The 80,907-nt window shown below is 40.8% G+C and carries 71 protein-coding genes, 1 tRNA gene and 1 pseudogene; 51 read left to right on the top strand and 22 right to left on the bottom strand.

Translation table 11 applies throughout. The features are described from left to right. Positions 1-298: 298 nt before the first annotated feature. Both FTU66_RS10200 and FTU66_RS10195 read right to left on the bottom strand, forming a co-directional pair. Complete coding sequence (locus FTU66_RS10200) at positions 299-1,435, bottom strand: acyl-CoA dehydrogenase family protein (protein ID WP_004973203.1); 1,137 nt, start codon at positions 1,433-1,435, stop codon at positions 299-301. A gap of 148 nt (positions 1,436-1,583) precedes the next feature. Continuing rightward, the gene (locus FTU66_RS10195; protein ID WP_180112769.1) at positions 1,584-2,354 is read right to left on the bottom strand and encodes a 3-hydroxyacyl-CoA dehydrogenase; all 771 of its coding nucleotides are present in this window, start codon (positions 2,352-2,354) and stop codon (positions 1,584-1,586) included. 142 nt (positions 2,355-2,496) lie between these two features. Here FTU66_RS10195 and FTU66_RS10190 point away from each other — a divergent pair, with 142 nt between their 5' ends. From FTU66_RS10190 to FTU66_RS10180, 3 genes are all read left to right on the top strand, one after another. Further along, positions 2,497-3,522, top strand: a complete 1,026-nt coding sequence (locus tag FTU66_RS10190; RefSeq protein WP_180112770.1) for an AraC family transcriptional regulator — start codon at positions 2,497-2,499, stop codon at positions 3,520-3,522. A gap of 260 nt (positions 3,523-3,782) precedes the next feature. Continuing rightward, positions 3,783-4,133 carry a hypothetical protein gene (locus tag FTU66_RS10185; protein WP_104852119.1) on the top strand — a complete coding sequence of 117 codons (351 nt, stop codon included), beginning with the start codon at positions 3,783-3,785 and terminating at the stop codon, positions 4,131-4,133. Positions 4,134-4,336: 203 nt separating this feature from the next. Further along, positions 4,337-5,248, top strand: a complete 912-nt coding sequence (locus FTU66_RS10180; protein WP_004973196.1) for a bestrophin family protein — start codon at positions 4,337-4,339, stop codon at positions 5,246-5,248. Positions 5,249-5,362: 114 nt separating this feature from the next. Here the strand turns inward: FTU66_RS10180 and prmC are convergent, their stop codons facing one another. Together prmC and prfA are read right to left on the bottom strand one after the other, a co-directional pair. Beyond that, positions 5,363-6,193 (bottom strand): peptide chain release factor N(5)-glutamine methyltransferase, encoded by an 831-nt coding sequence (gene prmC, locus FTU66_RS10175; protein WP_167846066.1) that lies wholly within the window; start codon positions 6,191-6,193, stop codon positions 5,363-5,365. After that, complete coding sequence (prfA, locus tag FTU66_RS10170; RefSeq protein ID WP_004973192.1) at positions 6,193-7,281, bottom strand: peptide chain release factor 1; 1,089 nt, start codon at positions 7,279-7,281, stop codon at positions 6,193-6,195. The genes prmC and prfA overlap by 1 nt, the downstream gene beginning before the upstream one ends. Before the next feature lie 386 nt (positions 7,282-7,667). Between prfA and FTU66_RS10165 the strand changes: the two genes are divergently transcribed. The 4 genes from FTU66_RS10165 (at position 7,668) to FTU66_RS10150 (ending at position 10,861) form a co-directional block, all read left to right on the top strand. After that, positions 7,668-8,093, top strand: coding sequence for a glycine zipper 2TM domain-containing protein (locus tag FTU66_RS10165; RefSeq protein ID WP_004973189.1), 426 nt, complete (start codon positions 7,668-7,670; stop codon positions 8,091-8,093). Between the two features lie 245 nt (positions 8,094-8,338). Further along, on the top strand, positions 8,339-8,836 hold the full coding sequence (locus tag FTU66_RS10160; protein WP_004973185.1) for a hypothetical protein: 498 nt from the start codon (positions 8,339-8,341) through the stop codon (positions 8,834-8,836). 221 nt (positions 8,837-9,057) lie between these two features. Then, positions 9,058-10,062, top strand: a complete 1,005-nt coding sequence (locus FTU66_RS10155) for an LLM class flavin-dependent oxidoreductase (RefSeq protein ID WP_004973182.1) — start codon at positions 9,058-9,060, stop codon at positions 10,060-10,062. Positions 10,063-10,306: 244 nt separating this feature from the next. Beyond that, entirely contained in the window at positions 10,307-10,861 is a 555-nt protein-coding gene (locus FTU66_RS10150) for a hypothetical protein (RefSeq protein ID WP_004973179.1), read from the top strand. Positions 10,862-10,975: 114 nt separating this feature from the next. Here the strand turns inward: FTU66_RS10150 and FTU66_RS10145 are convergent, their stop codons facing one another. After that, positions 10,976-11,812: a pyruvate, water dikinase regulatory protein gene (locus FTU66_RS10145; protein ID WP_004973178.1), complete on the bottom strand. Its 837-nt coding sequence runs from the start codon at positions 11,810-11,812 to the stop codon at positions 10,976-10,978. Between the two features lie 155 nt (positions 11,813-11,967). On the opposite strand from FTU66_RS10145, the gene ppsA reads away from it, so the two are divergent. The 11 genes from ppsA to dnaB all read left to right on the top strand — a co-directional run bounded on the left by ppsA (position 11,968) and on the right by dnaB (position 23,543). Further along, the gene (gene ppsA, locus FTU66_RS10140; protein WP_004973175.1) at positions 11,968-14,346 is read left to right on the top strand and encodes a phosphoenolpyruvate synthase; all 2,379 of its coding nucleotides are present in this window, start codon (positions 11,968-11,970) and stop codon (positions 14,344-14,346) included. A gap of 74 nt (positions 14,347-14,420) precedes the next feature. Beyond that, complete coding sequence (locus tag FTU66_RS10135; protein WP_004973172.1) at positions 14,421-15,218, top strand: RDD family protein; 798 nt, start codon at positions 14,421-14,423, stop codon at positions 15,216-15,218. 302 nt (positions 15,219-15,520) lie between these two features. After that, a complete protein-coding gene (gene cyoA / locus FTU66_RS10130) occupies positions 15,521-16,594 on the top strand; it encodes a ubiquinol oxidase subunit II (protein WP_004973169.1) in 1,074 nt (357 codons plus the stop codon). Positions 16,595-16,597: 3 nt separating this feature from the next. Then, a complete protein-coding gene (gene cyoB, locus FTU66_RS10125) occupies positions 16,598-18,586 on the top strand; it encodes a cytochrome o ubiquinol oxidase subunit I (RefSeq protein WP_180112768.1) in 1,989 nt (662 codons plus the stop codon). Between the two features lie 3 nt (positions 18,587-18,589). After that, entirely contained in the window at positions 18,590-19,207 is a 618-nt protein-coding gene (cyoC, locus tag FTU66_RS10120) for a cytochrome o ubiquinol oxidase subunit III (protein WP_004973159.1), read from the top strand. Continuing rightward, entirely contained in the window at positions 19,207-19,533 is a 327-nt protein-coding gene (locus FTU66_RS10115) for a cytochrome o ubiquinol oxidase subunit IV (RefSeq protein WP_004973158.1), read from the top strand. Before cyoC ends, FTU66_RS10115 begins: the two co-directional genes overlap by 1 nt. A 10-nt stretch (positions 19,534-19,543) precedes the next feature. Then, positions 19,544-20,422 carry a heme o synthase gene (gene cyoE / locus FTU66_RS10110; RefSeq protein WP_167846069.1) on the top strand — a complete coding sequence of 293 codons (879 nt, stop codon included), beginning with the start codon at positions 19,544-19,546 and terminating at the stop codon, positions 20,420-20,422. A 358-nt stretch (positions 20,423-20,780) separates the two neighbouring features. Then, positions 20,781-21,170 (top strand): 30S ribosomal protein S6, encoded by a 390-nt coding sequence (rpsF, locus tag FTU66_RS10105; RefSeq protein ID WP_004973153.1) that lies wholly within the window; start codon positions 20,781-20,783, stop codon positions 21,168-21,170. A gap of 11 nt (positions 21,171-21,181) precedes the next feature. Beyond that, positions 21,182-21,409, top strand: coding sequence for a 30S ribosomal protein S18 (gene rpsR / locus FTU66_RS10100; RefSeq protein WP_004719336.1), 228 nt, complete (start codon positions 21,182-21,184; stop codon positions 21,407-21,409). Between the two features lie 9 nt (positions 21,410-21,418). Further along, the gene (rplI, locus tag FTU66_RS10095; protein WP_004973150.1) at positions 21,419-21,865 is read left to right on the top strand and encodes a 50S ribosomal protein L9; all 447 of its coding nucleotides are present in this window, start codon (positions 21,419-21,421) and stop codon (positions 21,863-21,865) included. 232 nt (positions 21,866-22,097) lie between these two features. Beyond that, positions 22,098-23,543 (top strand): replicative DNA helicase, encoded by a 1,446-nt coding sequence (gene dnaB / locus FTU66_RS10090; protein ID WP_004973149.1) that lies wholly within the window; start codon positions 22,098-22,100, stop codon positions 23,541-23,543. 21 nt (positions 23,544-23,564) lie between these two features. Here the strand turns inward: dnaB and FTU66_RS10085 are convergent, their stop codons facing one another. Beyond that, on the bottom strand, positions 23,565-24,131 hold the full coding sequence (locus tag FTU66_RS10085) for a hypothetical protein (protein WP_026438364.1): 567 nt from the start codon (positions 24,129-24,131) through the stop codon (positions 23,565-23,567). A 466-nt stretch (positions 24,132-24,597) separates the two neighbouring features. Between FTU66_RS10085 and alr the strand changes: the two genes are divergently transcribed. From alr to FTU66_RS10060, 5 genes are all read left to right on the top strand, one after another. After that, positions 24,598-25,674 (top strand): alanine racemase, encoded by a 1,077-nt coding sequence (gene alr, locus FTU66_RS10080; protein ID WP_179989546.1) that lies wholly within the window; start codon positions 24,598-24,600, stop codon positions 25,672-25,674. A gap of 530 nt (positions 25,675-26,204) precedes the next feature. Further along, positions 26,205-26,951, top strand: coding sequence for a beta-ketoacyl-ACP reductase (locus tag FTU66_RS10075; RefSeq protein ID WP_004973144.1), 747 nt, complete (start codon positions 26,205-26,207; stop codon positions 26,949-26,951). Positions 26,952-27,002: 51 nt separating this feature from the next. Further along, positions 27,003-27,347, top strand: a complete 345-nt coding sequence (locus FTU66_RS10070; RefSeq protein ID WP_004973142.1) for a phasin family protein — start codon at positions 27,003-27,005, stop codon at positions 27,345-27,347. Positions 27,348-27,472: 125 nt separating this feature from the next. Next, complete coding sequence (locus FTU66_RS10065) at positions 27,473-29,245, top strand: class I poly(R)-hydroxyalkanoic acid synthase (protein WP_180112767.1); 1,773 nt, start codon at positions 27,473-27,475, stop codon at positions 29,243-29,245. A gap of 82 nt (positions 29,246-29,327) precedes the next feature. Then, a complete protein-coding gene (locus tag FTU66_RS10060) occupies positions 29,328-30,506 on the top strand; it encodes an acetyl-CoA C-acetyltransferase (RefSeq protein ID WP_179988648.1) in 1,179 nt (392 codons plus the stop codon). 167 nt (positions 30,507-30,673) lie between these two features. On the opposite strand, the gene FTU66_RS10055 is transcribed toward FTU66_RS10060, so the two are convergent. After that, the gene (locus FTU66_RS10055) at positions 30,674-31,273 is read right to left on the bottom strand and encodes a hypothetical protein (protein ID WP_004973138.1); all 600 of its coding nucleotides are present in this window, start codon (positions 31,271-31,273) and stop codon (positions 30,674-30,676) included. Between the two features lie 398 nt (positions 31,274-31,671). Here FTU66_RS10055 and FTU66_RS13555 point away from each other — a divergent pair, with 398 nt between their 5' ends. Continuing rightward, positions 31,672-32,670 (top strand): YafY family protein, encoded by a 999-nt coding sequence (locus tag FTU66_RS13555; protein WP_004973137.1) that lies wholly within the window; start codon positions 31,672-31,674, stop codon positions 32,668-32,670. A 347-nt stretch (positions 32,671-33,017) separates the two neighbouring features. Here FTU66_RS13555 and mnmG read toward each other — a convergent pair whose 3' ends face one another. Next, positions 33,018-34,898, bottom strand: coding sequence for a tRNA uridine-5-carboxymethylaminomethyl(34) synthesis enzyme MnmG (gene mnmG / locus FTU66_RS10045; protein WP_096900911.1), 1,881 nt, complete (start codon positions 34,896-34,898; stop codon positions 33,018-33,020). Between the two features lie 242 nt (positions 34,899-35,140). On the opposite strand from mnmG, the gene FTU66_RS10040 reads away from it, so the two are divergent. The 16 genes from FTU66_RS10040 to FTU66_RS09965 all read left to right on the top strand — a co-directional run bounded on the left by FTU66_RS10040 (position 35,141) and on the right by FTU66_RS09965 (position 55,476). Next, positions 35,141-35,497: a hypothetical protein gene (locus FTU66_RS10040; protein WP_180112766.1), complete on the top strand. Its 357-nt coding sequence runs from the start codon at positions 35,141-35,143 to the stop codon at positions 35,495-35,497. A 187-nt stretch (positions 35,498-35,684) separates the two neighbouring features. Further along, complete coding sequence (locus FTU66_RS10035) at positions 35,685-36,596, top strand: bile acid:sodium symporter family protein (RefSeq protein ID WP_004973134.1); 912 nt, start codon at positions 35,685-35,687, stop codon at positions 36,594-36,596. Positions 36,597-36,679: 83 nt separating this feature from the next. Then, positions 36,680-37,564: a bile acid:sodium symporter family protein gene (locus FTU66_RS10030; RefSeq protein ID WP_180112765.1), complete on the top strand. Its 885-nt coding sequence runs from the start codon at positions 36,680-36,682 to the stop codon at positions 37,562-37,564. A 254-nt stretch (positions 37,565-37,818) separates the two neighbouring features. Beyond that, positions 37,819-38,721 carry a 50S ribosomal protein L11 methyltransferase gene (prmA, locus tag FTU66_RS10025; protein WP_004973131.1) on the top strand — a complete coding sequence of 301 codons (903 nt, stop codon included), beginning with the start codon at positions 37,819-37,821 and terminating at the stop codon, positions 38,719-38,721. Between the two features lie 16 nt (positions 38,722-38,737). Beyond that, on the top strand, positions 38,738-39,592 hold the full coding sequence (locus FTU66_RS10020) for a DUF3426 domain-containing protein (RefSeq protein ID WP_004973129.1): 855 nt from the start codon (positions 38,738-38,740) through the stop codon (positions 39,590-39,592). Positions 39,593-39,981: 389 nt separating this feature from the next. Next, on the top strand, positions 39,982-40,251 hold the full coding sequence (fis, locus tag FTU66_RS10015) for a DNA-binding transcriptional regulator Fis (protein WP_001086304.1): 270 nt from the start codon (positions 39,982-39,984) through the stop codon (positions 40,249-40,251). Positions 40,252-40,344: 93 nt separating this feature from the next. Further along, the gene (gene purH / locus FTU66_RS10010; RefSeq protein WP_180112764.1) at positions 40,345-41,919 is read left to right on the top strand and encodes a bifunctional phosphoribosylaminoimidazolecarboxamide formyltransferase/IMP cyclohydrolase; all 1,575 of its coding nucleotides are present in this window, start codon (positions 40,345-40,347) and stop codon (positions 41,917-41,919) included. A 171-nt stretch (positions 41,920-42,090) separates the two neighbouring features. Then, positions 42,091-43,374, top strand: a complete 1,284-nt coding sequence (gene purD, locus FTU66_RS10005) for a phosphoribosylamine--glycine ligase (protein WP_180112763.1) — start codon at positions 42,091-42,093, stop codon at positions 43,372-43,374. Between the two features lie 784 nt (positions 43,375-44,158). After that, a complete protein-coding gene (locus FTU66_RS10000; protein WP_096900915.1) occupies positions 44,159-45,031 on the top strand; it encodes a MetQ/NlpA family ABC transporter substrate-binding protein in 873 nt (290 codons plus the stop codon). Positions 45,032-45,105: 74 nt separating this feature from the next. Next, positions 45,106-46,131: a methionine ABC transporter ATP-binding protein gene (locus tag FTU66_RS09995; RefSeq protein ID WP_180112762.1), complete on the top strand. Its 1,026-nt coding sequence runs from the start codon at positions 45,106-45,108 to the stop codon at positions 46,129-46,131. After that, positions 46,128-46,823 (top strand): methionine ABC transporter permease, encoded by a 696-nt coding sequence (locus FTU66_RS09990; protein WP_004973122.1) that lies wholly within the window; start codon positions 46,128-46,130, stop codon positions 46,821-46,823. The genes FTU66_RS09995 and FTU66_RS09990 overlap by 4 nt, the downstream gene beginning before the upstream one ends. 244 nt (positions 46,824-47,067) lie before the next feature. Continuing rightward, positions 47,068-50,631: a DNA polymerase III subunit alpha gene (gene dnaE, locus FTU66_RS09985; protein WP_180064582.1), complete on the top strand. Its 3,564-nt coding sequence runs from the start codon at positions 47,068-47,070 to the stop codon at positions 50,629-50,631. Positions 50,632-50,659: 28 nt separating this feature from the next. Next, complete coding sequence (locus tag FTU66_RS09980) at positions 50,660-51,508, top strand: RNA methyltransferase (protein WP_004973119.1); 849 nt, start codon at positions 50,660-50,662, stop codon at positions 51,506-51,508. Next, entirely contained in the window at positions 51,501-52,298 is a 798-nt protein-coding gene (cysE, locus tag FTU66_RS09975) for a serine O-acetyltransferase (protein ID WP_180112761.1), read from the top strand. Before FTU66_RS09980 ends, cysE begins: the two co-directional genes overlap by 8 nt. Before the next feature lie 153 nt (positions 52,299-52,451). Next, entirely contained in the window at positions 52,452-53,354 is a 903-nt protein-coding gene (locus FTU66_RS09970) for an ABUW_2363 family tetratricopeptide repeat lipoprotein (protein WP_168417495.1), read from the top strand. A 127-nt stretch (positions 53,355-53,481) separates the two neighbouring features. Next, positions 53,482-55,476 carry a triacylglycerol lipase gene (locus FTU66_RS09965; RefSeq protein ID WP_180112760.1) on the top strand — a complete coding sequence of 665 codons (1,995 nt, stop codon included), beginning with the start codon at positions 53,482-53,484 and terminating at the stop codon, positions 55,474-55,476. Between the two features lie 74 nt (positions 55,477-55,550). On the opposite strand, the gene FTU66_RS09960 is transcribed toward FTU66_RS09965, so the two are convergent. Further along, positions 55,551-56,618: a maleylacetate reductase gene (locus FTU66_RS09960; protein ID WP_180112759.1), complete on the bottom strand. Its 1,068-nt coding sequence runs from the start codon at positions 56,616-56,618 to the stop codon at positions 55,551-55,553. Between the two features lie 237 nt (positions 56,619-56,855). Then, complete coding sequence (locus tag FTU66_RS09955; protein ID WP_096900920.1) at positions 56,856-57,035, bottom strand: hypothetical protein; 180 nt, start codon at positions 57,033-57,035, stop codon at positions 56,856-56,858. 243 nt (positions 57,036-57,278) lie between these two features. On the opposite strand from FTU66_RS09955, the gene FTU66_RS09950 reads away from it, so the two are divergent. From FTU66_RS09950 to FTU66_RS09915, 8 genes are all read left to right on the top strand, one after another. Then, positions 57,279-57,686 (top strand): rhodanese-like domain-containing protein, encoded by a 408-nt coding sequence (locus tag FTU66_RS09950; protein ID WP_096900921.1) that lies wholly within the window; start codon positions 57,279-57,281, stop codon positions 57,684-57,686. Positions 57,687-57,835: 149 nt separating this feature from the next. Continuing rightward, positions 57,836-58,270: a DUF2946 family protein gene (locus FTU66_RS09945; RefSeq protein ID WP_096900944.1), complete on the top strand. Its 435-nt coding sequence runs from the start codon at positions 57,836-57,838 to the stop codon at positions 58,268-58,270. Positions 58,271-58,415: 145 nt separating this feature from the next. Then, complete coding sequence (locus FTU66_RS09940) at positions 58,416-58,673, top strand: DNA-binding transcriptional regulator (RefSeq protein ID WP_004973099.1); 258 nt, start codon at positions 58,416-58,418, stop codon at positions 58,671-58,673. Positions 58,674-58,908: 235 nt separating this feature from the next. Then, a complete protein-coding gene (locus tag FTU66_RS09935; RefSeq protein WP_180112758.1) occupies positions 58,909-60,168 on the top strand; it encodes an OmpP1/FadL family transporter in 1,260 nt (419 codons plus the stop codon). A 550-nt stretch (positions 60,169-60,718) separates the two neighbouring features. Beyond that, positions 60,719-63,358 carry a DNA mismatch repair protein MutS gene (gene mutS / locus FTU66_RS09930; RefSeq protein ID WP_180112757.1) on the top strand — a complete coding sequence of 880 codons (2,640 nt, stop codon included), beginning with the start codon at positions 60,719-60,721 and terminating at the stop codon, positions 63,356-63,358. Between the two features lie 213 nt (positions 63,359-63,571). Continuing rightward, entirely contained in the window at positions 63,572-63,895 is a 324-nt protein-coding gene (gene fdxA / locus FTU66_RS09925; protein WP_004973093.1) for a ferredoxin FdxA, read from the top strand. A 142-nt stretch (positions 63,896-64,037) separates the two neighbouring features. Further along, positions 64,038-64,757: a D-Ala-D-Ala carboxypeptidase family metallohydrolase gene (locus tag FTU66_RS09920; RefSeq protein WP_004973092.1), complete on the top strand. Its 720-nt coding sequence runs from the start codon at positions 64,038-64,040 to the stop codon at positions 64,755-64,757. A gap of 151 nt (positions 64,758-64,908) precedes the next feature. Next, the gene (locus tag FTU66_RS09915; protein WP_004973089.1) at positions 64,909-65,574 is read left to right on the top strand and encodes an O-methyltransferase; all 666 of its coding nucleotides are present in this window, start codon (positions 64,909-64,911) and stop codon (positions 65,572-65,574) included. Positions 65,575-65,754: 180 nt separating this feature from the next. Here the strand turns inward: FTU66_RS09915 and FTU66_RS09910 are convergent, their stop codons facing one another. The 12 genes from FTU66_RS09910 to FTU66_RS09855 form a co-directional block, all read right to left on the bottom strand. Continuing rightward, positions 65,755-66,597: a universal stress protein gene (locus FTU66_RS09910; protein WP_096900923.1), complete on the bottom strand. Its 843-nt coding sequence runs from the start codon at positions 66,595-66,597 to the stop codon at positions 65,755-65,757. A 126-nt stretch (positions 66,598-66,723) separates the two neighbouring features. Beyond that, on the bottom strand, positions 66,724-67,350 hold the full coding sequence (locus FTU66_RS09905; protein ID WP_096900924.1) for a DapH/DapD/GlmU-related protein: 627 nt from the start codon (positions 67,348-67,350) through the stop codon (positions 66,724-66,726). After that, positions 67,343-67,942 carry a YigZ family protein gene (locus FTU66_RS09900; protein WP_096900925.1) on the bottom strand — a complete coding sequence of 200 codons (600 nt, stop codon included), beginning with the start codon at positions 67,940-67,942 and terminating at the stop codon, positions 67,343-67,345. The genes FTU66_RS09905 and FTU66_RS09900 overlap by 8 nt, the downstream gene beginning before the upstream one ends. Before the next feature lie 222 nt (positions 67,943-68,164). Further along, positions 68,165-68,932: an LPS export ABC transporter ATP-binding protein gene (lptB, locus tag FTU66_RS09895; protein WP_004973074.1), complete on the bottom strand. Its 768-nt coding sequence runs from the start codon at positions 68,930-68,932 to the stop codon at positions 68,165-68,167. Continuing rightward, on the bottom strand, positions 68,932-69,498 hold the full coding sequence (gene lptA / locus FTU66_RS09890; protein WP_004973072.1) for a lipopolysaccharide transport periplasmic protein LptA: 567 nt from the start codon (positions 69,496-69,498) through the stop codon (positions 68,932-68,934). Before lptA ends, lptB begins: the two co-directional genes overlap by 1 nt. Then, positions 69,488-70,030, bottom strand: a complete 543-nt coding sequence (lptC, locus tag FTU66_RS09885) for an LPS export ABC transporter periplasmic protein LptC (protein WP_004973071.1) — start codon at positions 70,028-70,030, stop codon at positions 69,488-69,490. Before lptC ends, lptA begins: the two co-directional genes overlap by 11 nt. Before the next feature lie 40 nt (positions 70,031-70,070). Continuing rightward, a complete protein-coding gene (locus tag FTU66_RS09880; RefSeq protein WP_180112756.1) occupies positions 70,071-70,610 on the bottom strand; it encodes an HAD family hydrolase in 540 nt (179 codons plus the stop codon). A 3-nt stretch (positions 70,611-70,613) separates the two neighbouring features. Beyond that, positions 70,614-71,591 (bottom strand): KpsF/GutQ family sugar-phosphate isomerase, encoded by a 978-nt coding sequence (locus FTU66_RS09875; protein WP_004973067.1) that lies wholly within the window; start codon positions 71,589-71,591, stop codon positions 70,614-70,616. Positions 71,592-71,994: 403 nt separating this feature from the next. Then, positions 71,995-72,070, bottom strand: a tRNA-Gly gene (locus FTU66_RS09870). Between the two features lie 65 nt (positions 72,071-72,135). Beyond that, the gene (gene cysS, locus FTU66_RS09865; RefSeq protein WP_167846083.1) at positions 72,136-73,557 is read right to left on the bottom strand and encodes a cysteine--tRNA ligase; all 1,422 of its coding nucleotides are present in this window, start codon (positions 73,555-73,557) and stop codon (positions 72,136-72,138) included. A 199-nt stretch (positions 73,558-73,756) separates the two neighbouring features. After that, complete coding sequence (locus FTU66_RS09860; protein ID WP_004973062.1) at positions 73,757-74,869, bottom strand: beta-ketoacyl-ACP synthase III; 1,113 nt, start codon at positions 74,867-74,869, stop codon at positions 73,757-73,759. 30 nt (positions 74,870-74,899) lie between these two features. Beyond that, entirely contained in the window at positions 74,900-78,859 is a 3,960-nt protein-coding gene (locus tag FTU66_RS09855) for a DUF3418 domain-containing protein (RefSeq protein WP_180112755.1), read from the bottom strand. 375 nt (positions 78,860-79,234) lie between these two features. Here FTU66_RS09855 and ahpC point away from each other — a divergent pair, with 375 nt between their 5' ends. From ahpC to FTU66_RS13730, 3 genes and pseudogenes are all read left to right on the top strand, one after another. Then, complete coding sequence (gene ahpC / locus FTU66_RS09850) at positions 79,235-79,798, top strand: alkyl hydroperoxide reductase subunit C (RefSeq protein ID WP_004973058.1); 564 nt, start codon at positions 79,235-79,237, stop codon at positions 79,796-79,798. A 345-nt stretch (positions 79,799-80,143) separates the two neighbouring features. Continuing rightward, the gene (locus tag FTU66_RS09845; RefSeq protein ID WP_225530638.1) at positions 80,144-80,461 is read left to right on the top strand and encodes a hypothetical protein; all 318 of its coding nucleotides are present in this window, start codon (positions 80,144-80,146) and stop codon (positions 80,459-80,461) included. A gap of 375 nt (positions 80,462-80,836) precedes the next feature. Next, positions 80,837-80,907 (top strand): annotated as a pseudogene (locus FTU66_RS13730) (helix-turn-helix domain-containing protein); the annotation flags it as partial.

Raw genomic sequence — 80,907 nt, 5'->3', positions numbered from 1 at the left:
TTTTCAACCAAATATAAAAAAATGAAAACAGAATATGGAGCACACATTCCAACCTTGGTTGAATTGTTTGAAGAAGAATATGAGATTGATTAATTTAATTATTCAACCTCATAATGCAAATACCCAATTTAAATTAGGTCTGCTGTGTTGAAGTCGATCATGCAACGCAATCACGACATGATCTTCGCGTATTTTTCAATCAAGTTAGCTAAACATGATTTGAACATTTTCTCAATTTCCACATCCTGCAATAACCTTGCAAGCTTTGGACACCGACTAAAGTTTTAGATACTCAGCTTTAACGCTTAGTCACTTCACGTGCAATCACCAAACGCTGAATATCGGATGCACCTTCATAAATTTGGCTAACGCGCACATCGCGGTAAATACGTTCAACTGGGAAATCAGATACATAGCCATAGCCCCCATGTATTTGAATCGCATCTGAACACACACGCTCTGCCATGGTTGAAGCAAAAAGCTTGGCCATAGATGCTTCTTTTAAACACGGTAAGCCTGCATCTTTGAGGCTTGCGGCATGTAGAATAAGCTGTCGTGCAGCTTCAATCTGTGTTGCCATATCTGCCAAGCGAAACGCGACTGCCTGATGTTGCACAATTTCAACTCCAAAAGCTTTACGCTCATTGGCATAGTCCACGGCTGCATCTAAAGCTGCTCGCGCCATACCCACCGATTGCGCGGCAATACCAATACGCCCCGACTCTAAATTAGAGAGTGCAATTTTGTAGCCTTCACCTTCTTGCCCCAATAGGTTTTCTGCAGGAATACGGCAGTTTTCCAACACGATGGTGGCGGTATCGGAACAGTGCTGTCCCATTTTGTCTTCTAAACGTGCCACGATATAACCTGGTGTGTTCGTCGGGACTAAAAAGCAGGAAATGCCTTTTTTACCCGCAGTTTTGTCCGTTACAGCAAAAACTAAAGCAACATCTGCATATTTGCCTGTGGTGATAAACTGCTTGGTGCCATTTAAAACCCAATCCTCGCCATCTTTTTCAGCTTTACATTCAATCGCGCTGGCATCAGAGCCGACTTGTGGTTCAGTTAAACAAAAGCAGCCTAACCATTCGCCTGTTGCCAGTTTAGTTAAATATTTTTGTTTTTGCGCCTCTGTGCCGTAGCGTTGTGTAATTCCGCATGGCAATGAGTTTTGCACACTCACAATCGTTGAAATTGCACCATCACCCGCAGCAATTTCTTCTAAGGCTAAAACGAGAGATACATAATCTAAACCTGCACCGCCCCATTCTTCTGCAACGGTCATGCCCAAAGCACCTAGCTCACCCAGTTCTTTTAACTCCTTTGCAGGGAATTCAGCAGTTTTATCACGTGCCGCTGCAGTTGGTTTAAGCTTTTCCTGTGCATAACTGCGCAGCATATCCTGAATCATTTTTTGTTCATGGCTTAAAATCATGGTGACCCTCTGTTTATATGGTAGATGTTGTTTTTGTCAGGAATGCGCGCAACATCCTTGTTCTGTATTGCAACGGTTTTTTAGTATCCAGTTTTTCAATACTTGAATTTTTGCTTAGGCTATTTTATGGATATAGCATCGTCATAACTTATTTCGGTTGCATACGAATTGCGCCATCCAAACGAATCACTTCACCGTTTAAATAACCATTTTCAAAAATATGACCCACCAATTGCGCAAATTCTTCAGGCTTTGCCAAACGTGGTGGAAATGGCACCATTTGCCCTAAAGCATCTTGCACATGCTGTGGAAATGCTTTCAGCATCGGGGTTTCCATAATACCGGGGGCAATCGTCATCACCCGAATGGCTTCACGTGCCAATTCACGTGCCAAAGGCAGCGTCATCCCCACAATTGCACCTTTCGATGCAGAATACGCACTTTGTCCAATCTGCCCATCAAATGCTGCAACCGAAGCAGTATTCACAATCACACCACGCTCTTCTTCATCGGCGGCTAAGTCATATTTCGCCATCAGTTGTGCCGCAAAACGGATCATATTAAAACTGCCCGTGACATTAATATTCAGCACTTTTTGGAACATTGCCAAATCATGCAAACCATCACGTCCCAAGACTTTGGCAGACGGTGCAATGCCTGCACAATTCACCAAGCCATTTAACTGTCCGTATTTTTGCTCAATATGGTTAAAAAGCTGCTGTACTTGGTTTTCATCGGTCACGTCTACAGCTACGAAGTCTGCATTTTCGTCCAATTGCTGTTGAAGCTGCTGCCCAAGTTCTTGATTCATATCAACCAAAATAACTTTTGCACCTTGCGCAACTAAATGTTGTGCAGTCGCAGCGCCTAAACCCGATGCACCACCCGTGACCACACAGACTTTTCCTTGAATTTTCATTTTATTTTCCTTATAAATTTTCAGGTTGATACAACTTAAGAAACAGATTAATCACACTCAAGCTAGAGTACAATTTCCAAACCCTGCATCGACTATGATGTATTTGAACACTCAACTTGTAAATGGAATACCACGCCATCCCATGAATGCAACTCAGCTCACTTACAGCAAAGGTACAATTTCAATTGCTTTAGTCCATGAAGCTTTGCATACTGCACAGCAACGCGGTATGGATACGCATGCGATTTTGCAGACGGCGGGTATTCCTGCAGAGCTGTTACATTCCAACAAAGCGAGGGTGTCAATTCTGCAATATGGTCAATTGTGGATTGCACTGGCAGATGCCATGAACGATGAATTTTTTGGCATGGACAGCCATGCTATGCGTCGTGGCAGTTATCAACTCTTGTCTAAATGGGTGTACCAAGCAGAGCATTTAAAGGCCGCATTACAGGACATTTTAAATTTCTTTAATTTAATACTGGATGATTTTTCAGGTGAATTAAACGTAGATGGTGAATATGCAATCTTAACCATTCACGATAAAGATCAAGTGAAACCGATGTTTAGTTATGCCACTTATTTAATGCTGATTCATGGCTTGATGTGCTGGCTGACAGGACAACGTATCGCTATTTTAAACATGCAACTCAAATGTGCTGCCCCGCAGGATGATGCTGATTATCGTGTCCGTTTCTGTGATGAAATTGAATATGCGTGTACAGCGCATAAGATTTATTTTGAGGCAAAACATCTTGTTTTAAAAATCAAGCAGGATAAAAAAAGTTGGAAACGCTTTTTAAAACAAACACCTTTTAACCTTTTGGTGCGTTATAAAAACCCACATGCGCTGAGTCATAAAATCCGTAAACAATTAATGCGATTGCCGCCGAGTGAGTGGTTAGAACTGAACGAATTAACCCAACATTTCAATATGTCTGAAGCGACGTTCCAACGGCGTTTAAAGCAGGAAGGCACCAGCTATCAGCAATTAAAAAATGAAATCCGTCGAGATACGGCAATTGAATTGTTGAGCAAAACCCAACAATCACTTCAGGAAATTAGCGATCAATTAAATTTCCATGATCCTAGCGCTTTTCATCGTGCCTTTAAAAAATGGACTGGGGTCAATCCTGGTGCATATCGACAATATACCGAAAGCTCATAATTGAAAGCTCATAATTGCGTGACTTATCACCTACTACTCAGCCACTATTTTGTGTATTTTACAAACAACTTAATTATAAAAGAAAACTCATCGCTGTGATTTCAAGGTTGAGCAGTGAACTGGACGTTCATCGGCACTGCATTGTCAAAGTATTAAATTTAGTTTACTTTTCAATCAATTTAAAGCATAAATTTTATGCAATTCGGCTGTCATACTCCCCCTGTAATATTAAATGTACGAGCATCTTTGGAGGTTTCCCCATGCTTAAGATGATGGATGTACTTGAACACAATCTAGTTCAAAATTTCTCTCACTCCCTCAACCAAGCTTCTGACCAATTAGATGAATTACTCAATCAAAGTATTCTAAATACCTCAGAAGAACAGTTACGCAATGTCATGTCTGCGTTTTTCAAACGTGAAGATGCACTTGAAGCAGCGCAAGCCCTAGATATTTGCCAAGAAGATTTACAATCTTTACAAGCAGGTTTAGCACTCAAAGATGAACACCTGTGCGATACCGCTAAAATTGTTGCACTATGTTTAGCTTTAGAAACAGACAGTTTGGCACAAGTTGAAATTCCAGACTGTTTGCAAGATTACCCGATGTAAGCTAAAACTTTGAGCATTCAGTTGCTGAAAGTATTTAAAAAGTGATGTCTTCATGGCATCACTTTTTTATTGGCTGTTGCAATAATAAATAAGAAAAATTGACTTTAAGCCGCTTGCTGCTTTTTGAATCAAAAGCTAGCTATCATCTTGCCAAGCGTTGTTTGTCTATGAAACACTAAGGACAGCTTCAAGGATGCATCAAGATGATTATTCGCAATAAAAACAACAGTTTTACCCTACTGTTTGCATGGTATGGGACAATTTTACCCACGGTCTTACCTGCACTTGCAATTGTGGTCTTCCTTTCTACGGTCTTAGTGTATTTGTCTTCTCACCACTTTTTTCAAGTGCCGAGCGTACCAGCCATTGGCTTTACCATTTTCGGTATTATTTTGTCTATTTTCCTCAGTTTTAGAAATAACGCCAGTTATGAACGTTGGTGGGAAGGTCGAAAATTGTGGGGGACGTTAATTGCAACATCACGGCATATTTCACGTGACTCATACGTACTGCCAGATCAACAGCGTCGGGTCTTGATGTATCGGGTCATGTTGTTTAGTAATTTATTGCGTAACCGTTTACGCAATCAAAACCAACCTATCGATTTTTATCAAAACAAAGTCAACCTCACATCTGCAGATTATGAAGCATTATTTCCGCATATTAATGCCGCACAGTTTATTTTAGAAAGCATTCAAAAAGAGTTAGTCAGCGCACTGAAAACAGGTGAAATTTCCGATATTATTTATCAAGGCTTGAATCAACATATTGTTGAATTGGGTAATGTGCAAGCAGGTTGCGATCGAATTCTCAGCACACCCTTGCCTTTTTCTTATTCAGTCTTGTTGCACCGCACTGTGTATTGCTTCTGCTTTATTCTGCCTTTTAGTTTAGAAGCAAGTTTAGGAATCTGGACACCAATTTTGGTGGGTTTAATTGCCTATTTATTCTTAGGTTTAGATGCTCTCAGCGAACAACTTGAAGAACCTTTTGGCCTGCAAGACAATGATTTACCGCTCAACTCCATGGTGCGATTAATTGAACGGGAAATGCTGAGTTCACTTGGCGAAGAACTGCCACCTGCAATTTTGGCAGTGAAAGGCAACCTAAGCTGACATCAGTTGAGTTGAGGCTCATAAATTGGTCTTGCACTTAAACTTTGCTAATCATTCGTCTATGTTTGCAAGCTGATAAATAGATCTCACAAGATTTTTAACTGATATAACACATCAGCCAGCAAGCCATTGTGCTAAAGTCACCCGATCATTGCCTGCATAATCTTTGACTGTACGAATGTCAGAAAAACCGTGTTCTGCAAAAATCGCTTGCACTGCTAAAGCTTGGTCATAGCCATGCTCTAGTGCAATCCATCCATTTGCTTTCAGCCAGTGCTTACCCTGCGAAATAATCTGCAGAATATCTGCCAAACCCTGATCTGCTGCCACCAATGCACGTTCAGGCTCTGCTGCCAAAGCAGACATGTGTGCATCATTAGCATCTATATACGGCGGATTAGATACAATTAAATCAAAACGTGGCTCGGCTGCTGAACCCAATGCCTCAAACCATGCACCACGGGCAAATTGCACCTGATTTAAAGCATGCTTGCTTGCATTTTCTTGAGCAACTGCAAGCGTTGGTAGGTAAATATCGGTTGCGGTTACCTGCCAATCTGGACGTTCAGATGCTAAAGCCAAAGCAATCGCCCCTGTACCTGTGCCTAAATCGACAATTACAGCATCACGTTGTAATGACAAAGCCAACACAGTTTCGACCAAAACCTCGGTATCAGGACGTGGCACCAAAGTATCGTGCGTGACTTTTAAATCCAGTGTCCAAAATGGCTGTGAACCTGTGATATACGCCAAAGGCTCGCCTGCTGCTATACGTGCCAAAGCCTGCACATACATCTGCTCTTGCGCGGCACTCAATTCCTGATCTGCACGATATTTTAATTCAAGCGCACTGAGTCCTAAAAAATGCTCTAACAACCAAATATTTTCTTGACGCTCATAGCTATCGACTTCACCACGTAGCGCCAAGGCTTGCGCAATATTCATTAACCACCGTTTTGCTGAGCAAGCATCGCCAACTGATCTGCCTGATATTCACGATGCAGACTATCTAGTAGTTCAGTTAAATCACCTTCCATCACCGCATCCAACTTATATAAAGTCAGGTTAATACGATGATCTGTCATACGTCCTTGCGGATAGTTATAGGTACGAATACGCTCAGAACGGTCACCCGAACCCACCAAATCACGACGCATTTCTGAAGTTGCTGCATCTGCTGCAGCACGTTTGGCATTTTCCAAACGTGATGCCAACAACGCCATCGCTTTCGCTTTGTTTTTATGCTGTGAACGCTCTTCCTGACATTCCACCACAGTACCCGTCGGAATGTGGGTTATACGCACTGCAGAGTCGGTTTTGTTAACATGCTGACCACCCGCACCCGAAGCACGATAGGTATCGATACGCAAATCGGCAGGGTTAATATCTACCGTGGTGTCTACATCTACTTCAGGTAAAATTGCCACAGTACACGCTGATGTATGCACACGACCTTGCGATTCAGTCGCAGGAACACGTTGCACACGATGCGCACCACTTTCAAACTTCAAACGGCCATACACGCCTTCGCCATTCACCAAGCAAATGACTTCTTTATATCCGCCGTGTTCACCTTCATTTTCAGATAAAATTTCGATTCTCCAGCCCTGACTTTCGGCATATTTGCTATACATGCGGAATAAGTCACCCGAGAAAATCGCGGCTTCATCGCCACCTGTCCCTGCGCGAATCTCCAAATAAGCCGAGTTGGCATCATTCGGGTCTTTTGGAATCATTAAAATATTTAAGTCAGCTTCAAGTTGCTGAATCAGCGCTTTATTGTCTTTAATTTCTTCTTGCGCCATTTCCTTAAAGTCAGGATCAGACAACATTGCTTCGGCTGTTTCAATATCGGCTTCGGCTTGTGTGTATTGTGACCACACTGCCGTAATTTCGTCTAAATCACTGTGTTCACGTGATAATTGACGAAAACGCTTGTTATCTGAAATCACTTCAACATCTGCCAACAAAGCAGTCAATTCTTCATGGCGGTCAGAAAGCTGATCTAATCGTAAACGTAACGATTCTTTCATTGTTTAAAAAATCTCAATGCAAAGGCTGTTACATGCAACACGCAGCACAGCGAAATAAAAAATTGCGCATAGTTTACCGATTCTACCACCCAAATAACATCATTATTAAGTCTGTACGATGTTTGAAATGCCTATCTGCAGATGTTCTAGCAGTATTTCTGCTTGATGATGCTGTGCATTGCGGTGAATGTACAACTCACCAAGTACCGCAATTAGCATCCGCATTTGGACATTTTTTTAGCAATTTTAATCAAACTCATACAAAGCCCACACCAAAGAACACCAATCTCGTCTGCACTCTCCACATTTTAAAAGCGGCGCTTTGTTAAATTGAGCCCATCAAAATTGATCATAAATAAGTCCTATAAATGGACATGGAGTTCAACATGAAACTTAATGCAATGTTAATGACAGCAGCTTTAGCCACAGCTTCAATGCTCAGTGCCAACGTTTATGCAGACAATACTACGCGCGTTGCCGCAGCCAGTGCTTTAGGCAGTGTTGCAGGTACAGCTATTGGTAAAAATATGGGTGGTACTACGGGTGCAACACTAGGCGCTGCCTTAGGCGGTGCTGGTGGTGCAGCCGTGGCGAGTGATAAGCGTCATCGTACTGAATCTGCAATTGGTGGTGCTTTGGGTGGTGGTGCGGGTTATACCGTAGGTAAAAATATGGGCGGTACCAATGGTGGTTATATTGGTTCAGCTTTAGGTGCAGCAGGTGGTGCAGCACTCGGCAATAAAATCTCGAAAGATAAAGAATATGACCGCTATCAAGAACGTAAATGGAAGAAAAAACGCAACCGTCGTTAATCTTGAACGATAGGCATAGAGCAGCAAAAAAGCATCAACACAGGTTTGATGCTTTTTTATAGGATTAATTTTTCTTCATATATCAGTTCAAAAAAACGACCATAATCAATATGAAGAAATTTAGCAGTGCAATTACAAAGTCTTTACCAAACTTTGCAGATTTACCTCATTGCCCTTCACGATCTTTGCCATCTGTTTCTATATCTTCATTACAAAACATATTAATCAATATTTGGAGCATCCGCATGAAACTTAATCGTATTTTATTGGGTAGCGTTATCGCAAGTTCTGCCTTGCTTATGAGTACTGCGCATGCAAACGATACACGTGTTGCCGTAAGTTCTGCCTTGGGTGGTGCTGTCGGAGCAGCAATTGGTCAACAAATGGGTGGACAAACAGGCGCGATGATTGGTTCAGCCATTGGTGGTGCGGGCGGTGCTGCAGCTTCTGCCAATAAACGTGACCGCAACGGTGCCATGATTGGTGCTGCCTTGGGCGGTGCAGGTGGATATAGCGTTGGTCGCAATATGGCAGGCAACAATGGTGGCTATGTCGGTGCAGGACTCGGCTCTGCAGGTGGTGCAGTATTAGGTCAAAAAGTTAGTGAAGACCGTCGTGATGATCGTTATGACCGCCGCTATGATAGCCGTGGCTATCGCTACAATGACTACCGTTATAATGACCGTTACCGCAAAGACAATGGCTTACATTTAGGTCACTATAAAAATGGTAAACGTCGTTAATTTCTCACGATACTTCTAACAATCAGCACCTTCGGGTGCTTTTTGTTTGCTGACTACTTGCTTGGATAAATGTTTTTTTATAAAGCGTGCTTTTTGGATGAATGTCGCGCGTTGTTAAATGGCAATATCTCATGACTCGCCCATATATCGAAAATTTTCGATATACAAAATCAGTGCAGCATCGTATGATAAAACTCTCTTTAATCAAGCTGGAATAAATGATGCGTTCCCTGCAAGACACAAAATTTGCCATTCTTGAACTCGCACCTGTACGTGATGATCAATCAGTACAGTTTTCACTGCATCATGCACTTGAATTAGCACGACACGCAGAACAACTCGGCTATGACCGTTTGTGGTTGGCGGAACATCATAATATGGATGGCATTGCCAGCTCAGCAACCGCAGTTCTTTTGGGTTATTTATTAGCAAATACGCAAAAAATTAAACTCGGTTCTGGCGGTATTATGCTCCCCAACCACGCACCGTTAGTGGTCGCTGAACAGTTTGGAACTTTAGCGACTTTATATCCTAACCGTATTGAACTCGGTTTAGGTCGCGCACCAGGCACAGATCAAGTGACCATGCGTGCGCTGCGTCGTGGGCGACAGGAAACTGAAGATCAATTTCCGCAAGATGTTTTAGAAATTCTTCATTATTTTAAAGATGCTGAACCACAACAACGTATTGTTGCTACGCCAGGACAAGGTACGCATGTTCCTGTATGGTTACTCGGTTCAAGTTTATTTAGCGCACAGCTAGCTGCAAAATTAGGACTACCCTACTCATTTGCCTCACACTTTGCGCCGCGTATGCTTGCTCAAGCCATTCAGTTATATCGTGACAATTTTGAGCCTTCAGAATATTTAGAGCGGCCTTATGTGTCTATGGGTGTGCCAACAGTGGTTGCAGATACCGACCAAGAAGCAGAATTTTTGGCGACTAGTGCCTATCAGCGTGTTTTAGGTTTAATGCGTGGACAAAGCCTAAAACTCAAAGCTCCAGTCGAAAGTATGGATGGCTTATGGTCACCTGCAGAAAAAATGTCAGTTGATAGTTTTTATGCCATGGCGCAAATTGGCTCAAAGGCGACTGTCAAAGCAGGATTGGAAAACTTATTGGCGAAGTATGATGTCGATGAGTTTATTTTTACCTGTGACATCTATGACACAGAAAAACGCTTACATAACTTTGATTTGCTCATGCAAATGAAGTTAGATACTTAATTAGCTCCGACCTTGTAATTCTATTGAGCTACAAGGTTTCATCAATTAAAAACATTTAAAATAAATAACTTAAATCCGTTTTCTTGTTCTCTTTCGCTTAAATCTCAGTAATCTCAGTTGAATTAATTTTCAATCTTTAGGAATGACTGGCTCGCCTGCACAAAAGACTTTACCAAACAGTACTGCCCCAACAAAATAGAGTAAATGTTCTAATTTATAAAATGAATATATCAAGAGATTCAGCATGGTCAGTCCTAAACACGACGTACATAGACACGCTTTTCAAAACTGCTTGGCAGATTTTCAAGAATTCCAAGGCGAATGCATTCCTGCAACTGAAATCAAACAGCATGACTTCACAGGTTTACGCGTTGCAGTTATTGGTGCAAATCAGGACAGCGTGGCACAACTCGATAGAATTTGTCAGCAAGCAACATCTGTTCAAGTCTTTCAAATTGCACCGCATTTTGTCCTGCCAAGTACAGAACGTGGCATCCATCGCCTAATTAGCCATCCTTTGGTGTTTAAAAATCGACGTTTGTTTAATAACCGCGTCAAAAATATTTTGGCTTTACGCTTTTTAGATGCTCAAGTCAAAGACACGTGGCTTAAACGTCAACTCACACCAAACATTGCAGATACACATCAACGCTATTTTAAATCTGATCATTATTATTCAGCTTTACAACGCGAAAATTGCCATTTGATTACTTGGCCAATTGTCAAAGTCTGTGCACATAGCGTGCATAGTATTGATGGACAAGAACATCCTATTGATACCATTATCACTACATTTTAAGTCACACTAAAAGCATTATCATTTAAATAAATAGTAGCTTGATTTTTATTCTATTTAAATCCAATAAAAAAGAGCCAAAATAAAATTTTGGCTCTTTTAATACATATAGTTTCATTAACCAATACGACGTTTTAAACCTGTCATTTGTAAAACACGTGTTGAAATTTCTTCAATCGACATTTCTGAAACATTTAAATATTTAATCCCTTCTGAAATATAAATACCTTCAATCGCACGCAATTCCATTTGGCATTGATTAAAACTTGCATAACGGCTATTGGCTTTACGTTCAGTACGAATTGCCACAAGGCGTTCAGCATCAATCATCAAGCCAAATAACTTATGTTTATGCGGCTTTAATACGGCTGGCAAACGGTTGTCATCGAGGTCTTCTTCAGTCAATGGATAGTTCGCCACACGAATCCCGAACTGTAAAGAAAGGTAGATGGAAGTTGGCGTTTTACCCGAACGCGACACCCCAATCAGAATCAGATCGGCCTTGTCGTAATGGCGTGTACGTGCGCCATCATCGTTATCTAAGGCAAAATGCACCGCATCAATACGTGCCTTGTAAGATTCAGAATCTGTTACGGCATGCGTCTGCCCGACCAAAGTGGTTGGTGGTGTTCCTAACTCTTCAGAAAGCTTACTAATTAAGCCTTCAAATACATCTAAATTAATTGCTTTGGCAGTGTTGATAATGTCACGCACATATTGGTCAACCAAGGTATCAAACACCAAAGGTAATTGACCATCAATTTGTGCTCGGGCATTAATCTCTGCCACCACATTCATAGCCGCTTCTTCAGACGTAATATAAGGATGAATATGAATATCAAAGTCCACATTTGGAAATTGCGCTAAGAGTGAATGTCCAAGGGTTTCAGCCGTAATTGCAGTTCCATCGGAAATAAAAAAAACACTCCGCTTAATTTGTTTACCATCTGACATTAAAATTCTCCTTAAACATTTGTCTTAGTGCTATATAATCTTTATAGTAAACCGATCTTACATGACTGTCGCTTAGTAAAACCAAATTGCTAAGTAGATTTATTATAATTTCATGACAAGATAGTGATTAATACTGCAAAAGTGGAGTAACAACTTTGGAAGCGCGCGTAATTGGTCTGGAAAAATTAGGGAAACACGATGTTGAGCTCGTGGGTGGGAAAAACTCATCTTTGGGCGAAATGATCAGCCACTTATCTAATGCTGGTGTATCGGTACCAGGTGGCTTTGCAACAACAGCTGCTGCTTATCGTGAATTTCTCGAGCAAAGTGGCCTAAACGCTAAAATTCAAGCAGAGCTAAAAACACTCAATGTAGATGACGTGAATGCGCTTGCTGAAACTGGTGCAAAAATTCGTCAATGGATTGTCGACACTCCGCTTACTGCATCACTAGAACAAGAAATCCGAGTTGCTTTTGAAGCACTCTCTAACGGCAACCCAAACATCGCGGTTGCCGTTCGTTCATCTGCAACTGCAGAAGATCTACCAGACGCATCTTTCGCAGGTCAGCAAGAAACATTCCTAAACATCCGTGGCATTGACAACGTATTAATTGCCATTAAAGAAGTTTTTGCATCTTTGTACAACGACCGCGCGATTTCTTACCGTGTACACCAAAACTTTGACCACGATGTCGTTGCTTTGTCTGCAGGCGTACAACGTATGGTACGTTCAGAAACTGGCGCTGCTGGTGTAATGTTTACCCTAGATACAGAATCTGGTTTCCGTGATGCTGTATTCATTACTGCTTCTTATGGTTTGGGTGAAATGGTGGTTCAGGGTGCAGTTAACCCAGATGAATTCTATATTTCTAAGCCTTTATTAAAAGCAGGCAAACACTCAGTTTTACGTCGTAACCTTGGCTCTAAACACCAAAAAATGATTTATGGTGAAGAAGGCGCGGCTGGTAAATCTGTAGTTGTGGTCGATGTTGAAAAACAAGATCGCCAACAGTTCTCTTTAAATGATCACGAACTGCAAGAATTAGCGAAACAAGCGTTAATTATTGAAGAACATTATCAAGCGCCTATGGATATTGAATGGGCAAAAGATGGTGATGACGGTCAAATCTACATCGTTCAAGCACGTCCTGAAACTGTAAAAAGCCGTGAAAACGTCGGTACTATGGAACGCTACCTATTGAAACAAAAAGGTACGGTCATTTGTGAAGGTCGTTCAATTGGTCAGCGTATCGGTTCTGGTAGAGTCCGCGTTGTAACGTCTATTAAAGAAATGGACAAAGTTCAGGAAGGTGACGTTCTTGTTTCAGACATGACTGATCCAGACTGGGAACCAGTGATGAAACGTGCTGCTGCAATTGTCACTAACCGCGGTGGTCGTACTTGTCACGCTGCAATTATTGCCCGTGAATTAGGCGTACCTGCAATTGTAGGTTGTGGTAATGCAACTGAAGTTTTGACTGATGGTCAGGAAGTTACAGTTTCTTGCGCCGAAGGCGACACAGGTTTCATTTATGAAGGTGCTTTAGATTTTGAAGTTCAAAAGAACTCAATCGAATCTATGCCTAAACTTCCGTTCAAAATCATGATGAACGTTGGTAACCCAGACCGCGCATTTGACTTTGCTCAAATTCCAAACGAAGGGATTGGTCTTGCACGTTTAGAATTCATCATCAACCGTATGATTGGTGTGCATCCTAAAGCATTACTTAATATTGACAGCTTACCACGTGAAACACGTGCAGCAGTTATGGCGCGTACTGCGGGCTATTCATCGCCAATCGAATTCTATGTAGAAAAATTGGTTGAAGGTATTTCTACCCTTGCTGCTGCATTCGCTGACAAACCAGTGATTGTGCGTATGTCTGACTTCAAATCAAACGAATACGCAAACTTAATTGGTGGTAAGTTATATGAGCCAGAAGAAGAAAACCCAATGTTGGGCTTCCGTGGTGCAAGTCGTTATGTGTCTGACAATTTCCGTGACTGCTTCGAGCTTGAATGTCGTGCCTTGAAAAAAGTACGTGACGAAATGGGCTTAACCAACGTACAAATTATGATTCCATTTGTACGTACCGTTGCTGAAGCAAAACGTGTGATCGAATTGCTTGCGCTGAATGGTTTAAAACGTGGTGAAAATGGTCTGAAAGTGATCATGATGTGTGAATTACCAACCAACGCATTGTTGGCTGAACAATTCCTTGAGCACTTCGATGGTTTCTCTATCGGCTCAAATGACTTAACTCAGTTAACACTTGGTTTAGACCGTGACTCAGGCATTGTTTCTCACCTGTTCGATGAACGTGACCCTGCAGTGAAAGCATTACTTTCTATGGCAATTCACGCATGCCGTAAAGCAGGTAAATATGTCGGTATCTGTGGTCAAGGCCCTTCAGATCACCCTGACCTTGCACGTTGGTTAATGGAACAAGGTATTGAATCTGTATCTTTAAACCCAGACTCAGTTTTAGACACTTGGTTCTTCCTTTCTGAAGAAAAAGCTCAACAAGCGTAGTAAAACGTGTTAAAAGAAAACCCATGCACCTGCGTGGGTTTTTTTTCAAATTCATTTTTTGAGATTTTATATTTATGCAAATTTACTTGGCACGAAATAATCAACAAGCTGGGCCATACACCTTAGAGCAGCTCAACCAAATGCTCGCCAGCCAACAAGTGTTGCTGACAGATTTGGCTTGGCACCAAGGCATGAGCGAATGGAAAGCTTTAGGTGAACTCACCCAAGGTAAACTTGTATATGAACCACAAGGCTACGTCAGCACACCACCTGCCCCTGAACATTCACCTTTTCAAAATACAGATTACACGGCTACAAACACATCACGACCAAGCTCAGCATCGTCAAACTCCAGAACACAGGCAACAAAAAATGAATTGGCGAGCATTAACCAACGTGCTTTAGCCAAAATTATAGACATGTTGTTATGGTTGCCTGCAGCAGCACTTCCCTCTTTTTTCTTAAATGCGGACCAGTTTGAACAATTGTCTGGTTTACAACAAAAAATGCAGGCAGCGACAACGTCTGATCAAGCCATGCAATTGCAAACTGAACTCTTTCAGCTCATTCCAATGCAAGCTTGGCAAGCGGTGGCAATTTATTTATTGATTATGCTGGGCATACAAGCCTTCCTGCTGGCTAAAACTGGACAAAGTATTGGCAAACGTCTGACTAAAATTAAGATTGTCGATGCTGAAACCGATGAAAAAGTCAGCCTAATGCGTGTGTTTACTATTCGCTCTATCATTTTCATTATTTTGAATATGATGTTTATGCCCTTCATCACAATTTTAGATTATGGCTTTGCATTTGGTGCAAAACGACAGGCTTTGCACGATAAACTCGCCAAAACCAAAGTCGTAAAGCAATAATTTGATTTTATTTATTCAGGGATGATTGATCATCCCTTTTTTCTTATAATATTGATAAATATAAATAAATTAAAATTAACACAAATAATTCCGAGTATAAAAATTGGTTTTCATTCCCTCCACTTAAAGCCGCTTTATGTGTAGCTTAGTTTGTCGATATCAGGCATAATGCCCTACAACGTAGCGGTGTCCGATGATTAAGAAGACTTTTTCATCTTTTATGATGTCTTTTTAATCATGCGACACTTTAATCGCTATCCCATATTAAATTAGGGAATGGGACTCTTCACCGAGGTTGTAAAATGAGACAAACGATTTTAGCTGTATTGTCTTTATCTACGATGGCTGCACTCTTAACTGGGTGTGGCGGTGATTTAGTACTTCTGAACTCAAAAGGTCCAGTTGCAGCAGGTCAAAGTAACCTGATGATGACTGCGATTTACCTAATGCTATTGGTGGTTATTCCATCTGCAATTATGGCATTGTGGTTCGGTTGGAAATATCGCGCATCGAATAAAGACGCAGACTATCAACCAACATGGTCACACTCTACTGCAATTGAAATTGTAGTATGGGGTATACCTGTTATTATTATTTGTATTTTAGCTTGGTTAACTTGGTGGGGTTCCCACAAGTACGACCCTTACCGTCCGCTAGAATCCGAAAAAGCTCCTTTAACTGTTCAAGTTATTGCTGAACAATTTAAATGGATCTTCATCTACCCAGAACAGAACATTGCTACTGTTAACGAATTACGCTTCCCAGAGCAAACGCCTGTAAGCTTACGTTTAACATCTAACTTCACAATGAACTCGTTCTTTATCCCTGCATTATCTGGTCAGATTTATGCAATGGCGGGTATGCAAACTCACTTGAACGTTTTAGCAGACAACACGGGCGAATTCCGTGGTTTCTCATCTAACTACTCAGGTTATGGTTTCTCGCAAATGCGCTTTAAAGCTCACTCTGTAACTCAAGCTGATTTTGAGCAATGGGTAACAGCTGTTAAAGCAGGTCAAGGTACGACTATCAATCCTCAAGCTGTTCAAAAAACAGTTTTAGATCAAGCTGAATTTGCTTCTTTACGTGACGGTAACCGTTCACAGAAACAAATTGATGCAATGGTTCGTAACGCCAAAACTGAATTAGAGAAAAAACTTGCTGCAACGGCTTTAAAAGAAGGTCCATATAAGACTCAGCCACATCCTGTGACTTATTACTCTTCTGTTGAGCAAGGCTTGTTTGAATCAGTGATCAATAACTATATGAGTAACTACCATGGTGCTGACCATTCAGCTCCTGTAGTGGCTGGTGAAGCGCCTGCTTCTGAAACTCATGTAGCAGTTGAACATGCGACTGCTTCTCAAGGGGAATAAGACATGAGCTTATTAGGTAAGTTAGGTCCAGATGCAATTCCTTACGATCCAATCGTATTGGTAACTGTTGCAGCGATGATCTTAGGTGGTCTTGCAGCGATTGCTGGTATTACCTACTTCAAAAAATGGGGCTACTTGTGGAACGAATGGTTCACATCTGTAGACCATAAAAAAATTGGTATCATGTATATCTTTGTATCTGTAGTCATGTTACTTCGTGGCTTCGCAGATGCGATCATGATGCGTCTTCAACAGTTCCTTGCGAAAGGTGGTGGTGAAGGCTATTTACACCCAGAACACTATGACCAGATTTTCACCGCACACGGTGTGATCATGATCTTCTTCGTGGCAATGGGTCTTGTTGTTGGCTTAATGAACATCTCTGTACCATTACAGATTGGTGCTCGTGACGTAGCCTTCCCGTTATTAAACTCTTTAAGCTTCTGGTTATTCGCTGGTGCTGCAGGTTTAATGATGGTTTCACTTGCATTAGGTGAATTCGCTGCTACAGGTTGGATGGCTTATCCTCCTCTATCTGGTATCGAATACTCTCCAGGTGTTGGTGTTGACTACTATATTTGGGCACTACAGGTTTCTGGTCTAGGTACGCTATTAACGGGTGTTAACTTCTTCGTTACCATCATCAAAATGCGTGCGCCTGGCATGAAACTTATGGACATGCCTATTTTCACTTGGACATCATTAGTTACTGCGGTACTTATCATTGCAACTTTCCCAGTTTTAACTGCGACAATTGCGATGTTAACGCTTGACCGTTACTTCGGTTTCCACTTCTTTACCAACGACATGGGTGGTAGCCCAATGTTGTATGTAAACTTGATTTGGACATGGGGTCACCCAGAAGTATATATCTTAGTATTACCAGCATTTGGTATTTACTCTGAAGTAACTGCGACTTTTGCGCGCAAAACTTTGTTCGGTTACAAATCAATGGTGTACGCAACCGTTGCAATTGGTGTGTTATCACTTGTTGTATGGGTTCACCACTTCTTTACCATGGGTGCAGGTGCCAACGTTAACGCGTTCTTCGGTATCATGACCATGATTATTGCGATTCCTACTGGTGTGAAAATCTTCTCTTGGTTATTCACTATGTACAAGGGTCGTATTACCTACACTACCCCAATGCTATGGACACTTGGCTTCCTTGTGACTTTCGGTATCGGTGGTTTAACAGGTGTATTAATGGCAGTTCCACCAGCGGACTTCCTTGTACACAACTCTTTATTCTTGATTGCTCACTTCCATAACGTAATTATTGGTGGTGTTGTATTCGCGATGTTCGCAGGTATCATTTTCTACTGGCCAAAAATGTTTGGTTGGAGACTCAATGAAACTTGGGGTAAAGCAGCATTCTGGTTCTGGTTCTTCGGTTTCTACTTTGCATTCATGCCGTTGTATATCCTTGGTTTCATGGGTATGACACGTCGTTTGAATACTTATGACAACCCTGAATGGGATCCGTACTTGTCAATCGCGTTCTTCGGTTCTGTGTTAATTGCTATCGGTTTATTCTGCTTCGTTATGCAGATCGTGGTTGGTTTCTTACAACGCAACCAACGTTTAGACCTTACAGGCGATCCATGGGATGGTCGTACGCTTGAATGGGCGACTTCTTCTCCAGCACCGTTCTATAACTTTGCTCACCTTCCAAAGATCAATGGTATTGATACTTTCTGGACTGACAAAGAAAATGGTGTTGCATACGCTCGTCCAACGAAGTATGAAGATGTCCATATGCCAACTAACCGTGCAGCTGGCTTCATAATTGCAATGTTTATTACAACTATGGGCTTCGCATTAATCTGGCATATTTGGTGGCTAGCAATCGTTACGTTCATTGCGGCAATCATCAGCTTCATCGTGAGTTCTTTCACGAAGAAAGTGGACTACTATGTTCCTGCTGCTGAAGTTGAGCGTATTGAAAACGAACGCTATGCGATCCTTGAAAAACACTTGAAGAAGGACTAAGACATGGCTGAAGTACTTCATCACGACAACCACGGACATGATGATCATCACCACGATGATACAGACATCACCGTCTTTGGTTTCTGGACCTACTTGATGAGTGACCTTGTAATTTTTGGTACACTTTTCATCGCGTTCGCTGTATTAAGTAGCCACGTTCCAGTAGGCACTCCAACAGCTAAAGATTTGTTTGGCGAGTCATTAGGCTTCGTTTTAACAGAAACTTTTGCCCTGTTGATTTCTTCTGTAACTTTCGGTTTTGCCGTTTTAGCTGCTTACAAGAAAGATGTTGCTAAAGTTCTAACTTGGTTAGGCGTGACTTGGGTTTTCGGTGCGATCTTTATTGGTATGGAACTTTATGAGTTCAACCATTTAGTTCACGCTGGACATGGTCCAAGTGCGAGTGCGTTCTTATCTGCGTTCTTTACTTTGGTTGGTACGCACGGTATTCACGTAACTTCAGGTTTAGTTTGGATGATCGTGTTAATGGTTCAAATCAAGAAATATGGTTTGACTATTCCGAACATGCGTCGTTTAGCTTGCCTAAGCTTGTTCTGGCACTTCCTTGACATCGTTTGGATCTGTGTATTCAGCGTAGTTTACTTGATGGGAGTTCTCTAATGAGTCACGATCACAACTCTGCTGGTGCATCACACGGTAACACTAAGCAATATACGATTGGCTTTATCCTTTCTGTTATCCTTACCATTATTCCTTTTGGTATGGTTATGGCAGGTGGTTTTGGCCGTGGTATTTTGATTACTGTTATTTCGATTACAGCAGTTGCTCAGATTCTTATTCAATTAATTTATTTCTTGCATATGAATTCTTCTTCAGAGCAACGTTGGAACGTGATTGCATTCGTGTATACCATTCTGACCATTGCCATCCTTTTGGTTGGTTCTGTATGGATCATGAACTACCTACACTACAACATGATGATCTAAACTGGTTGTCATGCTGAAAAAGTATTTATTCCTGACAAAGCCAGGAATTCTCTTTGGTAATTTTATTACCACTTTGGGTGGCTACTTTGTAGCTGCCCAAGGTTCTGTAGATTTCCTTCTCCTACTGCTTACTCTGCTTGGTACAACGCTTGTTGTCGCCTCAGGATGTGTGGTCAACAATATTATTGACCAAGACATCGACCAAAAAATGCAACGCACACAAAACCGTGCTTTAGTGAAAAAAACTGTTTCTGTTCCTATTGCGCTGATTTATTCAGTGGTATTGGGCATAATTGGTTTTAGCATTTTATGGTTTGGAGTTAACGCATACGCTTTTCTTTTTGCACTGATTGGTTTCGTGGTTTATGTCGGCTTTTACAGTCTATGGACCAAACGCACAACAATTCATCAAACCATTATTGGCAGTATTTCAGGCGCAAGCCCACCTGTCATTGGTTATACAGCTGTTGCAAATCAATTTGACTTAGCTGCACTACTTATCTTTTTAGGTTATGCACTTTGGCAAATGCCCCACTCTTGGGCGATTGCAATTTACCGTTTTGATGATTACAAAAATGCGGGGATTCCAATTTTGCCAGTTGCTCGTTCAATTTTACGAACGAAAATTGAATCACTAATTTATGTGGTGTTATTTACCGTTGCCATGAATGGACTGTTTGTATTTGGTTATGCAAACTGGCTATATCTGGTTATTTTGAATACACTTTGTATTTATTGGTTCTATATTGGCGTCATTGGCTTCAAAGCAGAAAATGATCAATTATGGGCAAAACGCTTTTTCCTATTTTCGGTTATTTTAATTACTGTTGTGAGTTTATGTTTTAGCTTTACAGCAACCGCACCAAGCACGCAAATCATACTTTTTTAAAAGATAGAGTTTAGCTCTATCTTTTAATGGAGTGCCTGCCTACCCTCTCCACACTTCAATATTTAAATAATAACAATTTATCTGTCTTTGATTTATTCGTCCTTAATAATTTTCGAATTAAACACTCTAAAAGTTAGTGACATACAAATACAAAGTATAAAATTTAAATTCCAATCATAGATGCAAAATATTACATTCCCTTTTTACCCAAGCCGATCTTTTCTTAGACCAAGCCTTGAATTTACTTGGTAAAAGCTCTAAAATTCACGCTTCGCAATTTTGCGACACAACTTCGGTTGTGACTCCTTGCTTCTGGCTCAATTTAGTCAGGGGCTGCATAAACCGTAAGGAGCTGACAATGCGTCACTACGAAATCGTACTTTTGGTACACCCAGACCAAAGCGATCAAGTTGTGGGTATGGTAGAACGTTACCTAACTCACATCAAAGAAGCTGAAGGTCAAATTCACCGTTTAGAAGATTGGGGCCGTCGTCAATTGGCTTACCCAATTAACAAAATTCACAAAGCGCACTACATTCTTATGAACGTTGAATGTGGTCAAACTACGCTTGACGAGTTAGAAGAATTGTTCCGTTATAACGACGCGATCCTTCGTAGCTTGATCATCCGTCGTGAAAACGCTATCACTGAAGAGTCATTATTGGCTAAGAGTGCTGAAGAAAAACGTGCGCGTAAAGCTCAACGTGAAGAAGCACAACACGCTAACCAAGACTCTGCTGAAGCTTAAGGAGAACATCAATGGCACGTTTTTACCGTCGTCGCAAGTTCTGCCGCTTTACAGCTGAGAACGTTACGTACATCGACTACAAAGATATCGATACACTAAAACAGTACATCACTGAAAATGGCAAGATTGTTCCTAGCCGTATTACAGGTACTAAAGCTCGTTACCAACGTCAATTAGCGCTTGCTATTAAACAAGCTCGCTACTTAGCGTTGATCCCTTACACTGACAATCATAAGTGAGGTTGAGCTGTGGATATTATCTTATTACAACGCATTAAGAACCTTGGTAAATTAGGCGATAAAGTTTCAGTTAAAGCTGGTTACGGCCGTAACTACTTGATCCCTCAAGGTAAAGCAGTTGCTGCAACTGAAGCAAACACTGCTGCATTTGAAGCTCGTCGTGCTGAACTTGAGAAGCAAGAAGCTGAAATTTTAGCTGCTGCTCAAGCACGTGCTGACCAATTGAACGAAGTTAACATCGTAATCACTGCTAAAGCTGGTGATGAAGGTAAACTTTTCGGTTCTATCGGTACTCGTGACATCGCTGACGCGTTAACGAATGCTGGTCTTGAAGTTGACCGTGCAGAAGTTCGTTTACCAAACGGTGCGCTTCGTCACACTGGTGAATTCAACATCGCAATCCAATTGCACCATGATGTTGTTGCTGAAGTTCTCGTTACTATCGTATCTGAGTAATTTGCTGCAAAAGAAAAGAGCATGCCTAATCGCATGCTCTTTTTTTGTCTTTAGAATATACGATTAGTACAATTTTCCTAAATCGTCCTGCACGCTTTGACTTATCCTTCGCCAAAATCTACTCGCTTTTTTTTCTAGAGGGCGTATCATCGGGAAGTGGAAAGAATATGAGTTTCAAATTCTATCCCCGTGCATTATTCAGCATTTACTGTTTTAAAAATCAGGGATTTATATGTCACAGGCGACTGCTAGCGCAAAGCAACATACTGCAAAGTCTGATCTAAAACCAAATGAGAACAGCCCGCTTAAAGAGTTTCGTACCCCACCGCATAACTTAGCCATCGAACAAGCTGTTTTGGCTGCGTTAATGACTGTGGCCGAATCTTTTGAACAAGTGGGTGATGTGCTACAAGAATCTGATTTTTACGCGACACGCCACAAATATATTTTCCGCGCCATTGATTCTTTGTCTAAAGAAAACTCACCTTATGATGCCGTATTGGTGAATGACTGGCTGATTAAACAAAATTTACTTGAAGCTGCAGGCGGGGAAGAATACTTAATGCAGCTCATGGCAGACTCGCCTTCTAGTTTTTATAACCTAGAAACCTATGCCACGAAAATTAAAGAATTCTCGACCCTCAGAAACATGATTAAAGTCAGTTCTGAAATTTTACAAAATGCCTATGACACCAAAGGGCGTAGTGTAAGTGAGATTTTAGATTTGGCTGAAACTAATATTTTCCAAATTGCCGAACAACACAATAACAATGCCAAAGCGCAAGGCCCAAAAGCCATTTCGAGTGTGGTTGCCGATGTATTCGATAAACTTGATGAACTTTCTAAAATGGAAGGCAATATTACAGGTTTAACCACAGGCTTTGTGGAGTTAGATAATAAAACTTCGGGCATGCAAGCGGGTGATTTGATTATTGTCGCTGCGCGTCCATCTATGGGTAAAACCACCTTTGCCATGAATTTGGTTGAAAGTGTTTTGTTTAACAATGACTTACCTGCCCTTGTCTACTCTATGGAAATGCCTGCAGACTCAATTGCAATGCGTTTGATTTCTGCATACGGCAAAGTGCATCAAGGGAACTTACGTTCAGGTAAACTCAGTGGCGATGAATGGTCAAAAGTCACAGGCACGATTTTACAACTGCAAGAAAAGCATTTGTATATTGATGACTCATCTGCCCTGCCGCCTACGGAAGTACGTGCACGTGCGCGACGCATTGCCAAACAACATGGCGGTAAAATTGGCTGTATCATGGTCGATTATTTGCAGTTAATGAAAGTCCCAGGCATGGGCGATAACCGTGTCGGCGAAATCTCAGAAATTTCACGTAGCTTAAAAGCCTTGGCCAAAGAGATGAACTGCCCTGTGATTGCTTTGTCACAGCTCAACCGCTCATTAGAGAACCGACCTAATAAACGCCCTGTGATGTCTGACTTGCGTGAATCTGGTGCAATTGAGCAGGATGCGGATTTAATCATGTTTATTTACCGCGACGAAGTTTACAATAAAGAATCTAAAGAAGCAGGTACTGCCGAAATTATTATTGGTAAACAGCGTAACGGCCCAATTGGTACGGTACGTCTTGCTTTTGAAGGGCAATATACGCGTTTTAGTAACTTATCTCCTGAGTATTATGCTCAGTATGATGATGAAGAGTAATGCTTGCATTGCTCTTTTTTATTAAAACCATGTTTTAATCTGACTTATTAACTTTGCCCACCATAGTTTCCAACTTGAGAGTAAATTATAATCTTGACTATTTTCTTCCATTTCAAGTGATGGAAATGCTTTATTTAATTGCTTGCATGTCGGATACTTTTGTTGCAGTTGCGCCAAATAATGTGTCTGATCATAGTCTATAAAACCATCTAAAATCCCAACCTCTGATCTATCGACTGTAGAACAATTTGAGGTCTGCTTATTCCAAGCTAAAAATGGGACAATCGGTTTAGATAAAACAAGCTGGTCATTCTTACAGTTTAATGTTGCAAATGAAACTACTTGATATTGCTGGGGTTTAGCACCATCTGGTGCATAAGCTAAACCAATAATTAATTGGTTTTTAGCTGTACTTTTACCTGAAAATCCACTGTACCATTGAGTAGGCTTTTTATATTTAACCTCATCTAGTATTGAGCGAAAAATAAATTGACCTGAACTGAGTTCAAAAATGAAGTCTGAACTCTCCTGTACTGCCAGTGAACCTTGGTAACGGGCAATAAAAACGTCATTGGGTGAATGTGGCATACAAGCCATAACTGACTGACAAAAAAATAAAGTACTCCATCCCAGATAACAAAATATTTTCATTATTTATTCAACATATCCAAGTTTAAAATGCTTTGTTTAATCTCTCTTTGAGTTCATTTAAATTACGAACCCACTCTCCACAATCATCTGAATCTTGCCATAACTCGTACAGTTTAGAATTTCCTGAGTGAGAGCATCTAACACCATAATAGCTTTTAGAACGTATAGTTTTATATGAAAAATAAAGTCTGAAACTTTTACAAATTATTTGCAATCAATAACCTAATAGATTTTTCGATCTTAAATTAATTTATGATCAAAAACTTAAATGTTCATGTCTATTTGAGGTTGATAGGTCTACAATAGTGAATATTTTTAAATAGAACTATTTTTAGTATTTATTTATCACTCCACAGTGTATCTAACACAAATTACCAATTGTCATTCCCAAGGAGTATTTAGGGTGCGCCAAGCAACAGTTTATATTGACAGTCAGGCACTGCAATATAATTTAAACCGTGTCAAACAACTTGCCCCAACAGCAAAAATTGTTAGCATGGTCAAGGCCAATGCTTACGGACATGGTGTAAAAGACTGCTTAGCAGCTTTAAAAGACAGCGATGCCTTTGGTGTCGCTTGCGTTGAAGAAGCCTTAGAAATTCGTGAATTGGGATATACGCAGCCCATCACCCTGATTGAAGGTGTTTTTTCTGCCGATGAAATGCAAAGTGTGTTGGCACACAAATTGGAATGTGTAGTGCATCATCAAGCACAGCTCGATTGGCTACTACAACATAAAGCTGATTATATCGCACAAGGCTTAAAAGTCTGGGTCAAACTCAACAGCGGCATGAATCGTTTAGGTTTTAAAATTCCTGAAATTATTGATGTGATTCACATGCTCAAAGCCGAAGGTTTTACCTGTGTGTTGACCATGCATTTTGCCAATGCCGATGGTGATCATGCTTTAAATGATCAACAAGTCGCGCAATTTTTGCATGTCAAAGACAATTGCAGCCCTATTCTTGCTTCTTGCTGTAACTCTGCTGCAATCTATCGTTATCCCGAATTGCATTTTGATTATGTACGCCCAGGCATTATGCTTTACGGTGCAACGCCTTTTGCCGCACATAATGTGCATACACTCGACTTAAAGCCTGTGATGACTTTAAGCGCAGAAGTGATCGCACTAAATGAAATTGATGCAGGCGAACACGTCGGCTACGGTTCAACCTTTACTGCAGAACAAGCCATGCAAATTGCGATTGTTTCAATTGGCTATGGCGATGGTTATCCACGTACATTTGTGCAGCCAAATTTTGTTGCGATTGGTACAAAATTAACGCCTGTACTTGGTCGTGTGTCTATGGATATGATTGCCATTGATGTCACAGGTTTAGACGTTGAATTAGGCACACAAGTTGAACTATGGGGCAAACACCGTTTGGTGGATGATGTTGCCACAGCCAATGGTACGATTGGCTATGAGTTGTTGTGTCGTTTAAGCCCTCGCCCACAGCGCAAGGCAACCAGCATTTAACTTTCTTTTTTCGATCTGTTGCATGTAGCAGTTTTGCTGCATGCAATCGTCTAAGCCATTCTCTTTTTCTTTCTTATATTTTTCTTTTCGCTTTTTATTTTCTTAAATTCACTGTATTTCCATTCATATTGATAAAAATTTGTGGTCACCCACATTTGCATTTAGCGCTTTACAGTCATCCAAATATTTAGCTGAAAATCACACTCAAAATCTCAAGAAAAAACAATATGCTCGCGCACTGTCTTTAAACTGCCACATCGCTTCAAATTCATGGATTAATCACATTTCACCAGTTCTCAGAAGTTTGTGCTGCGCGCTACGATGAATCAATGACTTCACGACTATTTAAGCCATTTATAAAAGCATCCACATGATAAGAAAATAATCTATTACCAATATTTGTTTACTTTTGACTTCAAAGCATCATCAAACTGCAGCCTCTTTGAAATATAAAACGCTTAATTTCTAAACAAGAATAAAGAGGAAAAACTCCTTAATTTTTATAACCTTATTCTGCTTAGGAAAAGAATATGTCTGAACAAAAAGTAGCTTTAGTGACGGGTGCATTAGGTGGTATTGGCAGTGAGATTTGCCGTCAACTGGTTACAGCAGGCTATAAAATTATTGCAACGGTTGTACCAAGAGAAGAAGATCGCGAAAAGCAATGGCTTAAAGACGAAGGCTTTACAGAAAGTGATGTGCGCTTTGTTTTAACCAACTTAAATGAGCATGAAGCGGCTACAGCAGCCATTCAAGAAGCAATTGATGCTGAAGGTCGTGTAGATGTGTTGGTCAACAATGCTGGTATTACCCGCGATGCAACTTTCAAAAAAATGAGCTATACGCAGTGGTCTGAAGTGATTGAAACCAACTTAAAAACACTTTTTACCGTGACTCAGCCTGTATTTAACAAAATGTTAGAACAAAAGTCTGGTCGCATTGTGAACATTAGTTCGGTGAACGGTTTAAAAGGTCAATTTGGTCAAGCCAACTACTCTGCAACTAAGGCAGGCATCATCGGCTTTAGCAAAGCTTTGGCGCAAGAAGGCGCACGTTCAAATATCTGCGTGAACGTCGTTGCACCAGGTTATACCGCAACCCCGATGGTCACAGCCATGCGCGAAGAAGTAATTAAAAGCATTGAAGCACAAATTCCTCTGCAACGTCTTGCCGCCCCTACCGAAATTGCGGCAGCAGTTATGTATTTAGTGAGTGATCATGCTGCATACGTAACAGGCGAAACCTTATCAATCAACGGCGGCTTATACATGCACTAAGCGTGTAACACCTCATTTTAATCTACAAGTTTATTTACTGGAGTGACACCCATGCTATACGGCGACTTATTTTCAAACATGAATGCTCAATACAAAAACGTGTTTGAACCGTACACCAAATTCAACAGTATAGTTGCAAAAAATTTTGCTAACTTAACCAACCTACAATTAGAAGCAGCACGCAACTATGCCAACATTGGTTTAGCACAAATGTTTGCCAATAGCGAAGTGAAAGACATGCAAAGCATGGTGAACTGCACCACCAAGCAATTAGAAACTATGAACAAACTCAGTCAGCAAATGATTGAAGATGGCAAAAAATTAGCAACACTGACTTCAGAAGTCAAAGCAGAATTTGAAAAGTTAGTCAGCGATTCAATGCCAAATAATAAATAAACACTGCTCTGAAAACCATGCGTTATCAGGACGAATGTTACGGGGAAGTGTGAAAATTTCCCCGTTTTAGTTTCAGCCTTGCACTCAATTTGATTGCTAAAAGCCATGTGCTATGGAGCGATGAAATGAAACAGAACTCATTTCAATTCAAAGAAAATATATTACAATTTTTCTCTAGCCACGATGATATCTGGAAAAAACTACAAGAATTTTATTATGGGCAAAGCCCTATTAATGACGCCTTAACACAGCTCAACAAAGAAGATATGTCTATGTTCTTTGAAGCTTTGTCTAAAAATCCAGCACGCTTGATGGAAATGCAATGGAGCTGGTGGCAAGGTCAAATGCAAATCTACCAAAATGTGATGATGCGCAGTGTGGCAAAAGACATCGAACCATTCATTCAACCTGAAAGTGGTGATCGTCGTTTTAACAGCCCATTATGGCAAGAACAACCCAATTTTGACCTGTTATCGCAGTCTTATTTGCTGTTTAGCCAACTGGTACAAAATATGGTGGATGTCGTAGAAGGCATTCCAGACAAAGTGCGTTACCGCATTCACTTTTTTACCCGTCAAATGATTAATGCTTTATCACCAAGCAATTTTCTTTGGACTAACCCTGAAGTGATTCAGCAAACCATTACCGAACAAGGCGAAAACCTTGTCCGTGGTATGCAAATTTTCCATGATGATGTGGTCAATAGCGGAAAATATTTATCTATTCGCATAGTCAATAGTGACTCTTTTAGCTTGGGTAAAGATTTAGCCTATACACCAGGCGCAGTGGTCTTTGAAAATGAAATTTTCCAGTTGTTGCAATATGAAGCAACGACAGAAAATGTATATCAAACCCCGATTCTAATCGTGCCGCCATTTATTAATAAATATTATGTGCTGGATTTACGCGAACAAAACTCATTGGTGAACTGGTTACGTCAGCAAGGTCATACGGTCTTTTTAATGTCTTGGCGTAACCCAAATGCTGAACAAAAAGAACTCACTTTCGCTGATCTGATCACCGCAGGTGCGGTTGAAGCTTTGCGTGTTATTGAAGAAATTACAGGAGAAAAAGAAGCCAACTGTATCGGCTATTGTATTGGTGGTACTTTACTTGCTGCAACGCAGGCTTATTACGTGGCAAAACGCCTGAAAAGTCATGTGAAATCTGCCACGTATATGGCAACCATTATCGACTTTGAAAACCCAGGCAGCTTAGGCGTATTTATTAATGAACCTGTGATTAGTGGTTTAGAAACCTTAAATAATCAATTGGGTTATTTTGATGGTCGCCAGTTGGCAGTCACGTTCAGTTTGTTACGTGAAAATACCCTGTACTGGAACTACTACATCGAGAACTATTTAAAAGGCAAAGAGCCTTCAGATTTCGATATTTTGTATTGGAACAGCGACGGCACCAATATTCCTGCCAAAATTCATAATTTCTTATTGCGTAATTTGTATTTGAATAATGAATTGATTTCACCAAATGCAGTAAAAGTGAACGGTGTTGGACTCAACCTTTCTCGTGTCAAAACACCAAGCTTCTTTATTGCAACGCAGGAAGATCATATCGCACTTTGGGATACAAGCTTCCGTGGTGCAGATTACTTAGGTAGTGAATCTACACTGGTACTTGGTGAATCTGGACACGTGGCAGGCATTGTGAATCCGCCAAGTCGTAATAAATACGGCTGCTATACCAACTCTGCCAAGTTTGAAAATACCAAGCAATGGCTAGATGGTGCAGAGTATCATCCTGAGTCTTGGTGGCTACGCTGGCAGGCTTGGGTTACACCGTATACAGGCGAACAAGTCCCTGCCCGCGCCTTAGGTAATGCGCAATATCCAATGATAGAAGCAGCACCAGGTCGCTATGTTTTGGTAAATTTATTTTAATCAGTCATATAACAACAGCAATGCACATGCTATATATCATGTGCATCCACAGAAACGTAAACATAAAATTTAAGGATATAAAATGAAAGATGTTGTCATTGTTGCTGCAAAACGTACTGCAATTGGTAGCTTTTTAGGTAGTCTCGCTTCTTTATCTGCACCACAATTGGGGCAAACAGCAATTCGTGCAGTCTTAGACAGTGCTAAAGTACAGCCTGAACAAGTCGATCAGGTGATTATGGGTAACGTACTCACTACAGGTGTAGGACAAAACCCTGCACGTCAAGCCGCAATTGCTGCAGGTATTCCTGTACAAGTGCCTGCATCAACGCTAAACGTGGTGTGTGGTTCGGGATTACGTGCCGTACATTTGGCTGCACAAGCGATTCAGTGTGATGAAGCAGAAATTGTAGTTGCTGGTGGTCAAGAATCAATGTCACAAAGCGCACACTATATGCAGTTGCGTAACGGTCAAAAAATGGGGAATGCCCAGTTGATCGACAGTATGGTGGCTGATGGTTTAACCGATGCTTATAACCAATATCACATGGGTATTACTGCAGAAAATATTGTAGAAAAGCTTGGTTTAAACCGTGAAGAACAAGACCAATTGGCACTGACTTCACAACAACGCGCGGCTGCAGCACAAGCGGCTGGTAAATTTAAAGATGAAATTGCAGCTGTAAGCATTCCACAGCGTAAAGGCGACCCAATTGTATTTGCTGAAGATGAATACATCAAAGCCAATACCACCCTTGAAAGCTTGAATAAATTGCGCCCTGCGTTCAAAAAAGATGGCAGCGTAACCGCAGGTAATGCTTCTGGTATTAACGATGGTGCAGCAGCAGTGTTAATGATGAGCGCAGACAAAGCTGCAGCATTAGGCCTACAACCTTTAGCACGTATTAAAGCCTATGCAATGTCGGGTATTGAGCCTGAAATTATGGGTCTTGGCCCTGTTGAAGCGGTTAAGAAAACCTTAAATAAAGCAGGCTGGAGCTTAGATCAGGTCGATTTAATTGAAGCCAACGAAGCCTTTGCCGCACAAGCACTAGGTGTTGCCAAAGAATTAGGCTTAGACCTAGATAAAGTAAACGTGAATGGTGGCGCAATTGCCCTCGGTCACCCGATTGGTGCTTCAGGTTGCCGTATCCTCGTGACGTTACTACACGAAATGCAACGCCGTGATGCGAAAAAAGGCATCGCAACGCTTTGCGTAGGCGGTGGTATGGGTGTTGCACTTGCGGTTGAACGCGACTAAGTAACCGAGCCGAAAGTACTGCACGAGTCAAAGCTATTGAATTTGATAGCTGTTCAAAGCCAGTAATAAGTTAAGACATAATGGGAGCTTCGGCTTCCACTATTTTTTTAACTACACAGAGCTTAAAATAATATTGTTGTCGATTAATTTGACATGACAAGTTCTGCTTAATCCACCGAAAGTAAGTGCTGAATATGATCACTAAAGTGATAAAAATGCATGGTATCGGGTTGCTGTTTCAGCTGTTGCCATGCGTCTACAAACGACGTCCAACCTAAATCTTTTAGGCATTGCACAATCATTTCCAATTGCGACAAAGTCTTTTCAGTCGATTGTTTTAACCGAATTTGTCGGTCTAATTGTTCAATTTTTTGCCCCAATTGGAAAAATAAATATATCTGCTGTGGTTCTGCATCTAATAGTGCTTCGCAGTCTTGTACCACATCACAAATATAACTCGCGTTATCGCACGCATTTTGAATACATTGCTGTAATTCAACATAAGTAGCTTTAGAAAACACCTGTGCCAAGTTTTGAATTTTTGTCCGTGTTTGCTCAAACTGCATCGCAAATGAAGCAGGCTGTTCTTCGTTTAAAATCAATTCATTTAAAGAAGCTGCATCAAATGCAGGCAAACAAAAGGCATGTGCATAAGTCAAAGCAGCATCATTTTGTTTAAATGGAAATTGCTGACATACATATTGAATACGGGTTAAATATCGGGCTAACCAAAAAATTTCTCGCGCATCGCTGCTAGATAAATTCACGGTTGTTTCATCCTCCTAACTCTAAGGTCTGTTGATAATTCATCGCGATAAAGCACCTCAATCGCCTTGCCCAATTAACCTACAGCACTCATCCACTCAGACCGCTTTTATTTACATAAACCTGTATCTACCATACAAAACAATGACAGGTTTTCACTTAAACACAACTATTCAATCTTGCTTTTCTAATTGATCCAAGTATGGCTTGAGGTCATAGTTTCTGATTCACTTCTATTATTTGATTAACTTTGCCCGTCCAAATTTTGTGATATTTACTGCAAAATCTGCGGTTATATTTTGCCCTTTTTCAGTAAAAAACTTGCTAATCATTCCGAGTTTTCTTATTGTGTGGAAGAACAAGTTTTCATCCGTATGAATTGACCTAGTAAATATTGAATATGTCTATACAAGAAAAAGAAACATCTAATAGTTTATATCGCCAATGGCAAATTTTATCGCGCCTTTCTACAGGTAAATGGATGGGCACACGTGAATTACACGATGTCCTGCAACGTGAAGGTATCGACATTAGTTTGCGTACGATTCAACGTGACTTAAATCAAATTTCTCAGCGCTTTCCAATTGAAAGTAATGGTACCGTACCACAAGGTTGGCGCTGGCGTTCAGATGCACCGATTCAAAGTTTACCGCACATGACCAGCTCTCAAGCGGTAACGTTTATGATGGTCGAGGAACATTTAAAACATCTGCTGCCGCCAAGTTTGATTGAAGAAATGAACCCATGGTTTGATTTGGCACGACGCAGTCTATCGACCCAAAACAATGTCCGCCAATGGATTAATCGTGTGCGAATTGTGCCTGCAACACAACCTTTAATTCCACCAGTCGTAGACCGCAATGCACAACAGGCGATATATGAAGGCTTGCTCCAAGACAAACAACTAGAATGTATTTATCAATCACGCAGCAATTCAGGCGAAGAAAAAACTTATGTGCTGAATCCTTTGGCTTTGGTGCAAAAAGGTGCGGTGATTTATTTAATCTGTACTCGATTTGACAAAACCGACATTCAAACCTTTGCCCTGCATCGTTTTAAAGCAGCCAAAGTTTTAGATTCACGCGCCTTGCATCCTGTTAATTTTGATATTGATGCCTATATTGAATCTGGCGAATTAGGTTTTAGAGTCGATTTCAGTAAAGCTACTGAAAATATTCAGCTCAAACTTACCATGCAAAAAGCTGATGCCATATACTTCGATGAAAGCCAATTAAGCAAAGATCAAACTATGGAAACACTGGAAAATGGTAATGTGTTGGTGACTGCCACTGTGCCGTTTACCTCACAATTGGTTTGGTGGTTGCGTAGTTTTGGTAAAAAGCTAATTCAGATTGAACCTGTAGAAGTTGCCAATGCGGTGCATCAAACTCAGGAATAAAAAAGCCCCAAATATATTGGGGCGATAGCATTATCGTTCTCTTTTAAATCAAATTATTGTGATTGCTGATTGAAGTTAAAATTAAAATTGACTCGGCATCGTTCAGCGTGGGCATGCCAGTTCAGCTGTACTATAACGAATGCTTTTTAAAGTCATATTTTGCTCCTATCTATGTTGATAAGTGTCACTTTAAATGCTCCTGATCTAGCTGTGAAATCATAAGATATGCAGTCGAAATCAGATTTATTCTTATACGCAACTTCTTCTTTGCTTAGCATCTGATTTACTTTGGCGCATAAAAAAGCCCGTAATTTAAATTGTGGGCTTCTTCATCAATCCATCAAACCTTAAGCAGATTTACGTGACTGTGCATTTTTACGAATGGTGATCATCACCAATTGAACTGCGGCAGGTGTCACACCTGGAATACGACTGGCTTGTGCCAAAGTTTCAGGCAAAACATGCTTCAATTTTAGCGTGATTTCACGCGATAAACCTGACACTGCATCATAATCAAAATCGGCAGGGATTTTGGTTTCTTCCAAGCGTTTTAATTGTGCGACATCTTCATGCTGACGGTTGATATAACCTGCATATTTCACTGCAATTTCAATTTGATCGCCCACTTGTGCAGAAACGTCTGAACCCGTTAATTCTGCGATTTGCGCAAAACTGATATTTGGACGTTTTAACAGATCAATCGCAGAACATTCTTTGGATAAATCTGCACCTGTCATTTCAACAAATTTTTTACCCATTGGGTTGTTTGGTGCAGCCCACAAATGTTGTAAACGCCCTGTTTCACGTTCTACTGCTTCCATTTTTTCACAGTAAGCTGCCCAACGAGTGTCATCCACCAAACCAAGCTCACGACCAATTGGCGTCAAACGCTGATCGGCATTATCTTCACGCAACATCAAACGGTATTCCGCACGTGAGGTAAACATGCGGTACGGTTCTTTGGTACCTAGCGTGATCAAATCATCAACCAATACACCAATATAAGCTTCGTCACGTTTTGGTGTCCATTGTTCCTGATCCCAAGCGCGACGTGCCGCATTCAAACCAGCTAACACACCTTGCGCACCCGCTTCTTCATAGCCAGTCGTACCATTAATTTGACCTGCAAAATACAAGTTATTAATGGCTTTGGTTTCCAAAGTGAATTTCAAGGCTTGTGGATTGAAGTAATCATATTCAATCGCATAACCTGGACGCAAAATATGCGCATTTTCCATACCACGAATTGAACGAACTAACTCGAACTGCACATCAAACGGTAAAGAGGTTGAAATCCCGTTTGGATACAATTCATGTGTATCTAAACCTTCAGGCTCCAAAAATACCTGATGCGAGTCTTTATCAGAAAAACGGTGAATTTTATCTTCAATCGATGGGCAGTAACGTGGGCCAACACCTTCAATCACACCTGTATACATCGGTGAACGATCTAAACCACCACGAATAATTTCGTGAGTACGTTCATTGGTATGGGTGATATAGCAGTTCACTTGTTCAGGGTGCATCGACACATCACCCATGAATGACATGGTTGGTGATGGGAAATCACCTGGCTGCGGAATCATGACCGAAAAATCGACTGAGCGTGCATCAATACGTGGTGGCGTACCTGTTTTTAAACGCCCAACAGGCAAATTTAATTCACGTAAACGTGCCGCCAAAGCAATTGATGGAGGATCGCCTGCACGACCACCGCTCGATTTTTCTAAACCGATGTGAATCACACCACCCAAGAATGTACCTGTGGTCAATACCACGGTTTTCGCATCAAAACGAATCCCCATTTGAGTGACTACACCTTTTACAGTATCGCCTTCTACAATCAGGTCATCGGCTGCTTGTTGGAAAATATCTAAATTGGCTTGGTTTTCTAAAGTGGCGCGAATCGCAGCTTTAAAGCGAACTCGGTCTGCCTGCGCACGTGTTGCACGAACAGCAGCACCTTTACGCGAGTTTAAAATACGGAATTGAATCCCGCTTTTATCGGCAGCCAATGCCATTGCGCCGCCTAAGGCATCAATCTCACGTACCAAATGCGACTTACCAATCCCGCCAATTGCAGGGTTACAGCTCATCTGCCCTAAAGTCTCAATGTTATGAGTTAAGAGTAAGGTTTGACGACCCATACGTGCTGCTGCAAGCGCCGCTTCGGTGCCTGCGTGACCGCCACCAATAACAATGACATCGTAAACTTTAGGATAGTGCATAATGGTCAATGAGAGATAAAAAATAAAGACGGAATATTATAGCAAAACTTGTGGCATAAGTTGACAGATTCAGTCGATTTTATTGGCTTAACCGCGCTACAAAATTAATATTTTGTAATCCAAATTTGCATTTTTACTGTACATAAAAACATTTAGACCTAAAAATTAACCAGATCACCGTTGTTTTAATTTGTCTATTTTTTATCCTAATAGCACAGATATGAGAAACAAAGGGAAACATCATGAATAAGAAAATTTTGCTGTCCTCTATGCTTTGTGGCTTATTTTTCAGTCCATTTGCAGTGCAGGCAAATGATAAAGTAGAAACCGTCTATAACGCGCAAAAATTCCAGCAAGTCTGTAAAGGTAAAACTCAGGGCGCACCTGTAAGCTTTGCTTATCGTGGGATTATCTGGAATGGTACCTGTGAACCACAATTCTTTAGTTCATCTAAAGCAGTGAAATTACAAGGCAATGAGCCTGAATTATACCGTTCTTGTATGGCAGATGCGCAAAGCACCGTCATTACAGTCAATGGTACTGAGTTAAAAGGCAAATGTGCCTTAGGCTTTACGCCACCACGCCCTGCTGCCATGTGATCAATCACTTAATCTATATTTTCATGAACAGATCGGCTTGTATTCATTCAAACTGAAAGCATGAAAATAACACCAAAGCAGTCATTTATAAGAAGTGACTGCTTTGTTTATTGCAGAAGCTCAAAAAACAATTACACTGCAAAGAGAGGGAAAATTATACCCATAAGAAAAAAATAAAGGATGTGCTATGGATTCAGGCTTTTTTACCTTTTTTCTACCACTGACCTTGGCTGTGATGATGATGGGCTTAGGCTTACAACTCACGCCTAAAGACTTTATTCGGGTCAATCAATTTCCTAAAGTCATTTTTTTAACGCTTTTTTCACAATTGGTCATTTTGCCTGTTTTAGCATTTTCAATTTGTTTATTTTTAGAATTGCCACCGCTATTGGCAATTGGCTTAATGCTGCTTGCTGCCTCACCAGGGGGGCCTACTGCGAACTTATTTAGCTATGTCTATAAAGGTGACGTTGCCCTAAATATTACCCTAACCGCAATGAACTCTGTGATGGCGACCTTTACGCTGCCTTTTATTGTTAATTTGTCTTTTCTGTATTTTATGACCGATCAACAACAAATTGGCATGCCAATTGAAAAAATGGCACAGGTTTTTTTACTGATTATTGTGCCTGTTTGTGTAGGAATGGCGGTGCGTAATGCAATGCCACAAATTGCATTACAGTTGGGCAAACCTATGCGTTTGATGTCCATTTATTTCATTTTCGCTTTATTCTTTTATGCGCTTTTCCGCGAACGCGCCAATGTCTTTGACTATTTCAGTGCGATTGGTATCGCCACAGCGCTTTTTTGCTTTTTAAGTTTACTTATTGGTTATCTTGTGCCGTATTTGGCGGGTGTGCCTGATCAACAAGCACGCTCTTGTTGTTTTGAAATTGGCATTCATAACACTGCTGTTTCTTTAACCGTTGCGCTATCGGTTTTGCAAAGCACTGAAATTGCCATTCCTTCTGCGATTTACACCATTTTTATGTATATGTTCAGCTTTATTTTAGGGAGTATGTTAGCTAGACAATCGGCCAAACTTGCCCATCAACACAAACAGGAGCAGAGTTTAAACCACAATAAAAATACAATTTAAAACGTGAGCAAAATTAACTACATATTAAACAAACAGTTAAATATCAAATAAATTATTGTAGATGTAAAAACAAAGGAGTGTTTATGGATTCAGGATTAATCACAATATTTTTGCCGCTGGCTTTGGCCGTGGTCATGGCTGGACTTGGCTTAGAACTCACTCCTAACGACTTTAAACGGGTGAGCAAACACCCCAAAGCAGTGTTTATTGCTTTATTTTGTCAATTGGTCGTCCTGACAGCAATTGCATTCTTTATTTGTAAACTGCTGAATTTACCACCATTGCTTGCAGTCGGACTCATGCTACTGGCAGCATCTCCTGGCGGGCCAACAGCCAACTTGTTTAGCTACTTATATAAGGGCGATATTGCCCTAAACATCACCCTTACTGCCGTCAATTCCGTGATTGCAGCATTTACCTTACCACTGATTGTCAACTTTGCCATTCAGCATTTTATGCAGGATGGGCAACAAGTTGGCTTACAATTTGCCAAAGTATTGCAGGTGTTTTTAATTATTATTATTATCCCTGTCACTTTAGGGATGTTAGTACGCCATTTTAGCCCTCAAACGGCAGACCGCTTAAACAAACCTGTGCGTATTTTTGCTGTGGTTTTTCTAATTGTGATTATTATTGGCGCAATTGCCAAAGAGCGAAACAACATCATGCTTTATTTGGCAGATGTAGGACTTGCCACTGCCCTGTTCTGTGCCTGCAGTTTATTGATTGGTTATTTTGTCCCGCGTTTCTTTGGCGTAAATAGCCAACAAGCCCGAGCCTGCGCCTTTGAAATTGGCATTCACAACAGTACCCTTGCAATGACTATCGCCCTAACCGTTATGTCAAGCTCAACCATTGCCATGCCTGCTGCGGTTTATTCTATTTTCATGTATATTTTTGCCGCAATTTTAGGCACATTACTAAATAAATTTGTGCCGACACCTGCATCGGAGCAATCTGCATCCTAAACAAGTCTCTCAATCATCCCCAATCCAGCAATTTGACTGTTTTGGGGATGATTGAGCGATGATGGTTCAAACAAATTCTTAACTTATATTTTTTAGAGTTATATTTTTGTCACATTATTCGACTATAAGCATAAAGCGAATTTGAAACTTCCAATCGTATAGAGTTTTCCCTTTCGCAATCCTAATAAAAAATAACAGCGCCTGCAGCAGTTCAGTTACAATAGCGCTTACGCATTAAATTTTAGGTTATCTCCGTGAAGTGGTTACAAATACATATTACTGTTGATCAAGCGCAAGTCGATTTTACTGAAACCCTGCTCAGTTCATTGGGTGCAGTCAGCGTAACCTTAGATGATGCGGAAAATCAGGACTTACTTGAACCACTGCCAGGTGAAACACCACTTTGGAACAAAGTCATTGTGACAGGTATTTATGCACAAGACGAAGGTGAAGAAATTGATGTTGCAGCCTTAGAAACCTTTATTCGTGCGCAAATGCCAGATGCCCCTTTACGCAGTGAATTTTTGGAAGATCAGGTTTGGGAACGCTCATGGATGGATTACTACGAGCCAATCCAGATTGCAGAGAAATTCTGGATTGTACCTGAATGGTTAGAACCACCTGAGGCAGATGCAGTCAATATCAAACTTGACCCAGGTTTGGCTTTTGGTACAGGTAACCATGCCAGTACGTTCCTGTGCCTGCAATGGTTAGGTAAAACCAATGTAAAAGATAAAGTCGTGATCGACTACGGTTGTGGTTCAGGTATTTTAGGAGTAGCGGCTTTGTTGCTCGGTGCAAAAAAAGTCTATGCGACTGATATTGACCCGCAAGCAGTTTTAGCGACCAAACAAAATGCAGAACTCAACGGTGTACTTAAAAACTTATATGTTGGACTTCCAGAAGAGTTCAATGAAACCATTGGCAATGAAAAAGCAGACATTTTGGTTGCCAATATTTTGGCAGGCCCATTGATGATGCTTGCGCCAGAGTTTGCAACTTTAATTAAATCTGAGGGCGAGTTCGCACTTGCAGGTGTAATTGAAGAGCAAGTTGCTGAAGTTTCTAGTGTTTATTCTGAATTTTTTGATATAGTACAAGTCGAAAAACGTGAAGAAAACTGGTGTCGAATTTCTGGGAAACGCCATCCCCACTAACTGTAATTTTTGAGTTATGAGTGACAAGCAAACCAAGTGCCCTGAATGCCAAACTGTTTATAAAGTATCCGTTGCGCAGCTGACCGTTGCGCAAGGGATGGTTTGTTGTCCTAAATGCGACAATACCTTTAATGCTCTTTCGCATTTGGTATTTGCCTTTCCTCAAAATAAAAACTCAGTCACATCACAATTACATCACATTCAAAACCGCAGTTTTATGCAGGCAACTGCTGAACTTGCGCAACCGCAACATATTTTAGATATTTTTCAGCGTAAAGTTGAACATTCCAATATTGATCTGAAAACCTATCTGAATAACCTCAATTATTTCAGTACTGAACCGATTGGCAACATTCCTGCCATGAAGTTGTCTGCGCCTGATCTTGAAAGTGAAAAAAAGCATGGCAATGGTTACTACTTACTTTGGGGAATTATTAATCTTTTATTGATTGGCTTGTTGATCTTCCAAATTTTGTGGTTTAACCCAAAGTTTTTAAACAGCAGCCCTGCACTGAATTCTGTGTTTACCCAAGTCTGTCAATTTTTTAACTGTAGCAGTTTAGAAGAACGCTATAGCTTAATTTCAGCAAATCGCGTGAAGGTTAAACGTGTAGATCGTATGAATACACAATTTACGGGTGAGCTGATCAATTACTATGATAAAAGCTTGGCTTTGCCTAATATCAAAGTCACTTTAAAAGAAAAACAACAAACATTATCGACTTACATCTATTCCCCACAGGAGTATTTGGTCGAAAGTCTTTCGAGCATTCAACGTATTCCTAAAAACAGTCCATTTAAGTTTGACATTTTAGTTCCAATATCACGAAACGACTTCGATGCCTATACTTTAGAAATTATCAAGCCTTAATTCACAAAAAAATAGTGAAAAAATAGCGAAAAAAATTAAAAAAATTGCAGTTTTCTTGCTCACTTTTTCTCATACAATGGTATCATACGCGCCACGAAAGCTTTGTGCTGCAAACTCCTCGCAAGATTCACAACAAATATAGATCTGTCTAATGCGCTTTATTTTTATATATCGCGTACAGAGTAGATTTTTTGTTTTGATTTTGGTCTGTAACAATTATTAATGTATTGTTACGCTTAAATTTCGACCAATGCCTAGAGTTGTGGCAAGCTAAATGTTCCAGTTTTAGAACTTCCCGTTTTAGGATCTAAAACGGAGTTCATTTAATTTATAGACCACATTGATATATCACTTTATCCCAGTGATATCTGATTTTCGGATTAATTCGCATGAATAGCAAATCTCCTATTTTTACTGCACAATCTGATGTTGCTTTACGTATTCACGTAGATCGCGCAGTTCGCCATTATTTTGCACAACTACAAGGTGAACAACCTTCACAAGTGTATGACATGGTGTTAGCAGAAATGGAGAAACCTCTTTTATCTGTTGTTCTTGAATACACTCGCGGTAACCAAACACGCGCTGCTGAAATTCTTGGACTAAACCGTGGTACTTTACGTAAAAAGTTAAAAGCTCACGGTTTAATGAGTGAATAAGTGATAAAATGCTTGCGACCTCCGCAGGCATTTTTTTTTACCTGCATTTTGCTAGTTTGTTTTAATCTGTAATTGAAAACTGTGACGAAGATCATGACTATTAAACGCGCTTTAATCTCTGTTTCTGACAAAACAGGTATTGTTGAATTTGCACAAGACCTTGCTGCTCTTGGGGTAGAAATTTTATCTACTGGCGGTACTTATAAGTTGCTTAAAGACAACAATATTGCTGTCGTAGAAGTATCAGAGCATACTGGTTTCCCTGAAATGATGGATGGTCGTGTAAAAACGTTACACCCAAAAATTCATGGCGGTATCTTGGCTCGTCGTGGTCTAGACGAAGCAGTCATGGCAGAACACAATATTGATGCCATCGACTTGGTTGTTGTTAACCTTTATCCATTTGCTGCGACTGTTGCAAAACCAAATTGTTCACTTGCAGATGCGATTGAGAACATCGACATTGGTGGCCCTACTATGGTTCGCGCTGCAGCGAAAAACCATGCTTCTGTAGGTATTGTAGTAAATGCTTCTGACTATGCGACTGTTATTGCAGAAATGAAAAGCAACGGTGCATTGTCTTACGAAACTCGTTTTGATTTGGCAGTGAAAGCATTTGAACACACTGCACAATATGACGGCATGATCGCCTCTTACTTAGGTGCACGTGTAGGTAAAGAAGAAGGTACTGCTGACCAATTTTCACGTACATTCAATACACAATTGAACAAAGCGCAAGATTTACGTTACGGCGAAAACCCGCATCAATCTGCAGCGTTCTATGTAGACCCTGCTGCAACTGAAGCTTCTGTTTCTACAGCGAAACAGCTTCAAGGTAAAGAATTATCTTATAACAACATTGCAGATACTGATGCCGCACTTGAATGTGTGAAATCATTTGCAAAACCTGCTTGTGTGATCCTAAAACACGCGAACCCATGTGGTGTTGCTGTCTCTTTAGACGGTATTCAAGCAGCTTATGACCTTGCTTATGCAACTGACCCTGAATCTGCATTTGGTGGCATCATTGCGTTTAACCGTGAGTTAGACGTTGCGACTGCACAAGCGATTGTAGGCCGTCAATTCGTTGAAGTGATCATTGCACCAAGCATTGCTGATGGCGTACTTGAAGTGACTGGCGCGAAGAAAAACGTACGTGTACTGGTATGTGGCGAACTTCCTGCGATTGATGCACGCGCTCCACAAATGGATTACAAACGTGTCAACGGCGGTTTATTGGTTCAAGATCAAGACTTGGGCATGATCACGAAAGATGACTTAAAAGTTGTGACCAAACGTGCACCAACTGAACAAGAAATTGACGACATGATCTTTGCTTGGAAAGTTGCGAAATACGTAAAATCGAACGCAATTGTTTATGCAAAAAACCGTCAGACCATTGGTGTTGGTGCAGGTCAAATGAGCCGTGTAAACTCTGCTCGTATTGCTGCCATTAAAGCAGAACATGCAGGTTTAGTGGTTGAAGGTGCAGTAATGGCATCTGACGCATTCTTCCCATTCCGTGATGGTATTGATAACGCAGCTAAAGCTGGTATCAAATGCATTATTCAACCGGGTGGTTCTATGCGTGATGAAGAAACGATTGCAGCAGCAGATGAAGCTGGTATTGCAATGGTCTTCACTGGCATGCGTCATTTCCGTCACTAATTAAACTCATTAATTAGAAGTCGTATTTAATAATCCTCCGAAATCCCCCTTTTTTATAAAAGGGGGACTTTTCACGTAAGGGAACTGTGTTTTTATGCACAATCTCCTTCCTTTTCAAGGGTGAAAAGCATAGCTTCGCTAGGGGGATTTTATTCTTTGAGGGATTTTTAGATGAATATTTTAGTTTTAGGTAGCGGCGGTCGTGAACATGCGTTGGCATGGAAAATCGCACAAGATGACAAAGTCGCTAAAGTCTTCGTTGCACCGGGTAATGCAGGTACGGCAACAGAAAACAAATGCGAGAATGTAGCGTTAGATATTCAAAATAACCCTGCAATCATCGACTTTGCCAAAAATAATGCTGTTGATTTAATCATTGTTGGCCCTGAAGCACCACTGGTCAATGGTGTAGTAGATGCCTGCCGTGAAGCGGGTTTAAAAATTTGGGGCCCAACCCAGTTTGCTGCACAGCTTGAAGGTTCTAAAGCCTTTGCCAAGCACTTTTTAAAACGTCACAACATTCCAACTGCATTCTATGACGTATTCACCGAAGTTGATGCGGCAAAAGCATTTGTTGAAAAAAATGGTGCTCCAATCGTGATCAAGGCGGACGGTCTTGCTGCAGGTAAAGGCGTGATCGTGGCGATGACCAATCAAGAAGCATTTGATGCAATTGATGACATGCTAGCAGGCAACAAATTTGGTGATGCAGGTTCACGTGTAGTCATTGAAGAATTCCTTGCAGGTGAAGAAGCTTCTTTCATTTGTATGATTGATGGCGACAACATCCTTCCTATGGCAACTTCACAAGACCACAAGCGTATTTTTGAAGGCGACCAAGGTCCAAATACTGGTGGTATGGGTGCATACTCTCCTGCCCCTGTCGTGACTGCAGACGTATTTGAAAAAACCATGAATGAAGTGATGCGTCCTACTGTTGAAGGTATGAAAAAAGACGGTCATGTTTATACAGGTTTCTTATACGCAGGCTTAATGATTGACGACAAAGGTCAACCAAAAGTGATCGAGTTTAACTGCCGTTTTGGTGACCCAGAAACACAACCAATTATGATGCGCTTAAAGTCATCTTTGGTAGATTTGGTTGAAGCAGGTATTGCTGGCAACTTACCTGCCGAAGCAGACTGGGATGAACGCAAAACTGTCGGGATTGTATTGGCGACTGCGAGTTACCCTGAAACTTCAGGCAAAGGTGATGTGATTTCTGGTTTAGAAACACAAATGGCAGATGCGAAAGTATTCCACGCAGGTACAGCAAGCAATGCCGATGGTGAGATTGTGACCAATGGTGGTCGTGTACTGTGTGTAACTGCGCTCGGTAATACCATTGGCGAAGCGCAAGCTAAAGCCCTTGAACTGTGCGAAAAAGTTACCTTTGATGGTGTGCAATATCGTAAAGATATTGGCTATCGTGCCATTGCTCGTGAAAATGCTTAAAATTTTTAGTTTAGCCTAAAAATTTAAGTCCATAAAAAAGCTCGTCACTGTACGAGCTTTTTGTTTATCAGGTTGTAACCCATGTACATTGTGATGATCTACGTTTATAAAATACTTTAGATCAATAAACATGCAAAAAATAAAAAGCTTCAAAGAATTTTTAATTTCAATATTCGTTGAGTTTACATTGCAAATACTTTTTATTATTGCAGGATTAATATATTTGGCTTATGTTTTTATAGGGATAGGTTCATTGTTACTCTGTTTGCCTTATATATGGGCGATATATTATCGTTGGAAAAATCATTCATAACTTCTTTTATGTATTTACAGCCATGTTCTGATTCTTGTAACTAAGCCGATTTCATACCGACAATTTCATATCTCGTTTTTTACTATCGATTGCAGAATAAATTTTAAAGCACCTAAATATTTAAACACTTGTTCAAATCCTTAATCTTTACAGAATATATTTATTTATAAGAACTTATTTTGACTTATTCGCTTTCTGTTGTAAAACAGTGATATGCATAACATACACAGCACTATATAGAATTATTTTTTATTGTTATGATGGTGCATCTTTTGAAAAAGTGAATTGCCCATCCATCTCAAAATTATTGATTGAGCTGTGGGCTGACTTTTTCAGTACTCAAACAATACCTACAACATATTTGAGAAACATACAAAATCATCATCATGCGATTCCATCCATCGTGCTGATTTGATTCTTCTCAATCATTGGCAACTTTAGGCACGGCTTAAACTTGCTCGGGATATATTCATGAAAAAGCTCCTTGGTCTTGTACTTGGTCTTTCAGTTGGCTTGGCTGGCTGTGGCAAACAAGAAGCGCCTGCGACTGACGCGGCACAAAAAGATTCTTCTGCTCTACACACTGTCACTATGGCATCGACTGGTTCAGATGCAGATATTTGGCGTTTTATTGCCGACTTACCTGAAACCAAAGCAGCAGGTATTCAACTTGAAGTGAAAAACTTCACCGATTACGTGTCAATGAACACGGCGGTAGCAAATAAAGAAATTGATCTTAACGCATTCCAATCTTATGCCTATATGGTGGCATTTAATGCCAACAATAAAGATCAAATTGCACCGGTCGCAACAACTTACTTAGAGCCAATGGGTATTTACTCAAGCAAAGTGAAAAAGTTGGATGAGTTCAAAACAGGTGCAACCATTGCTATTCCAAATGATGGTGCCAATGAATCACGTGCACTGTTATTACTTCAATCGGCTGGTTTGGTTAAACTGAAAGATGGTTTTGACAATGTTCAAGGCACGCCTGCAGACATCGTAGAAAATGCTAAGCAAATTCAAATCAAACCAATTCAAATGGCAACGGCTGTACGTGTAAAAGATGAAGTCGATGCAATTGTCTTGGGCAACACCCTTGCAATGGAAGGTGGTTTGAACGTACTGAAAGATTCAATTTATTACGAACCAATTGACCAAAGCACAAAAATGAATGTCAATATTCTCGCGACTGCTGCAGATCGTCAAAATGACCCAATCTTGCAAAAAGTAGGTGCGTTGTATCATACCGAAGCGGTGAAGCAATATATTGATCAGCACTTTGGCGGAACAAAAGTTGCGGTAAATAAACCTGTCAGCTATTTCACTGAAGCAGCAAAATAGTAATATAATGCGTTAAACAAAACAGGCAAAGCGAACTTTGCCTGTTTTTTCATTTATGGACATTTCTTGACGATATGATTGAATTTAAAAACATTTCAAAGCACTATCAGCTCAAAGGTCAAACACTGCGTGCGTTGGATCAAATTAATCTACAAATTCCAACAGGCAGTATTTTTGGCATTATTGGCTATAGTGGTGCAGGTAAAAGTACGTTAATCCGCTTGATCAATTTGTTGGAGCGTCCAAATGCTGGGCAAGTCATCATTCATCAAAAAGATTTTACTGCACTCAATGCCCGTGAATTGCGTCAAGAACGTGCCCATATTGGAATGATTTTTCAGCACTTCAATTTATTGCAGACCAAAACTGTGGCTGCCAATATTGAAATGCCGATGAAACTGTTAGGCTGGAACAAAGCCAAACGTGAAAAACGTTTAAATGAATTACTTGAGTTTATTGATTTAAAACATAAAAAAGATGCCTATCCTGATGAACTTTCAGGCGGACAAAAGCAACGTGTCGGTATTGCGCGTGCGCTAGCCAATCATCCTAAAATTTTACTCTGCGATGAAGCGACTTCGGCACTTGATCCGCAGACTACCAAATCTGTACTGGAATTACTGAAAAAAATTAACCGTGAACAAGGCATTACCATTGTAATGGTGACGCATGAAATGGATGTGATTGAATCGGTTTGTGATTATGTTGCAGTGATGGAACAAGGCAAAGTGATTGAAACAGGTTCAACCTTGGAAATTTTTAGTCAGCCGCAACACCCGACCACTAAAAGCTTCATTCAAACTGTGTTGCAGCAACAATTGCCTATCAATATTTTGAATAATCTGGAAAATCAAAATCAGCACAGCATTTATTGTCTGAAATTTTTAGGTAAATCGGCTCAGGAAACCGTGATTCAAGCTATCATTAAACAGTTTGATATTAGCCTGAATATTTTATTTGCCAATATGACCGAAATTGATGGTGCTGTGATTGGGCAAATGTTCATTCAATTACTCGGTGATACAAACGTCATTCAACAGGCGCTTGAGTTTCTGAAAGCCAATGGCGTTGAAGTTGAACAGTCAGGAGTACAAGCATGAGAGATTTAATTGTACAGTGGCTGACCTCAGTAACTGCGCCTTTCTGGAAAAGCTCTTTATCTATTGACCAGTTTGTTACAGCCTTACAAGAAACCTTTCACATGGTGTTCTTTGCCATGTTGTTTGGTTGTATCTGGGGCTTTATTCAGGGCATTACCCTTGTAGTGACTCGTCCGACAGGTATTTTGCCAAACCGTGTGATTTATCACGGGCTTAACCCGATTGTAAACGCACTGCGCTCCCTACCCTTTATTATTTTATTGATTGCGGTGATTCCGCTGACTAAATTGTTAGTGGGTACATCCATCGGAACTTGGGCAGCCATTGTACCGCTGACCATTTATGTCGGCCCGTATATTGGTCGTTTGGTAGAAACTTCACTGCTTGAAGTCAATGAAGGGATTGTCGAATCTGCACAGGCAATGGGTGCTACACCCTTACAGATTATCTTCAAATTTATTTTACCTGAAGCACGTAGCTCACTCATTTTGAACCTAACCACAGCCACCATTAGCTTAATTGGCGCAACTGCTATGGCAGGCGCAGTCGGTGCAGGCGGCATTGGTGACCTTGCTATTTCTTATGGTTATCAACGCTTTGATAGTAGTGTCGTGATGCTAACCGTGGTGGTCTTATTAATTTTAGTGCAATTGGTGCAAAGTTTAGGCGATTGGTTATCTAAACTCAGATAAATCTTTCATCTACACATCAGAAATAGATTCACCATTTAACTCCTTGCTACTCGTATGAGTGTGTAAGGGGTTAAAACCACACTCCTTCTCCATGCATACGTGATTCACGCCATATCAACATCCAAAAAACTGAAATTTTGATATACGGTCAAGATCATCGAAAACCGTAGGAAAAACTTTGCAGCATGTTTTGTCTTGAGCAGAGCATGCTAAACTAACCCGTGATTTTTTAAGGGACTGATTCATGCGCTTTGTTCATTTAGGTATACATACAGAATTTTCGATTACCGAGTCGATTGTACGCGTACCTGACTTGATTAAAGCTGCAGTCAATGAAGAAATGCCTGCTTTGGCATTGACCGATCTCTCTAACCTGCACGCTGCCGTAAAGTTTTATGGCAAATGTTTGGGGCAAGGCATCAAACCGATTTTAGGTTCAGTGCTGCGTTTAAATGATGCCGATCATCGTGTGACGCTATTGTCGATGAACAATCACGGCTGGCGCAATCTGACCGAACTGGTGTCGCGTGGCTATATTGAAGGTCAGCAACTCAATATCCCTTGCGTCAATAAAGCATGGATTTTAGAACAAGCCGATGATCTGATTCTGTTACTCGGCATTCAAAGTGATGTCGGCAAAATGCTGATCACGTCCAATCCACAAAAAGCCGAACCGTTGCTAGAAGAATGGATAGAAAAATTTGGTAATCGGGTCTATTTGGCGCTGACCCGTACAGATCGTCCCGATGAAGATGCTTTTATTGCCGAAGCGGTTAAATTAGCTAAAAAATATAATATTGGCGTGGTGGCACATAATGATGTGCACTTTGTCCGCCGTGAAGATTATGAAGCGCACGAAGCGCGAGTTTGTATTGCCGATGGTTATGTTTTAGGGGATAACCGTCGTCCTAAAACGTATAGTCCTGAGCAATATTTTAAAACTACTGCAGAAATGACGGAATTATTTTCCGACATTCCAAGTGCTATTGAAAACAGCTATCATATTTCCAAACGCTGTAACGTCACGCTGCAATTGGGTAAATATTTCCTTCCAGATTATCCAATTCCAGACGGACACACCATTGATACCTACTTCGCGCACCTATCCAAACAAGGTTTAGAAGAACGTCTAAATGTGCTCTATCCTGTCACACAGCGCGATGAAGACTGGGCAGAAATTCGCAAACCTTATGATGAACGAATTGAATACGAAATTAATATTATTAACTCGATGGGCTTCCCGGGTTACTTCCTCATCGTCATGGACTTTATTCAATGGTCTAAAAATAATGGCGTACCTGTTGGGCCGGGTCGTGGTTCAGGCGCAGGCTCATTGGTCGCTTATAGCTTAAAAATTACCGACTTAGACCCATTGCGTTATGAACTACTCTTTGAACGTTTCTTAAACCCAGAACGTGTATCCATGCCCGACTTTGACGTCGATTTCTGTATTGCAGGACGCGATAAAGTCATTGATTATGTGGCACGCACCTATGGACGTGATGCGGTATCACAAATTGCCACTTTCGGTACTATGGCCGCCAAAGGTGCGATTCGAGATGTCGCACGGGTTTTGGGCAAGTCTTATGGTTTGGCAGACCGTATTTCTAAACTGATTCCAACTAAACCTTTAGGGCTTAGTTTGGAAGAATCAATTGAAGCCGAACCACAGCTGAAAGATGTGGTGACCAATCCATCTAACCCAGACTATGACGATGCTTCAGAAATTTGGGAAATGGCTTTAAAACTTGAAGGCATTACCCGCAACACAGGCAAACACGCAGGTGGTGTGGTGATTGCACCAACCAAAATCACCGACTTTTCTGCGGTTATGTGCGATGCTGATGGAACCGCCCGTGTTGCACAATACGATAAAGACGATGTTGAATCGGCAGGTTTGGTCAAATTTGACTTCTTGGGTTTACGTAACCTGACGGTTATTGAAGATGCAGTACAAAATATCAATAAACGCATCCAAGCCGATACACCGCTAGATATTGCCCATATTCCATTGGACGATAAAGACGCCTATTTAGTCTTTGCCAATGCCAACACCACAGCGGTATTCCAGTTTGAATCCGTGGGCATGAAAAAGATGCTGAAAGAAGCACGCCCAAGCAAATTTGAGGAAATTATTGCCTTCGTGTCCTTGTATCGTCCTGGCCCGATGGATCTCATTCCAGACTTTATTCACCGTATGCACGGTGGCGAGTTTGAGTATCTGCATCCTTTGCTAGAAGGTGTGCTTGAACCAACCTACGGCATTATGGTTTATCAGGAACAGGTAATGCAGGCGGCACAGTATTGTGCAGGCTATACCCTCGGTGGTGCGGACTTACTACGTCGTGCTATGGGTAAGAAAAAACCTGAAGAAATGGTGAAACAGCGCCAAATCTTTATTGAAGGTGCTGCGAAAAAAGACATTGATGCCGCCACAGCCAACCATATTTTCGACTATATGGAAAAGTTCGCAGGCTACGGTTTTAACAAATCCCACGCGGCTGCTTATGCCCTCGTTGCCTATCAGACGGCATGGCTGAAAGCACATTACCCTGCCGAATTCTTGGCTGCGGTAATGTCGTCGGAAATGCAAAACACCGATAACGTGGTGTTCCTGATTGATGACTGTCGCCACAATGGTCTGGAAGTTTTACCACCTTCGGTAAATATGTCTTTGTATCATTTCCACGCCAGCGATGAACGCACCATTGTCTACGGACTTGGCGCAATTAAAGGCGTGGGCGAACAAGCCATGCAATCGGTGATTGATTCTCGCCAAAAAGAAGGTCCATACCGCGATTTATTTGACTTCTGTCATCGTATTGATTTGAAAAAAATCAACAAACGAACCCTTGAAGCCTTAATTCGTGCGGGTGCATTAGACTGTTTAGGCATCGAACGCTCAAGTTTAATGGCACAATTGCCAGAAGCGGTACAAGCGGCGGAACAAGCACGTTCCAACCGTGAAACAGGCATCATGGATTTATTTGGTGAAGTTGAAGAAGTACAACGTAAGCCTGCCAAACCTGTAAAACCATGGTCAGATGAAGTCCGACTTAAAGGTGAAAAAGACACACTTGGACTTTACCTCACTGGTCACCCGATTGATGTCTATCGCAATGAATTAAAAGCCTTTATTCCAAGTAAAATTAATGAACTGACGCCAACCCGTCGTGGCGTGACCACCGTCTTTGCAGGCTTGGTGGTGGATGTCGCCAACTTCCCAAATCGGATGGTGGTCACTTTAGATGATGGTACGGCACGTATTGAAGTATCTGCCAACCATGAGCGCTTCCAACGCTTTAAAGATATTGTACAAACTGAAAAAGTGGTGGTGATTGAAGGCGAAATTTACGAACGTGAAGGTTTTGACCGCCCAATGGGACGCTTAACCAAAGCGTTTAGCTTGAATGAAATTCGTCAAAAACGCGCCAATAGTATTCAAATTCACTTGCACGCAGAACATTTAAGCAAGACCTTGAGTCAAGACTTACAAAATATGTTGCTGCCTTATTGTAATGTGGATTTATGCACGCATATTCCTGTTTTATTGCACCTTGACTATGCTTATGCCACTGCAGAATTACATTTGGGCATTCAGTGGAAAATCGCACCCTTAGATGAAGCCTTGGTCAAATTGCGTGACTATTTTGGTAAAGAAAGCCTGCATATCGAATATCAAGTGAAATCCAAAGCCGCGAAAGCTGTCGATGTGGCGAAACCTGCATCGATTGCTCCACCACCTGCTGATATGAGCATGGATGATGCTATGGATTTATACCATACCGAAGTTGATCAATATTCTTAATTAAAAATTTAACCCATCTGGATTTGTTATGAGTCAAACCGACAATGCAGCTGTTGCCGCACACCTCTCCCACGTGCGTATTGTCATGGTGAATACCACCCTGCCTGCCAACATCGGTAGCGCCTTACGCGCCATGAAAACCATGGGGCTATGTAAATTGGTTTTGGTTGACCCAAAAACCTATCCGCATCCAGATATTGATGCTTTGGCGGCAGGTGCAACCGATTTAATTGAACAGATTGAAGTGGTTGAACAGCTCGAAGATGCAATTGCCGACTGCCATTTGGTCTTTGGCACCAGTGCACGTAGTCGTACTATTCCTTGGCCACTCTTAGATGCACGCCCTGCGGCAGAAAAGTCGTTAAATGCTGTGGCACAGCATGGGCAAAATGTTGCCATTATTTTTGGACGTGAAGATCGTGGTTTAACCAATGAAGAGCTGGCTTTGGCGAATTATCACGTGACGATTCCTGTCAATGAAGAATATGGTGTGCTCAATGTTGCTCAAGCCATTCAAGTGATTTGCTATGAAATGCGTATGGCTGCCATCGATATTGTCGGAAAAATTGCCGATCCTGCAGCGACGATGCAAGTGACAGATTCTGAAGCGATGCAATGGGATGAACCTTTGGTCAACCATGAACAAATGCAACAGTTCTATCCACATTTAGAAAAAATGCTGGCAGAAATTGAATTTATGGATCCAAAAAATCCACGATTATTGCCTTTGCGCTTGCGTCGGCTTTTCGGACGTATACAATTAGATCGTATGGAATACCATTTACTTCGCGGTATTTTTAGCCGCGTACAAGCAATGAATAACGGTTCATGGAAAAAATCTACATCAACACAGGACGAGGATCAAACTAATGCTTAAACAGCTCAAAGAAGACATTCAAGCTGTCTTCGCGCGCGATCCTGCTGCTCGAAATACACTTGAAGTCTTAACCACTTATCCAGGAATTCACGCTTTAATTATGCATCGTGTGGCGCATGAATTATGGAACAGAGACTGCAAGGGGTCGGCACGTCTACTCTCGTCATTTAGCCGTTTTGCTACAGGAATTGAAATTCATCCAGGTGCAAAAATTGGTCGTCGCTTTTTTATTGACCATGGCATGGGCGTGGTGATTGGTGAAACTGCTGAAATTGGTGATGATGTCACCTTATATCATGGCGTGACTTTAGGCGGCACAACGTGGAATAAAGGCAAACGTCATCCAACTTTGGAAGATGGCGTAGTAGTCGGTGCAGGCGCGAAAATTCTAGGCCCATTCACCGTACATAAAAATGCCAAAGTTGGCTCTAATGCGGTTGTGACCAAAGAAGTACCTGAAGGCGCAACTGCTGTGGGTAACCCTGCGCGCTTTATTATGAAAAATAAACCTGCCGATGATCAGGAAGCACGTCGTCGTGATTATGCAGCCAGCATTGGTTTCCAACCTTATGCCGCGACTGAAGATCAATCTGACCCCGTGCTTGACGGTATGCGTGTGTTACTTGACCGTTTACAACAGAATGAAAAACGTATGAATTTGTTATGTCAGCGTTTATCTTTGCTTGATCCAACCTTTAAAAGTCAGCAACAAGATGAACAACCGTATAGCGCTGAAGAATTAAAAATAATTGAAGATGTTAGACGTGAATGTGAAACTCAAAGCAAATAATCTTTTGCTTTAAAAACTTCGTATCACTGTGTAACCAAGCCCCCTCATTTGTATTGCATGTTCGGAACAGATTTCTTAGACTGACCAACATGCAATATTTTCATCTAACACAATCACCACTCACTTTTAAAATAAATTGAACGGAAGAACACCATGACCCTTAAGCCTTTGGCACTCAGCATCCTTGCCGCGACGCTCGTCAGCGCTTGTGTAGCAACACCAAAACAAGAAGTGAAACCACCTATCGTTTTTACAGAACCTGAATTAAGCGCACCATTTTATGCCTTAAACCCTTTTAATTACGATGCCCCACCTCCGTTTGAAATTAACCTACAAAAAGCAGCAGCACAGCCTGTCACCAAAATGGTGGTGACTGACCCGAACAATCCAAGCCAAAGCATCACTTTAGATCAGAACAAATTGATTGTACCTACGGTGAATAACAATCAACGCAGCTTAAAGTTTGCGGCCTTGGCGGGCGAAAATGAAATAGACATCACTGAAATTGATGATTTCTTACAACTGGTTGAAGGTAAGGCACGTCACTATCCGCCACGTTTTAGTGAGCGTCAGGAACGCCGTGGTTTTGAAGCCAAACTTAAAGAAGTAACCGCACAACTAGACACTTTGGCAGCCAATGAAAATGCCTCTTTTGATATTTTAATGCGTGCATTTAAAGCCAGCGTCATGGCACGTAACCTTGACTTAGGTTCTATCTACACTACCCGTTCACTCAGCTATGCACAGCGTATTTTAAAAATTAATCAGGAAGATGCAGAAGCCAACTTCTGGTTTGGTTTTGGCCTGTCTGAAGGTGGTGGTCATCGTGAAGCAATTTCATATTTAGACAAAGCGATGAAAGCGGGTGTGCAGGAAGCTTATTTGTCTGCAGCCAATAATTATATTGCGCTAGAACAAAAGAAAAATGCGGTACAAACGCTGAAAAACTACAAAATCAAATACCCGCAAGAAGCTGAAGTTGCAGACCGTTTAATTGCTGAAATTGAAAAACAAGGTCGCTGGAATGTTTGGCAAGTGATTGCACCACGCACTTAATCTGCACCGATACAAAAATACCTTAAAATAGGCCGTTTCGACGGTCTATTTTTATGGCTAAGCAATTGAATTACGCCTAAAAAAACGTATGATGGAAAAAAATCTTAAAAATTAAGCCAGACTTTCCATGAATAAAATTGTGATTGCTGCACTGCTCAGTACAACACTGCTGTCTGGTTGTCAGGTAGTGAGTGTCAAAAATCAAGCTTTAAAAGTCAGTATCGCCAATGAACGCGATAGCATTTTGTCACGCAAAAAAATCAGTGAAGCCAGTTTGAATGTGCTATCGATGACAGGACGTGAAGCCACTATTTGTGCCCAACAACCTGCAGAATGTGTCAGCGCGCTGAAGCAAATTCCACAGATCCAAGATGAACAATTACTGTCTACGGCAAGTGAATTATATTTAGCCAAAGCCATTGCACTGGAAAACTCCTCGTCCTGCAAAATTGGTATTCTGAATAGTAAAAGATCGGAAGAACAACAGAAAATTAATCAGGCCAATTATGAACAATGTTTAGATCAGCAATTAAATATGCTGGATCAAAGCATTCGTTACAGTTATGCCTACATGTTTCAGACCAAACGTGCTCCACAAGACCGTATTTTTGACAACCGCCAAGTCCAAATTCGCGATTTTTATAATCAGGCGATTGCCAAACTGGTCAGTAGCTATGCACTACGACATAAACACAACGAATTACAACATCAAATTCGTGTCGGCAACAGCATTTATGAAATCGATTTTGATCACTATCCACAGTTGAAACAACAAAAAATTCAGCAATTGATGTCGACCTATAACTTAAACTTTTCGGGTTTACGCTCTATTACCCGCCGTGATGGTTTTGGTTCTGAGTTTTTGGTGGTATTACCTGAAAACCCAAATGATGACATCAGCCAAAGTAAATATATTATTGACCCACTGAAACACGACTATCCATCTGGAAAAAATCCAAACATTCACCAAGCACGATATTTAGCAGCAACCCTCACCGCAGAACCACTTAGCGCTCGTTCAATTGAAGATATTTTATATAGTTCACAATTTAAGCTAAAAGCTTACGATCCTTATAAATACGAAGCTGCAAATATTGCTCAAAAGAACTATCCATTGGCGGCAAACTTTTCTGCGCCTTATGGCTTGTGGTTGGCACAGAATAACTTGGGTAAATCGGCTTATCTTTCACTGATTGATCGTGAAGAACGCCTAAGTATGCCTCATCTGTATTTGCTGGAACCTTATAACCCTAACAAAAAAGTGATTGTACTGATTCATGGTCTTGCCAGCAGCCCTGAAGCGTGGGTGCGTTTAACCAACGATATTATGGGTGATCCTGTATTGCGGGAAAATTTTCAAGTGTGGCAAGTTTTTTATTCAACCAATATGCCTATTTTAGAAAGTCGTTTCCAAATTTATGCTTTATTGCAACAAGGTTTTAAACAGGTCAACTCTTCTGCTGCAGCCAAAAAAGATGCTGTGGTGATTGGACACAGTATGGGTGGTATTTTAGCTCGATTACTGGTGAGTGATACTGACCTTACCCAACCTGCAATGCAAATGCTGAAGAACAGACGTCTGGAACGCTTTAAATCTGATCCGTTATTGCAAGCCCGTTTGCGACTTAAACCCATCACAAATTTTGATCGGGCAATTTTTTTAGCGGCTCCACACCGTGGTACAGAGTTTGCCGACCGTTGGTTTACCCTTGCAGCACGTAAAGTCATTCGCTTACCGACTGCATTTTTAAGCGCGTTTGCGGATACCTTGCAGCAACATGAAGTCGATTTAAAAAATCTAACCAAAGAAATTGGGCATGGCGTCATTCAAAATGGACCGAGTGATTTAAGTAAAAATTCCAAATTTACGGAATTAACTGAAGATATTTTGCCTGTCAAAGGATTTAAATATCACAGTATTATTGGCAATAATACCGACAGCACTGAGCATCTGTTAATGAATGACGATGTGGTGCATTACAACAGTGCCCACTTAGATGGCGCTGTTTCAGAAAAAATTATTAAAGGCGGACATTCCATTCAGGAAACGCCAGAAGCTGTATTGGAACTGCGACGTATTCTTAGATTACATTTGCAAGATTTAGGCTTGTATAAACCGTAATCCGTCACGGCAAATAAAAAACCGAAGTCTAAGTGGCTTCGGTTTTTTATCTATCATGCTATTTTTTAGCAGTATTAGATTGGTGCTTGTCCCCAATAAGCTTTGGTCAATAAGGCCTCTAATTCGGCATAGTCATATTCGCGTGGATTATAATATGGACTATCGCAGATAATACGTGCCACTTGGGCAGGTGCTGTTTCGGGTAATCCTAAATCTTTAAGTGCCATTGGAATATTCAATCTTTGGTTAAGCTGATAAATCGCCAAGCCCAACTGTTCCCGATCTGACACATTTAAAGCTGCTGCCAGTTGATTCATTGCAGCAATATCTGCATGTCGGTTGTAATACACTGAATACGCCAACACAATGGCGTGGGTTTGCGCATGTGGCAACTGATAACGTCCACCTAAGCTATGGCAAATTTTATGATGAATTGCCATCCCCACCGAACCCAAACACACACCAGCCAACCATGCACCATATAAAGCGTGTTCACGTGCCTGCATATTATGAGGCGCTTGCACAATTTCAGGTAAAGCCTGTGCCAGTTGAGTAATCGCCTCTAGCGCCATTAAACTTACAATGGGATTTTTATCCTGTGCATATAATGCCTCAACTGCATGTGCCATCGCATTCATGCCCGAACATGCCGAAATTTCAGTGGGTAAGTTGAGTGTCAATTCAGGATCATAAATCACTACTTTAGGCAAAACTTGAGCTGCTTTGCCTGTGGTTTTCAGCTGGTTTTCGGTGATGCCATACACCGCTGTCATTTCACTACCTGCATAAGTGGTCGGAATTGCAATAATCGGCAAATGAGTTTCTAAGGCAATCGCTTTGGCTAAACCAATCGCAGAGCCACCGCCTAATGCCAAACAGCAATCTACTCCTAAACGCTGCACATCTTGAATGGCCTGATCTGCAACCTCTTTTGGCACATGCATCACCGCATGAGGATAGACCGCTACAGCCATGTCTTGGATTTGTGCCAATAAACGCTCGCCTGCGGCTTGTTGCCCTGCAGTAGTAATAATTAAAATACGCTGATAGGCATAAGGACGTAAAATCTCTTGGATTTTTTGCAGATGACCTACGCCAAAGTGAACATCGATTGGCAATGCCTGATAATGGAATACTTGCATGTTATTGAGCTTAAATATTGTCGTTAGATTTTAATAGCATATAACTATGACTAGGCTGCTGAACAGCCCAATTCTGCAACGCTGCTTTGCAAATATTCAAATAAAGATTCAAGACCAACTATTTTTGCTATAAAAAACAAAAACCCATGATCTCATGGGTTTTTGTATCATTAAAATCAAATGCGATGAATCAATCAGCTATCAATTTTAATGTAAAGAAAACTTGTACTTTTGTGCTTAATCAATTTCTTTTAGGCACACTGCAGATAAAATTGGCACACCGAAACATGGAAGCAACAATAAAATCCAGTATTCTACGACGGTAGCTTCACCACTGATCATATTGATGAATAATCCACCAATGATTAATACCGCTGCAATTAAACCCAGAAAAATTCCAAAAAATCTTGCAGGCATTTTACGTCCCCTGAACAATCAAACAAAAGTGTTAAATCTAGTATATACCTTATAGTTGAATAAGATATGACTTTTTGATCAATTGATGGCTTAAATTTTATTAGGATTTAAACACCTGATTTAAAATGTTTTTTATAGAAAATCACAACGATATTCGATCAGACACATTTCCTAACAATAATAAAATCTTATTAAATATATAATATTATATTATATAGACTCAAAATAAATGAGTGTGGATGAATGAAAACACCAGATCAACTAATCACTGAAGCCAAAAGTGAAATTACAGAAATTAGCGTGCAAGAATTGCATGAAAAATATTTGCAACATCCCGATATTATTTTGATTGATGTACGAGAACCTGAAGAACATCAGGCTTGTGCAATAGACCGTGCAGTGAATTTTCCACGCGGCATGTTAGAAATGAAAATTGCACAACACCCTGTAGTAAACCACTATTGCGATGTTGAACGTGCCCTTACCAATCTGGCTGAACGAGATATTTACTTACTTTGTGGTACTGGTGCGCGTTCTGCACTTGCCACTCAAGCCTTACAAAGAATGGGTTTCGAGAAAGTCTATTCAATGCAAGGTGGTATGCAAGCTTGGCTGGAAGCAGGTTTTCCGACAGTTTCTTTTACAAGATGATACTAGGGTCTGTTGAATGCTTAAATAACGCTCAATATTAAGGTTAAATATTAATTAAAACTTCGTGTAATACTTCAATATTTATCATTGGCATTTTTGTTATAGTATTACATGAATAAATTGAATAAAAGATTGATACAGTGTTTATGATGTTGGGCAGATTGCTAGGATTATTTGCAATCTTGTTACAAGTCGCTGTGTTCCTACAGCCTTTATTGCCAGAGAAACAACATTTTTCCTCTGTCTGTGAAACTATTGCCCAAGCATTATTTTTAGAACGCACCGCACCCCATTCTTCGTATTCATCTACACACCATGAAACTGCGACTCATGTTGCATTGGAACTTGAAAGTTCACACGAACATGCATCATCTGAAGATGCGGCGCATACAGATCATGAATGTGAATACTGTCTAGTTTATAGTTTTGCACTACCATTATTTGAAAACAAACTCAGACCAATTTTAGTCCGAACGCAAATTCGGATTTTGTCTTTTAAAACATCGTTTACACCAACACTATTTCAAACTGAGCCGCTTTTTATTCTACCACAAGGTCGTGCTCCGCCTCGTTTTGACTCTTGAATTTTCTTATCATTTCTTACAGTGTTGCCATCTTTGCTTCACTCTAAAGTGTAAATTTTGCAGTATCAAATTTATGCAGCTGTAGGACAATACTTATTTTAATAACTCATTGACTTGTTTATTCGACCCTAAGGAGGAGATAACTATGCATCTGCTTCAACACAGTCATAATCATGTGAATCATACTGTAGAGCAAACGGCTTGTTTGGATTTAGCACAACAGATCATTAAAGTTCGGCAAAAAATGAATATTTCACAAACTGAACTTGCGGCAAAATTGTGTATCTCTGCCCGAACTTTAGAAAGTTGGGAACGTGGTGTCCGTCAACCGTCGAGTTCTGCTCAAGCATTGATTCGATTATTTATTAAATCGCCACAATTTGTGTTAGAAAACTTGGCATAAAGCACTTTATAATTATGAATTAAAGCAATGTAAATCAATAAAGAAGCTCCCAAGGGAGCTTCTTTGGTCAAAAGAGTTGAAGCATCATTTTGATATACATATAGAATGAATACCCTTGCTGTTTCATAGCTATATATTCAAAAATAGAATAAAGATATGAATTTATATTCAAATACAAGAATACAACTTTTCAATATACTGCTGCATATATTGTTTTTACTCGATCTATATTCTCATGAAATATCTATCTTCTTTTATCTCAATTGCTGTTATCGCACCTTTGTTTTCAACATCTGCTTTTGCAACAACAGGATATTTCATGCATGCATATAGTGTGAAATCTCAAGGAAACGCAGGCACAGCTATTGCCAATTTTCAGGACAGTCTGACTATTGCAAGCAACCCAGCGGGTTTGAGCTGGTTAGATAAGCGTGTTGATGCAGGTTTAACTATTTTCTCTCCAGATCGTGAGTCTGAAATTACAGGAAATGGTTATGGAGCAAATGGTCAGTATGATGGCAATAGCCGTAAATACTTTGTAATTCCAGATGTAGGTTATGTTCACCCAGTGAATGAACAAGTCACTGCGGGTATTGCGGTTTATGGCAATGGTGGCATGAATACCAATTATAAAAATAATCCTTATGCAGTTTATGATAATACAGGAAGCGCAGGTATTTCATTAACCCAAGCCTTTATTTCACCTGCTTTATCTTGGAAATATGCAGAAAATCAATCTATAGCCTTGGCTGCAAATATTTTATATCAACGTTTTAGTGCACAAGGTTTTGCTGGTGATGTCTTTGGTGGTGCTTCGTCAAACGGTGCGGCAATTAGCGATCGTGGCAATGACGATTCATACGGCGTAGGTGCACGTATTGGCTGGTCGGCAAAACCAAATGATAAACTGACCCTTGGTGCAAGCTATTCATCTAAAATTAATGCCAGCCGCTTTAAGAAATATGAAGGTTTATTTGCCAAACAAGGTGATTTTGACGTACCTGAAAGCTATGGTGTAGGTTTAAATTATCAACTTACCCCTGCTTTATCAGTCGCGACAGATTACTTACGCATTAATTATTCAGATGTAGATTCTGTTGGCAATAAACTGGATCAATTATTCGCAAACAATAAATTTGGCACAACACAAGGTCCTGGTTTTGGATGGGATGACATCAATGGCTATAAAATTTCAGCGACTTATCAAGCCTCAGAAAAACTGACTTTACGTGCGGGTTATAGCTATAACGATCAGCCTGTTAAAAATGATCAAACCTTCCTAAATATTTTGGCACCAGGTGTGGTACAAGAGCATTTAAGTGTTGGTGCAACTTGGCAACTCGATGATCAACAAAATGTAAGTGTGGCTTATACACACGCACTCAAAGAAACAGTGCAAGGTAACAACTCTATCCCCGCTGATTTTGGTGGTGGCGAAGCCAATTTAAGCATGAGCCAAAATATTTTGGGCGTGTCATATAGTTTGAATTTTTAAATTCTACATAGCTTGAGTTTGAATAATAGCTTGCCATGATCTGAAAAGATGATGGCTTTTTTTACTTTGATTGTGATAAAGTTTTTCCAAAGTACGGCTTTTAGCTAGAAATAAGACCATGCAAAGCATAATGTTACAACATGCACTACTTTCTAAATGAATCCATAGAAAACAATCAAATTTCGATGCTTTTTATAACGATGAATTACACGAAAAACTCAGTAAAATTCAGCCAAATGACACAATAATTTTCACTTTTAACTTCGCAAATCATACATTTTCAACAGCTAAGCTCTTTGAGCTATGCGATATCATTTTTGAAACTGTGGGTTTAGATTTTATGGGCGATATTTTTTATGGCTGTGTGCTCACTAACACACCCGATCAATTGAATATTATCCATTTAAAAGCTTAAACCGCTCGATGTTCGACTCGTTAGAGAGCGAGCAACAATGACATGCAGGTTCACTAATTTGACTAAGATGGCGTAAAATAAGCTAGTCACATACTTACACTTAAATTACGCTTCAAATTAAAGGACTTCAACTGCATGAACATGACAGAAATCATGGCTGATCTATCTTCACACACTCCAATGATGCAGCAATACTTACGGGTGAAGATGGAACATCCACATTCTTTAATGTTCTATCGCATGGGCGATTTCTACGAATTATTTTTTGATGATGCACACAAAGCTGCCAAACTTTTAGGCATTACCCTCACCCACCGTGGTAAAACTAGTGGCAAACCTATTCCAATGGCGGGCGTGCCATATCATGCTGCTGAAGGTTATCTCGCTCGCTTGGTCAAAAAAGGCGAAACCGTGGTAATTTGTGAGCAAATTGGCGAGGTAACAGGCAAAGGTCCTGTAGAGCGTGGAGTGGTACGGATTATCACCCCTGGTACGCTCACCGATGATGCCCTGCTCAACAGTCATCAATCTTCCAACTTGGTCTCTTTATGCTTACAGCAAAACCAAATTGGTATCGCGTTGCTGGATTTAAGTGCAGGGATTTTTAAAGTTCAGCAAATGGATTATTTGCCTGAACAACTCGCGATTGAACTTTCTCGTTTAATGCCAAGCGAAATTGTGGTCGATGAAGATATTGTCGATCCGAATATTATTGAACAGGTTAAAAAGCAACTTGACTGCCCTGTGACCAAACGCCCAAATGTCGATTTCAACCTAAACAATGCGCAAAAAACGCTTTGTGATCAGTTTGCTGTATCGACACTTTCAGGTTTTGGTATTGATCATTTGCCCTTAGCCAAAGCAGCAGCGGCAGCGTTAATACACTATGCCAAAGAAACCCAAAAAACGGCTTTACCACATATTCGCAGTATTCAATTAGAACAAAGCAGCGATTTTATTGCGCTTGATCCTGTGACCCGACGTAATTTAGAATTGGTTGAACCATTATTTGAACACGGCACTTCTTTATTCCAACTGATTAACGATTGCCAAACTGCCATGGGTAGCCGTTTACTGAGTCGTACCTTGATGCAACCTTTGCGTGACACGGCATTGTTAGATGCAAGACTGGATGCAATTCAAGCCTTAATACAAGGTTACCATGAGTCGCCTGTGCGTTTGGTACTGAAAGAAATTAGTGATATTGAACGTGTGCTGAGTCGTGTCGCACTCGGTAGCGCACGCCCACGTGATTTGGTACAACTACGTCAGGCCTGTGCGCAAATTCCCTATTTGCGTCATGCCTTACAGCCCATTGTTTCTGCACAACAATCCGCACTCATTCAAAACCTGAATGAAGAACTGGGCGATTTTCATGGACTGCATCAACGCCTGATGCAGGCAATTGTAGAAAACCCACCTGTACTATTGCGTGATGGCAATGTCATTGCAGAGGGTTTTGACAGTCAACTCGATGAACTACGCAAAATCCGTGATCATGCGGGGCAATTCCTGATTGATTTAGAAGTCAAAGAGCGCCAAGAAAGCGGTATCCCAACTTTAAAAATTGGCTACAACCGTGTCAGTGGTTACTACATTGAGCTCACTCGCGCCCAAGCCGAGCAAGTACCTGAACACTATATCCGTCGTCAAACTTTAAAAAATGCAGAACGCTACATCACCCCAGAGCTAAAAAGTTTTGAAGATAAAGTCCTGTCTAGCGAGTCCCGTGCTTTAGCCCGTGAAAAGATGCTATTTGAAATGCTATTGGATGAATTACGCCAAGACATTGCTCAATTACAAATGATGAGCAGCGCGATTGCACAAATTGATCTATTGGCAAACTTTGCCCATCAAGCACGTTTACGCAATTGGGCACGCCCTGAATATAGCCCTGAAATTGGAATTAAAATTACTGCAGGACGTCATCCTGTTGTTGAGGCCTTGAGTAAAACCGCCTTTACACCGAATGATACTTTACTCGACTACAATCATCGTTTGGCAATTATTACTGGCCCGAATATGGGCGGTAAATCAACGTATATGCGTCAAACCGCACTCATTGCCCTACTTGGCTATTGTGGTAGTTATGTGCCTGCCCAAACAGCCGTATTAGGTCCTATTGATCGCGTGTTTACCCGTATTGGTTCTGCCGATGATTTATCGACAGGTAAATCGACCTTTATGGTCGAAATGACTGAGACTTCACAAATTTTACACCATGCAACCTCACAGTCTTTGGTGCTGATGGATGAAGTTGGTCGCGGAACCAGTACCTACGATGGCTTATCTTTGGCATGGGCATGTGTGTTGGATTTAAGCAAACGCATCAAATGTTTATGCCTATTTGCAACGCATTATTTTGAATTGACCGAATTAAGCAAAGAATCTGGGGTGGATAACTACCACGTAACCGCCAAAGAAATGAATGGCAACCTGATTCTCTTGCACAAAGTTCAACAAGGTCCTGCAAGCCAAAGTCACGGTTTGCAAGTGGCAAAATTGGCAGGCATTCCAGCCAATGTGATTAAAGAAGCGCAAAACCGTTTAAGAATTTTAGAAAAACAGCAGCACAAAAATGTCAATTTAGCCGTTCAAGATGACCTATTTGCACCAGCAACAAGCTCAGCTGAACCAGAAGTGATTGAACGTGTAATAGAGGTAGAAAAACCATCACCTGCTTTAGATTTATTACGCAGTATAGATGTCGATAATTTAACGCCACGACAAGCGCTGGAACAATTGTATGCTTTAAAGGAACAATTGAACGCTTAGCCGCTGTTATTTCTAAAATATTTGAGCTAAACAAAGACTCTCAATTGAGAGTCTTTGTCATTTATAAGTTTTTTTGATGGTTTTATCCCCCTTTTATCAAATTTAGCAGCACTGTCTATATCAAATATCAGTAAAAGCGATTGTTAGTTGTAGTGATTTTTGCCTAAAATAGACTATTCTGAATTAGAACCATATTTTTAGGTAGCTGTCGCCATGACATTTGTTGTCACTGAAAACTGTATTAAATGTAAATATCAAGACTGCGTTGAAGTTTGTCCTGTAGACTGCTTCTACGAGGGTCCGAACTTCCTTGTCATTAATCCAGACGAATGTATCGACTGTGCATTATGTGAACCAGAGTGTCCTGCCAACGCTATTTTCTCTGAAGATGAATTACCAGAAGGTCAGGAAGTGTTTATCGAGCTAAATGCTGAACTTTCACAGACTTGGCCAAACATTACACAAATTGGCGATCAACCTGCTGATCGTGAAGAATGGAATGGCAAACCAGACAAATTACAATACTTAGAAAAGTAAGTTCGTCTTGTTGTGAAAAAGATCAGTCCTGTGCTGATCTTTTTTTATACCTAAAACACACATTTGATTGCAATATTTTCAAATTTTAACCAGCATTTTCGATTAGAATACTGCCACTTTAAATAAATATCTGATTTGCCTAATGAAGAAATTTTTCAAGGCGCTGTTTTCGTTCAGCATTGTTCCCGTTATCTTGGTTGCCTGTAGTTCAACCCCAAACAGAACAACAACGATCACCACGCCCGATGGAAAACGAATTTTCATTCCTCAAGAAAAAATCACCTATGAGCGTCAGGTAGCACCTAAAATTGTGCCTTATTCGTATAATGCATGGGTGGCAGTGAGTGACAATTTACGCCAAGTTCGTGAATATGAACGCTTCTTGGAACACAACGGTGTTGGCAATATTATTCCAAGTTTTGAATTAATGCGTACCGCACGTGACTGGCAACGCTGTGGACGTTCGCAATTTATGATTCCAAGTCGTGAATTGTGGCAAAATCAGGTGCCTACCTTGCGTGTATTTAAATATTTGGTCGCCTCTAAAGTCTTAACTGATTTTGAAGTCACTTCTGTCTATCGAGATTTACCACTGAATCAATGTGCAGGTGGTGCGAACTCATCGCGTCACTTATTTAACTCAGCCATTGATTTTAGAATAGGGCCACAATTCCCGAATGCCGAAGACTATGCCTATATTGAAAGTACCAAATACAGACTGTGTCAGTTCTGGCAGCAATATGGTCAAAGTTTAAACATGGGCTTAGGCTTATACGCTTCAGGACAAATTCATATTGATACACAAGGTTATCGAACTTGGGGGCCAGATTTAAGCCGCCATTCATCTATGTGTAATTTCTAATTCAGTGTTGTTTAGAATTAAATCCTAAAGAGGTCAAATTGACCTCTTTTTTTATTGCGAAATAGATTATCACCTGCTCCATTCCGCGAATAAATTGCACTCTGAGCAGAAAAGTTTACAATGCACACATCGCAACAAAGGTGAGCACGCTATGCAACAAATGTGGACGGATATCGATCACTATATCGAATCACATTTAATTCCCGAAGACCCAATTTTGACGCAAACTTTAGAAAATACCGATGCCAAAGGTTTTCCAGATCACCTTGCAGTTGCGGCAAATCAGGGCATGTTGCTACAAATGCTCATTCAAATGAATCAATGCAAACGTGTGTTGGAATTGGGCACATTCGCAGCTTATAGCACAATGTGGCTAGCACGTGCGCTGCCTGAAGATGGTTATATACTCACGATTGAAGGACGTGATACCCATGCAGCTTTGGGACAGGAAAATATTGACCGCGCTCAATTAAAACAAAAGGTTGAATTAAAAGTTGGTCGTGCTGCAGAAATTCTAAAAGCTCTGCCAGAAGATACTGAAGCTTTTGATTTTATTTTTATTGATGCCGACAAACAAAGCTATCCTGAATATTTGGAACTGAGTCTTAAACTTTCACGCTCAGGTACAATTATCTTTTTAGACAATGTAATTCGTGCAGGGGAAATTTTAAATCCTGACAATCACAAACCAAGCATTGAAGGGATTCGTGACATGTTCAAAGCCATGCAAAATCATTCGCGAATTTTATCGTGCACAGCATTACAAACTGTAGGCAGCAAAGGACATGATGGCTTTGCTTTAGCGATTGTAAAGTAAAGTCCACACAAGGTTAAAAAACAACCTAAAGCAATTTTACATTATATATTATAATGTTACATATACTGTCCATACAGTTATCCACAAATTATGCGGATAACCATGGACAGTCAGCAAGCATTTACATCAGTTCAACTAAACAATCTTTTGAAATGATCTTTTTTGAATCATTTACGATTTTTACTTTGCCACCAACAAAGGAACAGTTGAGTTACGGAAAATATTGGTGGTAATGCTTCCCAAGAAAAATTGGTGAATTTTACTGTGACTAAATGCCCCCAGTACAATCAACTGAATACCATGTTCACGTTGATAATCTAAGATATTTTCAGCCACATCGCCATAACGATATTCCACCACCACATCTAAACCCGCTGAAGTTAAAAAATCTGCAGGTTCATTTAAAACTTCTGGGTGATCACCGACATAGAGCAAATGACATTGCAATAATTTAAGCAAATCACTTTGTGCAATTCGCTTCATCATTTTGATACAAGTTGGGGAATATTCATAAGCAAAAATAAAACGGTTTGGTGCTTTAAAATGCTCTCCGACAGTCATCACAGTACAATTTGCACCACGAATAAAGTTTTCGACATTACTGCCTAATGCCTTATTGCGTTCAGCAGATTTCTCGCCCACACGTCCAATCACCACAATATCTTCTTCGTTCAGCACACTAAAACTTTGTTCTAAAAAGTCGCCTTTTTCTTGAATGTGGGTAGGTACAATGCCGAACTTTTCCTGAATCATACTGGAAATGTGCTGCAATAAATTGTTGCTATAATCGAGTGCTAATTCACTTTGTTTTTGTTCTAATTCGGCTAATTCTTTGAGTAACATGGCATTACTTTCAAAACCAATCACGCCACTAATTTCCCCCAAATGATAACTGGCGGGGTAATAATCCAAAACTTGTAATAACACCAATTCACGTTGAGTTTGTGTTGCAATCCACGCAGCAGCTTCAGCAAGCGCATTAATACAAGGCGAAGAATCAATACAAGCAATTACACGTTTCATTATTGCCTCTCTTACTGCCTTTTGCAGGCTATTTTTTAGTTGTTATTTTTAACTTAACACAACTCGTGTTGCAGGGACATGAAAAAATGTAATGAAGTTTAAAGATTTAGCCTTGCTGCATCGTATTTACTCACGATAACGAATCAATTTGGCAGGGTTTCCTACCACAATTTCCCGCTCCTGAACATCTTTGGTGACCATGCTATTCATACCAACGACTGCATGTGCCGCAATCTTCACCCCATCTTTAACACCAACATGCGCACCTAACCAAACATCCTTACCAACTTCAATGCCCTGTGAACGCACCGCTTGCTGATAAATGGGCTGATCCAAAGCCATGCCATGATCAAATGCATATAAATGACAATATGCTGCGATACGCACCTGATCATGAAGCTTAATTCCAACTCTGCCACCATCTAAAATACAGTGGTGATTAATCGCGACTTCATTGCCAATTTCTAAAGGGCCATGCAAAGTACAATCGGCTGCAATAAAGGTATTATCGCCAATACTGATTTTACGCCCCGGCTCTGCAAAAATATGTGCCAAAGGGGAAATAAAACAGTTTTTGCCAATCTCCACCGTTTCCATTGCCATTAAATAAGCTTGATATTCCTGCTGCCAAGCTTCTGCCCATACACGATGTTTAGGTTTTAATGACCAATATAACCACGGCATGTAGTTTAAACGGTGTTTATGCTGCTCACGGTACTTCGATAATGGATCAGGTGAATTTGCTTCAGTCATCTTGATCATCCTCAAGGATTTTGAGTTGTTCACGCCCACGGCTAATATCTTGTAATTTTAGTTTTAAAGGGTCTATTTGATCGACTTGCATGAATGCCTTTACCAACACGCCTTCGGCGGTGTAGTCTTCGCTGTACTCAATCTGCTGACTATTTAGCTCGTATTGTAAAATTGCCCACTCATTAAAATGACAGGAAAATTGCACGGTCTTTTTTTCAATCAGTTCTATTTTTTCTGCTAGAGCCAAACATTGCCCTGCACATCCCCCATAGGCACGTACCAAGCCGCCTGTGCCCAATTTAATGCCGCCGTACCAACGATTCACCAACACCAAAACATTAGTCAACTCATTGCCTTCAATCGTGGCTAAAATAGGACGTCCTGCCGTACCTGAAGGTTCGCCATCATCATTAAAACGTAATTGATGCCCGATTTTCCATGCCCAACATTGATGTGTGGTAGATGAATCACGCTGCTGTTCCAAAAAAGTTTTTACCGCTTGCTCATTATCTACAGGCACAGCAATTGCCTGAAATCGACTTTTTTTAATTTCTTCTTCAAAAGTGATGGGCGCAGCAATGGTAAATGGCATAACACTCCAGATCAATCAACCAGTTAAATAAAAACTTGATAATTATAACGTGTTTAGCGCTCTAACGTATTTAGAGTTATAGCTTATTTGGACTGATAACCACCATGAAAAAACCTTCTATCCTCAAAGGTATAGAAGGTTAAATAATGTTTACACGACTTTCTGTTCTACAACTTATGCAGTAAGCATACGAAAACCAATAACGGTTAGAACATTCAAGCTTTAAACAAAAAAGTCTTCACCCAAATAAACTTCACGCACAATTTCATTTTCCAGAATTTCTTGCGGTGTACCCTCTGCAATGACTGAACCTTCGCTAACAATATAAGCACGTTCACAAATGGCTAAAGTATCACGGACGTTATGGTCGGTAATTAATACGCCAATGTCACGATCTTTTAAGGTACGAATGATATCTTTAATATCACCGACAGAAATAGGATCGACCCCTGCAAAAGGCTCATCTAACAACATAAATTTAGGGTCTGCTGCCAAAGCACGGGCAATTTCTGCACGACGGCGTTCGCCACCCGACACACTCATCCCTAATGAATCTTTAATATGCGTGATTTTAAAATCTGCCAGCAATTCTGATAAACGCTGCTGACGTTGCTGTTTATTTAAATCTTTGCGGGTTTCTAAAATAGCCATAATATTTTCAGCGATGGTCAGCTTTCTGAAAATAGAGGCTTCTTGCGGTAAATAACCAATCCCCTTACGCGCACGTTCATGCATGGCAAGGTCAGATAAATCCAGTTGATCTAAATGGATTTCGCCTTTATCCATACGCACCAAACCCACAACCATGTAGAAACTGGTGGTTTTACCCGCACCGTTCGGCCCAAGTAACCCGACAATTTCACCACTTTTCATTTCAAATGAAACGTCTTTAACCACCCAGCGCTTATTATAGTTTTTGGCTAAATGCTTAATACACAAAGTCTGCTGACCGTGCTGGACGCTGTCCTGTGCTGCGCTCGTTTGATCCATTAATCACGCGCTCCCGGGAATGATTTTGAACTTGATGGTGGAATCACAATTTTTACACGACCCGCTTCAGAACCAGTTTTGTTCGGTGTACCAATCGCTTCAACATCGCCTTTGTTCATACTATAACGCAAGGTATTACCACGAATACTGGCTCCATCTTGCTCTAAAAGTGCGCCACCCGTTAAGGTGATAATGCCTGTTTCAGCATTGTAAACAATCTTTTGCGCCTGACCTTTGGCAAGCCCTTTGGCTGGATCAGTCTTTTGCTGGAATTGCGCAGGTCTGCCCGTTGCCGTAATGACACTAATTTCTTTTTTGCTGTTCAGATTAGCAACAATCGAATCTGCCTGCAGTTTCATGGTGCCCTGTTCAATCACCACATTGCCTGTATAAGTGGTGACGCCAGTACGTTCACTAAAGGTCGCACGGTCTGCCAATAAAGTAATAGGCTGACTGCGGTCTGACGGAATTGCCCATGCACCTGCCGATGAAAGCACCGCCAAGCCCACAAGTGCTGCTTGTTTTATCAACGCTTTAGGAGCTGTAAGCTTAGATTTATGGTTCATACTTTCCTCGAATATTAAAAAATTCGTATTGCCCGTCATTTAAATTGGCTTTTAAGCCCTGACTGATAAAATCAGCCTGTGGAGATTGTACAGTCACTTGTTTTTCGGTACTGATTTCACGTGTTTTAGGAAACACATTCAACTCGACTGTTTCAAGCGTCAGTTTGCCTTGAGCGAGTAACTTGGTTGCTAGCACTTGATCTGACAACACAACCTTTTCATTGTCATTAAAACCTTGTGCCTGTTTAGCAAAAAAAGTGGCATCCACCGCGCCCGCTTTATACATAGAGGCATTCAAATTTTCCAGCTTAGAGGTTTTTTGCTGCATGTCTTGCTCTAAACGGTCAATTTGCGCACGCACATATAAATTGCCCTGCTCATCTGTTTGGGTCAGATGAATTTGCTCTGCACTATAAGTCATAGAGCGAGCAGCGTCAGTTTCCAGTTTTTTGCCTTTACCGCTGTAATAGTAATAACCACCACTTACAGCTGCAATTGCAATCGCAGTAACGTATAAAACTTTAGTATCCATAAGTGGGGCTGTAACTCAAACCTTTGAATGTATGACTTAATTAATGAGGGATGCTGAGATATTTTTCAAGTAAGCTTTGGTACACACCTTTGGCGGTTAAAATCATATCGCAGATTTCACGTACCGCACCGCGCCCACCCATGGCCTGTGTGACTAAATCGGCACGACGACGCACTTCAATATGTCCATTTGGCACTGTGACTTTCATCCCTGCAATCGAAAACGCTGAAAGATCAGGCCAGTCATCGCCCATATAGAGACAATCTGCAGGTGATAAACCTAACTTGGCACAGGCTTCCTGCAATGCAGTGCCTTTATCTTCACGTCCTTGGTAGACCAAATCTACACCTAAATCGGACATGCGTTTTTCGACAATATTACTTTTACGACCCGTGATGATAATGACTTTAACACCTGCTTGTTGCACCAGTTTCATACCTAAACCATCACGAATATCGAATGATTTAATTTCATCACCGCTGTTGGATAAGGTGACAAAACCATCACTTAGAATTCCATCGACATCTAAAACCAAAGCTTCAATATGACGCGCTTGCTCTAATAAAATATAAGATGCCATTGTTTAGTTTACCCCTGCTTGAATCAAGTCATGCATACTGATCACACCAATGACTTTATTGGCATCATCCACCACCACAAACTGATTGATTTTACGGTCACGTAATTGCTCTAAAGCTTCAACTGCACGTGCTTCTTGTGAAATCGTTGCAGGATGTTGAGTCATCACTTGCCCAACTTGTAAATTCACATCAAAGCCCTGTTGTTTATCAATTAAACGTCGTAAATCACCATCGGTGAAAATGCCTAACAAGACGTCATTTTCATCGACAATTGTGGTTAAACCTAGACGTTTGTTTGAAATTTCGTATAACACTTTGTTCATTGGTGTATCTGGTGCAACTTTAGGTAATTCTGTACCGGTATGCATCAAATGTTTCACATGCAATAACAGGCGCTTACCCAAAGCGCCTGCAGGATGTGAACGAGCAAAATCATCGGCAGTAAAACCACGTGCATCAAGTAACGCTACAGCCAATGCATCACCTAATGCCAAGGTTGCAGTCGTACTTGAGGTTGGTGCTAAACCAAGTGGACAAGCTTCCTGAATATTGCCTAATGTTAAAGCGACATCAGCATTTTGTGGCATCGGCCCGCGATCATCACCGCTAATTGTGATTAGAGGAACTTCCAGATGTTTGATGAGTGGCATCAACATCATAATTTCATCACTTTTGCCGGAGTTGGAAATGGCAATTAAAACATCACCCCGTACCAACATTCCCAAATCACCATGCCCTGCTTCACCCGGGTGCATAAAGAAAGACGGCGTGCCTGTAGAGGCAAACGTCGCAGCCATTTTACGACCAATATGACCTGATTTTCCCATACCTGTGACCACAACACGCCCTTTGCAATGCAACATGATTTCGCAGGCACGGCTAAAACGCTGATCAATTTGCGTCGCCAAGACTTGTAATGCTTGTTCTTCTATTCTTAAAGTGTCTAAGGCTACAGATTGGAAATCAATGGTATTTGACATGTTTGGCATTCAACGTTCAACTTAAATTGAGTATTTTCTACACCTCAATAAAAGCGATTTATTGAAGCACATTTAATTTTCGCAATTTTAGCATATCTATGCAATTCTACACTTTGATTCTGCGTGTGTTTTTTGTTTTAACGCATTTTTGTATGCTGTTTTAATTAACTCGCTTTTTGACTCGAGTTTCAAATGAAAAACAATCATATTTGAGCTTAGGCTATTTATTTTATTGATTCAAAGTTGCAGATAAAGCTAAAGATAGAACTAGCTCAGAAGCATATTTCAACGAAAATGCTCTAAAAATTATGGATCAAACCCATCTATAAAGCTGACTGCAAGCAAGCTATAACAAACAGCCATAAAAAAACGCTTATCTTTCGATAAGCGTTTTTTAAAATTTTGGAGCGGGAAACGAGACTCGAACTCGCGACCCCAACCTTGGCAAGGTTGTGCTCTACCAACTGAGCTATTCCCGCAATATGGAAGTGAATTATAGAGAATTTCATACAACTGTCAACTCTCTATGCTCCCAAGTGCTCAATTAATCAGCACGACGCCATACTGTACCTTGACGGGTATCTTCCAAGACCACACCTTGATCGAGCAAAGACTGACGAATTTCATCAGCACGGGCGAAATCTTTGGCTTTTTTGGCATCCTGACGTTGCTGAATGAAGTCTGCAATGGCTTGTTCAGATAAACCTAAAGCGTCCTGACCAATATCAGACTTCAGGAATTCGTCAACATCATGCTGCACCAAACCTAAAATATTGGTCAAATGACGCAAAGTCGAATAGTACACCGCCGCCTGATCTGCCTGCTGCTCTTTTACTGAACGGTTCAGCTCTTTATTGACTTCAAACAGAACTGCAATTGCTTCGGCTGTATTAAAGTCGTCTCGCATTGCGGCATTAAAACGTTCCACCAAAGCCTCATCTAACTGCTCAACTGTTTGCGTACCGTACGCTTGTTGATAAGCTTTAAATGAGTGATAGAAACGTGATAATGCGGTTTTGGCTTCTTTGAGTGCTACATCGGAGAAGTTTACAGGGCTACGATAATGCGATGACACAATAAAGTAGCGGATCACTTCAGGATGGAATTTTTCCATCACATCACGAATGGTGAAGAAGTTACCCAATGACTTCGACATTTTTTCGCCATCGACATTAATAAAGCCAACGTGCATCCAGTAATTTACATACTGCTCACCTGTTGATGCTTCAGACTGGGCAATTTCATTTTCATGGTGTGGGAACATTAAGTCTGAACCACCACCATGAATATCAAAATGATTACCTAAGCAGCAAGTCGACATCGCAGAACATTCAATGTGCCAACCCGGACGTCCATTGCCCCACGGCGAAGCCCAAGATGGTTCATTTTCTTTGGCATGTTTCCACAAAACAAAGTCAAATGGATGCTTTTTGTCGACTTCAACATCAACACGCTCAGACGCGCCCGCCTGCATGTCTTCTAGCTTGCGACCTGAAAGACGGCCATATTTGTCAAATTTTTCAACCTGAAAATAAACATCGCCATTACTTGCAGGATAAGCTGTGCCTTTATTGACCAAATTACCAATCATATTTTGCATTTGATCAATATATTCAGTGGCACGTGGTGCAGCATCAGGTTCAACACAGCCTAAGTTTGCCGCATCTTCATTCATGGCTTGAATAAAACGATTTGTTAAAGCTTGAATGCTCTCGCCATTTTCATTGGCACGTTTAATAATTTTGTCGTCAATGTCGGTAATGTTGCGGACATATTTCACATTCCAACCTTGACTGCGCAAAAAGCGAATGATGTAGTCAAATGCAACCATAACCCGCGCATGCCCGATATGACAGTAATCATAAACCGTCATGCCACAGACATACATGTCGATATGTCCTTCTTTACGCGGAACAAATTCAACTTTTTTTCGTTGCTCTGAGTTATATAGAACAAATGGTTGCATAGGTTTTCAAAATAGGTCTATTAAAAGATGCTCCATCTTAACCTAAGCATTATTTTTCATAAAGTTTTTCGATGTTTTTATTCTGTATGTGTCTGTGTGAAGAGAATATCGCGGATGATCCAAGCCTTCTCCCGAAGGAGAAGGAACTTTTTAATACCTGTACTTAGGCGTTTGCTGATCTTATACGGTTTGGCAAAGCTTATGCAGCATCACGTTTTTGTACCAAAATCGCGCCAACTGAATAGCCTGCGCCAAATGAACACAAGACACCATATTCACCGTTTTCGACTTCGTGTGCAGTACGGTGTAAAGCGATAATTACCCCTGCCGAAGAAGTATTGGCAAACTCATCTAAAATAATAGGTACTAAACCTGGTTGTGCTGCTTCTTTACCAACCACCAATTTCAAAATGAGTTCGTTCATGCTGGCATTGGCTTGGTGCAACCAGAAACGCTTCACCTCGGTTGGCGCAATCTGATTCTTTTCTAATTGCGCAGTAATCATTTTGGCAACTAAGGGGCAAACTTCTTTAAAGACTTTGCGACCATCTTGATGGAAGCGTTTATCGTCAATATCTGCATTTTCACTTAAGTTTAAAAAACCGAAATTATTACGGATATTATTCGAGAACTGAGTAAACAGGTTCATGTCCAAAATTTCAAAACCTGCTTTGGTTTCAGTGTCTTCCAAAATTGAAGCGGTTGCTACATCACCAAAAATAAAGTGGCAGTCACGTGAACGGAAATCGTTATGACCTGAGGTAATTTCGACATTAACCAACAACACGCGGCGCGCACCTGCTTTAATCGCATCATGCGCTTGCTTAATGCCGAAAGTCGCAGCAGAACATGCCACGTTCATGTCATAGGCATAACCTTGAATACCAAGCGCAGTTTGAATTTCAATCGCCACCGCAGGATAAGCACGCTGCAAGTTTGAGCAAGACAAAATCACCACATCAATATCTTCTGCGGTCACGCCTGCATTTTGCATGGCTTGTTTTGCAGCAATTACACCCCATTCTGCTTGTAGCGAAATTTCATCATCCCCGCGTTCACGCAAATTTGGACGTAAACGGTTAATGTCCAGAATACCTGTTTTTTCTGACACGTAACGGCGTTTTACCCCAGAGGCTTTTTCGATAAAGTCAGCACTTGAGCCACGACGTTCTTCAAGCTCACCTGCTGCAATTTTGTCAGCATTGAGCTGATTATACTGTTCCACATAAGCATTTAAACTTTCGACCAACTCTTCATTGGTAATAACATCTTCTGGATGATAAAGACCAGTACCTGTAATGCGAATGCCCATGTAAAACTCCTTCTAGAAATTACTAATATCTTAACTGATTCCGAGCTTTTCCCATACTTTTTGCAGCCGAGTTGCAGAAATTGGCATTTTGGTTTTCATGGGTTGAGAGAACAGCGATATGCGTAATTCTTCCACCATAAAGTACAATTCCTTGAGTCGGGCATCTTGTTTGTGTTTAAACAATTTGTCCATCCAAGGGTCAATTTGGGCGATGGCAGCATCGTCTCTTTGCAAGTTATTGGGTAAGCGGTCTAAACGTAATAACAACGCTTTCAAATAGCGCGGATATTCGCTCCACACCTCTACAGGCTTGCTATACACAAAGTCTGCCAGATGCATTAAGTCCAGCTGATCTTCTATATCATCCATATTTTTAGCAAAAACTGCTTCATCAAGCATAAGGAGCTGACGGCGGATGTCTTGCCAAGCAATATAAATTTCATTAAAGATACGCAGCGTGGTTTGACCATGACTGAGAAAAGTCTTTTTTACCTCAAGCTGCAAGTTTTGAAACTCTTCCAAGTTGACTGGCACGTCACAAATAATGCTTTGCAAGGTCGCATAGATCAACATTTGCTCAAGTTGTGCTTTATCACCCAAAGGTGAGTACGCCAAGGCCAATGGTTTGGCAATTTGCTTTTTCAATTGCCGTGATAAATCGCCTAATTGCACATGCAGCAAACGAATCACCCCTTCACGATGCTGATGAATCGCCTCGCGCTGATCATTAAAGGTTTGAATCACCACACCCGATTCATCTTTTTGTGAAAGTTCTGCAAAATCTTTGCTTGGCACCAAAGCCTGATATTGCTTAACCACTACGCCCGTGACTTTTTGCGAGGCTTCAAATACAAATCGTTCAGGGAAGGTTTGGAATTCGCCGTGTAACTGTTTTACTGGACTGTGAGTTTCGGTACGGCAACGCGCTTTTAATTCAGATAAATCACGACCTTGCTCAATCACCCGCCCTTTTTCATCTAGCACTTTAATGAACGGCAATAAATACGCATCTACCCGCTCAAAGCTAAAGTCTTTTTCGGTGATGTGTTCAGCACGTAATTGAAATGCCAAAAAGCTAAAAATGTGCTCGCGTAAATTTACCGCATCAACACGTTGTAGCAACTTTCGAGCTGTGTCTGGAATAGGCACCAAATGACGACGCTTATCTTTAGGCAAAGTCTTGAGCAAGGCTTCAATTAAATTTTCACGCCAACCCAGAACACCCCACGACCAGATATTTTCATCGACCTGTGCCAACGCTTGCACTGGAATTTTAACGGTTGCGCCATCTTCATCATGGCTGGGGTCAAAACGGTAACTGGCCGCCAAGCGCAGCTCACCATTACGCAAATAGTCAGGAAATTGCTGCGTGGTCGGACGATCATTCAGCCAAAGTGCATCATCTTCCACAAATAAATAACGTGGATTTTGCGGCTCTACTGTGGCACGCCAATCTTCAAAGGAACGACGGCTTGCAACTTCTGCAGGTACTTTGGCGGCATAAAATTGATAAATAGTTTCTTCATCAACAACTAAATCACGACGACGTAATTTATCTTCAACCCGTTCCACTTCTTCCAGTTTAAGCAGGTTGTGTTTTAAAAATGGTGGGGTAATGCCCAAGTTGCCTGTGGTTAAAGCATCACGTAAGAATATTTCATGGGCGGCTTCCTGATCGACCTTTTCGTAATTGACAGGACGTTTCGGCTCGATAATTAGACCAAACAGCGAAATCTGATCATAGGCATTCACCACGCCTGCTTTTTTAGACCAATGTGGTTCAAAATAGTGATGCTTCAGCAAATCACGTGCAGCCAATAAAATCCATTCAGGTTCAATTTTTGCCAAGGTGCGTAGATACACTTGCGAAGTTTCTACCATCTCAAATGCCATGACCCACGGTGTATTGGTTTTATGCAAAGTCGATGCAGGGAAAATTCGTGCTTTTTGTTGGCGTACTGCCATAAACACATTGCGCTCATCGGTTTTATTGGCAATAAAAGAAAGCAACCCTGTTAATAACGCCCGATGCAGATTTTCATAACTGGCTTTTTTCTCATTAAACGACAGTTTTAAGCCACGCGCCAAATCCACCAATTGTTCATGAGTTTTCTTCCATTCACGTAAACGCAACCAACTTAAAAAATGCTGACGGGCAAAAGTACGACGTTTGTTTTCACTCATGCCATCACGGTTTTCGTGTAAAGTTTCCCACAATTTTAAATAGAATAAAAAGTCAGAATCTGCTTCACGGAACAAAGCATGTTTTTGATCGGCTTGCATTTGTTTGTCTGCAGGACGTTCACGCGGGTCTTGTACCGCCAATGCCGCTACAATAATCAGGACTTCATTTAACACCCCAAAATGCGCACCGCCTAAAATCATACGTGCCAGTCTTGGATCAATCGGCATTTTTGCCATTTGCTGACCAATTTTGGTTAAGCTGCTGCCTTGAAGCTCGCCTTTATTAGCGGTGGATTTAGTGGAATTATTCGGATGATTGTCTCCCTTTTGCGTCGCAGAGCTGCTCATTCCGTCTAAAAGAGGGGCTTTACCCTTCTCAATCATCGCACCCAGTTCAATCAACAGCTTACGACCATCATTGACTAAACGATGATCTGGCGGCTCAATAAAATCAAAATCTTCGAGCGTACCCAAGCCCAAACTTTGCATTTGTAAAATGACCGATGCCAAGTTGGTGCGTTTAATTTCAGGTTCAGTAAACTCTGGGCGACTTAAAAAATCTTCTTCTGAATACAGGCGAATACAAACGCCTGGTGCAATACGACCACAACGTCCTTTACGCTGATTCGCTGCTGCCTGAGATACTGCTTCAATCGGTAAACGCTGCACCCGTGAGCGATAGTTATAACGTGAAATACGTGCAAAACCGCTATCAATCACATAGCGGATATTGGGTACAGTGAGTGCGGTTTCAGCGACGTTGGTGGCAATAATAATGCGACGACCACCACCTGAAGGATTAAAGATTTTTTGTTGTTCCGCCAAAGCCAAACGCGCATACAACGGTAAAATTTCAGTATGACGCGGTCCATGCTTATGCAAGGTTTCTTGCAGCTCCCGAATTTCCTGTTCAGTACTGGCAAAAATTAGAATATCGGCATGTTCAGGATGACCTTTTTCCTGTGCATCGGCAAAGCATTCTTCTACCGCTTGCACCACTGCGCGTGGCAAGTTTTCTTCAAAGTCATCAAACTCATCATCATCACTACCACCAATGCTTAATTCAGAAATTGGACGATAACGTACTTCGACAGGATAGCTTCGACCTTCGACCTCAAAAATAGGTGCGCCGTTAAAATAGTTACTAAAACGCTGCACATCTAAAGTTGCAGAAGTGATGATGACTTTTAAATCAGGGCGACGTGGCAAAAGTTGCTTTAAATAGCCCATAATGAAGTCAATATTTAAAGAACGCTCATGCGCTTCATCTATAATAATGGTGTCGTATTTATTTAAATAACGATCATTGGCAAGCTCTGCTAACAAAATACCATCGGTCATTAAACGGACAATTGAATCTTGCGAACCCTGTTCATTAAAACGAACTTTAAAGCTGATGGACTCACCTAACTTTTCGCCAACTTCTTCGGCAATACGCTGCGATACACTACGCGCAGCAAGACGTCGTGGCTGAGTATGACCAATTAACCCCGTTAAACCACGACCTGCCAACATTGCAATTTGTGGTAACTGTGTAGTTTTCCCTGAACCTGTTTCACCCGCCACAATAATGACCTGATGTTGCTGAATTGCAGTAATCAACTGTTCGGCAGATTGAGTCACAGGTAAATCTTGATTCAACTTAATGTTGGGAATGCGCTGTGCACGCTCCAACACTTTTAAATTAGATTTTTCAAATAATTCCTGATATTGCTTTGGATTGGCATCTTTGCCTTTTCGTAGTCGATTTAAACGATGACGATCACGCGCCAAAACGAGGTGGTCTACATTTAAATGACTCTGCACAGAATACGCTTCCTAACCAAAACACAAACGCGTATTTTACGCTGTAATGCCTTTAAGCGAAAGAACAGTGATTTAGAATGCGTATTTAAAAAGTTTTAAATCCCCCCTTGAATTTCAAAATAGCATCCCCATATAGATGTATGTTCACCAATTGCTTGAAATGGGTTGTATTTGAACCTGAAAAATAGGTTGTCATGCAATCATCATCATTTTGAGGCCTAATAAAGACTCAATAATACTGTGATGAAAGTGTACGCTTTTTACATACTCATTTGTTTTTCCGATGCTAGTAATGTAAAAATACCATTTCAGCAATAAAACAAAATTAGATACTCTATTGCTAACGAAATACAAACCTTAATCATGGAGACAATGATGAGCTTAATTAATACTGAAGTTAAACCATTTAAAGCAAATGCATACCACAACGGTCAATTCATTGAAGTAACTGAAGCTGATCTTAAAGGCAAATGGTCTGTAGTATTCTTCTACCCTGCTGACTTCACTTTCGTTTGCCCAACTGAGCTTGGTGACCTTGCAGACAACTACGCAGAATTCCAAAAATTAGGCGTTGAAATCTATGCAGTTTCTACTGACACTCACTTCACGCACAAAGCTTGGCACGATTCTTCAGAAGAAATCAAAAAAATCCAATACGTAATGGTTGGCGACCCAACTTGGACGCTTTCTAAAAACTTCGAAGTATTAATCGAATCTGCTGGTCTTGCTGACCGTGGTACTTTCGTAATTGATCCAGAAGGTAAAATCCAAATCATCGAAATCAATGCTGGCGGTATTGGCCGTGATGCTCAAGAACTTCTTCGTAAAGTTAAAGCAGCTCAATACGTTCACGCTCACCCAGGTGAAGTATGCCCAGCTAAATGGAAAGAAGGTGATGCAACTTTAGCCCCATCTATCGACCTAGTAGGTAAAATCTAAGTTTTAGATTAAACCACTCAAAAAAACCACGCATATTTTGCGTGGTTTTTTTTAATCAGAACATCACCCTTTTCTACCTTATTTATTCATATTTCATCTCTAGAATAGAAAATGTAAAAACATTACAACACTACAATCGAATCTGTACCGGTAACAGTTGTGAGATTTATTTTTGAGGGCTGTTCTATGAAAAAATTATTTTTACTTTCAACATTAATAGCATTTTCAGTGCCAGCTTTAGCTGATTTCAACTGTAATGGCAGCATTAAAAATCGAACTATTGATGATAATGTCAAAGTGCATAAACAATGTGTTCTTGATCATGTGACTATTAAGGGCAACCTAATGTTGCATTCCAACTCACATACGGCAATTAAAAATAGTACGATTGATGGCAATTTAGAATCTAAAGGAAACTTTAGTCAGGTTAATGCACATGCCAACCGCATTGATGGCAATATCCAACTCGAAGATGGGCGTAACATCCAACTCACGTCAAACCGTGTAAATGGCAATATTCAACTTAAAGATAATTCAGGCTCAATCGTTGTAAAAAATAACCGCGTGAATGGCAATTTAGAATGTGAAGATAACCGCGTAAAACCGACTGGTGGCACAAACCGTGTTTCTGGTGACAAAGAAGATCAATGTCGTCATCTATAAAATCTAGTCTTTCAATCATTTTATTTAAATGAATGACTATTCATGTGCAAAGCATAAACACCACATCCTAAATGTGGTGTTTTATTTCGCTTCATAATAGTTTTGTCGTTTTTGGCACGTTTAGGTTGCGCAAAAAACTTATATTCAAAAGTTACAATTCTGTAATACTTTTTAGCAAGCACTTCACTTATGTTCAAAATAAGCAGATTTATTCTGTGAAAAATAATATAAAAAATAAAGGAGTTGCTTATGGGTAAAACACTTGCCGTGACATCCTGGACATACAGTGCATCTTCACGTTATTTAAAAATATTTTAAATTGACAAAAATAACTAATCATGCGAAAAAGTTTTTTTAGTTAACAGATGTTCACACATGCCTCGAATTGTTTCTGTACCACTTAGTTTAGAACAGCGAGAACGACTCATTTTTCTGGCCAAGCATGC

It is taken from the genome of Acinetobacter sp. YH12131, from assembly GCF_013418635.1.
GTDB lineage: Bacteria > Pseudomonadota > Gammaproteobacteria > Pseudomonadales > Moraxellaceae > Acinetobacter > Acinetobacter towneri.
The sequence above is the reverse complement of the archived record's forward strand: the minus strand, read 5'-3'. Positions and strand labels throughout refer to the sequence as shown.

Excerpts from the sequence above, each read along its gene's own strand:
- FTU66_RS10200 (WP_004973203.1), bottom strand. The coding sequence starts at position 1,435 with ATGATTTTAAGCCATGAACAAAAAATGATTCAGGATATGCTGCGCAGT.
- FTU66_RS10195 (WP_180112769.1), bottom strand. The coding sequence starts at position 2,354 with ATGAAAATTCAAGGAAAAGTCTGTGTGGTCACGGGTGGTGCATCGGGT.
- FTU66_RS10190 (WP_180112770.1), top strand. The coding sequence starts at position 2,497 with ATGAATGCAACTCAGCTCACTTACAGCAAAGGTACAATTTCAATTGCT.
- FTU66_RS10185 (WP_104852119.1), top strand. The coding sequence starts at position 3,783 with ATGCTTAAGATGATGGATGTACTTGAACACAATCTAGTTCAAAATTTC.
- FTU66_RS10180 (WP_004973196.1), top strand. The coding sequence starts at position 4,337 with ATGATTATTCGCAATAAAAACAACAGTTTTACCCTACTGTTTGCATGG.
- prmC (WP_167846066.1), bottom strand. The coding sequence starts at position 6,193 with ATGAATATTGCGCAAGCCTTGGCGCTACGTGGTGAAGTCGATAGCTAT.
- prfA (WP_004973192.1), bottom strand. The coding sequence starts at position 7,281 with ATGAAAGAATCGTTACGTTTACGATTAGATCAGCTTTCTGACCGCCAT.
- FTU66_RS10165 (WP_004973189.1), top strand. The coding sequence starts at position 7,668 with ATGAAACTTAATGCAATGTTAATGACAGCAGCTTTAGCCACAGCTTCA.
- FTU66_RS10160 (WP_004973185.1), top strand. The coding sequence starts at position 8,339 with ATGAAACTTAATCGTATTTTATTGGGTAGCGTTATCGCAAGTTCTGCC.
- FTU66_RS10155 (WP_004973182.1), top strand. The coding sequence starts at position 9,058 with ATGCGTTCCCTGCAAGACACAAAATTTGCCATTCTTGAACTCGCACCT.
- FTU66_RS10150 (WP_004973179.1), top strand. The coding sequence starts at position 10,307 with ATGGTCAGTCCTAAACACGACGTACATAGACACGCTTTTCAAAACTGC.
- FTU66_RS10145 (WP_004973178.1), bottom strand. The coding sequence starts at position 11,812 with ATGTCAGATGGTAAACAAATTAAGCGGAGTGTTTTTTTTATTTCCGAT.
- FTU66_RS10135 (WP_004973172.1), top strand. The coding sequence starts at position 14,421 with ATGCAAATTTACTTGGCACGAAATAATCAACAAGCTGGGCCATACACC.
- cyoA (WP_004973169.1), top strand. The coding sequence starts at position 15,521 with ATGAGACAAACGATTTTAGCTGTATTGTCTTTATCTACGATGGCTGCA.
- cyoB (WP_180112768.1), top strand. The coding sequence starts at position 16,598 with ATGAGCTTATTAGGTAAGTTAGGTCCAGATGCAATTCCTTACGATCCA.
- cyoC (WP_004973159.1), top strand. The coding sequence starts at position 18,590 with ATGGCTGAAGTACTTCATCACGACAACCACGGACATGATGATCATCAC.
- FTU66_RS10115 (WP_004973158.1), top strand. The coding sequence starts at position 19,207 with ATGAGTCACGATCACAACTCTGCTGGTGCATCACACGGTAACACTAAG.
- cyoE (WP_167846069.1), top strand. The coding sequence starts at position 19,544 with ATGCTGAAAAAGTATTTATTCCTGACAAAGCCAGGAATTCTCTTTGGT.
- rpsF (WP_004973153.1), top strand. The coding sequence starts at position 20,781 with ATGCGTCACTACGAAATCGTACTTTTGGTACACCCAGACCAAAGCGAT.
- rpsR (WP_004719336.1), top strand. The coding sequence starts at position 21,182 with ATGGCACGTTTTTACCGTCGTCGCAAGTTCTGCCGCTTTACAGCTGAG.
- dnaB (WP_004973149.1), top strand. The coding sequence starts at position 22,098 with ATGTCACAGGCGACTGCTAGCGCAAAGCAACATACTGCAAAGTCTGAT.
- FTU66_RS10085 (WP_026438364.1), bottom strand. The coding sequence starts at position 24,131 with ATGCCACATTCACCCAATGACGTTTTTATTGCCCGTTACCAAGGTTCA.
- FTU66_RS10075 (WP_004973144.1), top strand. The coding sequence starts at position 26,205 with ATGTCTGAACAAAAAGTAGCTTTAGTGACGGGTGCATTAGGTGGTATT.
- FTU66_RS10070 (WP_004973142.1), top strand. The coding sequence starts at position 27,003 with ATGCTATACGGCGACTTATTTTCAAACATGAATGCTCAATACAAAAAC.
- FTU66_RS10065 (WP_180112767.1), top strand. The coding sequence starts at position 27,473 with ATGAAACAGAACTCATTTCAATTCAAAGAAAATATATTACAATTTTTC.
- FTU66_RS10060 (WP_179988648.1), top strand. The coding sequence starts at position 29,328 with ATGAAAGATGTTGTCATTGTTGCTGCAAAACGTACTGCAATTGGTAGC.
- FTU66_RS13555 (WP_004973137.1), top strand. The coding sequence starts at position 31,672 with ATGTCTATACAAGAAAAAGAAACATCTAATAGTTTATATCGCCAATGG.
- mnmG (WP_096900911.1), bottom strand. The coding sequence starts at position 34,898 with ATGCACTATCCTAAAGTTTACGATGTCATTGTTATTGGTGGCGGTCAC.
- FTU66_RS10040 (WP_180112766.1), top strand. The coding sequence starts at position 35,141 with ATGAATAAGAAAATTTTGCTGTCCTCTATGCTTTGTGGCTTATTTTTC.
- FTU66_RS10035 (WP_004973134.1), top strand. The coding sequence starts at position 35,685 with ATGGATTCAGGCTTTTTTACCTTTTTTCTACCACTGACCTTGGCTGTG.
- FTU66_RS10030 (WP_180112765.1), top strand. The coding sequence starts at position 36,680 with ATGGATTCAGGATTAATCACAATATTTTTGCCGCTGGCTTTGGCCGTG.
- FTU66_RS10020 (WP_004973129.1), top strand. The coding sequence starts at position 38,738 with ATGAGTGACAAGCAAACCAAGTGCCCTGAATGCCAAACTGTTTATAAA.
- fis (WP_001086304.1), top strand. The coding sequence starts at position 39,982 with ATGAATAGCAAATCTCCTATTTTTACTGCACAATCTGATGTTGCTTTA.
- purH (WP_180112764.1), top strand. The coding sequence starts at position 40,345 with ATGACTATTAAACGCGCTTTAATCTCTGTTTCTGACAAAACAGGTATT.
- purD (WP_180112763.1), top strand. The coding sequence starts at position 42,091 with ATGAATATTTTAGTTTTAGGTAGCGGCGGTCGTGAACATGCGTTGGCA.
- FTU66_RS10000 (WP_096900915.1), top strand. The coding sequence starts at position 44,159 with ATGAAAAAGCTCCTTGGTCTTGTACTTGGTCTTTCAGTTGGCTTGGCT.
- FTU66_RS09995 (WP_180112762.1), top strand. The coding sequence starts at position 45,106 with ATGATTGAATTTAAAAACATTTCAAAGCACTATCAGCTCAAAGGTCAA.
- FTU66_RS09990 (WP_004973122.1), top strand. The coding sequence starts at position 46,128 with ATGAGAGATTTAATTGTACAGTGGCTGACCTCAGTAACTGCGCCTTTC.
- dnaE (WP_180064582.1), top strand. The coding sequence starts at position 47,068 with ATGCGCTTTGTTCATTTAGGTATACATACAGAATTTTCGATTACCGAG.
- FTU66_RS09980 (WP_004973119.1), top strand. The coding sequence starts at position 50,660 with ATGAGTCAAACCGACAATGCAGCTGTTGCCGCACACCTCTCCCACGTG.
- cysE (WP_180112761.1), top strand. The coding sequence starts at position 51,501 with ATGCTTAAACAGCTCAAAGAAGACATTCAAGCTGTCTTCGCGCGCGAT.
- FTU66_RS09970 (WP_168417495.1), top strand. The coding sequence starts at position 52,452 with ATGACCCTTAAGCCTTTGGCACTCAGCATCCTTGCCGCGACGCTCGTC.
- FTU66_RS09965 (WP_180112760.1), top strand. The coding sequence starts at position 53,482 with ATGAATAAAATTGTGATTGCTGCACTGCTCAGTACAACACTGCTGTCT.
- FTU66_RS09960 (WP_180112759.1), bottom strand. The coding sequence starts at position 56,618 with ATGCAAGTATTCCATTATCAGGCATTGCCAATCGATGTTCACTTTGGC.
- FTU66_RS09955 (WP_096900920.1), bottom strand. The coding sequence starts at position 57,035 with ATGCCTGCAAGATTTTTTGGAATTTTTCTGGGTTTAATTGCAGCGGTA.
- FTU66_RS09950 (WP_096900921.1), top strand. The coding sequence starts at position 57,279 with ATGAAAACACCAGATCAACTAATCACTGAAGCCAAAAGTGAAATTACA.
- FTU66_RS09945 (WP_096900944.1), top strand. The coding sequence starts at position 57,836 with ATGTTGGGCAGATTGCTAGGATTATTTGCAATCTTGTTACAAGTCGCT.
- FTU66_RS09940 (WP_004973099.1), top strand. The coding sequence starts at position 58,416 with ATGCATCTGCTTCAACACAGTCATAATCATGTGAATCATACTGTAGAG.
- FTU66_RS09935 (WP_180112758.1), top strand. The coding sequence starts at position 58,909 with ATGAAATATCTATCTTCTTTTATCTCAATTGCTGTTATCGCACCTTTG.
- mutS (WP_180112757.1), top strand. The coding sequence starts at position 60,719 with ATGAACATGACAGAAATCATGGCTGATCTATCTTCACACACTCCAATG.
- fdxA (WP_004973093.1), top strand. The coding sequence starts at position 63,572 with ATGACATTTGTTGTCACTGAAAACTGTATTAAATGTAAATATCAAGAC.
- FTU66_RS09920 (WP_004973092.1), top strand. The coding sequence starts at position 64,038 with ATGAAGAAATTTTTCAAGGCGCTGTTTTCGTTCAGCATTGTTCCCGTT.
- FTU66_RS09915 (WP_004973089.1), top strand. The coding sequence starts at position 64,909 with ATGCAACAAATGTGGACGGATATCGATCACTATATCGAATCACATTTA.
- FTU66_RS09910 (WP_096900923.1), bottom strand. The coding sequence starts at position 66,597 with ATGAAACGTGTAATTGCTTGTATTGATTCTTCGCCTTGTATTAATGCG.
- FTU66_RS09905 (WP_096900924.1), bottom strand. The coding sequence starts at position 67,350 with ATGACTGAAGCAAATTCACCTGATCCATTATCGAAGTACCGTGAGCAG.
- FTU66_RS09900 (WP_096900925.1), bottom strand. The coding sequence starts at position 67,942 with ATGCCATTTACCATTGCTGCGCCCATCACTTTTGAAGAAGAAATTAAA.
- lptB (WP_004973074.1), bottom strand. The coding sequence starts at position 68,932 with ATGGATCAAACGAGCGCAGCACAGGACAGCGTCCAGCACGGTCAGCAG.
- lptA (WP_004973072.1), bottom strand. The coding sequence starts at position 69,498 with ATGAACCATAAATCTAAGCTTACAGCTCCTAAAGCGTTGATAAAACAA.
- lptC (WP_004973071.1), bottom strand. The coding sequence starts at position 70,030 with ATGGATACTAAAGTTTTATACGTTACTGCGATTGCAATTGCAGCTGTA.
- FTU66_RS09880 (WP_180112756.1), bottom strand. The coding sequence starts at position 70,610 with ATGGCATCTTATATTTTATTAGAGCAAGCGCGTCATATTGAAGCTTTG.
- FTU66_RS09875 (WP_004973067.1), bottom strand. The coding sequence starts at position 71,591 with ATGTCAAATACCATTGATTTCCAATCTGTAGCCTTAGACACTTTAAGA.
- cysS (WP_167846083.1), bottom strand. The coding sequence starts at position 73,557 with ATGCAACCATTTGTTCTATATAACTCAGAGCAACGAAAAAAAGTTGAA.
- FTU66_RS09860 (WP_004973062.1), bottom strand. The coding sequence starts at position 74,869 with ATGGGCATTCGCATTACAGGTACTGGTCTTTATCATCCAGAAGATGTT.
- ahpC (WP_004973058.1), top strand. The coding sequence starts at position 79,235 with ATGAGCTTAATTAATACTGAAGTTAAACCATTTAAAGCAAATGCATAC.
- FTU66_RS09845 (WP_225530638.1), top strand. The coding sequence starts at position 80,144 with ATGTTGCATTCCAACTCACATACGGCAATTAAAAATAGTACGATTGAT.